Here is a 99,023-nt window from a genome sequence, read left to right as displayed (position 1 = left end):
CAACCGTTTCCTCCGAAGCGGGATGCAAAAGTAGGGAATTTTACCGTACCCGCAAAACATTTTTATGGAATGGAGCAGGGATTAACGTAACCCTATGGCTTACAGACAGAAAAAATGTTAGGATTCCCAAAACTTTTTAGGAAAAAGACTGTTTATCGGCATGCCGCCTCAAAACACTTCCGAAGTTTTCCCTGCGCCCGGCCGTTTAAAACCCCGGAGGTACCTGCCCGGTAAACCTGATAGCAACGGCAGCCCCCGGTTTTTTCTACCGGGGCTATAGTGGATAGCAGGGCTAAACCTAAATAATAGCACAGTCCCTGCTTTACTAAAAAAAATAAACACACTATATATAGTACAAGAATAACGGGGGCATCCCCAACAGACTTTCGAAGTTTTCCTTACCCATTTAAACTTCGGAAGTTATCGGATATATATAGTATATGCCAACAATATGCTACAGATAAATACGCTACATTATATATATGTTAAAAATTGTTAACTGTTATATTGTACTGAATTGCTTTGCATAGCTTAGCGGCCAATTGTTTTTATTGATGTTATCGTATTATTAATTATCTTTGCAGAATGTTTAAAGTTAAACACTTAATTATTTTAGTATTTGTTGCCGCTTTGGGTATTGCGGGTTGTAAAAGTCGTTTCGAGAAATTGAGAGCGAGTAACGACGTTGCAAAAAAATATCAGGAGGCTCTTCGTTTGTATAATAAACGCGATTACAGTAAAGCATTGGTGCTTTTTGAGGATCTTTCTCAAAAATACCGTGGCCGTGCAGAAGCTGAGGATTTGAACTATTATTATGCTTATACCTTATATAGATTAAGTGATTATACAACGGCCAGATACCAGTTTAAAAGTTTTGCAGAAACTTACCCGGCAAGTAAAAATGCCGAAGAGGCCAGGTATATGGGGGCCTATTGCTTCTATTTAGAATCTCCGGCTTTCTCTTTAGATCAGGAAAACACTTATAAAGCTATTGATGCCTTACAATTGTTTATCAATTTATACCCAACCAGTGATCGCGCTGCCGCAGCTGGTAAATATATTGCCACCTTAAGAGGTAAGCTAGAGGATAAAGCTTTCGAAAACGCTAAAATGTATTTAACTACCGGCCCAAGTAACGTAGATAATTACAGAGCAGCGGTTATTGCTTTAAAAAATGCACAAAGAGATTACCCGGACATTAAATATGCTGAGGAAATGGACTTTTTGATGATTAAGGCACAATACCTATATGCCAAAAACAGTTATGTGATCCGCCAGGAAGACCGTTATAATGAAGCTAATGCCTTATATACAGAGTTTACTGAAAATCACCCGGACAGCAAATTTACCAAAGAAGCAAAACTGCTTAAGGAGGATGTTGATGCGGGTATTGTAGCCACAAAACAAGAACTTGCATTATATGCAGCTGATCAGGAAAAATACAAGCAAATGTTGATTAGAACAGGTAAATTAAAAGATACTGTTTCTCAAAAACCAACTAACGCCGATAATACGAATATTAAAAACAAGTAATACATGAATACTAACAAACCTGCTGTACCAAATACTACAGTAACCAGAAACGTACACGATTTAGATAAAACTACAGATAACTTATACGAATCTTTAGTTGTTATTGCTAAAAGAGCAAATCAGATTTCGAACAACGTTAAAGAGGAGTTACACGGTAAATTGGCAGAATTTGCTTCGAGCAACGATAATTTAGAAGAAATTTTCGAAAACCGTGAGCAGATTGAAATCAGCAAGCACTACGAGCGTATGCCTAAGCCTGTTTTGGTTGCTATTGATGAATTTTTGAACGAAAAAATTTATCACAGAAATCCTGCTAAAGAACAACAAAAGTAACTGGCATAGCGCATAGCGTTTAGGGCAAAGCGTTTAGCACTACGCTCTATGTTTCCTGCCTTACGTACTCTGCGCACTATGCTAAAAAATAAAAATATAATCCTTGGCGTTTGCGGTAGCATCGCGGCATATAAATCGGCCTTTTTGGTCCGATTGCTCGTTAAAGCTGGTGCAAACGTTAAGGTTATTCTTACCCCTGATGGTGCTAATTTCATTACACCACTTACCCTTGCTACGCTTTCTAAAAATCCTGTTTATACCCAATATTTCGAAGAAGAAACTGGCGTATGGAGCAACCATGTTGAATTGGGCCTCTGGGCCGATTTAATCATCATCGCCCCGATAAGTGCCAATACTTTGGCCAAACTGGCAACAGGAATCTGCGACAATTTATTAACTGCCGTTTATCTCTCTGCCAAATGCCCGGTTTATGTTGCCCCGGCCATGGATCTGGATATGTGGAAACACGAAACTACCCAAAGCAATATCCAAAAGATCATCAGCTTTGGCAATACGGTTATCGCACCTGCCAATGGCGAACTTGCCAGCGGACTATGGGGTGAAGGCCGGATGTCCGAACCTGAAGAAATCGTTTCCTTCCTGAACAATGCCATACAAAAATCGATGCCCTTATTCGGCAAAAAGGTAATGGTAACTGCTGGTCCTACTTATGAAGCCATCGATCCTGTGCGTTTTATAGGTAATCATTCTTCTGGAAAAATGGGTTTTGCACTTGCAGATGAATTGGCGAAACTCGGTGCCGAAGTTACTTTAATTGCCGGACCAACTGCCCAGAAGGCAACTCAAACTTTAAAAAGAATTGATGTGGTAAGTGCGCTGGATATGTTCGATGCCTGTTCATCCTTATTTCCTGAAACTGATATTACCGTGATGTGTGCAGCTGTGGCCGACTATCGTCCGAAATCGGTTTCGACGCAAAAAATCAAAAAACAAGATGGCGATCTGGTTTTGGAACTGGAAAAAACTACGGATATCCTGGCCTCTTTGGGTGTAGCAAAAAAAGAACATCAAATTTTAGTGGGTTTTGCATTAGAAACCAACGATGAAGAGAACTATGCGAAAGGCAAACTGGAGAAGAAAAATTTAGACCTGGTTATTTTAAATTCTTTAAATGATAAAGGCGCAGGTTTTAAATCGGATACCAATAAAATTACTATTTTTAACAAAGCTTTAGAACGGACTGTATTTCAAACGAAATCGAAAACAGATGTGGCTAAGGATATATGTGCTGCCATTTTAAAAATTACGAAATGATAAAAAAGATTGTTTGGATATTCTTATTGGTTGGTTTCGGAAAGCTGCAGGCGCAGGAATTAAATGCAAGGGTAACTTTGCTGGCTCCTCAGGTTTCTAACATCAGCAAACCCACTATAGAGGCTTTACAAAAAACAATCCGCGATTTTTTAAACAACAATAAATTCAGTAACGAAAGTTACAAACCCCAGGAACGGATTGAGTGCAGTTTCGTCATCACCATCAACTCCTGGGATGGCGGATCTGGTTATACCGCCGAAGCCCAGATTCAGAGCAGTCGTCCGGTTTTTAACAGTTCGTACAACAGTACCCTGTTAAACATGAGCGATAAAAATTTCGATTTTAGCTATCTTGATGGCGCTACAATCGATTTTTCTGATCAGAACTACATCTCCAATATCAGTGCCCTCCTCTCCTACTATGCGTATACCATTATTGGTATGGATAAAGATAGTTTTAGTAAAATGGGGGGAACTCCTTTTTATAAAAAAGCACAGAACATCATCAACTTAGCTCAGGCTTCGGGCAACACCGGTTGGAGGGCAGCAGATGGTTTACGTAACCGCTTTTGGTTTAATGAGAATGTGTTGAACCCTATCTTTAGTGAACTCCGTAATTTCATCTACAGCTATCATTTAAGTGGCCTGGATCAGCTTACCGATAATGATAAGGGACTAACACAGATTGTTGCCGCACTGCCTGCATTACAACAAATGGACAAACAGAAACTGGGCTCTATTTTCCCTAATGTTTATTTCGCCTCGAAAGCTGAAGAAGTAACCAATGTACTTTCGAAACTCAATGGACAGGAACGCATGAAAGCTTATAACATGTTGGCCGATATCGATCCGGCGAATATTGGCAAGTACGAGGGGCTGAAGAAAAATTAGTGCCGTTCGTCATCCTGAATTTATTTCAGGATCTTTCTTACATATTAGAAATAATAATCGCGAAGCAGTTATAAGGCATTTGAAAACCCTACAATAACTCATAACCAGTAAGTTGTTCTCTGTTGTCGTAATTAATTTTCTGAAAAGCAGCATCAGCATTTCAATTAACGCTAGTCCTGCTTTTTGTTCATACGCCTGCAGGCCTTACACACAGGCCGGTATACACGTCAATCAGGTTTAAACATCTAAGTCAGTTTTTCATAGGCGGCTTTTCCTTTCCAAAGCCTAACAGGCATGCAACACTTTTTACATTATTGTGTCTTATCTCCAAAATCGGCCTTGTAAAATTGATGCACAGTTAACCAATTTGTACAGTTAACCGATGCCAATAGTTAAAAATTTGTTAAAATATTTTGATCTTACGAATATCTTCGTACATTTGAATACGAAATAATTCGTACAACTTGTAACATATGACTAATCACAACATCAAACCAACAGAAGGTGAAATGGAAATCCTCCAGGTGCTTTGGCAAAAGGGGAATGCAACGGTAAGAGAAGTTCATGAGGCATTGAATAAAAAAGACTCTGGTTATACCACTACCTTAAAACTGATGCAGATTTTACATGAGAAAGGAATGGTAGAAAGGGATACCAATCAAAAAACGCATATCTACAAAGCATTGGTGAGCCAGGATAAAACTGAAAAGCAATTGGTAAACAAAATGATCGATAACGTATTTAATGGATCGGCAGCAAGATTGGTAATGCAGGCTTTGGGTAACCACAGCGCAAGTGCAGATGAGATTGATGAAATCAAAAGATATTTAGATAGTCTAAAGTAAAACACAGTAGAGGGTTGAAAGGTGTAGGGTTTAGATCCCTAATTAAAAAATTAACATTTCGGGTGATCCCGGTAAAAAATTAAAACCACCGTTATGGAAACTTTATTACAACAGTTTATCAAAGCATTTGGCTGGAGCATATTAAACTCCCTTTGGCAGAGTGCTGTTATTTATGGCATTCTATTTATCGTCATGCTAAGCATCCCAAAAATGGCGGCAAAGTATAAGCACAATCTTGCTTTTGGCGCCATCATCTTAATGTTTATCGGTTTTGGTTATAATTTTGTTCATCAGTTAACGCTGAATATTAGCAATCAGGCAGCCGCAATTACCCCTCAGAACATACAGGTTTACCAATATTTCAACAACCTCCCACCAAGCTTTAGCAGCAAGGCAGAGCAATACTTCCCTGTTGTTGTAGCGTTTTACATCATTGGCATTTTGCTACAGTTGTTCGTGATCATTAAAGGATATGGTCAGCTTTCCAAATTCAAAAAAGAAAGTTTAAGTGCTATTCCCGACAGCTGGAAAACGATTTTCGAGCAGGTAACCGCACATCTTAAAATCAATAAGACCATCCGGTTCCACCTCTCTTCAATTGTTAATGTGCCTTTGGTTATCGGATATCTAAAACCAGTGGTATTGTTCCCGCTGGCCTTGGTAAACCAATTGGATAACGATCAGGTTGAAGCCATTTTAATCCACGAACTATCGCATATCAGAAGAAACGATTTTCTGTTGAACCTCATTAAAACAGCTATAGAAACTTTATTGTTCTACAATCCATTTGTTTGGATGGCCGGCAGGTTTATACACATCGAACGCGAACATGCCTGCGACGATCTGGTTTTAAAAGTAACAGGAAAACCATTGAATTACGCCCATGCCCTACTCAAACTCGAGCTATTAAAAGATAAAAACAGTCCGGCTTATGCACTGGCAGCAACAGGCAAGACTCAAAATTTATATCAACGCATTAAAAGAATAACCAATATGAAAACAAATTATTTAAACGCCAAACAACAAATGGCAGCCTTAACACTGGGTGTAGCTTGCCTGTTTTCTATAGCATGGATCAATCCAACTGAAAAGAAAAAGGAAATCAAAAAACAGCACAAACAGGAAATCTTAACCCTACAGGTCTCGAATGGAAATATAACCCACATGATCTGTACCGATACCACCAAGAAACGTAAAATCAAAATCGTTACCATTGATGCAAACGGAAAGAAAACAGAGTACAATTCCGTTAAAGAAATGCCAGATAGCTTAAGGAAAGATTTCTATAGGGACGAACTTTTTGCTGATAAAAGCATCTACCGTATCCATGCCGATAGTTCGTTCAAATTCAGGTTTAACGATTCGTTGTTACGCGGCAAAATCTTCAAAGAGTACAATTCACCAGAAGCCCAGGCGAAATGGAAAAAATTCGGCGAAGATATGGCTAAACAATACAACTCGCCAGAAGCACAGGCGAAATGGAAAAAATTTGGTGAAGATATTGCCAAACAATATAACTCACCAGAAGCCCAAGCCAAATGGAAAAAAATGGGCGAAGATATGGCCAAAGAGTTTAATACGCCAGAAGCCCAAGCCAAATGGAGAAAGATGGGCGAAGATATGTCGGCTAAAATGAATACACCAGAATTTAGGGCGCAATTAGATAACATCAGGATACAGGCTTTAAAATCTGGAGAGATGGCAAGATTATCTGGACTAACAAGGATTACTTCGGACTCATTGTTTAAGGGAAACAGGAATATGCTCACCGGTCCGGATGGTACCCTATTCTTTTACAACGACAACAATAATACCAATAGCAAAGTAAGGCAGACTGAAGAATATAAAAAGCTAAAAGAAAAGTTCGACAGCGAAGTGAAAGAGCTAAAAGAGAAAATGGAGAAAAAAGAAAAAAAGGAAAAAGTTGAAGGCGGTAATAAAAGCTCGCAAATTAGTCCAGCAGTAATGCTTTACAACAATAAAGATCTTTCAAGCCCTATAAAAGCTTTGAAGATTGAGAATGCGATGGTAACCTATAAAAAGGAAGATTTTAAAGTTGCCGATCAATTGGCATTAAAAAGTTTTGTTCAAACGAATGATATCGCTATTGCCATTCAATCCGCAATTAGATAAAATAAAAAACACATATAAAACCAAACAGATCATTAACAGCGGAGATTATTCTCCGCTGTTTTTGTTTTGTACTATCCTGTTGAATAAATTTTAATATTTTTGCTTAGCATGCTACAAAAACTTTCTATACGTAATTACGCGTTAATTGATAGTCTTGATATCGAATTTGATAAAGGCTTAAATATTATCACAGGTGAAACCGGTGCAGGTAAATCGATTATACTTGGCGCATTGTCGCTCATTTTAGGTCAGCGGGCAGAAAGCAAATACTTCTTTAACCAGGATAAAAAATGTGTTATAGAAGGCAGCTTCACGTTAGCGGATGAAAATCTAAAAGAACTTTTTGAAGAAAATGATCTTGATTTTTCGAAAGAAAGCCTTTTACGGAGAGAAATATCGATAGATGGAAAAACCAGATCCTTTATTAATGATACCCCTGTTAATTTATCAACGCTGAAGCAGGTTGGTGAAAAGCTGATCGATATCCATTCCCAGCATGCTACACAAGAAATTAATGATGCTGATTTTCAATTATTGATTGTAGATTCTCTCGCTAATCATCAATCGCTATTGCTGAATTACCGCAGCGGATTTAAAAAACTTAAGCAAGATAGCAACCTGTTAAAAAAAATAGTGGCTGAGGCAGATGAAGCCAGAAATAAACAGGATTATGAACAGTTTTTGTTTAATGAACTGGAACAGGCAAAATTACAGGAAGGTGAGCAGGAAGATCTGGAACAGGAATTGGAACGTCTGACCCATGCCGAAACCATAAAAAGAGCTTTACTCACGGCTTCAGGTTTAATTAACGAAAGTGAACCTTCTGCTTTACAGATTTTGAAGGAAGCTTCCTTACAATTGCAGAACATCGAAAAGTTCGATCCTGCAATTAACGCACTGTACGAACGTTTACGCTCCTCGATTATTGAAATCAAGGATATTACCGATGAGGTTTCTACTATAGAGGGAAATACCACACACAGTGCCGACCGGCTGGAAATTGTTAACCAAAGACTCGATCTGTTTTATACCTTACAGCAAAAGCACCGGCTTGCCAACAATACTGAATTGCTGACCTTTCAAAAACAGCTGGAAGACAACTTAACCAAACTGTTGTCTTCTGATGAACATATTGAAAAACTGCAGAAAGAAATCGATCAGCTTAAAACAGAACTGCATAAACAGGCCGGTCAATTGAGTGCCAACCGCAAAAAAGCCATTAAGGTGGTAGAAGAGCAAACCAGCATTACACTGAAAAAGGTAGGCATGCTGAATGCGAAGTTGGTATTAGATCAAAAAACATTAGCAGATCTGAATAAAGATGGTCTGGATGAAATTAACCTATTGTTTACCGCCAATGCTGGCCAGGCTCCAGCCCCTGTAAATAAAGTAGCCTCAGGAGGTGAGTTATCGCGACTGATGCTGGCCATAAAAGCACTGCTCGCCAAACACACTTCCTTACCTACTATCATTTTCGATGAAATTGACACCGGAATTTCTGGTGAAACCGCATTAAAAGTGGGCGAAGTCATTTCAGATTTAGGTCAGCATATGCAGGTAATTTCGATTACCCACCTGCCACAGATTGCAGCCAAAGGAACATCCCACTATTTTGTACATAAAAATGAAGACAGTGGAAAAACCACTACAGGAATCCGCAAGCTTAAACAGGAGGAACGTATTGGGGTAATTGCCGAAATGTTGAGTGGTAAAAATCCGGGAGCATCGGCAATCGAAAATGCTAGGGATTTGCTGGGATAATTATGGAAATTGACTCCCACAGCATCTTCAATAAATGAAAAAATATATTTTACTCCATTTATTGCTCATCATTACATTTAGCTTAAAAGCACAAAAAGGCCGGGATAGTATAATTGTTAATGTAGATACCATCAATATTTATGGAAAAGTTATAGATGAAAAAGGTAGCCCAGTAAAAAATGCTACCGTATTATCAGATTCTCATTACACGGGTACAATAACGGACCAAAATGGTTTGTTTAAATTAGATGGTATAAAACCTACAGATTGGATTAGGGTTAGGACTGCCACTACGGCGATTGAAAAACCAATCAATGGAAGCAGGTTTTTATTGCTAACCATGGGACCATTTCATCCGCTTGATTTAAATAAGGATCCGGTAGCTTTTAATATTACGGCAAAAAGAATTTCTTCAAAAGAAAAATTGATTATCAAAATAAAAGACACCACCATTATGTACGATTTTCATCCATTCGGCCATACCAAGTCGGCAGAATATCCCGGTGGTGTGAGAAAATTTTATGAGTTTGTTAAAACCAATATCAAATACCCTCAAAAAGCAATAGTAGAAAATATGGAGGGCCTGGTAATCATCAGATTTATTGTTGATGGAAAAGGAAACTATAAAGATTTCATCACGCTTCAGGATATAGGCTATGGGTGTGCAGCAGAAGTAATCAGGGTGATTAAGAGTTCAAAAAGATGGAGCCCTGCTGTAAGTGGCCTAACTGTTGAACAAAGTTTTATTCTTGAGATCCCCTTCAAGCTGATTGATTGACCAGATTATTGACGCAGTTTATCGAACAGCCCTAAATCGTATTGTGTAAGACTCAAAACTAGTGAGTAATTTTTCTTTTGCATCAGAATAAACTAATGAATTAGTTTTATATTTAAAGCATGAGATCCTTAATACTTTTAATATCATTATTATTTATTGGTCAATTTTCTTCTGCGCAACAAAGTTATGTTCTTTCGGGTATAGTTAAAGATAAAAGCGGGGAAGCCCTACCCGGTGCCGGCGTTTACGTAAGCGGTTATAAAATTGCTACAGTTACTGATAATGATGGCCAATACACACTACCTTTAAAACCCGGAAATTACGATATACTGATACAGCTTATTGGCTTTAAAGCTTTAAATAAAAATGTAGTGATTTCGGATAAAGCCGTAAAGCTTGATCTCACTTTAGAAGAAAGTATCACACAATTGGCCGAAGTAACGATTAAACCCGATCCCAACAGAGCACATTATATTGAAATGTTTAAAGGTTATTTTATCGGCACCACGCCCAACGCCGAACAATGCAAAATCATTAATCCGAATGTACTAATAATCGATTATGACAAAGCAACACTTAAACTTACTGTAAAAACCACACAGTTTCTTATTATCGAAAATAAAGCTCTCGGGTACCGGATTAAATATCTGCTGAACAATTTCGAATACGATAGTAAAACCAGGATTATTTATTATGAAGGTTTTCCTTATTACGAGGATCTAAAAGGATCGGAACGCAGAAAGAAAATCTGGGCACAAAAGCGGCTTACGGCATATTTAGGTTCTTCACAACACTTTTTTAAGTCGATTTTTAATCAACGCGCAACCGAAGAAGGCTTTATCATTAATAAACTGATCACAAAAGAAAACCCCGATAAACCATCTGACAGTATCATCAATGCCAATATTAAACATTTAACAAAAGTGCAAACCGGTTTAACCCGGCCACTAACCATTACCGTGGGAGATTCTTTAAGCTATTGGATTAAAAAGAAAAACCTGCCTGGTGGAATATCTATTTTAAGTCGCGCGCCTGTTCCCCAGGATACCCTGGTACATGTGGAGAACCAAAATATAAAAAGCATCAATTTTGCCGATAAACTTTATGTGGTTTATACTAAAGAAAGAGAAGATCCGGCTTACGCCAACCGGATTGGTTTGTCCATAACCAGACCGCTCGATATGCCTGATTATCAGATTTCGACCATCACCCTACAGCTTGCTCCAGTATATTTTTACGAAAATGGCTCCATATATAATCCCCGCTCTATGCTCTATTCAGGGTATTGGGCCTGGGAAAAAATTGCCGACAGTGTGCCAATGGATTATGTGCCGCCCATTAATGCTGAGCAAAAAAAATAAAGATTTAATCTATTTTGGAAATTTTGCTTCACTAAGTCTTCGGGCTCTCCACTCCGCTCGAAATAACGATTAATTTCAAATGTTAAAATTGTTAAAAATCTTTTTCGTTTTTAATAAATATTAAGCCTTTTGGTTACATTCGTCTCCATGATTAAAAGCTTTTTAGTAGCCCTCATGCTGATCATTCTGGGCACTAATGCCATTGCTCAAAACACCTTCTCGATTAGTGGTATAGTTAGGGATCAAAAAGATGGATTACCTGGCTCCAGTATCTATTTGAGTGGTTATAAAATTGCTACGGTGGCCGATAATGATGGCCGGTTTAAACTTTCAAACCTAAAGCCGGGCAGTTACGATCTGCTCGTTCAGATTGTAGGTTACCTCCCCTATTCGAAAAGTGTAATCATTTCCGATAAGTCGGTACAGGTAGAGCTGGTTTTAAAAGAAAATGTTGCCCAACTCGAGGAAGTTGTTATCCGGGCCGATCCTAACCGCCAAAAATACATCAATCAGTTTAAAGACTTTTTTATTGGCAAAACACCCAACGCTACACAATGCAAGATCTTAAATCCACAGGTTTTAAATGTAGATTTCGACATTACCAAAAGCACCCTAACCGTTTCTACTACTGAATTTCTGATCGTCGAAAATAAGGCTTTAGGTTACCGCCTTAAATATATGCTCGATCGTTTCGAGTATAATTCACGTACCCATATTATTTATTATTCCGGTCACCCGTTTTTTGAAGAATTAAAGGCTTCGGCAGCGAAAAAGAAAAAATATATTGCGGCAAGAGAAGTAGCTTATTATGGTTCATCTCAGCATTTCTTCCGCTCGCTTTATGCCAACAAAACACAGGAAGAAGGGTTTATCATCAACAAAATGATTAAAGTGCCCAACCCTAACCGTTATCCTGAATACGTAATTAATACCAATTTAGAGAAAATTAAGGCCGTACCCGAAAAAACAGGCATCAGACAGACTAAAGGTAAAATAGATACTGCTTTATTTAACTTTTGGATGAAACAGAAGGAAATGCCAAAAACCATTGACAGATTTTCGAGAGCCGACGTGCTCACCGATACTTTGGTGCATTATTTTAATCAGAATTTAAAATACCTGAGTTATACGGATGCCTTGTTGATCCAATACACTAAAGAAAAAGAATCTCTTGCCTATTCCAATACCGGTTTCTGGATTTTCAGACCACTAGATGTGCCTGAAAATGAAATATCTGTGGCCAATTTAACAGGTGAAGGCGTCCGTTTTTATGAGAATGGTGGCATTTACGACTCCCGGTCGCTGTTGTACGAAGGCTTCTGGGCATACGAAAAAGTAGCCGATATGGTCCCCATGGATTATGTGCCGCTCTCCAAAAAGTAAAATAATTGAAGGCCAACATTAAATTGTTGAAAAGTCCATCCTGATAACACCTTAAAATTACTAAAAATATTAGTAATTTTAAATCATGATTGGTGAAGAAGAAAAACAATATTTTAAGGGCCGGGGTGCCCAGGTAAATCCACACAACAAATTTTTAAAAGATGTTTACGTAAAAGAACATCAGGAAGGAATAGACGATTGGGAAGAAAGCGATCGTAAAACTGCGTTTATTTTTGAAAATTCGAAAACCATCGTCAACAAGGTAGATAGTCCGGATGTGGGTATGGCATACTCCTTAAATCCTTATCAGGGATGTGAACATGGCTGTACCTATTGTTATGCGCGTAACTCTCACCAATATTGGGGTTATAGTGCAGGGATAGAGTTCGAAAGAAAAATAATCGTCAAAAAAGATGCACCCGAGTTATTTAAAAAATTTCTGGAGAAAAAAGGTTGGGATGCTACCACGATATCACTTTCTGGCAATACCGACTGTTACCAACCTGCCGAAAGGAAATTTAAACTGACCAGGCAACTGCTGGAAATCGCACTGGCTTATAAACAACCTATCGGGATGATTACCAAAAACTCCTTAATCCTCCGCGATCAGGATATTTTACAGGAAATGGCCAAATTAAACCTCTGCATGGTATATGTTTCCATCAATAGTTTAAATGAAGATCTGCGGCAGGTAATGGAACCGCGGACTACAACTGCAAAACAACGCTTAAGGGTGGTTGAAGAGTTGAGCAAAGCCGGAATACCCATGGGGGTGATGGTTGCGCCCCTTGTTCCGGGGTTAAGCGACCACGAAATACCAAAAATATTAAAAGCGGTTGCCCATGCCGGGGCAATTAAGGCCGGTTATACCGTAGTACGGCTAAACGGTGCAATTGGACAGATATTTGAAGACTGGCTGCGCAAGAATTTCCCCGACCGTTTTGATAAGGTCTGGCACATGATTCAGAGTTGCCACGGGGGTAATGTAAACGATAGCAGATTTGGCGACCGGATGCGCGGTGATGGAAATATCTCGCAAATGATCAGGGATAATTTCAGGTTACATTGCCGTTTAAATGGCTTAAATGTTAAGGATATTATTTTAGATCACAGCTTATTTAAAATCCCGAGCAATCAGGTAAGCCTGTTTTAGTTCAGTCTCTCCGGAAGTATTTTTCAGCTTTTCAAAGCAGTAGATTTGTAATCTACAATCATTAAACTTAGTTTTAGCCCCATGAACATTGCATTAATAACCTATCTGGATCAAGGGGCATATGATACCACTACTGTTGAAAGTGAAGATGATAAACTTTTAGATTTTTTAAAAGAAAAAGGGCTTAAGATTGAAAAGGTAATCTGGAATGATCAAAATATAAATTGGGAAAATTATGCACTGGCCATTTTAAAATCACCATGGGATTATTTTGACCTGATTGAAGATTTTTGTAAATGGCTCGACCATTTGGAAGAAAAAAAAGTTCAGTTGCTCAATTCAATAGATATCGTTAGATGGAATTCGAATAAAAGGTACCTTCAAGAGATTGAAACAGCAGGTTTAAAGATAACGCCCAGTATTTTTATCAATAAAAAAGAAAGCATAAACCTGAACCATTTCTTCGAAAAATTTAATACCGATAAATTAATTGTAAAACCCTGTGTGAGCGGTGGTGCAAAAAATACATTTAAGGTAACAGCCGATAATGTGCATGAAATTAACCATAAACTCCAGCAGCTGGTTCAGAATGAAGATTTTATTGTACAGCCATTTTTGCCCGAAATTTTACAAAGTGGAGAATGGTCTTTCGTTTTCTTTAATGGCAAATACAGTCATTCCCTAATCAAGCAAGCTAAAGCGGGCGATTTTAGGGTACAACCAGCACATGGCGGATCTGTACATCCACAACAGCCAAATGAAGACCTAATTGCAATAGCGCAAAATTATGTGAGTTTATTTGCTAAAAACTGTCTTTATGCCAGGGTAGATGGCACCTTTGTAAATGGCGAATTTTTATTAATGGAATTGGAACTGATTGAGCCTTTTCTATTTTTGAATACTGATCCGGAAAATTATAACCGCTATTATCAAGCATTACAGGATTTAATTTGAAAAAAATATTATTTTGAATCTCCAATCTTTCTAACCTGACTGGAAATCAAAGTCTTTTCCGTTAAAGTTGGGAATAGACCTGAATGCTTTACTTCGCCGCAAAAACCTGCACCCAATAATACTCTGTTTTAGCGGCCCCCATTTGTTTGAAAGCAGCATTCATAATATTTTTGCAATGATCTTCGCTTCTAATCCAATCGTTAAAAACCTGTGTTTCGGAAGTTTGCCCTGACGCAATATTTTCGCCAACCACCGTCCAGGTATATCCGGTGGCTTTAACTCTTGCACCAACATTGTCGCCATTTGCAGAAGTGTGCGATAGTGTTCTGATCGATGCAATATACTTACTGTGGCCAATTGCGGCAGAACTTAAATTCACACTCCAGTTTAGTGCACCCACTGGTGGCATAACAGTTGTTCCACAGGTACAGCCAGTTATTCGGGTGTCGTTTACGAGCTTTAACAGGGCATCATTATTAATATTGGTTGTTGTGGAAATCACTGATGGATCATCTGTTGGTGAAGAATCAGAATCAGTTCCTTTTTTACAGGATAATGCAAAACATATCGTTATGCATACCAAGGGGTAAACGATAAATTTCATATATAGTAGATAGCTTAACGAAATATACGATGATCTTCTGTAAAAAAATAATTTATCTTTCACCCTTTAAGCAACCGGTTTGTTTGCAGACTCCCTTAAAGAATTAAAACAAAAAAACTCCCGACTTTCATCGGGAGTTTCTTATTTATTTACTCGAAGAATCTTCTTCTTGTTTCGGCTCTTCTTTTTTCTTTTCGCCCTTTTTGTGGGCGATTGAGATCAACTCGCTAGTTTTATCATAATCAATCTCTAAAACATCACCCTCGGTTAATTCACCTTTAAGGATCTCTTCAGCAATTGGGTCTTCTAAATACTTCTGGATCGCTCTTTTTAACGGACGGGCTCCAAAATTACTATCAAAACCTTTGTCAGCGATATATTCTTTAGCGTTATCGGTTAATGCAATCTCATAACCTAAAGTATGCACACGACCGAATAAAGCTTTTAACTCGATATCGATAATTTTGAAGATTTCTTCTTTGCCCAGGCTATTGAATACCACCACATCATCCACACGGTTTAAAAACTCAGGAGCGAAGGCACGTTTTAAAGCACTTTCAATTACGCCACGACTGTGGGAATCGGCCTGGTTTGTTTTCGCCGCAGTAGAGAAACCCACACCTTGACCAAAATCTTTTAGCTGACGGGCACCAATGTTCGAAGTCATGATGATGATTGTATTTCTAAAATCAACTTTACGACCTAAACTATCGGTTAACTGTCCTTCATCCAAAACCTGCAATAAGATATTGAATACATCAGGATGCGCTTTTTCAATCTCATCCAATAGGATTACTGCATAAGGTTTTCTCCTTACTTTTTCAGTTAACTGCCCACCTTCTTCGTAACCCACGTATCCCGGAGGCGCGCCCACTAAACGTGATACCGCGAATTTCTCCATGTACTCACTCATGTCGATCTGAATCAGAGAATCATCACTATCGAACATGAAACGGGCCAGTTCTTTTGCCAATTCTGTCTTACCTACACCTGTTGGGCCTAAGAAAATGAATGAACCAATTGGTTTCTTAGGATCTTTTAAGCCTGCTCTTGTACGTTGGATGGCTTTGGTCAATTTCTTGATCGCATCATCCTGACCGATAATTTTCTCAGCCACTTTATCGTACATATTCAACAGTTTGGCACTGTCGGTCTGTCCAACACGTTGCACCGGAATACCCGTCATCATCGAAACCACTTCAGCAACGTTATCTTCTGATACTTCGTAACGTTTAGTTTTGGTTTCAGCTTCCCACTCTGCTTTTGCTTTATCTAATTCTTCAATTAAATTTTTCTCAGTATCGCGGAGTTTTGCAGCTTCTTCATATTTCTGGCTACGTACAACCTTGTTTTTCTCTAACTTGATATCTTCAATTTTAGCTTCGATATCGATAATGTTCTGTGGAACATGAATGTTCGTTAAGTGAACACGGGATCCTGCTTCATCTAAAGCATCGATAGCTTTATCTGGTAAGAAACGGTCAGAAATATAACGCGATGTTAAAGTAACGCAGGCTAAAATTGCTTCGTCGGTATACGTAACACCATGGTGTTCTTCGTACTTATCTTTAATACGGGTTAAAATTTCTACAGTTTCATCTGGTGTAGCAGGCTCTACCATCACTTTCTGGAAACGACGGTCTAAAGCGCCATCCTTCTCAATATACTGACGGTATTCATCTAAAGTTGTGGCACCGATACATTGAATTTCGCCCCTTGCCAATGCAGGCTTGAACATATTCGATGCATCTAATGAACCTGATGCGCCACCTGCACCAACAATGGTGTGGATCTCATCAATAAATAAAATTACATCTGTCGATTTTTCAAGCTCGTTCATCACGGCTTTCATACGTTCTTCGAACTGGCCACGGTACTTAGTACCAGCCACCAATGATGCTAAATCTAAGGTCACTACACGTTTGCCAAAAAGCACACGCGAAACCTTACGTTGAACAATGCGTAAAGCCAAACCTTCTGCAATTGCAGATTTACCAACACCTGGTTCACCGATTAAAATCGGGTTGTTCTTTTTTCTACGGGATAAAATCTGTGATACACGTTCGATTTCTTTCTCGCGGCCAACAATCGGGTCTAAACGACCTTCTTCTGCAGCCTTTGTTAAATCACGACCAAAGTTATCCAAAACCGGGGTTTTAGATTTTATATCCGAAACCTTTTTAGGTGTACTAAAGCTTTCTTCTTCACGATAATCATCATCACCTCCTGTAGAGGCACTGTTTGAGATATCATCTCTGAAACCATTCTTATTCACTTCAACCTCCTGTTTAAAAACATCATAAGTAACGCCATATTGTAACAGGATCTGTGAGGCAATGTTATCATCATCTCTCAAAACCGATAACAATAAATGTTCGGTGCCAATTAAATCGCTTTTAAATATTTTAGCTTCTAAGTAAGTAATCTTTAAAACTTTTTCTGCCTGTTTAGTTAATGGAATATTGCCCAAGTTTACTGTAACACTCGAAGTACCGCGAACGGCATCTTCAATTGAGCGGCGCAATTTACCGGTATCAACCCCTAACGATCGTAAAATTTTTATAGCCATACCATCGCCTTCGCGGATGAGGCCCAATAATAAATGCTCGGTTCCAATGTAATCGTGCCCCAAACGGAGAGCTTCCTCCCTACTAAAAGAGATTACATCTTTAACCTGTGGTGAAAATTTTGCTTCCATAATACCTTTCTTAACAGCTACGTCCCTAAACTATAAAATAAATTATAAAAGCGACTGTACCATTTCGTTTATTTTATCAACAATTGCGCCATTTGGGTGGATAAAAGGCAGTATACATATCCCCCAGCCTAAAAAATACGGTAAGAATATCGTTTTGATAAATATATATTCCTTTATATCTATCTACGTAATAACTGTTTTATAGGTTTTAAAAGGGGCTTTATTCTTTAGTTCCCTCTTAAATTATCATTTTGTCGGTTTATTGTAAGGATTTTTTCGGTTCGAATAACTGACAATTTGTTGCTTTTTGTTAAGGCAATTTACAAGTTTTGACAGAAAAACAAAAGGAACGTGACATCATTTAACAAATTCACTATACAATTATCAATAACCTACAGCCAGCCACAATTAAATACCCATAATGTGATTACGAAACTAACTGCAAATAGGTTGTTTTTGTTTTGAAATATGTAAGGTCTTTAAGACTATCCTGAAGCTTTTAACCTTTTTTTAACTGCTTAATGTTAAAGCTACAACGCTATCATTAAAGATTTAAGGACATTCAGAGAAACATACGTTAATACAATTGGATATCTGAATGCTCCTTAACTGCTTAATGGTAACTACGAAACCATTAATATATAATGACGTTAGAGGTTAAAAGAAATCTAAAGAATTTGTCGGGGAATTTAAAAAGATTTCAACACAATCATTTTCTTTTAAAAAACAATTAAACAAATTATTATTTACGCTTTAAATAAAAAAAACCAACACAAATTCAAAATTATTCAATCATTCTCTTTAAACCGCCAAAATAAATAACCTTAAACCTAAAAAAAGAAGGCTAATCAACAAAAAAGGCAAACGTTTGCGCTCTATAAAATCCAATTTTACTGAACACCTTAATAATAGCGTATTCAAACCGCTTAATTCTTACACAATCCTGCAATCTCATCAATATTTCACACAAACGTTTGCGTTGCATTAAAGATTGATATTAATTTTTATGGTTATAGTTTAGTAGTAATCATTTTATACAAAGTATATTATTTATGAATGTAAGAATAACTTTTAGTCCTCCATAATCTGATTAATGTCCCTCAGTAATAATAAAATAAACAACTAACCTCACCTAACCTAAAAAAACATGAAGAGATTTCTTTTAATGATCTCCCTTATTGCCTGTATTTTCACCGTAAAGGCACAAAACCGTACCATATCGGGTACAGTGACAGACAGTAAAAAACTCCCGCTTCCCGGAATTACCATAACAGTTGTAGGTACGAAAAGTGCCGTACAAACCGATGCCAATGGAAAGTACAGCATCAGCGCGGAAGAGGGAAGCATACTCGAATTTAAAGCCCTGGGCTTTACCACAAGAACCGCTAAGCTGGGAACAAGTAATTCGTTGGATATTTCTTTGACGGATCAGTCAACAGAGTTAGATGCAGTAACTGTTGTTGGTTATACCACAAAGAAGAAATCAGAAATTTCCAGCGCGGTGACTACCGTAAGTGGCTCACAACTTAATGATGTAACGTCGGTAAATCTCGGCAACCTACTCCAGGGTAAAGCACCAGGTGTAGTGGCCAGCTCTGCCTCTGGCGATCCAACAGCCGGCTCAAAAGTAGTAGTACGTGGTGTAGGGAGCATCAATGCAGGTACCGGGCCACTAATTGTTGTGGACGGAAATATTGGTGGTACTTATAATCCTGCAGATGTAGACAACATCACCATTCTCAGAGATGCCGCTGCTACAGGTTTATACGGATCGAGAGCCGCCAATGGTGTTATTATAGTAACTACCAAAAAAGGAAAGGCGGGTGAAACCAGATTTAGTCTAAACTCAACTATAGGTATTGCAAAAGCCACTACCGGCAATTTTAAGCTGATGGATGCACAACAGCTTTACGATTACCAGAAATCGTTCTTCACTACTCCTCCAGATCCATCATTGGTCAATACGAATACGGACTGGTGGAATGAAGCCTTTAGAACAGCGTTGATAAATAACCATACCTTAACCGCATCAGGAGGGAGTGAGAAAACTCAATTCTATATTTCGGGCAATTATTTTAAAGAAGAAGGAACTTTAATCAATAATGATAAAACCCAATACAGTTTAAGGGCCAACCTTACTTCGCAGTTAACCAAAAAATTAAAACTGACCGCTTTGTTGAGTGGAATTGTAATCAACGACAATTATAATCCTGAAGACGCTGTTTATCAAGCCTATTTAAATATGCCTTTCGACCCGGCATACGATGCTGCAGGCAATCCGACAGATCCCCGTAATATCCCTTCGTGGAAAGGCAGAGACCGTTCTAATTTTTTACAAAGCTTACAATATAACTATTCAAAAGCCAGAAGTTACACCACTACCGGAGATGTAAACCTGGATTATGACCTACTCAAAAACCTGACACTTTCCAGCTATAACCGGGCTACAATCGCAAATGGACGATCAAACAGTTATTATGATAGAAGAAGCCAGAGTGGAGCGACAAATTTAGGTACAGCATCTTTAGACAATACATTTTCAACAACATTATTAACTTCCAACAGGGTTAAGTATAATGTGAATGTTGGCAATCATAGCCTGAGTGTTTTAGGGGTTGCAGAGGTAGAAAGTTACAAATATGATGCGTCCGGAATTACCGCAAAGGGTTTACCCGCAGGATTAGATGCTATCAATACGGCAACCGATATTACCGACAAGCCAACGGGTAGGTACGATCAATATCAAAACATCAAATACTTGGCTCAGGCAGATTACAGTTATCAAAGCAAATATTATTTAGTCGCCTCGATAGTTAACGAATATTCTTCACGGTTTGGAAAAAACAATCCTGCTGCAACTTTTTACCAGGCAGGGGCATCATGGATTCTATCGAATGAAGATTTCTTAAAGAGCAATACTACACTTACCTTTTTAAAACTGCGGGCCAGTTTTGGTACTACTGGAAACCAGACATTCAGGGCTGACGACAATCCAGATGGCTTATACGAATCGCTCGGTCTCTACAACTTAAATGCCGCAGCATCTTACAATGGTCAAACAGGTGCTTTTCCTACACAAATAGCTAATCCAGATTTGACCTGGGAAAAATCAAGCGCATATAACCTGGGGCTGGATTTTGGTTTATTTAAACGTATAGACATTACTATCGATGCTTACGACAAACGTAATTCAGACCTATTATTTGCAGTTCCTCTTCCCTCAACCGTTGGTTATGGCAGTATTCGAAGAAATGTTGGTGAGGTAAGAAACAGAGGTATCGAGTTTACCATTAACACTAAAAACATCCAGCAAAAAGACTTTAATTGGGAAACCAGCTTTAACATGTCTTTCAACCGCAACAAAGTGATGGAGTTGAATCAGGGATTACTGGTTGTAAATAGTGGTACGCAACCAATCGCATTAGGCCACGATATGGATGAATGGTACATGCAAAAATGGGCAGGTGTAAATCCGGCAGATGGCAAGCCTCTTTGGGAAAAATTAGATGATCCCAGCGGTGTCACCAGTACTTATAATCAGGCAACCAGACAATATACAGGCAAATCCGCGGCACCAAAATTTAGTGGTGGATTAACCAATACACTGGCTTATAAAAACTTCACGCTTTCAGCCTTTTTAAATTTTGTATATGGCAACTGGGTATATAATGATAGCCGCTTTTATTTCGATAACGATGGCGTATACGAAAGTTATAATCAACAGGTATTACCTAAGGGTTCGGTAAGGTGGACAACCCCAGGCCAAACCGATGCTACACATCCACAGGCTAAATTTGGAGGAAATGCGCAATCGCACCAAAGCTCAACCCGTTTTTTAGAGGATGGAAGTTATCTGAGATTGAGAAATGTAACTGTAGGATATAATCTGCCTGCAAATTGGTTAAAGAAGGCTTCGATAAATTCAGCCCGTTTATATGTTAGTGGGGATAACCTATTTACCGCTACCAAATTTTCGGGTGTAGACCCTGAGGTTGATTTAACTAATGGTACATCATCTTTCAGATACCCAACAAGCAGAAGAGTTGTTTTTGGCGTTAACCTAACATTCTAACTATTAATAAGATTATCATGAAAATATATCAAAATCACATTATAAAATTCGCCATTGCAGCCAGTGTTCTTTTTACCGCACCTGCTTGTCGAAAAACATATTTTCCTTCAGATAAAGTAGAGGATGCCAATCTTTTGACTACCATTGAAGGTATGCGAACAGCTACATTAGGCAACTACGCCACTTTAAAATCGTTAAATTACGAAAACAACTATCACTGGCTGGCCGAACTCCCTTCTGATGAAGTTGCCCAGGGTCAGGGCTCATCAAGTGATGTGACCAATTTGTATAAATATACACATCTGGTAAATTCAGCGAATGCGACTGCTTATTTCCAGCAAGCCTACTATATTGTCTCGGCTGCAAATAAGATTATTAAAGTTATACCAGATAATGGCTCGGCAGAATTATTACAGATTAAAGGGGAAAACCTATTCCTTAGGGCAATGTTACATTTTAATTTGGTACGGATGTTCGGAAGACCGTATCAACAAAACCCAATCTCGAACCCTGGCATACCAATTTTGAACGAAACAATCAGTGAAGCCGATGCCGCAACAATTAAAAGAAGTACCGTAGCCCAGGTTTACGATTTCGTTATTGCCGATCTTTTAAAAGCTTCGCAATTCCTAACCGATGACAAAAAAGGCAATAGCTTTGCTTCAAAATTAGCTGCCTATGCACTTCTTTCAAGGGTTTATCTCTACATGGACAATAACGCCAAAGCCATCGAATATGCCAATATGGTAATTAGCTCAGGCAAATATCAATTGCTACAGAATGAAGCATTCCAAACCTATTTTAGAGGCGATCCTGAAAAAAACACTGAAAATATTTTTGCCATTAAACATACCAAAACAGAAAACTATGATTATTCGGCCATTGGTTCGTTATATTATAGTGGTGATGCCAATGGTAATGCCTTAGGCCAGGGAGAGAGTGGCTGGGGAGAGATTTATGCTTCGGTAAAATACTACACCTTCCTTAATAAATACCCTCAGGATAAGCGCAAGAGTTTTATCTCTCCTTATATCATTAATGGCGTTCAACAGTTAAACCCCAAATTAACGCCTGCTACCCCAATCTATTACGTTAATAAAAATAACCTGCAAGAGGGCGTTATTAATTTAACTTCTCCGGTTTACCTTCGATTGGCAGAACAATATTTAAACCGGGCTGAGGGAAATGCAAAGCTGAACAATACCCAGCTGGCATTGGATGATGTTAATGTGATCAGGACCCGCGCCGGGATTCCAACATATACCTTGGCAGATGTTACACCAGCCCACAGCATTTTAGATATTGTACTGGAAGAAAGATGGCTTGAACTGGCCTTTGAAGGCCATAGGGCTTACGATCTGTTTAGGAATAACCGCCCGGTGGTAAGAGATTATCCAGGTACACAATCCACGATCAATGGCTCGGTTAATCAAACCATCAACCCAACAGATGCGAGGATAATTTATTTTATTCCACAAACCGAAAGAGATAAAAATCCTAATTTGTCTCAAAACCCTTAGAAAAAAGTAAATTTCATATTATTAAAAATTGCAAAAGCCTTTCAATCCTGAAAGGCTTTTTACATTAACTAATGTTTACGGTTTCTACTAAGAATTAATCCGCTGGCTAAAAATAAAACATTTGTAGTGGCTTGTATAAGGTGACAAAACTTATGAACGAAATATGATAATTACATTAAAACAGGATTAGAATGTGCTGGTGAATTGTTTAAATCATTAAACTGAAAAAATATCTGCGCATACCTTCTTGATCTGAAGGAGTCAATTTTATGATCTCTCACTTAGGGAAAAGCGAATCAAAGCTTTATATATCCTGTTCCAATATAAAATTTCAATCGTTAGAACTGCATGGTAACGATTATATACTACTAAACCGTAATAATAAACACACAAAATAAATATAATACGTTTACATTAGTAGAGATAGGGTACTGGAATTGGATTTATTGACTTCAATACATTGTATGATGACATAGGAGAAATAGCTTTTCTCTATATGCCTATTACGTGCCTATCATCGTATGATGAGATCATAACCTAAATATAAATCACTAACCAATTAATTGAAAAACTTATGAGAAATGCAACAAAAACATGGCTTGGAACACTGTTCGCCCTTATAGTGCTATATTCCTGTAAAAAATCAGAGATCAATCCCGATCAAGGCAGCGATCTTTTCGAAGGCAAAAAAAACGAAATGGCCGTCGCCTCACTTATCCCAGGCACCTCCTTTAGAGTGGTAGGCTATATGCCCTCTTGGGCGGGTGCTGTAAATCAGATCCAGTTCAGTAAACTTACCCATGTTAATTATGCCTTTGTACTGCCCAATTCAACCGGTGGACTTCAAGCGGTAGAAAACCCTTCTAAATTGCAAAGCCTGGTGAGTTCGGGCCATGCCGCAGGTATAAAAGTGCTTATTGCTGTTGGTGGATGGAACAACGGCAACGATAGTGCATTCGAAAGTCTTGCAGCCAATTCGGGTTATAGAACCAATTTCACTAATAATATGATCAGTTTCGTAAACCAGTATAACCTCGACGGGGTAGATATCGACTGGGAATATCCAGATAATGGGAGTTCGGCCAATAATTATACGCTCTTGATGCAACAATTGAGTACCGCACTGCATAACAACGGAAAACTACTTACAGCTGCTGTAGTTTCTGAAAATGGTGGGAGCATTCAAAGTGGCGTTTTTGCCGCAGTGGATTTTTTAAACCTGATGGCTTATGATGGTGGTGGTGCCAACCACTCTACCTATAATTATGCAGTAAACTCGATCGATTATTGGCAAGGGCGTGGACTTTCAGCAGCGAAAACTATTGGGCGTTCCTTTCTATGGACGTTCGTCTTCTTCTTACCTCGATTATAAAGATATCCTTGCGCAAGGCGGGAGTCCAAATTCAGATACTTTTGGCAATATTGGTTACAATGGCATTCCCACAATCAAAAGCAAAACCAATTTAGCTTACGACCGTACTGGAGGAATCATGATCTGGGACTTGAATGCTGATGCCACAGGAGGCAACTCTTTGTTAAGCGCGATTAACGATGCGATTATTGCACGTGTAAACAATGGAGGCTCAAACATTCCATTCGGCACAGTGATTTCGCTAAAAGGTTTCAACAACAAATATGTGAGTGCACAGAACGGTACCGCTGCCATGACCTGTACCACTACCACAGCCACATCAACTGAACGGTTTACCGTTATAGATGCCGGAGGTGGTAAGGTGGCCCTAAGGAGCATGGGCAAATATGTATCGTCAGAAAATGGTACGCAGGCCATTACCTGTAACCGAGCAACCATAGGCGATTGGGAAAAATTCGACTGGGTTGTTGCGGCAGATGGCAAAATTGCTTTCAGGGGAAACAACGGGAAATTCATTTCAAGTGAAAACGGCACACAAGCCATGACCTGTACCCGCGTTACCGCTTCGGGCTGGGAGTATTTCACTAAAAACTAATAATCATTAACCGCTCTAATTTCACTGATCAATGCAGAGCCTTTAGTTCTGCATTGATTATAAATTTACCTTCTGAAAGCTAAATTCTTCTTAATACGACTAAGCGTTTCTGGTGCGATGCCAAGATAAGAGGCAATAAGATTCTGTGGTATGCGGGCTATGATCTGTGGATTAGATTCCACTAGTAAAAGATATTTTTCTTCCGCACTGTGGGTGATGGAACTCATCAATCTGCGCTCTTTCGTAATCAAGCTATTTTGATAAAGTATACGGAAGTACCGGTCCATAATGGGTACTGCAAGCGTCAAAGCATCATAATCGCTCCGCGAAATCAAAAGCAGTTCTGAATCTTCTATGGCATCAATGTTGAACAATGCGGGCTCCCCTGTTAAAAAGCTATTAAAATCAGATATCCACCAACCCTCCCAACCGAAAATACTCATGTGCTCATCACCTTTGCTGTCAACATTATAAGTACGGAGCAGCCCCTTGGCTACAAAAGTCAAATGTTTGCAAACATCACCTGCCTGTAACAGATATTGTTTTTTCCTCAATTTCTTAGGAGAAAAAAAGGATTGTACAGCTTCTTTATCCCGATCGCTAAGGGGAACTTTTTCCTGAATATGTTTAAAAAGTACATCAATCATAGCGAATAAACCTTTACGAAGCACAAAGATAATTTTTTCAACGGATCACGCTACAAATACACTTGATCCAGATCAAGCGTATTATTTGACTCAGGTCAAGAGTAGAGCAAGCAGCCAGCACTAGTTTTGTTAAAAAATTAGAACATCATGAGCAAAATAGCATTAGTGGTAGGTGCGAGCGGAATAGCAGGTAGTAATCTGGCTGAAAGCCTGATAGCCAAAGGCTGGGAAACCTATGGTTTGGCCCGCACACCAAATAAAGAAATAACGGGACTTAAGCCCGTTGCGGCAGATCTTTTAGACATCAATAGCTTAAAATCAGCATTAGAAGACATCGCTCCTACCCACATTTATATTACCACCTGGATGCGCAACGACACCGAAGCCGAAAACATCAGGGTGAATAGTTTGATGATACGCAATCTGTTAAATGTATTGTCTGAAAAAAAATCAGTCGAGCATGTAGCCTTAGTAACCGGATTAAAACATTATCTCGGTCCTTTTGAAGCTTACGCAAAAGAAGGTTTTCTACCCGAGACTCCATTAAGAGAGGAACATCCGCGTTTAGAGATGGAGAACTTTTATTATGCACAGGAAGATGAAGTATATGCCGCAGCAGCACGTGACGGTTTTACATGGAGTATCCACAGGCCGCACACGGTTATCGGCAAAGCAGTAGGAAATGCCATGAACCTTGGCACCACTTTAGCCGTATATGCCACTATCTGTAAAGAAACCGGCCGCTCGTTTAAATGGCCAGGTTCTGCAGCGCAGTGGAATGGCCTTTCGGATGTTACCGATGCGAATATACTAGCTGAGCATTTGATCTGGGCCTCAACAACTGAAGTAGCCAAAAATGAAGCTTTTAACATTGTTAATGGTGATGTGTTCCGCTGGAGCAGATTATGGAAATGTATAGCAGTCTATTTCGATATAGAACCATTAGGTTTTGAAGGTAAGATTCAAACTCTGGAAACAGAATTGGCCAATGATGCTGAGATCTGGCAACAAATCGCCCAAAAGTATAGACTAAAAGAAGAAAATCTAAGCCGTTTGTCATCGGCATGGCACACCGACCTTGATCTGGGAAGACCAATTGAAGTCATGACCGATATGTCTAAAAGTAGAAAACTAGGGTTTACCTTGTTTCAGGATACAGAGGAATCTTTTTATGCACTGTTTGAAAAGTTGCGTGCAGCGAAATTAATTCCTTAAGAACCGTTTTTGATGCGCATCTCCGACTGTATAAAGCAGGGGCATTTAAATTTAAATACCCCTGTTACAATGATTTGATAGCGCAATCTGATGTTAATGATTAATTTTGATACCAGCGGAAATAGTCAACTACGTATTCATTAGGAAATCCTGTTCCGTCAGTGTCATTACATTCTACCCCATTACTTAAAATAACATACATGGGAACAGCAGGCACACTTGTTCTGGTAACGGTTGATTTTAATACATCATCTACATAAAATTTCAAAGATCCTTTCTCCCAGAGCAGGCCGTAAGTATGCCATCCGGTAAAGTTTCCTGTAGAGTTTGGTTGGTATCAGAAAAAAAGCAAAACCTCGACTATTGAAATCAATGAACAAACTCTTATTGTCCAGAAAAGGATTTTTACAAATTTAAACCAAAAAACACTTATATCCTCTATACCTGCGTATTTCACTAAATCTGGTTCTTCCCCACTTTTGCCGGAATACACATATAAGTCAACGATTGATAAATTCATGATGAAGATAGTTATATTATAAAAATAAGTGCCCTAATTCAAGATATTTACTGTCTGCGCTTAATCGAATAAAATTTAGGAGGGTTTAATTTTTATCTTTAGCTAACAATTAATTATGCCTTTTAAGATGGACCTTACTAAACTAAAATGTCCAAATCACTATAATAATTCTGGTTTTAAGGAAGATAGGCCCACTTATGAAGCCCGACTCGAAAATGATCTTCTTTTATGCAAGGTTTGCTTACGTGAAAAAACCGCTTAGCCGCGGAAGTTAACCGCTTGAAGGCTTTGCTAATTGAAAAGAACAGAGCCCTAGAACTTCAAGAAAAATTAAACAAAATTCAGCTAAATACGATTTCACTACTAAAAAAAGGCCAGTTCAGGTAATAGCTATATTTTCTACTCCTAGTGGCCAGAACTACTACACAGTTATTCTGTTTCTTTACTAATATCAGCTATTGTTAAATTCATATTCTTTTTCCACCCATGACCATACAAGTCTATTCTTTTGCTATTTCCAGTACGATCCGCCCACTGATATCTCCCTTTTTCATATTGTCAAATACCTGATTGATGTCTTCCAACTTTGCGGTATGGATACATGCATGAACTTTTCCATCTACGGCAAAATCAATGGCTTCCTGCATATCTTTCCGGGTACCGACAATGGATCCCCTGACGGTGAGTCTTTTCAGAACCGTTTCAAAGATGGGAAGATCAAAGCTACCGGGCGGAAGCCCGTTAAGCGAAAGGGTTCCTTTTTTTCTAAGCGCGGAAAGGCCCTGTGAAAAAGCGATAGGAGATACCGCGGTAACAAGCACGCCATGCATACCTCCTGTCTGCTTCTGCAGAACTGCACCGGGATCCTCTTCGCTGGCGTTGACAGTGATATCAGCACCAAGCTTTCTTGCCAGTTCCAGTTTATCATCCGCAACATCGATTGCAGCGACCTGAAAACCCATTGCCTTGGCGTACTGAACGGCAAGATGTCCAAGCCCGCCGATGCCTGATATCGCAACCCATTCCCCTGGCTTGGCATCGGTTTCCTTAAGCCCCTTATAGACCGTTACCCTGCACAGATGATGGGAGCCATTTCAGAGAAATTAATATAGGAAGGAAACCTGGCTACATAGCGGCTATCTGCGACCACATATTTGGCAAAACCTCCGTCAACGCTATAGCCGCCGTTCTGCTGGTCATCACAAAGGGTTTCCCATCCGGTAATGCAGAATTCGCAGCATCCGCAGGCACTAAAAAGCCATGGTACGCCCACAACATCGCCTTCTTTCATATTCTTTACACTATGGCCCAGAGCTGCTACGATCCCGATGGCCTCATGCCGGGGAATAAGCGGCATCTTGGACTTGACGGGCCAGTCGCCGCTACAGGCATGGAGATCGGTATGGCAAACCCCACAGGCAAGCACTTTCACCAATACCTGATATTCTCCGGGTTCTTTGACGCTGACCTGCTCAATCTGCAGGGGTGATCCAAAGCTGTGGGTCACGGCGGCTTTCATTGTTTTGGAATCATTTTGAATATATTTAGTCTAGAGATTTTTAACAGACAACGGCCTTATGGCCCTGGGGAAATACGAGCAGCGGGAGTTCGGTAAGCCTGGCCATTTTTTGGCTATGGCTACCCTTTAGCACCCCGTCGAGAAAATCATGCGGACGATGTATCATGGCGAGGCAATCTACTTGCCCGTGTTCACTAAGCCATTCCAGTCCTCCCTCGACATCCTTATTGTATACATTTTTATAATAGATTTTATCGTAGTTGATGTCCGTCTTAAGCTGGGTGATAAAGTCATTGATCTTCCCTGTTCTTTCGGGCCCCGCCCCATTCTCGACAACGTGGACGATAAGCAGTTCTCCATTGAATGCTGCCGCCAGCCCCGCAAGGGACTGAATGGCCTCGAAGTCCGCTGTGCTCAGATCGGTTGCGAACGCGATCTTGGTAAGGGGGCTGAATTTTACATTTTTCGGTATGAGCATCAAGGGTAGCTGCGCAGCATCTATCATGTCCCTGGTACTGCTGCCCAGAAAAAACCTCCGCATATCCCCGGCACCGGAAAGTCCCATCACTGCCAGATTAACCCTGGCGGTCAGAACTGCTTCACGCACTAGATCCGAGAGGTCGCCCACCTCTGCTTTTACAGAAACTTTGGGAAACGCTTTATCGGGGAGACCGCTGGTATCAACGATCAGATTGGCACAGTCCTTCAGCGCCCTTTTGCTCTGGTCAATGACAGAATCATAATCCATTGGCCAGACCATTCCTCCTGGGATGGGCTGTGAAAGTGAGACGGTAATGGCATTGCAAAGTATCAGGTTAGCCTTAACCCTTTTTGCAAGTTCGAATGCATAACGTGACGCATTTTCAGCAGATTCTGAAAAATCGGTCAAAGCCAGTATTGTTTTCATCGTTTTCGCAATTAATCGGTATTACCACCAGACATTATGCCCAGAAGACATTGTGTTTCGAAGATCAATATTTCCGAGGTCCGCGCCAATGATGGTTATCATCTCTATAAATACTTCTGATCATTATTTAATAAAATGTGCAGAAATTATCCTTAGAAGGTCAATTGAAAACCGGAACATGAATGCTGATTACCAACTTTCCCGATCTATTCTTTTAGATCATCGCCATGTTCAAGTTTATCTCGGAATATATCATTTTAAAACAGTATAAAACATTGCAATCGACGCTCCTGCCATGGCCAAAAAGGTAACTAGTAACAGTATATTAGAAAACCAGCCATTTTTATATTCTTTCATTATTTTATCTTTTCTGGCGATATTAAAAATCAGAAACAGCAGCGGGACTGCCGCAACCCCGTTCAAAACTGCGGCATAGATCAGCGCCTTAACCGGATCTACACCAATAAAATTCATCACCAGACCAATAATGGTTGCTGCGCAGATTATAGCATAGAAAGCCGGTGCCCTCTTCAGCTTTAGGTTCAATCCCGATTTCCAGTCAAATGCCTCACAAGCGGCGTAGGCAGCTGACCCGGAGAGAACCGGTATTGCCAATAAGCCCAGACCAATGATACCAAAGGAGAAAATCAGCTTGGCTAACAAACCTGCATGGGGAAAACTGTGAACAAGCGGCTCTATGGCTTTTGCTGCATCTGCAGCAGTTTTAATATCTTTAACATCGCTGCTATGAAGCACGGTTGCACTTACAATTATTATACTCCAGGTCGTAAATTCTGAAAATAGCATGCCCACAGTATTGTCAATACGCATGCGCCTGATCTGGGCCCAACTAACCTGGCGGCTCCTCTTCAAGACCCTGTCCCGTTGTTTCTGCTCTTCGACTTCCTGGGATGCTTCCCAAAAAAACATGTATGGCGAGATCGTAGTCCCCAAAACGCCGGTAATGATAAACAGGAAAGTGAAGGAAAACTCAAAGTGCGGTATGATGGTAGCCTTAAAAATAATTCCCCATGGCTGATTGATGATGAGCAAAGTAAGCGGATAGGCAATGAGGGCAAGAGCTAGCCATTTCAATATCTTGGAATATAACTTATAGGAGGCAAATAACTCCAAAATAAGAATTGTAGCCGTAAAAAGCAAGGTTAGAATAATAAAAGGCAATGGCAGCAGCAACTTTATCGCCGCTGCCATTGCCCCAATATCCGCGCCAATGTTTATGGTATTGGCCACCACCACGAGTCCGACTACCAAAAGCAGTATTGTGCGGCTATAATGTTCCTTTATAACGGCAGATATCCCCTTTCCAGTGACCAATCCTATCCGGGCACATGATTCCTGAACGGCTATCATAAAAGGCAGCATATATAATGCGGTCCACAACTGACCATAACCGAACTGGGCTCCGGTCTGAGAATAGGTAGCAATTCCCGAAGGATCATCATCTGCGGCCCCAGTTACAAATCCCGGACCTAAAATTTCAAGCAAACGGCGGATTTTAGTCTTGCGTTTTTTGGGAGATAGTCCTTTATTCATCTTATTTATAACTCAAAACGTTTATTTATTACTTACTTATTCCCTTGTTGGTCTTCACTATCCGATTTCTCAGTTTAACTATTTCAAACCATGCAACAGAAACAAATCCCAAGGCAATGCTAATCAAGAGTCTAAGTAAACTAAGGGACTGAAATCCAAAAAACGATGCCAAGGGCGGCATATAAATCAACGTACCTGAAATAGCAACGGTAATGGTTATCATGATTAGAACAAGGTTATTTTTATACCTGATGGTGGTAAAAAGCGAGTAGAAAAAAGAGCGGTCGACCAGCGTGAGCGATATATTTGCGGATATCAGGCAGCTGAACACCATGGTACGGGTGATAGGCTCATCCGCACCATCATTTACTGCATACTGATATGCAACAAGGGTTCCTGCAGTGATGAACAATCCCTGAATGATACTCATGGATAATTCTTTCCAGCTAAAAAAGGTTGAAGTCAGAGACCTGGGTTTTTGCAGCATTGTATTTTTCTCGATCGGCTCATTCTCATAGATTATCGAACAGGTTGGGCCCATAATCAGCTCTAAAAAGATGATATGAACAGGTGAGAAAATATTGGGGTAAATCCAGCCCATTGCCAATGGTATAAAAACGGTTAGTACAATAGGAATATGAATGGATATAATATACTGTATAGCCTTTTTCAGATTGGCATAAATGCGCCTGCCCATGGCCACCGCATCAACCATCTTGGATAAATCGTCTTCGAGCAATATCAATGAAGCTGCCTGCTTGGCAATTTCAGTACCTTTTTTACCCATAGCGATGCCGATATGCGCTGCTTTCAATGCAGGTCCGTCATTCACCCCGTCCCCGGTCATGGCTACTATTTCTTTATTCGCTTTGATGGCATTGATGATCTTTAGCTTGGCCTCAGGAAACATCCGGGTGAAAATATTTACAGATTTAACTTTTTCACCGAGCTGCGCTAAAGATAGCGGCATCAGCTCATCGCCGCCTATGCAATCTTCAGCACCCTTGAAATCAATCTGCCTTGCGATGGCGCCTGTGGTTTGTGCATTGTCTCCTGTGATAATCTTAACAGCGATACCCGCAGCGTAAAAGGCATCCAGGACAGCGCTGATATTTTTCTTTGGTGGATCGTAGAAGGCAAGGAGACCTTTAAATGAAAACTCATATTCCTGCTGGTTTTTTGGAAAATTATCTCCTTCAAAGCTTGCCTGTCCTACCGCCAAAACGCGGTACCCCTCTTTAGCTAAAGAAAAAATCGCTTCATTGATGTTTTGTTTTTGAATCCCGCTAAGATGACTTACCATCATAAGCGCCTCTGGTGCCCCTTTGGCTGAGATAATCCGCTGCCCATAGGAGTTTTCAAACAGGTGGGTCATCATTGGCGGCTTCCCTCCCAGCGGATACTCATGAATCATATGGAATTCAGCGCGCTCATCTTTTGCTGAATTTTTAAGGTATGCATCATGCAGGGCGACTTCCATTGGATCGAAGGGTATGGGTTCACTGGCCCACATGCCCAGGGTTAAGATTTCCCGGGTGGCCGAATCGAAAAGATCACCTTCAACATTATTGATTTGATTGGTCTGGAGGGCATATATTTTTGTCAGGCTCATCCTGTTCTCGGTCAGGGTTCCGGTTTTATCGGTACAGATCACTGAGGCACTGCCAAGGGTCTCCACGGTTTTCATTTGCTTGACGATGATCCCAATGTTCATCATGCGCCAGGCGCCCAGTGCCATGAAGGTCGTGAATGCCACAGGGATTTCTTCGGGCAAAATGCTCATTGCCAGTGTCAGGGCCTTGATCAGGCTGTCCAGAATATGCGGAAAGCGGAGATAGTTTATTAACCACACGGCGAGAAATACAATCCCGCCAACCATTACCATTTTTTTAACAAAACTGTTTATCTGCAGCTCAAGTGGTGTTTTTTCTTCTTTTATCGACTCCAGGCTATTCCCGATCCTGCCCAGGCGGGTATTATTTCCTATAGCCTGTACCGTGGCAATAGCCAGGCCGCTTGCAACGGTGGTTCCGTGAAAAATTAAATTTTCCTCTGAAGAACTATCTTTATAAACGGCCAGGGACTCACCGGTGAGGACGCTTTCGTTGACAGAGAAATCATTGGAATGAACAATCACTGCGTCAGCCGTTATTGATTTCCCTTCTTCAACCATCAGGCAGTCCCCGATGACCAGCTCTGCTGAACTGATCTCCATCACCGTCCCGTTTCTGATCACACTGCATTTGGGCTGCGAAAAATCCTGTAATTTTTCCAGGGCATTTCGGCTCCGCGAATCCTGATAGAGTGAGATGGTTGCCACAACCAATACGGCAAGGGAAAGAAAAATTCCGTCACCAGGTTTCCCAGTGAGAAAATAAATCAGGGAAGCAGCCAACAGCAAGACAACCATTGGCTCTTTTATAATTCTTTTCAAGGCATCCAGGAAGGCATTTTCCTTTTTATAAGCCAAGGTATTTATGCCGTACTTTTCCCGGGAGGCCTTTACCTGAATATCGCTCAAACCGCTAAGCCCAAAAGTATTTATGTTCATTATCGGTGAATTATTTTTGCAAGGTTTTATAACACTATTTTATTCAGATTAAAAAACGCCATGATCGGCTTTACCCTGCCGCTCTTCAGCTATCTGTTGATATCCCAAAACCGCTCCTGTGTACACTCCGTTCCACGCTTAACCCACCAGATATAAGATCCATAAAACCGGCAATCTGCTTCAGATTTTAAAAAATCAGCGAAGCGCATTTGCAGCGTTGAATAACCTAAACGAAAAAAAAATTCTCAACAGACCTGAGGTAATGAATAAAAGGGCCATCCAGGAGACAATGTTGATCATGCCCATAAGTGGATTATCAAGGATTAAAAAAGAGAAAATGAGGATGATAAGGCCGGGCAATAGGAAAACAAACCAATGCCGTCCTGAATAGGCTGTAGTATTCAAGGACCTACCGACCTCCATAAAACCGTTCAATAACAGCCAAATCCCAATCAAAACAGGTAAAAGGATAATGGTCAGCATAGGGAAATAAAACAGATAAGCTGCTAATGCAATATCTATGATTGCCCCGCTCAACAGCCATAACCAACCGGAAACCCTTCTGCGAAATGTAAATGCCAGATATAAATGAAAAAAACCGGATAAACCTAAGCCCATGGCCAATATCAGGCTTAATGAAAAGTATGCCTCTGACGGACTAATGAGTACATAAATGCCTATAATAATCATCATTATTCCTGAAATCAACATCATCGGAAGAATTGGCATTATGCCCCTTATTGAATATTCGTTTTTCATATATTATAAATTTTAAGCCTCTGGTACCGAAGAAATATGCATACGGGAGCTAGGGTATATACTAAGTTTTGCCAAAATTGACCATTGAAAAAGATCCAGAAAGGAAGTCACAATATTTATCGTAAATAAAGCTTTAACTGGTCATAATGAATTTACCGGGGTTTTCTGAATAAATCCTAAACTGTATACAAAATTACTGTATCTGCCCGGACCAGCTATGATTCTGATCAACCAGCGGGATGATACCGGTCAGCATTTGCCATATTATTTTTAGCCATATTTATTATATAAAACAGGAAAATCATGAACACCAGGAAAAAAGCATCCACAAAAATGATCCTAATGCTTACAGAATTCAGCAACAGGGATAAAAACGCTACAGATGCAGCACTAAAACTGGCTGCGAAACTTGGGCTGAACCTGATGCTTTTGCACGCCTACCCCATAACGGGCAATGAGCAGTCAAATGCCCTGATGGAGAATACTAAATACCTATCAGAGATCGACAGACATTTTGAAAGTGAAAAGGAAAGGCTGCTGGAGCTATTAAAAATAAATCAAGGGGGCGTTTTCCAGCCCATCATCAAAAGCTGTTCGGGTGAGGGCAGTTTGTCGGACAACGTCTGCGGAATACTTGAAAAAGAAGACATCGTCATGATCGTTATGGGGGGACGTCCTGCCAGGGACAATGACTACCTATTCTGCACAGAAATAGACGAGATACTCTATAAAACACATCGTCCGGTACTCATCATTCCCGAAAAGATGGGCCTGGAGATTTAAATGTTGGTGGAGTGAGAAATCTAAGGCACCCTTCTAACAGCATAGTCACGGAATAATCGGCTGTCCACGCATAATATAAGAATTCAAAACTGATGTTTCCCGCTGCAATTTGCAGGCCTCTGAGCGCTGGCTTAAAGCGCCATCGATTTCCCGAAAATGTTGCGGGTCCTGTTCTCTGGCAGCTTTACTGTACAACAACAGCAAATCTGAATCGAAAGGCCGGTTCATTTCTGCCGTACAGCAATATAGGCAATGTCCCTGGCATCAAGATCTGAGGCCAGGTGACACTTTTAAAACCCCGGAATTTGGACAATCCGGGAATAAGCAGCAGCGGAAGGTCACAATTTTCTATGGCTGATCTTAACGTACTTCCGCCGATTAGTCTATTGAAACTCGGTGCCTTGGTTATACACAAGACAACAAGGTCCATTTTTTCTGCATCAACCTCATCAATCACATCTCCCCCTTGATCCGCTTCCGCTATTTTTTGGTTCCTGCAAGCTGAACCTTCGGGGGAAACATCATTTGTTCCAGGGCGGCATCCCTTTTATAGATGTCAGGATAAGACCTGAACATGCCATCATCGATCTCACAGGTAAAATAAGTAATCTTTATAGGTACCGGATGAGTTAAAGCGAAATTTCTTCTTTGCATTTTTTCCAGTGATTCGTTCATCTTGGGAATCCTGCCGGCCGGTCCATCATATTCCAGAAGTAACCTGGCCAGACGGTCTGCATTTTCCACCCGGACACAGCCGTGACTGAAAGATCTTGACTCTTTTTTGAAAAGTTTTTGTTCCGGTGTATCATGCAGGTAAATATCAAAACGGTTTGGAAATCTAAAGACAATTTTTCCAAGTGCATTATCACATCCCGGTGACTGCCTTGCAAGGTAAAGACTTGGGTGTGCGGATATTTCCTTCAGTTTTTTGTGGGTAATGACAATATAGTTTCCTTTTAGATCGTAAATCCCATAGTGGTTGTTGTTCAGGTAACTGGAATCCTTTAACGCTTTAGGCAACAGTTCTTTTGCAAAAATCTTTTGGGGAACTTTCCATTCAGGTGCCGTGGTCATGTAGTTAATCTGACTTTCGAGCTCCGGCGTCGGGGTGGAAGGTTTTCCTACTACGGTCTTGAAAAGTATGATGCTATCCCCGCGCAGAAGTTTAAGTGAATATGATGGAATATTAATGTGGATATAATAGTCCTCGCCGGAATTTATCCAGCGCATCCTTTCCATGTTGATCGCCATTTTCCTGGCATCACCTTCGGGAAATTCGTAGCAATCCTCGATGTACTGTCCTTTTACCAGATGGAGATAATCCTGCAAAAGCCTGTACATCTGCATTTTTGGCTGCGCCGAGACTACCGCTTCCATGAAGTCCCTTGCATAAAGGGCACCGGTTAAATGCGCCACCGGATCAAAACCGCTCTGCTTTCCCCCTTCCAGAACCTCCGAGGTGTACACGGGATTAAACTTGCCATAGTGCAGATGGATGACCAGAGTAATGAGCGCATCGGTTAAATAAACATCAAAATTACCCTTCTCCTGTGGATTTGACCGTGCCTGCATCAGTGGCTTTAAGAGATCATAGGTTAGTTTACCGGGATGAAAATCATCTCTGTTTAATCCAAACTGAAGTACACAGTCCATTAGAAGCATCGATCTGTAAATCTCCGACTTCACGGTGTCCGGTTTGACCCATATAATGGAGAATCTCCGGTTTTTGTAGAACTGCTCAACCAGTTTTGGATAGTTCAGCTGGGGTGATATTTGAGAAAGTGCAATTTTGACATAAGTGGAATCAGCCAGGGCTATTTCAGGTTTTGAGTGATCGGTATTCTTTACCGATGGCGCGGATGCAGCCACTGAAGCTGAAAAGCCGCATAAAAGTGCACAGGAAATAATTGTTCTCCTTAACAGGTTTTTCAGGAAATAAAAATTCTGAGTTTTCATAATGAACTGTCTTATGTAGTAAAACTCATAAGAATCCGGCTTATAAATAATGATCTGGATCATTACGCGTGCTGATTATCGACACTATAAGGCAAAGGCGATCACTGACGCTCAAACAGCCAGCTAAAGGGACGGAGTTTCTTAACTTTTTGCAGGCCGAATTTTTTGATGCTGTGCAGCTTGATGAACTCCTCGGCTTGTGAAATATCGTCGGTGATCAGAAAAAGATTGAGATCAGCTTCGCTTATTGTCCCATTCTCCCTCATTTCAGCAATATGGCTCAATAGGTTTTTGTGAAATTCTTTTCCGAATATGATTACCGGAAAATCATGGATTTTGCGGGTCTGGATCAAGGTAAGGGCCTCAAAACACTCATCAAGAGTCCCATATCCACCGGGAAGGACAACGAAAGCAAAAGAATACTTTACAAGGAGCACTTTACGGGTAAAGAAATGATTCATGTTGACCCACCTATCCAGGTAAATATTGGGTTTCTGTTCCCTGGAAAGAGAGATATTGCAACCCACTGAGCGGCCAGCTACGTCTTTTGCGCCCCGGTTCGCGGCCTCCATCAGCCCCGGTCCGCCTCCGGTCATGATGGTAAAACCAAGCTTTGCAAAAACGGAGGCTGCTTTTCTGGCAAATTGGTAGTGCGGATGATCCTGGGAAAAACGCGCTGAACCAAAGAAGGTAATACAGGGACCAACAAAATGGAGACCCCTAAACCCTCTTACCAGATCGACCATAGTCCTGATGACAAAAATAAATTCCTTTATTCTGGAATGCGGACCTTCAAGAAATTCGATCTCTGATTTACTGTTCATATTTTGGCTAAATGATAGGTTGTCAATTCTATTAAAAATGGTACAGGTTACTCTCTGAACTACCTGAAATTATGGAGATAATTGTAGAAAGAAAATTTTTAGGATAAGCGGTATATATTTTTGCAGTAGCCCGATCAGAATCATTTAATTGCCTACGATTTTAATAAAAGTAACTTTGGCTGAAATTTTCTACCTGTGCCTGTTGGTCCGGATGTCAAGGGCCATGTACACGGGGCAAAACCCGAAGATTCCGGTCCACAACAATATACCTGCAATACTGATCAGCGCCAACTCGGCACTTGCATTAAAAATACCAAGGATGTATGCCGGCAAAATTGCAATTGCCAGCAGCGTCCTTAACGCCCTATCCAGTAGTCCCATATTTGTTTTCATTTCCATCGTCCTAATTTTTACAATATACTTTATCATTACTTCAGGAATTCTATTTGCTTAACGCTAAGCCAAATCAAGGTCTGCAGCGGATTTCAAAAAACAATATGAAAACCCTGTTCGCCTGATCACCAAATTCGCTAAAAATACTTAAAGCTAAAATGAGCCAGGTCATGGGTGATGATGATTGTTGATCTGTCAAAGAGAGGTTATGGAGAGAACTGAAGACTTCAGCTAACGCTAATCATTAATGCCAATGATCCCGATCAGCTGAGCGGCTGGCTGGTATTACTAACTTTAGAAGTATACTCAAATTAAGCTAATGCAACATACATTCAAATCCCAAGGGGAGGGTTCAACAGAAAATGGTACCGGCGTCTACCTTGCATCCTTCGGTGCGGCAGAGACCGTGACCGGGTCAAAACATATCCTTTATACCTCAGAGTTGGACATTCTCATTGATTGCGGTCTTTTCCAGGGGATCAAGTCGCTAAGAATAAAAAACTGGGAAGCGCCAGGTTTTGAAATTGAACGCATTGGTGCCTTATGCCTTACCCATGCCCACCTGGATCATTGCGGTTATATCCCAAGACTGGTGGGGGCAGGATACAGGGGAAAGATCTACATGACCGCTCCCACCCGGGAGCTTGCTGAACTTATTTTAAGAGATAGTGCAAAAATCCAGGAAGAAGATGCATGGAAAGCGAACCGTTACGGCTATTCAAAACACCATCCTGCAAAACCGCTATACACGCTGACCGATGTCGAACGTTGCCTACACCAGTTTGTAACTGTTGAACCCGGGGTAGAGATCAATATTGCAGGACAGGTGAGTATGAAGTACCTGCTATCGGGCCATATTCCGGGGGCATGCTCCATAGAATTTACCGTATCTGATAAGAGAGTGCTCTTTTCAGGCGATATTGGACGCACGCACTCGGTTTTTTTGGATGCTCCCCAGCACGGAGCGCCTGCGGACGCGGTTATTATGGAATCCACTTATGGGGACAGGCTCCATGGAATGCAATCGGCTGAAAGCGAACTGGAGGATGCCATCAACTGCACCCTTGAAATGGGCGGAAATGTGATGATACCTTGCTTTGCAGTCGGCAGAGCGCAGGAAATCATCAGGATTCTATATCTGCTCAAACAGGCAGGCAAAATCCCGCTGTCGCTACCAGTTTATCTGGACAGTCCCATGGCCGCGGCAGCATCCGAAATCTTATTGCGTTATCCGCAGTGGAGTACCTTGAGTGAAAATGAGTGCAGGATGATGATGAAGGGGCTTATCATCAATGAGAAGCATGAAAACATGATCGGCATCATCAAAAACAAAAAAAGCAAGATAATCATTGCTGGCAGCGGGATGCTCTCGGGTGGGAGGATCCTGGAATACCTAAAACATTATGCCGGAGACAAGCGTAACTGCCTTATACTTTCCGGCTTTCAGGCTGAGGGTACCCGTGGGCGGGCACTGCTGGAAAAAACCCATGAGATACGCATAGACGGCCAATATTTTCCGGTACGGGCAAGGACGGTTTCGCTGAACAACCTTTCCGCACATGCCGATCAGCATGAACTTATTGAATGGCTGAAATCATCATCAAAAAAAGAAACCCAGGTCTTTCTGGTACACGGCGAACCCGGGGCCCAGGAATCCCTAAGGGTTAAGATCAGGGTTACGCTGGGCTTTGAGGTCCGGATCAGCAGGGAGGGGGAAAAAATCAAGTTATTTGATACGCCCGGCGCTCAGCCTGAAAAAACGGATAAACTATTAAAATAAGGAGCAGATAACATATTACCGGATCGAAAATCAGACTATAAAAAATAAAAACAAAATGGAAATACTAACCAGCCAAAGCACTTTTGTGCTAAGCGATGAACTCTTAGAGAAAATGGATGCGTACTGGCGTGCAGCGAATTATCTCTCTGTGGGACAAATCTATCTTTATGACAATCCGCTACTCAAAGAACCCCTGCTGTTGTCGCATGTAAAACCGATGGTGGTGGGACACTGGGGAACCTCCCCCGGTCAGAACTTTATCTACGTGCATCTAAACCGGGTGATCAAGAAACACGCTTTAAACATGATCTACATATCCGGTCCCGGACATGGCGGACCTGCACTTGTTGCCAATACCTATCTGGAGGGAAGCTATAGTGAAGTCTATCCGGACATCAGTGAGGATGAGCAGGGAATGAAAAAGCTTTTTACCCAATTTTCCTTTCCCGGAGGCATCTCCAGCCATGTTGCGCCCAGTACGCCGGGATCGATACACGAGGGTGGAGAGCTTGGCTATTCACTGAGCCACGCCTTCGGGGCGGTTTTCGATAATCCGGACCTGATCGCCGCATGTGTTGTCGGGGATGGAGAAGCGGAGACCGGCCCACTGGCGACAGCCTGGCATTCCAATAAGTTTCTTAATGCAAAAAGTGACGGGGCAGTATTGCCCATCCTGCATTTAAACGGTTATAAGATCAGCAATCCAACCCTGCTCGCACGCATTCCGCATGAAGAGCTCGAACAGTTCTTCCGCGGTTGCGGATGGAAGCCCTATTTTGTTGAAGGATCCGAAGCTGGGGACATGCACCGGAAAATGGCATTGGCTATGGAGCAGGCCATCAACGAGATCAGGACATTTCAGAAAAATGCCAGAGAGAAAGGGGATCATAAAAGGCCTTTGTGGCCGATGATCATCCTTCGCTCGCCAAAAGGATGGACGGGACCAAAATCAGTAGGGGGGAAAAAAAATGAGGGATCCTTCCGCTCCCATCAGGTCCCCATACCCGTTGACCAGGCACATGCAGGCAATGTGGAACTTTTAGAACAGTGGATGAAAAGCTACCGTGCAGAAGAACTTTTTGATCAAAGCGGAAGGCTTATTTCTGAATTGGCAGAACTGTGTCCAAAAGGCGATAAACGCATGGGCGCCAATCCCCATGCCAACGGAGGGCTGCTGCTCAGGGAAATCAGGTTACCGGATTTTAGGGATTTTGCATTGCAAGTCTCTTCCCAGGGCAGCGTCCAGGGACAGGGTACTGTAACATTGGGCAACTACTTATCCGGCGTTATCAAACTTAATGAAAAGAATTTCAGGATATTCGGCCCCGATGAGACCCTATCAAATCTATTGGGTGCGGTCTTCGAGGTCAGCGACCGCCAGTGGGACGCGCAGTCGATGGAGGGGGATGAATTTCTGTCCCCTTCCGGGCGCATTCTGGATGCCCAGCTTAGTGAGCACCAGTGCCAGGGATGGCTTGAAGGATATTTGCTCACGGGCAGACACGGCATGTTCAACAGCTATGAAGCCTTCATCAGGATTGTGGATTCGATGTTCAGCCAGCACGCCAAATGGCTGAAGGTAACCCGGGAACTTCCCTGGCGAAGGGATATCGCCTCACTAAATTACCTTCTGGCCTCACATGTCTGGCAGCAGGACCACAACGGATTTACCCACCAGGACCCCGGGTTTTTGGACCATGTGGCCAGTAAGAAAGCAGACGTGGTCAGACTGTATCTCCCTCCTGATGCAAACTGCCTGCTGAGTGTGATGCACCATTGCCTTGGAAGCAAAAACTACGTAAATGTCGTTGTTGCGGGCAAGCACCCCCTGCCCCAGTGGCTGGGGATAAGGGAGGCGGAAATGCATTGCGCACAAGGCATTGGTATATGGCAGTGGGCCAGCAATGATCAGCAATCAGGCCCCGATATCGTGATGGCGAGTTGCGGGGATACGGTAACACTGGAGCTGCTCGCAGCAGTTTCCATTCTTAGAAAGCACTTTCCGGAACTGAAGGTCCGTGTGGTAAATGTAGTTGATCTGATGAAAATGCAATCTGAGCTTGAGCATCCGCACGGGCTTAGCGATGCTGACTATGATTCGATATTTACCTTAGATAAACATATCATATTCAACTTTCATGGTTATCCGTGGCTGGTGCACCGCCTGAGCTACAAAAGGGCAAACAGGAACCTTCACGTCAGGGGATACATTGAGGAAGGAACCATAACCACCCCATTTGATCTCAGGGTACAGAACAAGATTGACCGCTTCCACCTGGTCATCCAGGCAATTGACAGGTTGGGAAACCTGGGAAGCAAAGGTGATTATCTCAAACAGCAGCTCCAGGATAAGCTCCTGGAACACAAACATTACGTGCAGAGATACGGAAAAGATATGCCCGAAATCGCCGGTTGGGTCTGGGGTGAATAGCATTTATAAAAAAGCGGCAGGCAGTTGTAGAAATCGACAACTGCCTGCCGCTTTTATCATGAAAAATCCCTATCGGGGTTTCAAAGAATATTTTAAGCTCCAGGGAGAGGAAAAAGGCCGACATTTTTGTAATCCCTGTCTGACCTGATACAAAAGAGTCAAAAGGATCATACGAATTTAAAAAACACACAGTGCATTCAAATCAGATCACCTTTGGGAAAGGTTACCTAAATTTTCATTGCAGCTGGCACTATAAAAGCGGAATTTGCCGCGCTTAAAATCTATGCCCTGTTTTTTGTCCAGATAAACGCGCCCGAGGTTTTTCATGATTTTACCCGTTCCCAGGATCAGTGAATCCCCTTTCTTCAACAGTGCCAGCGGATTGGTAAAAACGGCATCTGCAGGTTCGTCCGAGCGAAACCTGTAAGTAACAAAAAGCGTATCCCCTTGGTAGCTACCGGTAATGCTACCCTCATTTTTTTTGTGGTTGGAATAGAGAATCCAAAGATGCCCGCTCACCGCATCTTTCCCTGAGGTACTGATTTTTAAAAAAGCTGAATCTTTGCCATCTACCGCCATAAAACAGTCCCAGCTGGGCGGTGATTGTACGAGTTTTTCAATACTCTTATTTTCCGGGCTATTGCGGCACATCATCAAAACCGGAAGAGAGAGGATGAGCAGGTAAATATATTTTATCTTCATGGTTTGTATTTTTAAGGTCGGGCGTAATTTTATCACGCTTTTTTTTCAATATAGTCTGGAGGAAATACCAATAAGGGTGTGGTGGTATACCTTGCAAAATGTTTGGTTCTGCTTCCGCTGAATATTTTATCGAGTATGTTATGCTTCCTGTGGAGCATCGAGACAATGTCTATATCTTCCTGTTCCGCTATCCATTCGAGCCCCTGATCGATATCGCTGTTCCAGACCGGTTCATAACGGATTTTATTGTAGCCTGTAAGTATTCTCATCTGGCCGATAAAATCCTCACCGATAGCCTGCATACCGGTGTTAAGATCCTTTCTCATCTCAATGATGTGCAGCACGCAGACTTCAGCTTTAAACCATGATGCAAGTTTACAAAGGTATTCCAGTGGCTTTATATCTTGCGGCGTGAGTGACCCGGCATAGACTATTTTCTTTATCCCGTAGTATCGCGCGCCGAAAGGGACAAGAAGTACTGGGCGATCACCTTTTTCAATAATCGCCATGCTATTACTGCCCAAGATAAAATTTACAAGCCCACCCGCTCCGGACAGCCCCATTACGACCAGGTCAGTATCAATCTGTCCAGAAATCTGTCCTATCACAGAAAGTACCGGACCTTCAGCGCAACGGTAGTCTACCATAGGACAACTGGCCGGTTCATCCGAGCAGGAATCGTCCAGTAGTTTTTTGACCATGAGGTCGAGTTCACCGCCGATATTCCCTTCAAGATCCGCAGTATCCATAACCGGCCATAGACCGCTTTCCGATACAGGTACGGGAAGGACAAAAGCATTGACGATAGTTACCCGTGCATCTAACACCTTCGCCATGGAAATGGCATATTTTGCCGCATTTTCAGCGGGAGCCGAAAAGTCGGTCGGAACAAGGATTTTTTTCATTTCTTATTGTTTTTTTTCGGTAAAACCGCATTTAAGCTCATCTGTCATAGTCCATTTATTTTCCATCGCTTTATTCACCATCATGTTGGGCTTTTCCAAAGTTAATACCTGAAGGGAATATCGGGAGATGACCGGGGTTAGTCAAAAGAATGATTTAAGACATCCGGGAAAGAAAAAATAAGCGCGGATCTTGCTTTATAAAGAAAAAATCTGGTACTGTAGAATGAACGAATATAAAATTCATTCAATAGCTGCCCCATAAAAAGCCTTCGTTATTTAATTCAAAGCCAATCAGCCGCCAAGAAGGCGTTTGCCGGTAATTGAATAAAATTCTCCGGAAAGTTTAATTATGCAATTGCCTTTCGCCTAAGCTGGCGGAACCGGAGCTGGTAGCGAAGCCCTGGGGAAAGATAATCAAGGGCACCCGGGTCCTGGAAATCATTCTTAGGGTTTTATCTCCCCCGAAGAGTTCTCCTATCATACTGTGCTTTTTGTGTACCATTGCCAGCATATCCGCTTCACTATTTTTTTCCAAAACCGCTAATGCCTCCTCAAGGGTATCCTTTTGTTTGTGCCTGTAAAAAACCTTAGGGTAATCAATTGCCTGGGCTACCTTGTCCAGAAATTTTTTCTCTTTCTGCAGGAACTGTCGTCCCTTCTCAGCGGATATCCTGTTATGAAAAATAAGCAGATCTGAATGATAAGCAGACGCGATTTGAGCTAAAAAATCAAGTGCTGTGATCTCACTATCCCCAAAGTCAGTAGCGAAAACAATCTGCCGGATCGGTACAGGAGGAAAGTTCATGGGAACAAGCAGCACGGGCACACTGGTCCATTTGATCAGCTTACGGATCGTACTTCCGGGCAAAGTTCCCAAATATCTTTCCTCAGGCTTGATCCCCATGACAATCATACCCATATCCTTCTGGTTGAAAAAGGATTTTATCCCGGCCGCAGGAACACCAATTGTTGAGAAAACCTCGATGAGCGGCTTAAAGCCATCACCGCACAACTGGTCTGCATCCAGATTAAGTTTTGCTGCGAGTGCAGACAATCTCTCCAATGAATCCCTTTCGGCAAAGTCATATAAGCTGTCCTGGGAAACCATGGCCCCCTCTGCTACCATTGGTAAGCCAACCGAGTAGATGTGCACTATGGAAAGGTTCATTCCGCATGAGCATGCCACCCGTAGTGCATAATCTGCCGCAGAAGCTGCTGCCCTGGAAAAATCTGTGGCAATCAATATTTTATACATAACAACTATTCTATTTTGAAGATATAAATCTGATAAAACCAAATTTTGGAGCAGGTGAGGGAAATCAGCGGTACCGATGATACTGGAAATAAAACAACAGAAGCCATGGGCAGGATTATTACCGGAGCTGACCGTGGTCATCAAAAAAACAAAGTCCTTCCCCTAGCTTAGCCAGATGAAAACAATATTGGTCATGACCGATTTTTCCAGGGCTGCGAAAAATGCTGCTCAAGCCGCTCTAAACATTGCGGAACATTTTGGGGCTGAGCTACTGCTGCTGCACAGCTATCACCTGCCCCAAATTATTCTCGCTGAACCTTTAAAAATGGATTATAAGGAAATTGAGGAGAAGGCTGCAGTTTCGCTTGAAAAAGAAAAGGAAAGACTTTTAAAACTAATGAAAACCCGCCAAGGCGGTATCAGAATCCACTCGATAAACACCATTGCCCCGATATCTGAGATACTGTACGACATCCAGCAGGGCGAAAAAGTCGTACTTGCTGTGATGGGCAGGCACAAAAGGCATAAAAGTAATTTTCTTTTTGCAAACCATATCCATATTGCCATGCGAAACAGCGATTGTCCGCTGCTTATATTATCATCCAGTGAATTCCTTCCGGACAGATGCAGGATAAATTTCGCTTCCGACCTCAATGAGAAGGACATCACTCTGCTTGAATCCATTGATAAGATCCGCAAAGCGTTCAAGGCCAGCCTGTCGATCAGTTACGTAATGGAGAGTCCAGGGCTAATTGCTGATTTCAATGAAGAAGGCCGTATAGCATCTTTTCAAAGCGTCTTGCGGAAAGATAAATTCAGCGATATCCCCTTTCATGTTTTAAAATCTCCTTCGATCGCCCATGAAATCGACCGTATGTTTCCTCCATCTAAAGATAATCTTTTACTACTTGTGAACAGGACCCATGGGTTGCTTCATGAGATTTTTCATTCCTCTCACTGCAATGCAATTATTAAAAAGCACCGTGGGGCCATCCTGGTCTTGCCTGAACATTGGAAACCGGCATGCCGGCCACTTACAGGCACAGGAGCATTGGAACAGGTTTAAACCTGCTGGCTTGATCCTGCCTTCACGATTTCGAAGCCGATAAAATCATGGCTTCATCCACCCGAAAAAAAACATAAGTGATGGTGGTAGCCCGCTTAAATCAAATCCCTTTTAAAAACAATATGACAACCATCATTGACCCGAATGATCCCGGTCATTAATTAGTGTAAAAAAAAGAAACAATTTTAGCTATCAGTAGCGATCTGCATATCATCAGTTGAATAAAAACTGTATATGAGCGGACGATTTACACCTCACAGGAATCCCGGTGATTAATTTTTGTATATTTATGAAGTATGCTAATATGTCTTTCCACCAAAAGATGAACAAAACCACGGGAATTGGTTTCGACCCCTTATTTGACAATGCCTCCATGGGTATTATTGTTGCCAATGATAGCGGGCATATTGTGATTACCAATCCATTTTTAGAAAAACAGTTTGGCTATGGTCCGCAGGAACTTAGCGGAAAGCCGATTGAAGATCTTATTCCGAGCAGGTTTACAGACAGGCACCAGCATCATGTTGAGGGCTATATCAAGCAGCCCAGGTCACGGCCTATGGGACTGGGACTCGATCTTTTCGGACTTAGAAAAGATGGAACTGAATTTCCCGTCGAGGTTAGCCTGAGCAGTTACCAGACAGATCAGGGAAAATTTGTCATCGGGTTTATAAGTGATATCTCAGCAAGAAAAAAAGCGGAGCTGGAGCTTAAGGTCTTAAACGAACAGCTGGAGGCCAAGGTCTTAAGCAGGACACGCTCACTGACAAGTACGGTAAAGCAGTTAGCAGAGCTGATCACCGAAACCGAGCTGAAGGATGTGGAGCTCAACAGGGCAAACACTTTTTTGCGGAGTATTTGGGGCCACGCAGAAGTTATCCTATATGTTACCGATTCAGGCGGAACGATAAAGATGTTCAATCCAGCTGCCGAGCGGGAGCTGGGATATGTTGCCGAAGAAATCATCGATAAACTTAGTCCCTCAGTCTTTCATTCTGCCCAAACACTTCAGCAAAGTGCGGACGAACTTACAAAATCACTTGAGGTGCCTGTTGCTGCCGACTTTGAGGCCCTAAAAATAAAAACTGATCTGGGATTGGCGAATGAACGGGAAATTGAATACCTGAGAAAGGATGGGAGCCGTTTTCCTGCCTCACTTACCATAACTGCGATGCATACAGCAGCCGGGGATATCGAGGGCTATCTGGGGATTGCGATGAACATTTCTGAACGGAAAAAAGCTGAAGAGGAAATTCTCCAGCGCCTGAAAAAGGAAAGGGAGATGAGTGAGTTCAAGTCCAGGTTTGTCTCAATGGCCTCCCATGAATTCCGGACCCCTTTGAGTACTATACTTTCTTCTGCCTATCTGATATCAAAATATACCACTGAAAATCAGCAGCAAAAGCGGGAAAGCCACGTTAACCGGATAGCCTCCACGGTACAGTCTTTGACCGATATATTAAACGACTTTCTATCCCTAGAGAAAATTGAGGAAAACAAGGCAGAACCGCATTACAGTACTTTTGAGCTAGCGGATTATATCAAAAACGTGATTACTGAAATTGAAACCCTGAAAAAGAAAGGCCACCTCATCCGGTTTTCTCATCAGGGAGAAACCCGTGTATATTTAGATCAGGTCATGCTCAAGCACATCATCATCAATCTTCTTTCCAATGCCATCAAGTTCTCCCCTGAAGACAGCCACATTGATATATGCAGTTCAGTTGACCAAAACCAGATAACCATTAAAATTAGTGACAAGGGATTGGGAATCCCTGAGCGGGATATGCATCATCTCTTTGAAAGGTTTTTTCGCGGAAGCAATGCCAACAATATCCAGGGGACGGGCCTGGGACTGCATATTGTCTCAAGATATGTTGATTTAATGGGCGGAAAAATTTCCTGTAAAAGTGAACTGGGATCGGGAACGGAATTTACTATAGAATTTGTAAAAACAAAACAGACCGAATTATGAAGAGGATTTTAGTTATCGAGGATAACCAGGACATCAGGGAGAACCTTTCAGAGATCCTTGAGCTGGCCAACTATAAAGTCGACCAGGCTGAAAACGGAAAGCAAGGTGTAGAAATCGCGCTTCAGCGAAGACCCGACCTGGTACTTTGCGATATCATGATGCCCATTCTGGATGGCTATGGCGTACTGCTCATGCTTCAAAAAAACCAGGCAACTGCGAACATCCCTTTTATTTTCCTCACAGCCAAGTCTGAACGTATTGAGGTGAGAAAAGGCATGGAAATGGGGGCAGATGATTATATCATAAAGCCTTTCGACGGAACCGATGTAATTAATGCCATAGACGGGCGGTTGCGAAGGGCGGCATCTCTAAGGGAAGAGATTGCTACAGGAATAAACGGCATGGACAGGCTTATCACGCTTAACGGTGGGAAAGACCATCTTGATCTGCTCAAAGAAAACCGCAGCCAGAACCAGTACAAGAAAAAACAGATTATTTATACTGAAGGAAACCTTCCTTCCAAGTTATTTTATCTGACCAAAGGAAAGGTCAAGACCTACAAACGGAACCAGGATGGAAAAGAGCTCATCATGGGGCTTTACAACCAAGGCGATTTTTTTGGGTATCTGCCTTTGCTTGAAGGGAGGAATTACCGTGAATCTGCCGAGGCTTTAGAAGATACCGAGCTTGCAGTGATTCCCCGTGCGGAGTTTGAGCAACTGATGGGCAGTAACCCACAGGTGATGAAAAAATTCATTTCTGTTCTTGCAAAAAATCTGATTGAACGTGAGGAACATCTACTGGCCACTGCATATAACTCCCTGCGCAAAAAGGTTGCAGATACACTGGTCACCCTTCACGAAAAATACAATCCTCAACAGCAGCAAACCTTCGAAATTGACCTGACAAGGGAGAATCTGGCTGCTATTGCAGGTGTTGCCAAGGAGTCCATGATCAGAATGCTTGGTGAGTTCAAGGATGAACGGCTCATCAGCATTACCGATAGTGTCATCCATATAGAACAGATCGATAAATTAAGACACATGCACAACTGATCTTCGGTCCGGGCATGATGCCTCAATGAAGATACTTTAAATATTTCTTTTGCCTATGTGCCAATTATTTACTCGCAGCGCAAAAAGATCTTTACAAAACTGCGCACCCTGAGCAAACAAATCCCGGGATAAGCAGCTACCGGAAGACCGGAAGCTGCGCTGATTGTTTATTTTGGGTACTGGATATCAAAGCTATATTATAACTATCATTCAATGGCTATCTGCCTTTTATGCTGAAGCTTTTTCCCACTTGACCTAAGTTCAAGTACCAACAGGCCATCCTTGTAACTGGCCTTTACCCCTTCTAGCAGTATATCTCCGGGCAGATTAAATGTTCTCTTGAAGGAGGACATAGAGAATTCTTTGCGTGTGTATTTATCTTCATCTTCTACCTTTTCCGATTCTTTTTCCGCGCTAATGATTAACAGGTCATCCTGGGTTTCGATCTTGAAATCCTTTTTATCAAATCCGGGTGCTGCCAGCTCCAAACGGAAACCTGTTTTGGTATTGCTGATATTGACTGCCGGAACGCTCATCCCTGCGCCCAAAGCCCCGGTAAACATATGTGGATTCAAGAGTTCATCCATTAAAGATTGAACAACGGGATATAGTGTTGATTTTGTTAGTGTTGTCATGACGATGTGTTTTATTTTTTTTTTGTTAAAACCTGCCGGCGGATTGCCAGCAGGAATAAAAATTGTTGATAGCGGAAAACTTACCTGTCATCCGCTCTGAATTACCGGGAATAACCGGCATGAATGTTAGAAGGCAAATTCCGGCTCCACCACTTTTAAGTGGCTCTCCACTCGCATCACCCCGGGAGCGGACCATGCGGCATGTTCTGCCTGTTCTTTTTCGGCAAAGGAGTTTACAGTACCGGTGAGTACTACCTTATCACCCTGAATGGAAACCTTAAGGTTTGCCGCATCCAAAATGGCATTTCTGGTAAAGGCAGAAGAAATCTGACGGCTGATCTCCAAGGAGGTAACCCTAGGTTTCAAAGTGATCAGATTGATGACTGATTTTACGCCCAGTAAATGTTCAATGGCCCTACGGGCACTGTTTTTCTGAAACTCCCAGTCCACTTGTCCCTCCAATCGCACCACACCGTCTTCCACTTTGATTTTGATTTTTTCCTGTTGTACTGCAGTATGCCATTTTAGTGCATTTACCACTGCTGAGGCGATCTCAGCATCTGTTTTACGATAAATGGGGGCCAAACCGACCTGAATATCTTCGGCTATTGCCTTCACACCAGAAATCCTTTTTGCTGCATGCTCAGCAGCAAGCTTTTTTGAATAGCTATCTACCTCCCCCGATAATGTGACGATGCCGTCTTTCACGGAAACACCAATTTCGGCTGCATTTAATAAAGGTTCCCATTTGAACTCATCGAGAACATCTTTTTGAATCTGATTGTCTGTTTTCATAACTTTTAAAATAAAATGTACTGTTTAATTTGAATAATCAAAGAGAGCTATTATACGCTAAGCCTTCAAGAACCCTGCTCAGTAAAGCCGATGATATTCATTAGCGGGATGGAAGGAGAGGTAATCAAAACCCATGGGTCTACAAATTCAATGGGCGGTGGGGGAAAATTTCTTTTCAAGGATCAGACGTGCGGTTCTGACCCTGGTTTTTACTGTCCCGATGGGCTGGGCAGTTGCCAGGGAGATCTCACGATATTTATAGCCTGCACTGTACATGGTTATCGCCTGCCTGAGCGGATAAGGAAAACTGTTGATCACCCGATGGACATCATCGGAGATGAATTTCGAGAAAACGGTGCTTACCGAACAGCTGTTTCTGGAGGCTATTTCAATCTGCGTATGGTGTTCCATCACTCTGGAAGTTCTGTTGACCCTGTTAATAAAGGTGTTTCTCATGATGGTATACAGCCATTTGCGGATATCGGTGTCCATACAGAACTTCTCATAGAAGCGCAATGCCTTAAGCAGGGTATCCTGAACCAGATCCTCGATTTCATCTTTCTCATTGACAAAGTGCCTGGCCATACTTTTTAAGCCCCTGACTTCTGCCAGCAGCAGTTCTTCAAAGGATTTACGTTCGGTAAAAGAATCTATCGGCTTTTCCATGTTTTACTTTTTAATGCCAAAATCCAAAAACCGGTACACTTATACGATGATTTCCCTCATGCGTTTCAATGATGCGAATGAGGGAAACATAAGCTGCCGGTCAAGGGACCATTCTACCGTAAACCTGGCTTAAACCTATTGTCTGTTCAGGAAATCTTCACATGCTTTTTCACTGAAGGCAGCTTGCCGGTTTTTGTGAGTGTCAAAGAGAGAATACCATCCCTGTATTTGGCGCTTATATGTTCGGGAGAAACATTTTCAGGAAGGCTGAACGCCCCGCAGAACGAAGAGCGCGAAAATTCTCTTCTCCGATAATTTTCCTCATCGGTAGCTTCATGTTCGGCAAGGATATTGAGTACTCAGTTTTCAACATTTACAGAGAAATCTTTTTTTCGAAACCCGGGCGCGAGCACCTCGATTTTGAATTTGGTATCCCTTTCTATAACATTTACGGCCTTCTTTGGCTCATTAGGCTCATCAAAGAATTCAGGATCCCAAAAATCCTGTACCATGGAGCCTATCTCTTTTTTGTTTAAATTTTCTGTGACTGACATAACTTTTTTTATATAAAGTTAACCTGCCTGAAACCGGGTTTAATTGATACCCGTCATTATCTGCTATGAGTTTGCTCGCCGCGATGCTACCTGCGGATTTTCCGGCAAGGGCAACTAAAGGATGTCCGTCGTCAAAAGTTATGATATACTTCACAAACCATTTTGTAATGGGCTTGTTGTTTCTATCTTTGTACCCGGTCTTGGCATTGCCACTTTCGGGACTGGGATAAATGTACGGTTCGGTTTAACTGAATTTTTTCATAGCAGGTTAAAAAGTAAATAAATTTTGCAGCTCTATGAACGACCGAAAAATGGATTTTGGACAATCAAAAAAATCCCCGTAAAATCCCCGCTCAGATTGAAAAGTGCCTTTAAACAATCTAATATAAGAAATTAACATGTCAGACGAGAAAATCATATTTTCAATGGCAGGTGTAAATAAAATTTACCCTCCACAAAAACAGGTTTTAAAAAATATTTACCTTTCTTTCTTTTACGGTGCCAAAATCGGCGTTATCGGTTTAAATGGTTCTGGTAAGTCGTCCCTTTTAAAAATTATCGCGGGCTTAGATAAATCTTACCAGGGTGAAGTGGTTTTCTCACCAGGTTACTCTGTGGGTTATTTAGCACAGGAGCCGATCTTAGATCCCGAAAAAACCGTTCGCGAGGTAGTTGAAGAAGGTGTGGCCGAAGTCACCGCTATTTTAAAAGAATACGAAGAAGTAAACGAGGCTTTCGGATTAGAAGAAAACTACTCTGATCCTGATGCCATGGATAAACTGATGGCCAGACAGGGTGAGCTTCAGGATAAAATTGATGCTTTAGGTGCCTGGGAAATCGATTCAAAACTCGAAAGGGCCATGGATGCCTTGCGTTGTCCTGATCCTGACACTAAAATTGGTGTACTATCTGGTGGTGAACGCCGTCGTGTAGCAATGTGCCGTTTATTACTTCAACACCCTGATGTTTTATTATTGGATGAGCCTACCAACCACTTGGATGCCGAAAGTATCGACTGGTTAGAGCAATTCTTACAAAACTACGAAGGAACCGTTATTGCCGTTACCCACGATAGGTATTTCTTAGATAATGTTGCCGGATGGATTTTAGAATTAGACCGTGGTGAAGGTATTCCATGGAAAGGAAATTACAGCAGCTGGTTAGATCAAAAAGCTAAACGTTTATCTCAGGAAGAAAAAACTGAAAGCAAACGCCAGAAAACTTTGGAGCGTGAGTTAGAATGGGTACGTATGGCACCAAAAGCACGTCATGCAAAATCTAAAGCCCGTTTAGCCAACTATGATAAATTAGCTTCAGAAGACGGCAGAGAAAGAGAAGACAAATTGGAGCTTTTTATCCCTGCCGGACCGCGTTTGGGTAATGTAGTGATCGAAGCGACCAACGTAACCAAAGCCTATGGCGATAAGGTATTGTTCGATAATTTAAACTTCTCACTTCCTCCGGCAGGTATTGTGGGAATTATTGGCCCCAATGGCGCTGGTAAAACCACATTATTCCGTTTAATTACCGGACAGGAAGAAGCTGATGCTGGTACTTTCCGCGTTGGTGAAACGGTAGAGCTGGGTTATGTAGATCAGATGCACAACGATCTGGATGCCGATAAAACGGTATACGAAAACATTACCGATGGCTTAGACAATATCCAGTTGGGTACTAAAGCGGTTAACGGACGTGCTTATGTGTCGAAATTCAACTTTAATGGTGGCGATCAACAGAAAAAGGTAGGCATTCTATCGGGTGGAGAACGTAACCGCGTACACCTGGCCATTACCCTGAAAAAAGGAGCTAACGTACTGCTGCTGGATGAGCCAACCAACGATATTGACGTAAATACTTTACGCGCATTGGAAGAAGCTTTAGAGAACTTTGGTGGTTGTGCTGTGGTGATCAGTCACGACAGGTGGTTCCTGGATCGGATCTGTACGCACATCCTGGCTTTCGAAGGTAACTCAGAAGTTTATTTCTTTGAAGGTAACTATTCAGATTATGAAGAAAACCGCAAAAAACGTTTGGGCGATGTTGCTCCAAAACGGATCAGATATAAAAAATTAGATTAAAGCAAAGTCCCGGCGAAAACCGGGACTTTTTTAATTATTGCCCCAGGCGTAAACAATTAAAGCTGCAAAGCCTACCAATCTTAATAATTGACGATAATTAACGTAAGCAAAAAAGTGTTTGGTTTTAAGTTTTGGTTTAATCCCAAAATAAAAACTAAGCAACATGCAAACCATACTTAAGCTAAGTAAGACTGGAACATAATTAGCCGAAAAAAGCTGTGTTTCAAATCTGGTTGATTGATTAATTAAAACCAATAAAAGGAATAAAAACCCTAAACCAAGAGTGATCAATTCTATTTTTTTATTTGTTGTAATTTCTGCTTTATTCATCATTTATGGATATCTTTTTAGAGCCATCGGTAAATGAATTGTTACATTTTTTTTTCATATCAACATCAAAACATCTTAGTTTATAACCTAGTGTCTGTTCTTTAAAGCTTTTTTAATCGCAAGCTCCGTTACACCTTCCATGATTTTATAACCGGCAAGGTTGGGGTGAACACCATCAACGGTTAACTCAGCACGTTGTCCTTTTCGTTCATCAACCAAGGGTGTCCAATAATCTAAAACCGTATAATTTCTTTCCTTGGCATAAGCTGCGATCATTTCATTTAAGGATACGATGATTTCTGCCGGTTTAATGCTTTTGTTCCAGGCATATTGGTAAACTGGAAGATACTTGCAGAGTACCACTTTAATATGATGTAACCGGGCCAGTTCTGCCATCGATTTAATGTTGTCCATAATTTTTTCGTTGGTAACATGTCCCGTGTTCCCAGCGATATCGTTACTTCCTGCCAAAATAATCACCACTTTTGGTTTAAGGTTAATCACATCCTGCCTGAAGCGGATAAGCAACTGTGGTGAAATCTGCCCGCTTATTCCCCTATCCAGGTATGGATTATTGCTAAAATATTCCGGATCTTTTTGCTTCCAGAACTCGAAGATAGAGCTTCCCAGAAAGACAACCCTTTTTTCTTTTCTTGTTGGGGGCAACAAAAGTTCATTTTCTTTTTGGTACTTGGTGAGTGCTGCCCAATCGTCGGCAAAATTTTCTTTCTTCGGTTTATTGTTTAATGAATCTGTTTTCTGATCCTGTGCAAATAGACTACCGGTAGAAATCAGCAAAATAAAAAATAGGAATTTACTTTTCATGGAATATTGAATAGGTAAGCGAGCGAAATGCTAAACTAAATAATTTGGCTTTAATTATTTTATTCGTCTGTATTAAAGTTACTATTCGTTTTGCCTTTTCTATTTCCAAACTGACTTAAGTTGTAACCCAATGTTGCCTGTACAAAGCGGCTGATAAATCGTGTTCTGTTTTCTGAGATTGAGTTGTTGCTGATGCTGGTACTAAAAAGTGCGCCCTGGTTAAACAGATCGTTCGCCTGTACAGCAAAGAGGAGTTTATTGGCTTTTAGGAAGGAGGTGTTTAATCCCACGTTTACCAACAGGGGGTTTCCCGCATAAAGGTTATAGCCAAAATTTAAACTTTTCGCCGCAGACGCATTGATTCTAAAGCGTTTTCCCGGAATCCAGCTCGCACCTCCGCTTAATGCCAAAACCTGGACATTTTTGATATTTTGGTTCATCACAGAATACGTGTTCGAACTAAAACTATAAGATACACTGCTATTGAAAGTATATTTTTTCTCGTTCAGGTTAAATCTCAATCCGTTCGAAACGTTAATCCCACTACTTCTGTTCAATACGTTCTCCGTGTAAAAAACATTGCGGCTATAAGCAATATTACCATTGATGGATAAGGAAAGTTTATTATCCAGCATTCTTTTATTGAGTGAGTAATTGCCACCAACATTGTAAATGCCATTCACGTTCTCGTAGGTAGTTTGCTGTTTTAAACTGTTTAGTGTATCTCTTAGAAAAACCGTATTGCTCACTACGCTATTAAAAGCAAATGTACCCGATAAACCTGCCATAATACTTAAGCCCGATTTGAGGCCAAATTTATTATAGCTCAGATCGGCAGTATGACTTGATGTAGCCTTCAGATCAGGATTACCAATAATGAGGTTCTGTACATCGTTATTGTTTCTAATGGGCTGCAGTTTATTAAAATCAGGCGAACTGGTATAACCATTATAACCGAAACTTAAATTCCCGTTATCTTTAATCTGATAACTTAAATTGGCCGATGGCGAAAAATTTAACTGATAGTTTCTTAGTTCCTGACCTGTATTCTGATATTTACCAATAATAATGCTTGGTGAAAAATTAAGCCCGAAATTATAGCTGATCCGCTTTGCATTGGTATTAAAACCAACACTAAAATTCTGATTAATAAAATTAGACACATAATCCTGCCCCAGCGAATCGACAACAAAACTGTTCCCAAAAGGATTGGTAACCGTAGTAGTTTGCAGGTTCTGGCTTCTGCTGACCGAAAAACGGTACGATAAATTGATAAAACTATAATTTCCGGAACTATCGTTCACTTTTTTCAACGAATTCGAAAATTGGATATTCCCGCCAAAATTGGAGCTTGAAGTATTGTTATCTACCAATCTGTTTAGGAGTGAATCTTTAACAAGTACATTAGTGGTTTCGTTATAATATCGGATGATATCGTTAATCGTACTGTTCGTATTACCCCCGCTTGTGCCAAAGTTAAAGCCCATAGATAGCGATCTCTTATTGTTGGCCAGGCGGCGCGACCAATTGATACTTCCATTAACATTCGGATTGCTGTTCCGTGATCCGGTATTGGAAATCAGATCCTGCCTGATAAATCCGGTTTTATTTGAGGTCGAAAAAGCATCGTTCCGGGTATCGGCCAATGCACCGGCGAGTGAAACATTAAAATAATTCTTCTTTGTGGCCCCATTTAAACCGAGGTTAATATTATTGTTTAACGACTTGGAATTATTGGCGCTTTCCCTTAAATCGAAAATGGTCCCCTGCGGATTAAAGGTTTCCAGGTAATTACTCTGAATGGATTTATTGGCACCGTTACTAAAATTATAACTGCCATTAACGCTAAATTCCTTTGAAATTTTATCCCGGATATTCCCATTTAAGGCGCCATTATTTAATTTGGCAAACTCATTATTGGTAATGCCGTAACGGCCGCCAAAACCAATCTGTTTTGTTTTTTTCCAAATGCTACCATTACCACCTAAGTTATGTGCATTATTGGTAGCAGAATTCATGTTTACCCCACCAAAAACACCTTTATCCATACCGGGCTTGGTTACCAGGTTTAACATTTTTTGTGGTGTGCCCGTCTTGATCCCTGTAAAATTGGCTTCATCACCGTAATCGTCAATCACCTGAAGTTTGGCTATAATATCGGCGGGTAACTGCCTGATGTAATCTTCTACATTACTGGTAAAAAAATCCTCGCCATTTACCCGCAGCTTGGTCATCTTTTTACCCATTGCCGTAACCGCACCCTTATCGTCGACCTCAATTCCCTGTAATTGCTTTAACAGGTCCTCTACTTTGTCGTTTTCTCTTACGGTATAGGCACCGACATTATATTCAATGGTATCTTTTTTGATTTTGATCGGATCTGCCTTTACCTTAACCTCCACATCTTCGAGGCGGATGGTTTCCGTCTTGAGCATGATGGGCTCCAATACCGAAGTTTCCTTCGAAGATTCTATTTCGTAAACCGAGGCAAATGGCTTGTAACCTAAGGCGGTAATGCTAATGTAGAATTTGTTGTGACTTACCTTTGCGAATGTGAAGTTCCCCTTCGCATCAGAATTTGAGCGGAGGGTATCTTTATCAGTAATTAACCGGATACTTACGCCCTCAATGGGCTTTTTCAAAGAATCGATTACGTGACCACTTATTTTAAACTGAGACTGAGCGAGAGCGTTAGAAGAAAGAGTAATCAGTATAAAAAATAATAAAAAGCATACATTATTGCTTTTTCTCATCCCTCGGACCTCTTTTGTAAATTACCAAACCATTTAAAAAATTTCGCAAAATCTGGTCGCCGCAAGGTTTAAAATTCTCGTGATCTTCATTTCTGAAAATATCACCCAGTTCTGCCTTGGTTACCTTAAAACCAACCAGGTCGCAAATGGTAATAAAATCTTCTGTTCTTAGTGATAAGGCTACTCTTAGTTTTTTTAAAATATCGTTGTTGCTCATTGTGAATTGTTGTAAAGTTATAATGTTTTAAAGCTACGAAATGCTTAAAACTCTTAATTGGCCACCCAGACTCCCGACTTCGGACTCATCTAACTGGCTACTTCTAATTTAAGTTTTTTTCCTTTAATTTTTTCTCCGCTTAGGGCTTTCAGTAATTTTTCTACCTTGCTTCTTTTAATGGCCACATAACTGCTGGTATCTTTAACTTCAATCAGACCTAAATCTTCTTTTGTTAAATTACCTTTCTGCAAAAATAAACCAACAATATCAATTTTATTAATCTTATCCTTCTTGCCGTGGGCTAGATATAAGGTTACCCAATCGCTGGCTTCCGGCAACTGATATTTGTCAGACAAGGCCTCTTCTTCGATATCCTCAGGCAGATATTTATAATTTTCTTCGGTGGTTAAAATGGCATAGGCTGTTCCTTTCGCATGCATACGTGCAGTTCTGCCGTTGCGGTGGATATAAGCATCCTCAGTATAAGGCAATTGATAATGCACAATATGTTCAACTTCAGGAATATCGAGGCCCCGGGCAGCTAAGTCTGTGGTGATTAAGATCCTGTGGCTACCGTTTCTAAATTTAAGCAAAGCTTTTTCACGATCAATCTGCTCCATACCACCATGAAATACATCATGTCCTAAACCGTTTTCAAAGAGTAAATCACTGATGCGGTCTACCGTTTCCCTATGGTTACAAAAGACCAATGTATTTTTATTGCCGATTTTACTGAGCAACCTAAACAGGTAATCCAATTTATCAGCCGCCGGGACGGTTATTTTTTTAAGTTTTAAGTCGGGCTTGGCTTCGATATTTTTTGAAAAATCTACTTCAACTGGCTGGATCAGTTTCACAAAAGGTGGAATTTCTTCCATTTTGGTCGCAGAAGTAAGCATTCTTTGTTTTAAAGAAAGTAACGAACCGATGATATAAGACATGTCTTTTTCGAAACCAAACTCCAGCGATTTATCAAATTCATCTAAAACCAGGGTTTCGATAAAAGATTCGTCAAAATTCTGATGTTCTAAATGGTAAGCCACCCTACCCGGGGTTCCAATCAGGATGGCCGGAGGATGTGCAAGGTTATTTTTCTCTATCCGTACAGCATGCCCACCATAACAGCAGTTTACCTTAAACGAAGTACCCATTTGTTTAAAAACCTGTTCAATCTGAAGGGCAAGTTCGCGGGAAGGTACCAAAACCAAAGCCTGAACCCCCTTAACCCCTGTTCTTAAATTGGAAAGCAATGGCAATAAAAAGGCCAACGTTTTCCCCGAACCCGTTGGCGCAATCAATATTACATCTTTACCAGTCTTAGCTGCTTTTACAGAAGACTCCTGCATCTCATTAAGCGCAGAAATGTTTAATTTTTTTAAGGCATTTTCTATCATTCCGCCATAAAGGTAATCATTTCTCTTTAGGGCAAAAATGGCACTCTCGCTTAGGGTTTGAAAAATCTGTTCCTGAGTTTGCGAAGGGTAGAGAAATTTAATCTTTTATCTAACAACATGAGCATATTGCCACGTTTAGACATGGAGGATAGCACTTTTTCATTAACGGCATCAACTGAAGATAAAATCCTGTCAGCCAGTTCATCCGCAAATTTATTGGCTCTGCTATTTTGTAATAATTGAAGTTCTTGAATTAGTTCTGCTCTCATAATTAAGAATTTTTAATGAATGTACAAATATTAACGGCCCGAAGTATGATTTGTTTCAATAAATTATCAGCCGAACTGAAAGATTATCACTAACTTGTTGATAACTAACTTTTTGTTAGCAAATAAACAATCTGCACTTAACATATATTTAATTATAAGCACTTATTTTTATAAAAACCTGATTACCATTCGTCCCAAAGGGATTCCTTTGGAATTAACCTCAAAAACACAAATGTATGACGTGGAAAAAATTTAGTGGTGAAATTATTCAGTCTTCCATCCTCGAAGAAGTAGAAAACGCGATTATCAGAGAAACAGAAAACGGCTATAAGCTTAAAGTTTGCATCGGTACCGATTCGCAGGTTAAGGGTGCTGTAACCGATTTTGCAACCGTAATTGTTCTGTTAAGAGAGCATCATGGTGGTTTTATGTACATCCACCAGGAAAAGAGTACCCAACAGGTAAGTATTAAAGAAAGAATGTTAATGGAAGTGCAGAAATCAATCGAAACGGCTTATTCCATTTGCGATTTACTTGATATTTATGATGTGGCTTTAGAAGTACATGCCGATATCAACACCAGTCCATCATTTAAATCGAACAAAGCGCTAAACGATGCCATGGGTTATATTTTAAGTATGGGCTTTATTTTTAAAGCCAAACCGGAAGCATTTGCCAGCTCTACCTGCGCCGACAAAATGGTGCACTAGGCAATAAGTCCGAAAGTCAGGAGTCGGCGGGGCAGCCAAAGGCCCATTTTTACCATCGCCAAGAAATCTATCAACAGGTTATTGGAGATGTATGGCCCCACAAGTCTTTCATTGCATTCCTGTAGGGATGAACGATCTCTTGATGCCCAACACTTCGACCTCAGCGCCATTTCCTTGCAGTAATTCTAACAAAACCGCGAATTTATTGTTGTGCAATAAAATAAGAGTTTGAATACGTATAGATTAGAATTTACCCAGAAACTCCCAGTGGATATAGATACCGCCTGGGATTTCTTTTCATCGCCATTGAATTTAGCCGAAATTACGCCCAAAGACATGACTTTTGATGTAACCTCGCCAAATATGGGTAACACTAAAATGTATCCTGGCCTGATCATCACCTATAAGGTTTCCCCTTTGTTTGGCATTAAACTAAACTGGGTAACTGAGATTACCCATGTTAAGGATAAAGAATATTTTATCGATGAGCAGCGCTTTGGCCCATTTGCTTTCTGGCATCACCAGCACCACTTCGAAAAAATAGAGGGCGGTGTTTTAATGCACGATACCCTGCACTATAGTATTGGCTGGGGGCCAATCGGTACTATTGCAAACGCAATACTGGTGAACAATAAAATCAACGAAATCTTTAAATTCCGTTATCAGAAAGTGGAAGAATTATTTGGTAAATTTTAATCTTAACCGGTTACCACGTTTTAGTAGAAATGCTTTCTGTTTTCTTTTTGGCTTTCGCTACCCTATTGGTGGCCAAATATTTTTTAAAATCATCGCCAAATTTTTCAATCTTGCTATAGGTGCTGTTTAAAATATCTTTCCACGCACCTGCATTCAGCTTACCTGGTGTACGCTCTAAAGGCACACCAATCTTTGTGGTGGCAACAAAATTTCCGTATCGGTCTCTCTGATACGGGATGAACAGTAAATCGGTTAACCAGAATCTATATTTGCCATTCCTTGCCTCAAAAACAAAATGATAACTTACCTCCCCGCTCGGGTGGCCCGCCACTAAAATGGTTTTATCAATTACCATTGTCCCTTTGGCCAGGATTGAAGAATCGGTAATACTTTCTTGTAGCATCGATTTTTTATAAGCTACATTGACGAAAGCTTTGGCTCTTTGCAATAAAGTATCCTTGCTTAACATTTGCGAATCTACAACCTTATAATAGATAAATTTACCATGATCATCTTTCGAAAACTGTTTTTGCTGTGCGGATACCTGAATTGAAAAAAAGGCAAGAATACTAAAAAGAAGCTGTTTCATTTGTAATCGGTTAATAGGTAAATGTAATAATCTAAAGGTAAAAAAAAGCCGCCCAGATTCACACCTGGGCGGCTTAATCATGAACAATTTTATTTCCTTAAAAAGCGTAAACTGCTGCTAAAGAGAATTGACCTCCATTTGGTGCCGCCGCGCCACTTTTATTAAAGAAAGGTTTATCACTGTTATGGTCTAATCTTACCTCTGGAATAAAGGTTAAACCGCCGGATTTAATGTTTGCCGTAAGTGTTACTGCAGTAAAAGATGTAGCCGGAACCGCTCCCGCTTCTTTATACTTAAAGTATTCTCCCCTTAAACCTATAGTTACAGCATCCAATACAGCGTATTGAGGATATAAAGCCCCACCTACATAACTTCCCGGTACCGAACTATCCTTGATATCATAGTTAGCAGCATTTAAACCCAGTTTAAATTTTTCAGTAATCTGATATGCGGTGGTTAAATCGATAATGGTTCCATATCCACCAAAACCAGCACCAGATAAAGCATTGATATAAGCTGTCCAGCCTTCAACCGGCGCAACCATTAGCTGCCCACCTACTGCAGAAACACCACGTGTTGCACTGTAAACGTTCCAGTCGTTGAATAAACCAGCCATTAAACTTACTTTATCGCTGAATTTATAGGTGGCTTTAATACCCGCATTCTGGAACGGACCATTGGTAAATAAATATGAAGTTGAATAGTTGAAATTTCCAACAGGAGAAATTACTTCGTACCCGATAAATGTACCCATATAACCGGCAGTCATGCTAAACTGATCCGTAAAATCATAGTTAACATATAAGTTCTGGATATTGAAAGATGAACCTTCTGCAGCAGCATCAGGAATAGATTGCGATTGTCCTCTTGGGCCAAAAGAAAGCTCACCAACAAATGAAGCCTTGCCTGTTTTTTTCTTTAGTGCAATATCAATCATACCTAATGATACCGAATTGTGGTCAGTTACAAAAGATGTTTTTCCGTTTAATGGATTTTTAGCAAAATCATATTTAAAGTATGTATCTACCGACCCTGAAATTTCAAGTGGTGATGTGGTGGTCTCTTGCGCCAGGACACACGTCGTGCTGGCCATTGCGAAAATAGCGGTTAAAAGTTTCTTCATGTTTGAGCTTGTTTTGAGTTTAGATATATAAAATCCTTAAGATATTGATTCGGTTAACGGACTGTTTTTTTCGATATAGATCGCTCTTTCTTCAACTAACAAAGTACCTTGAGAATACTTCTCGTCATGTTGAGAGGCATCAAGACCCATTTCTTCTTCTTCTTCTGATACGCGGATCGGCTGAATTAAGTTGATGAATTTGAAGATGATGAACGATACTACAAAACTGAAGATGATTACGATTGCCGCACCTTTTAATTGTGTTATAAAGAACGCTGGGTTGCCATAAAACAAGCCATCAGCACCAGCAGCATTAACTGTTTTTGTTGCGAAAACACCTGTTAACAACATACCCACTATGCCACCAACACCGTGACAAGGAAAAACGTCTAATGTATCATCTAAACTTGTTTTTTGTTTCCATGAAACGACAAGGTTTGAGATTACTGCGGCAATAGCACCAATAAATATACTGGAAGGAATACTTACAAAACCTGCACCTGGTGTAATGGCAACCAAACCAACTACCGCGCCGATACAAAAACCTAAAACTGAAGGTTTTTTACCTCTTGCCACATCGAAGAACATCCATGATAAACCTGCAGCACCAGCCGCGGTATTGGTAGTTAAGAATGCGGAAACAGCCAAGCTATTTGCACCTAATGCAGAACCCGCATTAAAACCGAACCAACCGAACCATAATAAACCTGTACCAATTAATACATATGGAATATTTGCAGGCGGAACTTCTTTATGTTCTAAGTGAGATTTTCTACGTTTCAAAACCAATGCACCAGCTAAAGCAGCCATACCAGCAGAAATGTGCACTACGGTACCTCCGGCAAAGTCTAATACACCCATTTTAAACAAGAAACCTTGTGGATGCCATGTCCAATGTGCCAGTGGCGAATAAACGAATATTGCGAATAAAACAATAAATAAGATGTATGAGGTAAAACGGATACGTTCTGCAACTGCACCAACCACTAAACCTGGGGTAATAATGGCAAACATTAATTGAAATACCGCAAATAAAGAAAGCGGAATGGTCAGGTCAGCTCCTCCCTGAAGGTGTGGTGCTCCAGAATTTACACCTTTAAAGAACAAAAACGTTGATGGATTTCCGATAAAACCACCAATGGTATCGCCAAAGGCTAAACTAAAACCAACTACCGTCCATAAAACTGTAATTACTCCTGCTGCTACAACACTTTTAATCATTGTAGATAATACATTTTTACGATGAACCATCCCACCATAAAAGAATGCAAGGCCTGGAGTCATTAAAAATACAAGTGCAGAAGCGATTAAAATGAATGCAATATCTGGTCCGCTATACTTGCCTTCGTCAAAATTCGGAAGAAGTGGAATAAATAGAGCGAAAATTGCGACAATCATCAATATCGCAAAAGGCGCGTACTGTTTAAAGGAGAATTTACTCATAGTTTTTAGTTTAATTTGTTTGTATTGTTTAATTATTGATTAAATACTTGATTTATTTTTCTAAAAATACGACTTAATGTAGTTTTTACACTATTTAATTTAAATATTTTAACAAAAACGAGTGATTTTTATAAAACAACACAAAAATTAAGCTCAAAATTAAAAATAACAAAAAATAAGGGGGTTTTTAATGTAAGTTTTTAATAAAAACAAAATCACATATTAACCATCATTTATATGATTTTACCCAAAATTTATAAAAAATTAGCCTAAAAAATCATAAATAACAGAAAAACCCATGAAATTTCATGGGTTTTTAAAAAAATTATAAGAAAAATTAGATTTTCACGAAAAATAAGCGGAACCCTGAATAATACCTCTTTTTTCTATTTCTTTATCCATATAGGTTTGAATTGCTGATTTGTTAAGTCCCCAGTTGGGTGCAATCAACAGATCCCAATCTGAAATACCAAAGAGTCTTTGAATTACAATATCGGGGCGCAACAGGGGAATCAACTCACAAAGCAAGTCGGTATATTCTTCAAGAGAAAACAGTTTAAAAGGCTCTTTTTTATACTTCGCGCCCATTATAGAGCCCTCAACCACATGAAGATGATGGAATTTCACAAACTTGATCTGGGGGAAACGGTTAATTTCGTGAATATAACCGTACATCTGTTCTCTTGTTTCCCAGGGGAAGCCAAAAATGGTATGCACACATAAATCGAGCTTACTGTCTTTTAAAAGCTCTACCGCAGCAACAAACTCCCCATGACTACATCCCCTATTGATCTGATCGAGGGTTTCATCATAAATAGATTCCATTCCCATTTCCAGGTCTACATCGAAGCGATCGGTATAACTTTCCAATAAAGCCACCTTTTCGGCGTCGATACAATCAGGCCGTGTACCAACCGCAAAGCCAACAATATCTTCGGTATTCATAGATAAGGCTTCATCGTACATCATCTTTAAATAATGTACCGGTGCATAAGTATTGGTGTTGGGTTGAAAATATACAATATACTTATCGGCCTTGTATGAAGTTTTAGCCCTTAACATGCCCTCGGCAAGCTGATCTTTGATATTTGGATTTTTACGTGAGGGCTCAGGCGTGAAAGAATCTACATTACAATAGGTACATCCACCAAAGCCTTTGCTCCCATCCCGGTTCGGGCAGGTAAAACCACCATCCACAATTACTTTAAATACACGCTGCCCCTTGTACTTTTCGCGCAGATGTGTGCCGTAATTTTTATATCCCTTTATGCCTGAATCTACTAGTGTTCCCATTAATTGCAAAAATACGGTTTTTGTTTGAGACGTAAGATGGGATTTGAGATATTAGAGGTGAGATGTGAGATTGGGCGTACAATTGAGGGTTAGGGGAACACTCTTAAACAAGCAAGTCTTAAAACATCAGTAATTTATTTTAGGAAAGCAAAGCCTGTGTTTCATGGCAATGCTAGTCCCGCCACATGCCCATACCTGCCCATTTGTTCAGGCGGGCGCCTGCAGGCCTTAGGCGCAGGGCCGGTATCCACCATGTCGGGTTTAGGTTTTTGGTTTACTGCACAGGTTTAAGATAATTAAACCCGATAAAAGCGAACACGATTCCCGGTTTTTTCAATCGGGATGAGTAAAGCGGATAACGGGGCTGTCGGAACCGATTGATGCAGAACCTTGCTTTTCTTATGTAAAATGAGATTTGAGATAGTAGATGTGAGATTTGAGACGATAGATATGAGCCAAATATCTATAAAGAAAAACCCAAGAAATAAAAAACCCCGCAGTTTTAAGATCCACGGGGTTTGATTACAAGCAACAGCGCTTATGATTATGTAGTCAACAGATTAATGCTGTTCTTCTTTTTTATTAATAAAAAAGTAAACCGGCACCCCTATCAGAACAATCACAAGTCCCGGCCAGGTATATTGTTGTTTATAAATGAGCAGCAAAATGCAAAAGGCCGCCCCGATCAATAAATAAATAATTGGGGTAATGGGATACAACCAGGTTTTGTAAGGCCTTTCTAAATTAGGTTGTTTTATCCTTAAATAAATCACACCAAATACAGTAATCATATAAAAGAGCACGATCACAAAGGAAATCATATCTAAAAGATTGCCATATTGTCCGCTTAAACATAATACTGAAGCCCAAATGCCCTGCATCCAAAGCGAACGCTCAGGAACGCCATTTTTATTGTTTTTAAGCGCAGCTTTAAAAAACATGCCATCTTTTGCCATGGTCTGAAAAACCCTTGCTCCTGCCAATACGATTCCATTAACGCAACCAAAAGTAGAAATCATGACCAACAGGGCAATTACAATCGTACCGATACCGCTCCCAAAAATTTGCTCAGAAGCCGCAACAGCTACACGGTCGTTAAGGGCAAAAGCAATACTGTCTCTGTTTAAGGTATTCAGATAGATAAAGTTGACCAATAAATAAAGGATCATTACTGCCGAAGTACCCAAAACCATAGAACGTACCACATTCTTTTTAGGGTTTTCGATTTCCCCTGAAACAAAAGTTACGTTTTCCCAGGCCACACTCGAAAATACCGAGCCTACCATTGCAGCGGCAATGCCACCCATTATTGTCATTCCAGAAATGGATTCCCATCCTGATTTAAGGAAATTCCCGCCCGCATCTGTTTTGAGATTATTGAAAGCAGCCCATCCATGCCCCATATTGTCAGCCCAAAAACTGTTCTTCACCAGAAAAAAGCCTAGAATAATCAAAGCAATTAAAGCAATAATTTTAGATCCGGTAAAAATATTCTGCAATATTTTACCACCTTCAACACCCCGCGTATTAATATAGGTCAATAGCAAAATCACACCGATCGCTAAAATCTGGATCCAGGTAATTTTATAACCGCCACTTTGAAAAATGGGTGCCGCATCATTCAATGCAGGAATTAGATAGGCTGTAAATTTACCAAAAGCAACAGCAACCGCTGCAATTGTACCTGTTTGAATTACGGTAAATAAACCCCAGCCGTAAAGAAAACCCATCATTTTACCAAAAATCTCCCGCAGGTAAGTGTATTGCCCGCCTGCTTTAGGAAACATAGAAGAAAGTTCTCCATAAGAAATGGCTGCCGCAACTGTCATCACCCCGGTGATTATCCAAACCACAATTAACCAATAACCAGAACCCAGGTTCCGCATGATGTCGGCGCTAACAATAAAGATACCACTCCCGATCATCGAGCCCATTACCAGCATGGTGGCATCAAAAAGGCTTAATTTTCGTTTAGAAGGCCCATCTTCCTTTTCAATTTTCATTTTAGTTCAGTTTAGTTTGGGGCTAATTTATTTAAAAAAAAGAAAATAGGATGCTGTTCTGCTGTATTATTTTAAGGAGGCAAAATTTTATTCAGCTCTGTTGTTAAAATTTCAATCACAAGAAGAATATTTTATTATCTTGCTAGATATAAGTGTAGCGTTCAGCGCCTAACGTTTGGCGCAAAGCGTTTGGTATGAATTAAACACTAACCAGTTTAAAAAGTTCACTGATTAAACAACAACATAAACAACTAACCAAATATAAATTAATTATTAACTATGGATTTTTTACAAAACAATTTAATTTACTGTATTCCGGCGCTGGGCCTCGTTGGAATTATAGTTATGATGATTAAAAGCGCCTGGGTAAATAAGCAAGATGCAGGTGATAAAAACATGCAGGAGCTTGCTGGCTATATAGCCGACGGTGCTATGGCCTTTTTAAAAGCCGAATGGAGAGTATTGAGTATTTTCGCTGTTTTTACGGCAGCGCTATTAGCTTATTCCGGAACCATTACCGAAATTAAAGGCGTTCCGATGCATTCGAGCTGGATTATCGCTATATCCTTTATTATTGGAGCGGTATTTTCTGCAACAGCAGGTTATATCGGAATGAAATCAGCCACAAAAGCCAATGTAAGAACCACACAGGCGGCAAGAACAAGTTTAAAACAAGCATTAAAAGTTTCTTTTACAGGCGGTACAGTAATGGGTTTGGGTGTTGCCGGACTTGCTGTTTTAGGCCTGGGCGGGTTATTTATTGTTTTTTTACAGATATTTCATGTAACCAACGCCAATAGCGTAGAAATGAGAACCGCTATTGAAGTTTTAACAGGGTTTTCTTTAGGTGCCGAATCTATAGCTTTATTCGCCCGTGTTGGCGGTGGTATTTATACCAAGGCTGCCGATGTAGGTGCCGATTTAGTGGGTAAAGTTGAAGCTGGAATTCCGGAAGATGATGTGCGTAACCCTGCTACCATTGCCGATAACGTAGGCGATAACGTAGGTGATGTTGCCGGTATGGGTGCCGATTTGTTCGGTTCTTATGTGGCAACCATATTGGCTACCATGGTTTTAGGACAGGAAATTAAGGTAACTGATAAATTCGGCGGCATGTCGCCCATCCTATTGCCGATGGTCATCTGTGGATTGGGTATTTTATTTTCGATAGTGGGCACCTGGTTTGTCACCATTAAAGACGATAAATCAAATGTTCAGTCAGCTTTAAACTTAGGCAACTGGTCGTCGATCTTGATAACAGCAGTAGCTTCGTTCTTTATCGTAAAATGGATGTTGCCCGAAACACTAAACCTACGTGGTTATGAGTTTTCGAGCATAAACGTATTTTACGCCATTATTGTGGGTTTAGTAGTGGGTACCATTATGAGTATTGTTACTGAATATTTTACCGCAATGGGTAAAGGACCTGTAAATTCTATTATTCAACAATCGTCTACCGGGCACGCCACCAATATTATTGCAGGTTTAGCTGTCGGAATGAAATCGACTGTTATTCCGATTTTGGTTTTGGCCGGAGGGATTATGCTATCCTACCACTTTGCCGGTTTATACGGTGTAGCCATTGCCGCAGCAGGTATGATGGCCACTACAGCCATGCAATTGGCGATTGATGCTTTCGGACCAATTGCAGATAATGCTGGTGGTATTGCCGAGATGAGTCAACTGCCGCCAGAAGTACGCGAACGTACCGATAATTTAGACGCTGTTGGAAATACCACCGCTGCTACCGGAAAAGGATTTGCCATTGCATCGGCAGCATTAACCTCTTTGGCTTTATTTGCTGCTTTTGTGGGAATTGCTGGCATTACCGCGATTGATATCTATAAAGCGCCTGTTTTGGCAGGGTTATTTGTTGGGGGAATGATTCCTTTCGTCTTTTCAGCACTTTGTATCCAGGCAGTAGGTAAAGCGGCAATGGATATGGTCCAGGAAGTTCGCCGCCAGTTTAGGGAAATCCCAGGCATTATGGAATACAAAGCCAAACCAGAATATGAGAAATGTGTGGCCATTTCTACCAAAGCATCCATCCGCGAAATGATGATGCCTGGTGCCATTGCCTTGATTACGCCGATAATTATTGGTTTTACCTTTGGTCCTGAAGTTTTAGGAGGATTATTGGCCGGTGTAACCGTTACCGGTGTATTAATGGGTATTTTTCAGAGCAATGCAGGTGGTGCATGGGATAATGCCAAAAAATCTTTCGAGCAGGGTGTAATGATCAATGGAGAAATGCACTACAAAAAATCAGAACCGCATAAAGCTTCTGTAACCGGAGATACCGTTGGAGATCCTTTTAAGGATACTTCCGGACCTTCGATGAACATTTTGATCAAATTAATGTCTATCGTTTCACTAGTTATTGCCCCATATATTGCAGTTAAGGCAATTACAGCTGAACACAGAACAGAAGTTCGCAAAGAAATCAGAATTGAGCAAAAAACGGACAGTTTAGGCCAGGTAATTATGGATACTTTAACAAATACAACTGACACATTGAGGCATTAGTTGTAAAAACATTGATAAATTAATAGCTAAAGGGATTTTTAACCAAAATCCCTTTTACTTTTCCGTAATTTTTAATTACGTTTGGAGCTGAATTTATTATTACCAAAAAACTATAAAACACTTTAACTAAACTTTTATTTATGAATTTTAGAAAGTCTATTGACTTACTTACACAAGAAGCACAACAAAGTGGAGAAGGGACGCTCAAGCGGACCTTAGGGCCTACAAGCTTAGTTGCATTAGGTATTGGAGCCATTATTGGTGCGGGATTATTCTCCATCACAGGTTCTGCTGCTGCAAATAATGCAGGTCCGGCAATTACCATTTCCTTCATCATTGCAGCTATCGGATGTGCTTTTGCAGGCTTATGTTATGCAGAATTTGCATCGATGATCCCTGTAGCAGGTAGTGCTTACACTTATTCTTATGCTACCATGGGTGAATTTGTTGCCTGGATCATAGGCTGGGATTTGGTATTGGAATATGCGGTAGGTGCAGCAACCGTATCCATCAGCTGGAGCAGGTATCTGGTCAAGTTTCTCGGCTATTTTGATATACATCTCCCCGCGCAGATGGTTATGTCGCCATTTGATACTGCAATTTTAGCAGATGGCACTACAGTAACCGGAATTCTTAATCTTCCTGCCATATTTATTGTGGTATTAATGTCGTTAATCCTCATTAAAGGAACTAAAGAATCAGCTTTTGTAAACGGTATTATTGTAGGTATTAAAGTTGTAATCGTATTCATTTTCATTATTTTAGGCTGGAAATACATCAATACTGAAAACTATACACCATATTTTATCCCTGCCGATAAACCAGGTCACCTGGATTTCTTTACGAATGGATGGGGCGGTGTAATCAGAGCAGCAGCAATTGTATTCTTTGCCTATATCGGTTTTGATGCCGTTTCTACAGCAGCACAAGAAGCTAAAAATCCTAAAAAAGATATGCCAATCGGTATTCTTGTTTCCTTAATTATCTGTACCGTATTATACATCTTATTTGCACACGTAATGACGGGTGTGGCCAACTATGATATGTTTAGTGGTCAGGATGGAATTGCTCCGGTAGCTGTTGCCATTGACAACATGGGCGCGAAAAATGCTGCCGGTGTGGTCACTCCTGCTTACCCATGGTTAAACAAAGCCATTATCTTAGCGATATTAGGTGGTTATTCATCAGTGATTATGGTGATGTTAATGGGCCAGTCGAGGGTATTCTTCTCGATGAGTAAAGATGGTTTATTGCCAAAAGTATTCTCAAGTGTTCACTCTAAATTCGGTACACCATCAAAAAGCAATTTATTATTCATGGTTTTCGTGAGTTTATTTGCTGCATTTGTACCAGCCCGTGTGGTAGGAGAAATGACCAGTATCGGAACATTATTCGCCTTTATCCTGGTATGTATCGGTATCGTAATTTTAAGAAAACGTATGCCTGATTTACCAAGAGCGTTTAAAGTGCCTTTGGTGCCTCTAATTCCAATTCTTGGTGTTGTGGTATGTTTAGGCATGATGGTGTTTTTACCATTAGATACCTGGGTTCGTTTATTGGTATGGATGATCATTGGTATCAATGTTTACCTGTTCTATGGAATTAAAAACAGTGCACTGTCCGACAATAAGGTTACTACCTTAATCAGAAGCAACAAAGTGGTTTCATATGTTGGTTTAATTTTAGCAGTATTATTGGTAATCGTAGCCTTAATACACCACCATTTATCGTTGCAAGCCGCAGAATTAGATCCTAAAACAACGGCTGATTTTGGATTGTATTATTTCTCTCTGGCTTTTGCCATTTTACACATCGTCATTTATAGCTTCAGAATAATGAGTGCAAAATCTATTCAAGCTAAATAAATAAGCAATTATTAACAATATTTAAGGCCCCGACTAAAAGTCGGGGCTTTTTTTGTGTTAAATAATTGTTAATAAAACTACCTTTGCAAAAAATCGATAACATGAACCGCCATTTTGCCAGATATAAAAGGGTATATTTTCTGATCATTGCATTTCTCCCATTGTTTTCTTCAATAAGCTATGGCCAAAGAACCATTAATGATGTAATGGATTCTACAACAGTAAATCATTTACTCATTATCTCAAAGAAATACGGCTCCCTATCCTTTAGCGGATATTTACAGCCTCAATTTCAGGTGGCACAATCGAATGGTACACAGGCAGAATACCAGGGCGGCAATTTTGGCGAGTTTACCAATAACCGCTTCAGGTTACGCCGGGGCAGATTAAGGGCCGACTATATGCTTTTAACCGACGATGGCGCTCCCTCTACCTATTTTGTACTCCAGTTTGATGGTACAGAACAAGGTGTAGCCGTTAGGGATTTCTGGGGGCGTTATTATGAAAATAAATGGAAACTCTTTGCCGTTACTATGGGCCTCTCTGGTCGCCCGTTTGGGAATGAGCTGCAATTATCATCTTCGGTTAGGGAAGCGCCTGAACGTGGCCGGATGTCGCAGATTTTAATGAAAACAGAGCGTGATCTGGGCGTTACCTTTAGCTTAAATCCCCGCTGGAAAGATGCCAAACTCAAAAACTTTGTTTTCGACTTTGGTATTTACAACGGGCAAGGTTTAGCTGGCGCCGGAGAATTCGACAACAGCAAAGATTTTATATTCAGGTTAAGCCATAAAACCTATGCCTTTAACAATTTCACTATCGCAGGTGGCATAAGCACCCTACAGGGTGGATTAAACCACCGTTTGCCAGTAAGTTACAAGATGGACAGAATCAACGACCGATGGAGCATGGTGAAGGATTCGTCGGCATCAACCATTAATAAAGTTGCCCCAAGGAGATATTATGGTGCAGACGTTCAACTTGCGACTAAAACCAAAAGCTGGAAATCAGAATTAAGGGCCGAAGTGGTATCAGGCCTGCAAACGGGTACCTCTACCACATCAACCACACCAGGCTCCTACCCTGTAGATAATAAATCGGTGGCGTTACCTTATTATACCAGAACCTTTAACGGTGCTTATCTTACCTTCGTTCAAACGTTAAATAGTACCGATAATCAACTGATCTTAAAATATGATTGGTACGATCCGAACGCAAAAGTAAAAGGCCTTGATATTTCCAGCGACCGGGGCTTATCTCCGGCCGATGTGCGTTTCGATACTTTTGGTTTTGGTTTTTTACATCATTTTAATCCTCATTTTAAAGCTGTGCTTTACTATGATATCATCAAAAATGAATCGACAAAAATTGAAGGTTATACCGCTGATAGAAAAGACAATGTACTTACTTTAAGAACCCAGTTCTATTTCTAATAAATAACGGCACAATTGAGGAATTGAAACAAATTCCGCTACCTTTGCTTAAAATTGTCCCGCTATGAAATTCGATTTTATGACGTTCAACTTAAGCCAGATCCTATCGACCACGATGGTGCTCTTTGCGATTATCGATATTTTAGGGGCTATCCCTGTTGTGATCGAATTGCGTAGAAAAGCAGGCCATATCGAATCGGAAAAAGCATCTCTTGTGGCTACAGGCCTTATGATCCTCTTTCTGTTTGTAGGGGAATCGTTATTAAAGGTAATCGGATTGGATGTAGAATCTTTTGCCATTGCGGGTTCATTCGTGATCTTTTTTATTGCTATGGAAATGGTTTTAGGGTTAACCATATTTAAAGAAGAAGCACCAGAAACCGTGTCTATCGTTCCGTTGGCTTTCCCCTTAATTGCAGGTGCCGGAACAATGACCACCCTGCTTTCGCTAAAAACAGAATACCATACCCAGAATATATTGGTGGGTATTATCCTCAATATGTTGTTTGTATATTTCGTATTGAAAAATACCAACAGACTGGAAAAGCTATTCGGAAAGTCGGGTTTAAATATCCTGCGTAAGGCTTTTGGCGTCATTTTATTGGCTATAGCGATTAAGCTGTTCAGGAACAATACAGGGCTCTAAGAGATGGAAGATATGGGATGGGAAATGGATGATGTAACTTCAAGCTTGTAGGAACAACAGACTGCTCTAAATTTTTGGCTAACAATCTACTGTGATTGCCACCTGCTATAGTCGTAGATTGCCTGCAGGCTTCGTGCCTATCGTCTGATAGCTATCGGATGACGACTTCAATAAAAACATAAATGACATTCCTTCGATCGATCTGTAACAATAATTCCGTATATTCATCTAACAATAAAGCTCATATCATGAACAGCTTTGAAGAATATACCATAATTATCGGAGCAATAGCCGTTTTAATCGAAGCGGTGAAGTACTTCAGAAAGAATTTCAAATCCTGGTTTGAACATACCTAGGATGGGTTATGCGCGGCAACGTCACCCTGAATTTATTTCAGGGTCTATTTTGCAGGAAGATGCTGAAACAAGTTCAGCATGACGATCGTGAGGAAAATGTCTCCAAAAAATCCTTAATAAATCTAGCTCAATTTAATAAACCTGATCTTAAAATACTTTAATCCTAGCCAATCCTGATCAGTCCTGGCTTTTCTTAATCAATCTGGCCACAAACATCGTATCGGCATTATTTCCATAGCCCTTAATCAATTCCATCTTTTCCAGCTCCAATGGCAAAGTGTCGGTCATGTGCTCCACAACCGCTGCATTTTCAGCTTCAAAAGCAGAGCAGGTAATGTAGATTAAAGGTTTACCCGGTTTTAAGTATTTCACAATATTTTGAACAATCCCCTTCTGAATGGCGGCAAACTGATTGATTTTACGTTCTTCGAAAAAAGTAAGCATTTCGGGCGTCCGCCCCCATGTTCCTGAGCCGGTACAAGGCGCATCTAAAATAATCCCGTCAAATTGATAGTGGTGCAAAACCTGATCATTATTCTGCAAAAGATCCAGTTCCTTTTTATGGTATTTTTTTATCCCTGCCAAGCGGAAACGTTCATCCAGGTTCAGGAGTACGCTTTCCCGTAAATCTGAAACCAGAAGTTCGATCACGGGCTCAAAACTATGTAAGAGCAAGGTCTTACCGCCCGATGCCGCGCAACAATCCCACCATTTATCCCATTTATTCGGTTTAAAATATCCGCCGGTATATTGCGACGATAAATCCTGAACCTGATAACTCCCTTCCTGTAAAATCGTTTCTAACTTTGTCCCATTAGGTAAAGCCAGAGCAGTTTCAGAAACCGCTTTAACCACAATGTTTTCATCTTCCAGTTTAGAAATGATTGCCGGAGCATCTTCTGCTGCCACCCTGATAAAAAGATCGGGTTGTTTAAAGAAGGAGGTGAAAAACGCCTCTTTATCAATATCAGCAGAGAGGGTTGTATGAAACGGATAAACCTGTTCTAAATCAAAGTCAGGGTATTTAGCTTTAATCATCGCTAATTTCTCTTCCAATGGTAATGTGATGTGATCCTTTAAATCAGGGAGATTTTTCTCTACAATAAGGCTGAGCGTATTATGGCACAAGAAATCAGCAATGCTCAAACGTTGTTCAGGCTGAAGTGCAGATAAGGCTTTACCTAGCCTAAAAAAGCTATAAATATGACGTGTAGCCCATCTCCTGTCGGATGAACCCATTTGTTTATGTTGCTTAAAATAAGCTGGCAGAAAACGGTGTAAAGGCAAACTTCCATCGTAACTACTTAAAATCTGTTCAAAGGCTCTTAACTGATGGTCTGCTCTCATGCAATAATTAAAATGGAAGAAATTAATAGATTATTCTACTGGGCTCAATGCAAAGTTTTTAAACTTCAATAGCATTAAACTGGTGTTAATATAGCCTAATTTTTCATCATGGATAAATGAAAAATTATTATGGAGTCCTTTGTATTTCTCCTTTACGATATAATCTTTATAATCTTCACCGTAGGTAACCAATAACTTACCAAAATAATAACCGATATCAAAGCCCTTAAAAGCATATTCACCGGGTTCGAAACCATATTTATAACGGTATTTTTTGATAAAAGTAATTACATTACCGCTTTTGTAGTCTATTTTATAGGATGAGCTGATAATCGTATTCAAATCCTGCAGTTTATCAGTAGGATAATTCTGTTTTACCCAGTTGGGGTGACCAAACAGATTAATACTATATCCTCCTGTTGGAAGATGCTTTAATTTGTACAGCTTTTCTATGGTTGGCAGCACAAAAGCCCGGTCGGATGAAGTAACCACAACCACGTACTGTTTGCCTTTGATCATTTTGGTTTCAAAAGTATAGGCTGAGGCATACTCCTGTACCAAAAACTTGGTATTACTCTGCAAATAACTTCTGATCGGTGCAGCAAATTGCTCATCTTCCGTTTTCTTTGGATTAATAAGTACCACGATAGTATTTGCGGGATTAAAGCTTTTAGCGATATAAGAAGCCATTTTCTTGCCGTGCAAACCAATATTGTTTACAACAGAAACCAGATTGGGATTATTAAATTCAGCAGGTTCTGTAGCTGCTAAAGGAGAAACAATGGTCGCGTTATTCTCTCTTGAATAACCGGATATAAACTTTAACCCTTCAGGAAAAACGGGACCTATAATTAAATTGCTCTGCTTAAAACGCTCATTTTTATACAGTGTGGAGATATGTGCATTATCGTCCTGGGTATCGAAAACATTGAGCTTAAAGTTCAAGCCTTGTGCAGCTGCCGAATCCAGTCCCAGTTTAAAGCCCTGATAAAAATCGATTGGCATGGCATATTTCTCGATATCGGCTTTTGTAGCTGTTTTTAAATGCAGTTCATCCAGCTTAAAAGGAACAAGTAAGGAAACACTGGCCTGCGAAAACTTTTTGACCGGCTTTTTATCGGCAGGCTTCTCTTTTTCTTCTGGTTTCTTTGTTTCGGGTTTAGGTGTCCTGATTTTAGGCGAACAAGCACCCAAAAACATAGTAAACAAAACTGGCAACCAATAAACCTTCCTATAATTCATACCTATCGTTTTTAACAAAATATGCCAGCAAAGTTTATTCCACCTTGCCAGCATACTCTTTATTTTATATAATTTGGACTGAAAACGCCAAACTGAAAACTCACAACTGGATTATTCCCACTCGATTGTTGCTGGTGGCTTAGAGCTGATATCGTATACCACTCTATTGATACCTTTAACTTTATTGATGATTTCGTTGGAAATTTTAGCCAATACCGGATAAGGCAAATGGCACCAATCTGCCGTCATCCCATCAAGTGATTCAACTGCTCTTAAGGCAATTACGTTTTCGTAAGTACGTTCATCGCCCATTACACCAACAGATCTAACCGGTAAAAAGATTGCACCAGCCTGCCATACCTGATCGTAAAGACCTGCTTCTTTTAAATTATCGATATAAATTTTATCGGCATCCTGTAAGATAGCTACTTTTTCCGGGGTTACCTCACCAATAATACGGATGCCTAAACCTGGCCCTGGAAAAGGGTGACGGCCTAAAATAAACGACTCTAAACCTAAAGCAGTACCTACTCTTCTTACTTCATCTTTAAACAAAGTTTTAAGCGGTTCTACCACTTTTAGTTTCATAAAATCGGGCAAGCCGCCTACATTATGGTGCGATTTAATAGTTGCTGATGGACCTTTAACCGAAACCGATTCGATGATATCAGGATAGATTGTACCTTGGGCCAACCACTTCACGTCTTGAATAAGATGCGATTCTTCGTCGAAAACTTCGATAAATACACGGCCAATAATTTTACGTTTTGTTTCCGGATCTTCTACCCCGGCCAACTGACCCAGGAATTTATCCTTTGCATCAACGCCTTTAATATTTAAGCCAAAATCCTTGTACTGCTCTAAAACACTTTCATATTCGTTTTTACGCAATAAACCATTATCAACAAATATACAGTGCAGGTTTGTGCCGATGGCTTTGTGCAAGAGAACAGCAGCAACACTGCTGTCAACACCTCCCGAAAGGGCTAAAACAACTTTATCGTTACCTACTGTAGCTTTAATATCGGCAATGGTGGTTTCAACAAAAGCTGCAGAAGTCCAATCCTGGCTACAGCCACAGATATCAACCAAAAAGTTTTCTAAAAGGATTTTGCCATCAATACTGTGCGTTACTTCAGGGTGGAACTGAATGGCATAAGTATCAGAATCTTTGATATGATAAGCGGCTACTTTCACGCTATCGGTACTGGCAATCAGTTCAAAATTTTCCGGAATGTTGGTAATGGTATCGCCATGACTCATCCAAACCTGCGAATCGATGTTGATCCCTTTAAATAATTTATTCTCCTGGTTTACAAAATTTAAGTTGGCCCGGCCATATTCACGGGTTGAAGATGCTTGAACTGAACCGCCAGAATGTTGGGCAATGTATTGTGCACCATAACAAACGGCCAATAATGGGTATTTTAAATGGTACTTCGACAAATCGATTTGAGGCGCATCTTCCTGACGAACAGAGTATGGGCTACCCGAAAAGATAACACCTTTTACGTCCTCGGTAATCTCAGGAAGATTGTTATATGGATATATTTCACAGTAAATATTTAGTTCGCGAACCCTACGGGCGATGAGTTGTGTAAATTGCGAACCAAAATCGACGATAATGATTTTTTCTTGCATCCGCAAAGGTACCAATTAGATATGAGATTTGAGAGGGAGATTTGAGATTTTTAGGTGGAAAAAAGTTAAGCGCTTAGCGCATGTGATTCGGCGTTTGATTAATCGATTTAACAATAAACGAATGACAAATAAACTAATGGATAATGAACAATAATTACCAAACAACCTTTAAACCTGCCGATTGATATTTATTAATGTCTTCATCTTTGCTGATTAAAGTTATATTTTTTTGAATGGCTTGCCATATTAACAATCTATCAAAAGGATCTCGATGCCAGGTGGCATTTAATTGATGATAATTAGCTACATCATCTGGTAAAAGAGGCAAAAGTTCGTAGCCAGCCTCGATTGCAAGTCCAGGTAAAGCATCCGGTACGATTCTTAAAATGTCAAGTTTATTCATCGAATGCTTTAAAGAAATTTCCCAAAAACTAATAGTACTTACAAGAATTGTGTTTTTCTTATTCTTTAAGATTTCTAAAGAGACATCCGAAAGCTTAGACGAATACATTAACGACCAAATTAGCACATGGGTATCTAACAGGTAAATCATAAGCCTAAAAATTCTTCTTCTGTAATTTTGAAATTATCTTTAAAAATAATTTCAGCTTTCCCATCCAGCAGACCTATTTTACGTTGATTATTGCTTTCTTCTAAATCAGGAACGAAGTAACCAATAACTTTTTTTTTCCTCCCATAAGTTACTGCAATACCAATACCCGCTTTAACATCTTCAAGTACTTCAGAAAAGTGAGCTTTAAATTCTCCAACCGACATTGTTTTCATAGCTAATAGTTTTATAATCAAATATAAACAAAACTTGTCAAGTTGTCAAGATGTAATTAGACGATGTATTTAGATGACTTTCAGTTAACCGATTAAGCCATATAACTAAAAGTCGGAAGCTCGGGGTCAGTACCCCTCCTCAGGCTTACGAAGTTTTGTCCCATACGACCTACTTCAAACTTCGTAAGGCACCGCGCGATTCACCAATGAACAAATAACAAGTGAACGAATGAACCTTTAAGATTCCATCAAAACCACCTCTACCCCAAATTTCCGTAAAAAATCTACGCCTTCATCGCTGGGCAAACCTTTATAGGCCGCATATGATTTGGAATAATACACCAGTTTAATTCCTGACGACAAGATCAGCCTGGCACAGGCAATACAGGGCGACAAAGTGGTGTATAGGGTACAACCTTCTATCTTCGAACCGTTTTTAGAGGCATACAGAATTGCATTTTCTTCTGCATGTAAGGCCAAAGAACAACTTCCCTTGCTATCGCGTGCACAGCCATGCTCCGGCCACTCCTCGTCGCAATTATGTGTCCCCGCCGGCGGACCGTTATAACCGATAGAGATAATCCGGGTATCTTTGGTTAATACCGCACCAACATGTGCACGCACGCAATGCGAACGGGCAGCCAGATCGGTGGCGAGGTTCATAAATATCGAATCGAAGGTGGGTTTGTTGGTCATGTATAAAATTAAAAAAGCCACAGCGAAAATGAATCGCTGTGGCTGCAAAAATACTTTATTAATAATTAATGTCCGCCAGAAATTTTCTGGTCGAAGTTAATTCCCTGTGATCTTAAGATGCCTGCAACTTTCCAGGCATAAAATGCCAGGTAAGCAAAACAGATAATACCTACCACATAGCTGTATTGGATACCAGTAAATTCTGATACCGCACCCTGAGCCCAGCTAATAATACCACCGCCCATAATCATCATAATTAAGAAACTACTGCCCTGACTGGTGTGCTTACCTAAACCGCTTACCGCTAAGGTGAAAATACATGGCCATAGGGTGCTACAGAACAAACCAACACTGGTAATGGCGTAAACACTCACCATGCCTTTTGTAAGCATGCCGATCAACAAAGCGGTAATACCTATTGCAGAAAAGATTAACAACATGCGTGCAGGATTACCCTTACTCGCCATATCGGCACCGATTAACACCAAAATAATCAAGCCGTATACATAAAATGGAGCAAGATCATGTTTGGCAATAGCATTTACAGCTAAGAAAATACCAAAGGCTAAGTATGGTGCAATAAAACGCAAAATCTTTTGTGTACTTACATTATCGGTAAAGGCTTCAACAGCACCGGTCCATCTACCAATCATCATACTTGCCCAGTATAAGGAGATGTAAGGAGCAATATCTTTAATGGCAAAACCCAAATCTTTCTCCATATAGGCTGGCAAGTTACTTGCTGTAGAAACCTCTACACCAACGTAAACGAAGATAGCAATCATACCCAGAACCAATTGCGGGAATTGCAAAGCAGAACCCTTAATCGATTTAGTATCTTCAACAACAGCTTCAACCAAAGCAGGTCTATCAGGCAATGACGACATTTTTAAGAAGACAGCAACGGCAATAAAGGCAACACCTAAAATCAGATAAGGAATTTTAACACTTTCGATACTGATATTCGTGCTTGCGTTGGCAGCTGAACCAAAAATGGCAAAACTTACAATAAGCGGCCCGATTGTTGTACCAAAGTTATTGATACCACCCGCAAGGGTTAAACGCTGTGAACCGGTTTTAATCGGACCCAAAGCAATCGCCAATGGATTGGCCACCGTTTGTTGTAATGAAAATCCCAGGGCCACGATAAATAAACCCGAAAGCATTAAAGGAAATGAGTGCAGGTTTGCGGCCGGGTAGAATAACAGAGTTCCAAGTGCAGAAATAACCAAACCTAGTGCCAACGAATTTTTGTAGCCCAATTTATTTACAATATCCTGCCCGATTAAAACAGAGATACCATTATAAATTAAAGCACCCACGGTATAGGCAATATAAAATGCCAATGAAACCAATTGGCTTTCAGCCTGTGATAAATCAAAAGCTTTTTTAAATACCGGTATTAAAATATCATTACTGGCGGCCACAAAGCCCCAGAAAAAGAATACCGTGACCAAAGGAATAAATTGCCCCCACTTGGTTTGTGTTTGTTCTGAACTCATTTTTAAATTTAGTTTTTAGTGGCTCTAAACATAAATAAAAAAAACAATAAACAATACATATAAACAAAATTAGTGTACACTGAACACTATGCCGCTGAAACAACAAAAACCGGACGTGTGTTCAGTTCGCCCGGTTTATAATTCTTTATTTTGTTTATCAGGTTTACCAGGTTTTTTCGCCCTTTTTCATCTTATCTAAAGTTGCCTGAAAATTGGCTTTTGCGTCATTGGATACTAAACTTATCGCCTTCTCTTCCCACTGAATGGCCTCTCCTGTTTTACCCGATTTGTGTAATAAATTGGCATAGGTATCTATATAGGAAGGAACCTCACTTTTTGTACCTTCTACACTTCGTTTGCTCCAGTTTAAAGCCTCTGCAACACAGGCCGGATCCTGGCAGTTTTGAAATACGGCAAATGCCAAATCATTTAAGGTATTAGTATCCACTTCATTTCCATATTTACGCATATAATTTAATGCAGCTGTCTGAAAGGCTGGCCAATCTTTCTTATAATACTGATACCATTGAATCCTAAACAGCGCAAAAGATTTAGATAAATCTACTGATGGGTATTTCAGCTTCATTTTCCTCTCCAATTCATCTACATTTATCTCTGCCCCACTGTTTGCCAAAGTATATACCTCGTCATTCATGATAACAGGATTTAACATACTGCTGGCTTTTCCCTTACCTAAAACCGCATCAACTTTAGCCGGATCTTTCATAATGATCTCAAAACCCTTACTCTTACTGCTTGTCATAGCGCTACCTAAAAATTCCAGGTTTTCTTTGGTATATAAATCTTTTTGGGTGGCCAAGTATTCTGCTGTTACCTTATCCTTAGTATCACGATCATTTGCTTCTTTGGCTGCATACGCAAGCGCCTTCAAAAATGCCGGATCCTTTTCTCCCGCCTGGTACTTTTTAACTAACGTGAAGTATTGTGTTTCAGGCTTTAGCCCCTTATTTGCCGCAGCAATAAATCCATCTGCCTCTTGGCTACCTAAAAATTGATGCACCAGCTCTCCATCAGGAGAAAATATTAAATAAGTAGGGTAGGCTTTAACCTTGTACTTTTCGGCGATACTTGCGGCATCAGCGTACCAGCCCTTTATTTCCTCATTATCCTTCGCGGTTTTATCCATCTGGACTTCAATGGTTACAAAGTTTTTATTAAAGAAATCGCCTACTTTTTGTTGCGGAAAGACCTCATTTTTCATCACTTTACAGGGGCCACACCAGGTGGTATAGCAATCTACAAACAGGTATTTGTTTTCCTTTTTAGCTTTTTCCTTAGCTTGTGCCCAGCTCAAACCCTGTTCAAAGCGGGTACCACCTTCCTGTGCAAAAACTGCGAAAGGTAACATTAGCATTAAAAAAAATAATCTTTTCATTGTTTCAGTCTATTATGGTTTATAAAAAAAAATAAATACCAAACAAAAAATGCGGTTCACGCTTTCTTTATAAGCTTAATAAGGTGGGATGATTAATTTTCAGATCTTAAATTATACCCAGGGATGTGGCATTACGAGATCTTATTTGATATAAAACCAATACTTGATTTGAGCATATTGGATAGTATAAATATAACAATTATATGGAAATTAAAAAAGAACCGTTAAAATTAATTCTATAAATCAACAATTGTCATTTAACAAAATAGATTACATTATTTCATATATGTTTAACTATAAAATTGCATATTCGCAATTCGTAAATACAAAAACGCATGTTTGAAGCCATTTTATTAGGTATAGGTGCAGGGATTATTTCGTCGTTTTTAACAGGGCCTGTATTTTTTGCAATGATCAAAACCAGCATAGAAAGGGGCTTCAAAGCTGGGTTTTCTTTAGCCGTCGGCGTGATTATCAGCGACATAGTCCTCATTGGCCTGGTTCTTTTTGGCAGTCAGTTTTTCGATTATAAAGCAGAATTTGATAAATATGTAGGCTCCATTGGCGGCCTATTTTTGTTAGCGGTGGGCATATACTACCTCGTTTCTAAAATCACCGTGCATTACGACAGCAGCACTTTGCAAAAAGTAAGTAAACGGGGTTACGTCATCAAAGGGTTTTTAATGTGTATCCTCACCCCTTCTACCCTCATGTTCTGGATTATCGTGAGCGGCATTATCTCCGTGAAGCTCAACAACATGCTTAACGAAAAATTAGTCTGCTTTTTTATCGCAATGGCCACCCAACTCAGCATCGATGGCGCAAAGAGTTTCTACTCCAGTAAACTCCGTTATAAAATCAAGGAAGATGCGCTTAAAAAACTGAATAAAATTGCAGGTGTGGTGATCATCTTTTTTGCCTTCTGGTTGATCATTAAAACTTATTTAAAGTTTTACGCATAGGTTTATCGCAGCAGTTGCAACAAAAATCACCCAGGAGATCAAGTTTTTTTAGCCATGGAGGGGCAGAATATCCTTAAGTTTTGTCATCCTGAGCGGAGTCGAAGGCTGATCAAAGATTTATCAAACAAATGTTCATCATGTAGCTTTGTTTACAATTCTCCAGCCCCTTGTTTACCTTCCCCTACCCTTTGTAGGTACCAAGTTAACCCCAGGTTAACCCTTTGCTTACCTATTCTCTACCTTTTCTTTACCTATTCTCTACCTATTGCTTACCTATTCTTTACCTATTGCTTACCTAAAGAGTAAAGCCAGGGGCTGGATTAGGCCTTTTCTGGGTAGTCCAGATCCGATGTTGCCCATAAGCAGGTATCAAGGGTATGATAATCAAAAGAAATGACAGGAGTTTTTTTAGCAGTGATAGGCTGCCATGAATCGTCATTGCGAGAAGGATTTTTCAGCCGACGAAGCAATCTTTCTTGCTAGGATCGCCAATAGAAAAGATTGCTTCGTTCCTCGCATCCGATAGCTATCGGATGACGACCGTTCTTTGGAATCTGTCAATAGTCGTGGAGTCGAGGGAGAGAACTAAAGTTTATCAAACACGATTTTTTTTTGAAAGCATTGGTAGTACTACTATTACCGTTAGTCCTGCCAATGCTTCAAGTCCTCACCCGATGCTAATTGAGTACCGATTCATCGGCAAAGCATCGGGTTTGCGGGCTTTCCGCGAATGTCAGGTTTAGATGGGGAAAAACAGTAGCATTAAATGAAGATGAAAATCTTGTTTGTGCCTGAGTGTCTTGGTGGTAAACAAAAATAGCCCATATCGACATGGGCTATTTGTTATTCAAGTCCCCTTCAGGGGATTTAGGGTTTAGTAAGCCCTTTGGTTATTTCCTTCTTTCCAGTTAACGAAAGCTTTATTCACCACTTTATTACCGCCCGGGGTTGGGTAATTTCCGGAGAAATACCAGTCGCCTTTGTTTTTCGGACAAGCTTCATGCAGGTTCTCCAAACTCTGGTAAATTACTTCCACCTCTGCAACAGTACCTTTAGGGGTAATAATCTGTGCAATTTTGGCCGAAATTTCTTCAGGGGTAAAGGGTTTATAAATTTCCTTAACATGGTTTACAATTTCCTCTTTTGGTAAAAGTAACGAAGCTTTACATTTGGTGTAAACATCTTCAATTACCTGCCACATGCCACGTTCGGTTAGCAACTGGATCGCTGCATCGAAAGCTACAAACTGGCCCATTCTGCTCATATCGATACCATAACAATCGGGGTAACGGATCTGAGGTGCAGAAGAAACAATAATAATTTTCTTAGGGTGCAAACGGTCTACAATTTTAATGATACTCTGCTTAAGTGTTGTACCACGAACGATAGAATCGTCTAAGGCCACTAAAGTATCCTGGTGGTTGTTGATGATGCCATAGGTCGTATCGTAAACGTGCGCCACCATTTCGCTCCTGTCAGCATCCTGGGTAATGAATGTTCTCAGTTTTACATCCTTAACCGCCAGTTTTTCAACCCTTGGTGCCAGCGATAACAGGTCATCTAACTGCTGATCGGTTAACTGTTCTTTTCGGTGTAGAAGGGTCTCTTTCTGGTGATTGCGCACATAACGCTGTACACCATCAACCATTCCAAAAAAGGCCACTTCTGCCGTGTTGGGAATAAAGGAGAATACCGTATTTTTTAAATCGTAATTAACGGCCTGAAGAATTTTATCGCTCAATAAACGGCCTAACTGTTTACGTTCGCGGTAAATCTCCACATCACTTCCTTTCGAGAAATAGATGCGCTCAAACGAACAGGAAAGTCTTTCGGTAGGCTCGCGGAACTGCTCCATGCTCACCTCGCCGTTTTTCTTGATGATTAAAGCATGACCTGGATCGATCTCTTTAACATCTTTGAACTGAATATTAAATGCGGTTTGTAGCGCTGGCCTTTCGGAAGCCGCTACAACGATCTCATCATCATAATAATAATAAGCCGGGCGGATACCTGCCGGATCGCGCATAATGAACGAATCGCCATTACCTACCATACCACAGATTGAGTAACCACCATCCCAGGTTTTGGCCGAACGGCGAAGGATGTTAGCAATATCCAAGTTATCAGATATTTTGTGTGTAATCGCCACATTGTCGTGCCCTTCTTTTTTGTACTGATCGAAAAGCTCCTGGTTTTCATCATCTAAAAAGTGACCGATTTTTTCCAATACCGTAACGGTATCTGCTTTTTCTTTTGGATGTTGACCTAACTCGTACAATTGCTCCAATAACTCATCAACATTGGTCATGTTGAAGTTACCTGCAATAACCAGGTTACGCGTCATCCAGTTGTTCTGCCTTAAAAAAGGGTGGCAATTTTCGATGCTGTTTTTACCATGCGTACCATAACGCAAATGGCCCATTAACACCTCGCCGATAAAGCTTACGTTGTTTTTGAGCCATTCTGTATCCTGCATTAATTCAGGAGTGTTTTCCTGGATATCGACAAATTTGTTCTGTACATATTCGAAGATATCAGCTACCGCATTAGATGCCATGCTCCGGTATCGGCTGATGTACCTACTGCCCGGTTTCATATCCAGTTTAATGGTGGCAATACCTGCGCCATCCTGGCCCCGGTTATGCTGTTTTTCCATTAAAAGGTATAATTTGTTAAGGCCGTAAAGTGCTGTACCGTACTTTTGCTGGTAGTAAGAAAGTGGTTTTAACAGGCGAATAAAAGCGATTCCGCATTCGTGTTTTATCTGATCACTCATTGTGTGGGTTTGAAGCCGCAAAGTTATCCTTTTAAACCATTACAACCTAAACAAAAATGCTTTCTTTTATTATGATGAGTTTAAACTGACAGATGTATCATAAGTGTGGCTTAATCTGGCTCTAACTCCAATCTCCCCATTTAAATCATTCGAATATACCTAAATGACCAGCTTAGATAGTGTAAAGTATACACACTCATTTAAAATACAGTTTACGGTTGGCAATTTGCAGTTGACCGTTAAGCGATTCAAACAGTTAACCGAATTCACATCTTCCCCGATTCCACTGCTTCGCCAAAAAATATTGATGCATGTTCATCAAAAGCCGCCGGATCGCCGCTGGTATAGAAATGTCTTTCGCCCTTTTTAGCTAGTTTTTGTTCGATCTCCGGATGTCTTGCCAAATAATCAACCAAACTCCAGGCAACAACCTCACCCTGCGTTAAAACGTTGATATGACCGGGAAATACCTTTTTAAGTTTAGGCATCAATAAGGGATAATGTGTACAGGCCAGTAACACACAATCGATATCTTTTGATTGACGCAATAACTGATCACAGTACTCCTTGATAAAAAAATCTGCTCCGGATTGTAAGTGTTCATTATTTTCGATCAGGGGCACCCACATCGGGCAGCTTTGCTGGTAAACTTTGATCTCAGGAAAAAATTTATTGATTTCTAAAAGATAAGATTGAGAATTGACAGTACCCCTGGTTCCCATTACGCCGACTTGTTTCGTGCTGGTATAGGCATCTATCACTTCAGCAGTAGGCCTGATCACCCCCAATACTCTCCTATCGGGATATTTAGCGGGAAGATCGATCTGCTGGATTGTACGGAGTGCTTTTGCCGAAGCCGTATTACAAGCCAGGATAACCAAATGGCATCCCTTTGAAAAAAGCCATTCCACACATTCTAAAGTATATTTATAAATGGTTTCGAAAGAATGATCACCATAAGGCGAACGGGCATTATCGCCCAAATAGATATAATTGTAACCGGGCAGTTTATCGGCAATAGAACGGAATACCGTTAAACCACCATAACCTGAATCGAAAATACCTATGGGTGATGATTGCATCGTACTGTAAAGTTGAAATGTTGTAGGTTGTAAAGTTAATTGAAATGTCGGAATATTTTGGAAAGGTAGATAGTTATCAGGTTGAAACATTTTATTGCGCCCTGAACAGAACTTCCAACCTTTAAACATTACAACTTCTTGCAAACAAAAAAGCGGAACTAAGTTAAACTTAATTCCGCCTTATATCTTGAACAGGTTAGGAGACTCTCGACTCCGAACTCATTACTCTTGACTATTTCTTAGGTGCAGCTGGTTTTGCGGCAGTTGCAGAAATGCCTAATTTAGTTTTCACCGAAGCAGTAATATCATCACCACCTTCCCAGAAAACTAAATTGTTGCCACCCTGACCGTTTGCGATATCGAAAACATAAGCCAAGCCTTTTTCTTTAGCTACAGCAGAAATTGCAGTTGCAACTTTAGCCTGGATTGGCTGGAACAATTCGCCTTGTTTAGTACCTATATCTTGTGAAGCTTTGGTACGGGCATCAGTGATACGTTTTTCTAAATCCTGTAATTCCTGACCAGCAACTTGTAATTCTTTTCCTACAGTTTCTTTGTTGGCTTCGCTCAAAGTTTTTTCTTTGGCCTGAGCTGCTGCCAGTTTTCCCTGATATTCTTTGATCATTGCATCAATATCAGCTTGTTTTTGTTTACCTAAGGTCTCTAAAGTTGTTTGAGCTGCTTTAGCCTCTGGTAAATTTGCAAATACCTCTTCAGAATTAATGTGACCCAATTTTTGTTGTGCACTTGCCATATTCGCTGTAAACAATAAACCTGCTGTTACAAAGAATACGTTAATTAACTTTCTCATCGTTCTATTTTACTTTTTTATTTTTTTCTAATTGTTTTTCTAAAAATCAGGGGCGAATATACTAATTATTTACAGTCCCTGGCTTGTAACCTAATTTTACAATTACATCATTACTAACATCGTAGCTGCTGCTTGCATAAATCATCATGGTAGCTTCACTGCTCTTGTCGAAAATAAAATCCAAGTACTTAGATTTTGCAATTTGTTTAATTGCTTCGGCCACTTTATCCTGAATGGGTTTAATTAATTTCGTTCTGCTCTGGAAAAGATCGCCATCGGGACCGAACTTCGACCGCTGAAATTCTTTGGCCTGTTTTTCCTTTTCGATGATTTCGTTTTCACGGCGCTTGCGCATATCATCGGTTAATAAAACCTGATCTGCCTGATACGCTTTGTACATCCTGTCGATTTCAGAAAAATTCTGATCAACCTGTTGCTGCCATTGTTTTGAGGCAACATCCAATTGACTGAGCGCGGATTTATATTCTGGCAAATGTTTCAAAATATACTCCGTGTCTACATAAGCAAACTTCTGTGCAAATGCACCAAAAGAAGTGCAAATCAGGAATGCGATAAAAAGATACTTCTTCATTTGTGTGTGTGTTAATGATAGTTTAATAACCTAAGCTTTCTTTAAACTCATCTTGCAATGATTTATTGCATAATTAGTTAAATTTTTGTTCTTTATCAATTAAAATCCACCTAATTGTTGTGCGATACTAAAAGTAAAGTTCTGCTTACCGCCATCTGCCACACCAGGGATGCGATCAAATGCATGTCCGTAATCGATACCCAATAAACCAAATATAGGTAAGAAGATACGTGCACCTACACCAACTGATCTTCTCACGTTAAAAGGATTGAAATCACCAAACCTGTTCCAGGTGTTACCAGCTTCAGCAAAGGCCAAAACAAAGGCTGTAGCCTGCTGACTTGCAATAACCGGATAACGTGCCTCTAGCACATATTTGGTATAAATCGGGCTACCAGACTGTTGTGCCACATTTGGATCAGAACCATTTGGAATAACGGTATTGTTTGCATAACCGCGCATCGCGATCAACTCAGAACCCTGTAAGAAATCGAATCCCTGCATACCGTCACCACCCAGTTTGAAACGTTCAAATGCAGATTGGCCTACAGCTTTGCTATACTGACCCAAGAAACCAAATTGTGCTTGTGCTTTAATAACTAAGTTACCGGCAACACGTTGGTACCATTGCGAATCGAATTTCCATTTATGGTATTCGGTAAAACGGTATTTTTCCTTATCAGATGCCGTTGCATAATTCACTTTGTTAAACAATGAATATGGCGGCGTTGCCTGAATGGTGAAACGTAAGAAAGATCCTGATTTAGGGAAGATTGGCGAATCCCTTGAATCGCGGCTAATCTCCTGTGATAAACTTAAGTTATATGAAGTACCCGTGCTAAATAAATATCCTGAATAGTTATTTAAGATATACTGTTGCAAGCTCACCGCATGGGTTAACTGGAAATAGTTATCCGGCCAGTTTAATCTTCTGCCCAAACTTACAGTTACACCGTTTAAACGTATTTTCTGAAATGTAGGATCACTGTTACTTAATCCATTGGATTGTAATGAAGTAAACGCACTCACCCCAAAACTTACCGGTTTCTCGCCACCAAACCAGGGTTGAGAGAACGAGAAACTGTATGATTGGTAGTATTTACCATTGGTTTGTCCACGTAAGCTTAATTTCTGGCCATCGCCTTTTGGTAACGGTTTGTAAGCTTTTAAGTTAAACAGGTTACGTAAAGAGAAGTTATTGAAGGTTAAACCTAATGTACCAATGATACGGCCACCACCGAAACCACCTGATAGCTCAATCTGATCTGAAGGTTTCTCTTCTACCGCATATTCGATATCTACTGTACCATCGGCCGGATTAGGGCGAGGTGTAGGAACCGTTTTAGATTCGTCGAAGTTACCCAATTGGCCAATTTCACGGATGGTACGGATTAAATCACTCTTGTTAAATTTCTGCCCCGGTTTGGTACGGATCTCACGCAACACAACCTTATCGTTGGTAATGGTATTTCCTTTTAAGGTAATGCGGTTGTTGGTGTACTGCGGTCCTTCATACATGCGCAATTCTACATCAACCGTATCGCCGTAAATTTTGGTCTGTACCGGATCGATGTTAAAAGTTAAGTATCCGTTATCGGTATACATGCTGTTAATGTCGCCACCGTTTTCGCCACCACCATTTAATTTTTTGTTTAATCTTTCCTCACTGAAAACATCACCTTTTTCGATGGTTAATACTTTCTGAAGAATACTATCGGGATAAATGGCATTACCTGCCCAGCTAATATTACCGAAGTAATATTTTTTTCCTTCATAAAGGTCCATCCTGATGTTTACCTTTTTCTTGTTGTATTGGTAAATGGTATCTTTTAATAATTCAGCATCACGGTAACCTTTTTCATGCATTTTAGCAATCATTTTTACCTTGTTCTCTTCGTATTTCTCTTTCGCAAATTTTCCGGAACCCCAAAAACGCCACCATGCAAACTGCTTAGGGCTTTTAAGGTATTTTCTGAGTTTAGCTGCTTTAAAATCTTTGTTTCCGGTAAAATCAATGTGCTGTACTTTAACACGGTGGCCTTTATTGATATTGGCTTCTAACACGACACTGTTTTCCGCATTTGGATCTTTACGTGTTTTGTAATCGATCTGCGTGAAAAAGAAACCTTTATCCAACAAATACTTTTTAACAATGGCCGAAGTGGTATTGTATAAGTTATCATTTACGATTTTACCCGTTTTATCATTCAACTTTTCCTGAATGGCTGTCTTTTCAGATTTACGGATACCTTTTAAATCGATAGAGCTTAAACGCGGACGTTCTACGACTTCAATTTCGAAATAAACCGAATCCTGAACAAACTTTTCGATATTAAGTTTAACATCATCAAACAATCCCTGTGCCCAAAGCGTTTTAATTGCATCAGAAGTGGCTTCCCCAGGAAGCACAATTTTGTCGCCTTTGGTTAATTTAGATAAGGTAATCAATACTTCTTTATCTAAATATTGGGTTCCTGTTACTGTGGTACCACCAATGATATATTCTTTTGGACTAAAATAATCGAGATCTAAGCCACCAACCTTTAAAGAAGGGGTTGCCGGTGCCTGACCTTGTGGACGTACTTGAGCGAAGGCCGGAGCGGCTAAAACTAGTAGAATTAAAACTTGAAATATTCTTTTCATTAAAATAATTTGTTCAGTAATGGCCACGAAGGTAACAATGTTTTATAAAGCAAAATTTTCTTTATTCTGTTTCCCTTATTATGGTTTCATTTATCGTATAAAAGTGGTGCTAAGTTAGTTTAAACGCTTGTTAAAAAGTGTTAAAAGAAAAATTAGTTTAATTGTTCACTAATTTTACCAAAACGGCGTTCGCGTTTTTGATAGTCTACAATAGCCTCAAAAAGATCTTCCCGTCTGAAATCCGGCCATAAAACATCGGTAAAATAAAACTCGGTATAAGCCATCTGCCAAAGCAGATAATTGCTGATCCGGTGTTCACCGCTTGTTCTGATCATCAGTTCAGGATCGGGTATATTTACGGTTGTTAGTTTTGATGAAAACAGATCCTCATCAATATCATCCAAAGAAATGGTATTGTCTTTTACAGCGGATGCAATTTTTTTCGCGGCCTCTAAAATCTCCCATTTTGCGCTATAACTTAACGCAAGGGTTAAGGTACATTTTTCGTTATGGGCCGTTTTAGCCATGGCTTCTTTCAGATCATCAATACATTCTTGAGGTAATGATGCAATGTTGCCAATCGCATTCAGCTTAATATTATTTTTATTAAGTGTTTCAGTTTCTTTGTTAATGGTCGAAATCAGTATCTGCATTAAAGCATCCACTTCCTCTTTCGGTCTGTTCCAGTTTTCAGTAGAAAAAGCATAGAGTGTTAAGTATTCGATACCCACTTCCACGCAACCCTCTACAATGTCTTTTACCGAAAGTACACCTTGTTCGTGACCGAAAACGCGCACTTTACCCTGGCCTTTCGCCCATCTTCCATTACCGTCCATGATTACAGCAATGTGCTTTGGCAGGCGGTTATAGTCTATTTGTTCTTTAAATCCCATTAATTATGTCAAAATCAGCTTAAAAGGAATAGCATTTTGAGGATACAAAGGTAAAAGATATGCCAACACTAACAAATAGATAAGTGTCCCTTTTTCGAAAATCACCTCTTTGTGTTCCTGGTTGTCCGATTTGATAACGTGAAGGATCAGATAAATTGACCTGATTTTGGCCATTTCCCACGAATACCGGGTTAACCGGATAGCGGCCGCTAACATCGTCGATATAATCAGTAAGTGGTGTCCGGTAACCTATTTCGCTAAAAACACTCCAGGTATCTTTGTAATTATACCTTAGCCCCACCCCATAAGGAATGGTTATAACAGCATTATTATACCCATTTTCCTGACCCTCAGTACCCAATCGATCTAACCGGTATCTTTCACCGTCAACTTTTACGGTTGGCTTAAAAATAACCAGGCCGGCCCCGGTAAACAAATAAGGAGTAAACTGTCGGTTACCGCCGCCAATATAGAAGTTAAAAAAATTAAAATCGATTAAGCCGCTAAATTCGTTCAGCATCGTTTTAAAGCGCAGGTTCCTTTCGCGGAACTGTTCATTGCCAGAATAAGAATCATCAGCCTTGACCTGACCATAAGTATAATTTAAGCGTACCCCCAGGTATTGATTAAAATTTCGTTTTACGTAAACACCACCAGATAAACCGCTTATCTGCAAAGGATTGTTCTGGTTGAGATCGCCCATATAACCTGCAACACCACCCATTAGGCCAAGCTCCCATGTACCTTCTTGCGCACTGACAACCTCGCTGCCAGTAATGAAGAAGAAAATGAGTAATAGGAGTTTTTTTGGCGTCATACTTAGTAGTTACGGGTATCGATGCCCCATAATAATTTATTCCTTAACGTGTTTAAGTACGTTTCATTGTTAAGGCGGATAAGATTTACACAGAAATCTGCTTTTTTTATACTGATTTTTACCGATCGCTCTACTGTTACCGTGCGGCTATCGCATGAAACCAGAAATTTCGATTCCCTGGCCTCTACCTCAAAAGAGAGTTTGTTGCTATCTGACACCACTACCGGCCTAACGTTCAAGTTATGCGGCGCAATAGGTGTAATGACAAAATTTTCAGAATCCGGATAGATAATCGGTCCACCGCAGCTTAACGAGTAAGCGGTTGAACCTGTTGGGGTGGCAATAATCAATCCATCGGCCCAATACGAATTGATAAACTCGTTGTTCATGGAGGCGTGGATAATCATCATGGCCGAATTATCGCGGCGGTGAATGGTAATGTCGTTTAGGGCAAAATTTTCTTCGCCAAATAAGCCGTTATCAGATTCTAAAATTAAAAGTGAACGGCTATCTAAAGTATATTCCTCATTAATTAAGGCATGTAACGCAGATCCGATTTCATTTTTATTGATACTGGCCAGGAAACCCAAACGGCCAAAATTGATCCCGATTACGGGTATGCCCGAATTGCGGATCAAGGATAGCGTATCTAACAAAGTCCCATCGCCACCCAGGCTTAACAATACATCGGCATGTTGCTTTAATTCGGCATGGTTATGAAAAATGATGGTATTGGCTGGCAGTTTTATTTTGCCATGGAGGGAAGTTTTAAACTTCGAATATAAAACAGGCTGGATATGGTGTTCGGCTAAATGATCAAAAACCTCCTGAACATAGGGCAAAACCGTATCATTAAAATCTCTCCCGTAAATTGCAATCCTCATAAAGTAGGTTTATACATTTAAATAGTTCATGAACGAATCGTAACGCTCCTGCGACCCATCATCAATCTGTGTGTTGTTGTATACTTCTTTTACCAGATAATCATATCTTTCGAAAGAAGCTACCAATGAAGTAATTTCTGTTTTATTTACTTTTAATGTGACCTCTAAGCGCGTAGAATCTTCGAAAGCGTTTACGTAAGAAGACAGGATCTGTGCGTTATCGGCCTCCACAATCTGGGCGATATGTGCCAGGGAATTATCACGGTTGCTAATTTCCAGAACGATAATTCCGCCGGGTTCGTTTACGGCATATTGCTCGGCTACTGCGTTTACCATATTATTGATGGTAATCGAACCAAGATAGTTTTTCTGTTGATCTAAAACCGGAACAACAGTAAGTTTGAGCTGGCCCAATAATCTGATTACATCATAAGTATGGGCATTACTGAGTACGAAAACATTCAACATGTTTATCGCAGCATTGCTCAAAAGGGTATCATGATCAGCAATGTTTAATAAATCATCTTCAGCAACCAAACCCAACAAAGTAACTTCGTTAACAACAGGCAAATGCTTTAGTTTAAAATCGTTCATACGATCTAAAGCCTTTTGCACCGTGTCACCGGTTTTTAATGATGGAATTGCATCCGATATGATTTCTGCCGCAAACATTATTTCAACAATATTCTATCTAAAAATTTCTCTAAATATGCATTAAATTCTTTCGGATGCTCCATCATAGGTGCATGTCCGCATTTATCAACCCAGTTTAATTCAGAATTTGGCAGCAATTGGTGAAATTCTTCTGCCACTTCCGGCGGGGTAACTTTATCATTCTTTCCCCAAATCAGGGAAACAGGGATGGTAATTTTCGACAATTCTTTGGCCATGTTGTGGCGGATTGCCGATTTCGCCATGGTTAAAATCCGGATTACCCTCGACCGGTCGTTAACCGTTTTAAACACGTCATCAACAAGCTCTTTGGTTGCCGTTGCCGGGTCGTAAAAAGTAAATTCAACCTTTTCTTTGATATAATCGTAACTCTCCCTGCGCGGGAATGAACCCCCAAAGGCATTTTCATATAAACCAGAACTGCCGGTTAGCACCAGGGCTTTAACAAACTCCTGGTGGGCAACGGTAAATACCAGCCCAACATGACCGCCAAGTGAATTGCCAACAAGCACCACCTGACTTAAATTTTTATATTTCAAGAAGCGGTTAAGGTATCTCGAAAGTGCCTTTACGCCTAATGTTAAGATAGGCAGGTCGTAAATGGGTAAAATAGGAATAATTACACGATAGCGATCTTTAAACTGTTCGATAACCAGTTCCCAGTTGCTTAGTTCGCCCATTAGGCCGTGCAGCAATACCAGTGTCTCGCCTGTTCCAGCTTCGATGTATTTAAATCCGTCTTCTTCTATTATCGGGTAAGTCATATATATTCTAGATGGTATTGTGCTACTAAGTTAGTAGAGTAAAATTAAATTTATGCATTTCTATGCCATTTTTCTGAAATAAAACCGAAAACGGTATAAAAACTTTATTTGTAATGCGTAGAGCGGTAAGCGGCTGGCAATAAATTGCCTTCAACCTTTCTACCCTCCTACTTTTTACCTCATTTAAGCCAGTTTTTCCTTAACAATCTCGGCAATTAATTTACCATCTGCTTTACCAGCCAGTTCTTTGTTTGCCATGCCCATTACCTTACCCATATCCTTAACCGATGTGGCGCCAGATTGTTTGATTACCGCCTCGATAATTACGGCAACCTCTGTCCTATCCAACTGTTTTGGTAAAAATTGATTGATTACTTCAATTTCTTCTTCCTCCACCTGATATAAATCTTCACGGTTTTGCTGTTTGTAAATATCAGCAGATTCACGTCGCTGTTTAATCAGTTTTTGAAGGATTTTAAGTTCGGTTTCTTCTGTAATTTCTTCAGTAGAACCTTTTTCGGTTTTAGCCAAAAGTAAGGCTGCTTTTATAGCCCTTAATCCCCTTAACTGGGCACTGTTTTTAGCCAGCATGGCTTTTTTAATTTCCTGATCTATTGTTGTAGATATCATTTTTAACCCCAAACCCCTAAAGGGGCTTTCCTTTCATTAGTTTAAAATAAAAATTACTTTGTTATTTCCCTCCCAATCTTATGTTCCCCTTCAGGGGGCTAGGGGGTTTTATTTATAATTGTCGCTGTAGCCTGTGCTGTTGGCATAATCAGCATATCGTTAATATTCACATGTTTTGGTCTGCTTACCACATACCAGATGGCATCGGCAATATCATCTGCAATTAAAGGTTCAAAGTTTTCGTATACCTTTTTTGCACGGTCTTCATCTCCTTTAAAACGTACTACCGAAAATTCAGTTTCTACCATCCCCGGATTAATTGCCGTAACTTTTATACCATGGGCAAGCAGGTCAATGCGCATACCTTTGGTTAAGGCATCAACAGCATGTTTACTTGCACAATATACGTTTCCATTTGGATAAACCTCTTTCCCGGCGATAGATCCGATATTAATGATGTGGCCAGACTGGTGCGGGATCATCCAGTTGGAAACAATTTTGGTTACATAAAGCAAACCCTTCACATTGGTATCGATCATGGTATCCCAATCGTTGGTATCGCCTTTATCGATCGGATCTAAACCCTGGCTTAAACCTGCATTATTAACCAATACATCAATCTTTTTCCACTCTGCAGATAAAACGTCTAAAGCGGCGGTAAGGCTTTCCTTATTGCGCACATCAGCCACAACCTGTTTAATGGTAATGGCATATTTATCCTCTAAATGATGGGCGATTTTAGCCAGGCGGTCTTCTCTGCGTGCTAATAAAACCAAATGATAACCTTGCTGGGCAAATGTATGTGCGCAAGCTTCGCCAATACCAGAAGTTGCACCTGTAATGAATGCTATTTTAGACATCTTTATGAATTTTAAGTTGCGATAAATCTTTAAGACGAAATCCTCTCGATTTACCTGCTCTTGCAAAGGTAAGTTTTTTTGGTTTGCAGGACTATTGAAAAATTAAACTGAATGTTAATTGACGTAATTTCAACTTATCAATTGGATTGGCATAGGCGGTATCGTCATGCTGAAGCAGATCGTTTGTAGAATACGACAGCTTAATTTCAGGCGACATTTTAAAATATTCGAAGTAGATATCGAAGCCGATACCCGTTTCGTAAGACAGGTAATTCCTCCGGTTTTTTAACAGTTTATTAACGGCTGTTTCCCCTTCATCGAAGGTTTTCTTTTTCGAGGCAATGTCTATCGAATATTTTGCACCTCCTAACCAATACACCCGAAGATCTTTAAAGCGATCAGATTTTACTTTTAGCCCCAATGGAAATTCGAACATGGTAGCCTGAACTTTTCGTTCCACTACCGATTGAAAGTTTTTAGTTTGCCCATTACCTACATTAATTGGGGCCATGGGCTCGTACTCGTAGGTTACTGATCTGTCGCTAAAAATAAGGGAAGGCGTTGCCCTGATATCAAAGTTATCCGAAATCATCCTGTTCATTACAAAGCCCAATCCAAAACCCTGTGAAGGTGTACTGGAAATGGAATTTAGTTTTGAAGTAACGGGAACACCCGAATTGGGGTCGTAAGAAACACCAAAAGAATTTGGCACTTCATAAAAGGGTGATCGCCAATTGGCCTTTTTTAATATTTTGTATTCGGCGGATATAT

General features: G+C 40.5%; 83 protein-coding genes and 1 pseudogene (1 of these 84 running past the window's edge). 31 read left to right on the top strand and 53 right to left on the bottom strand.

The annotated features are described in order from the left end of the window. Positions 1-585 precede the first annotated feature (585 nt). The 12 genes from AC04Q1_RS13760 (at position 586) to AC04Q1_RS13705 (ending at position 14,399) form a co-directional block, all read left to right on the top strand. Positions 586-1,533: an outer membrane protein assembly factor BamD gene (locus AC04Q1_RS13760; protein ID WP_478365165.1), complete on the top strand. Its 948-nt coding sequence runs from the start codon at positions 586-588 to the stop codon at positions 1,531-1,533. 3 nt (positions 1,534-1,536) lie between these two features. Beyond that, entirely contained in the window at positions 1,537-1,866 is a 330-nt protein-coding gene (locus AC04Q1_RS13755) for a DNA-directed RNA polymerase subunit omega (protein WP_316848606.1), read from the top strand. Positions 1,867-1,944: 78 nt separating this feature from the next. Further along, positions 1,945-3,141 carry a bifunctional phosphopantothenoylcysteine decarboxylase/phosphopantothenate--cysteine ligase CoaBC gene (gene coaBC / locus AC04Q1_RS13750; protein WP_478365164.1) on the top strand — a complete coding sequence of 399 codons (1,197 nt, stop codon included), beginning with the start codon at positions 1,945-1,947 and terminating at the stop codon, positions 3,139-3,141. Then, positions 3,138-4,031 carry a type IX secretion system protein PorD gene (gene porD, locus AC04Q1_RS13745; protein WP_478365163.1) on the top strand — a complete coding sequence of 298 codons (894 nt, stop codon included), beginning with the start codon at positions 3,138-3,140 and terminating at the stop codon, positions 4,029-4,031. The genes coaBC and porD overlap by 4 nt, the downstream gene beginning before the upstream one ends. A 473-nt stretch (positions 4,032-4,504) precedes the next feature. Next, a complete protein-coding gene (locus tag AC04Q1_RS13740) occupies positions 4,505-4,876 on the top strand; it encodes a BlaI/MecI/CopY family transcriptional regulator (protein WP_478365162.1) in 372 nt (123 codons plus the stop codon). 93 nt (positions 4,877-4,969) lie between these two features. Then, positions 4,970-7,009, top strand: coding sequence for a M56 family metallopeptidase (locus tag AC04Q1_RS13735; RefSeq protein WP_478365161.1), 2,040 nt, complete (start codon positions 4,970-4,972; stop codon positions 7,007-7,009). A 108-nt stretch (positions 7,010-7,117) separates the two neighbouring features. Continuing rightward, positions 7,118-8,770: a DNA repair protein RecN gene (gene recN, locus AC04Q1_RS13730; RefSeq protein WP_478365160.1), complete on the top strand. Its 1,653-nt coding sequence runs from the start codon at positions 7,118-7,120 to the stop codon at positions 8,768-8,770. A 34-nt stretch (positions 8,771-8,804) separates the two neighbouring features. Next, positions 8,805-9,548 carry an energy transducer TonB gene (locus AC04Q1_RS13725; RefSeq protein ID WP_478365159.1) on the top strand — a complete coding sequence of 248 codons (744 nt, stop codon included), beginning with the start codon at positions 8,805-8,807 and terminating at the stop codon, positions 9,546-9,548. Between the two features lie 119 nt (positions 9,549-9,667). Next, positions 9,668-10,909, top strand: a complete 1,242-nt coding sequence (locus tag AC04Q1_RS13720) for a carboxypeptidase-like regulatory domain-containing protein (protein WP_478365158.1) — start codon at positions 9,668-9,670, stop codon at positions 10,907-10,909. Between the two features lie 147 nt (positions 10,910-11,056). Continuing rightward, the gene (locus AC04Q1_RS13715) at positions 11,057-12,292 is read left to right on the top strand and encodes a carboxypeptidase-like regulatory domain-containing protein (protein ID WP_478365157.1); all 1,236 of its coding nucleotides are present in this window, start codon (positions 11,057-11,059) and stop codon (positions 12,290-12,292) included. A gap of 85 nt (positions 12,293-12,377) precedes the next feature. Further along, positions 12,378-13,445, top strand: coding sequence for a PA0069 family radical SAM protein (locus AC04Q1_RS13710; protein WP_478365156.1), 1,068 nt, complete (start codon positions 12,378-12,380; stop codon positions 13,443-13,445). 81 nt (positions 13,446-13,526) lie between these two features. Then, positions 13,527-14,399, top strand: a complete 873-nt coding sequence (locus AC04Q1_RS13705) for an ATP-grasp domain-containing protein (RefSeq protein ID WP_478365155.1) — start codon at positions 13,527-13,529, stop codon at positions 14,397-14,399. Positions 14,400-14,487: 88 nt separating this feature from the next. Here the strand turns inward: AC04Q1_RS13705 and AC04Q1_RS13700 are convergent, their stop codons facing one another. After that, positions 14,488-15,003, bottom strand: a complete 516-nt coding sequence (locus tag AC04Q1_RS13700; protein WP_478365154.1) for a CAP domain-containing protein — start codon at positions 15,001-15,003, stop codon at positions 14,488-14,490. 145 nt (positions 15,004-15,148) lie between these two features. After that, on the bottom strand, positions 15,149-17,701 hold the full coding sequence (locus tag AC04Q1_RS13695) for an ATP-dependent Clp protease ATP-binding subunit (protein WP_478365153.1): 2,553 nt from the start codon (positions 17,699-17,701) through the stop codon (positions 15,149-15,151). A 1,147-nt stretch (positions 17,702-18,848) separates the two neighbouring features. Here AC04Q1_RS13695 and AC04Q1_RS13690 point away from each other — a divergent pair. The 4 genes from AC04Q1_RS13690 (at position 18,849) to AC04Q1_RS13675 (ending at position 25,260) form a co-directional block, all read left to right on the top strand. Further along, the gene (locus AC04Q1_RS13690) at positions 18,849-21,773 is read left to right on the top strand and encodes a SusC/RagA family TonB-linked outer membrane protein (RefSeq protein ID WP_478365152.1); all 2,925 of its coding nucleotides are present in this window, start codon (positions 18,849-18,851) and stop codon (positions 21,771-21,773) included. Between the two features lie 17 nt (positions 21,774-21,790). Then, positions 21,791-23,293 (top strand): RagB/SusD family nutrient uptake outer membrane protein, encoded by a 1,503-nt coding sequence (locus AC04Q1_RS13685; protein WP_478365151.1) that lies wholly within the window; start codon positions 21,791-21,793, stop codon positions 23,291-23,293. 574 nt (positions 23,294-23,867) lie between these two features. Further along, positions 23,868-24,665 carry a glycosyl hydrolase family 18 protein gene (locus tag AC04Q1_RS13680; RefSeq protein WP_478365150.1) on the top strand — a complete coding sequence of 266 codons (798 nt, stop codon included), beginning with the start codon at positions 23,868-23,870 and terminating at the stop codon, positions 24,663-24,665. Beyond that, positions 24,592-25,260, top strand: a complete 669-nt coding sequence (locus AC04Q1_RS13675; RefSeq protein WP_478365149.1) for a hypothetical protein — start codon at positions 24,592-24,594, stop codon at positions 25,258-25,260. Before AC04Q1_RS13680 ends, AC04Q1_RS13675 begins: the two co-directional genes overlap by 74 nt. Positions 25,261-25,325: 65 nt before the next feature. On the opposite strand, the gene AC04Q1_RS13670 is transcribed toward AC04Q1_RS13675, so the two are convergent. Then, a complete protein-coding gene (locus AC04Q1_RS13670; protein WP_478365148.1) occupies positions 25,326-25,907 on the bottom strand; it encodes a Crp/Fnr family transcriptional regulator in 582 nt (193 codons plus the stop codon). Positions 25,908-26,054: 147 nt separating this feature from the next. On the opposite strand from AC04Q1_RS13670, the gene AC04Q1_RS13665 reads away from it, so the two are divergent. Then, complete coding sequence (locus AC04Q1_RS13665) at positions 26,055-27,122, top strand: SDR family oxidoreductase (RefSeq protein ID WP_478365147.1); 1,068 nt, start codon at positions 26,055-26,057, stop codon at positions 27,120-27,122. Between the two features lie 100 nt (positions 27,123-27,222). On the opposite strand, the pseudogene AC04Q1_RS13660 reads toward AC04Q1_RS13665, so the two are convergent. From AC04Q1_RS13660 to AC04Q1_RS13630, 7 genes and pseudogenes are all read right to left on the bottom strand, one after another. Next, positions 27,223-27,426: pseudogene (locus AC04Q1_RS13660) on the bottom strand (family 16 glycosylhydrolase); the annotation flags it as partial. 716 nt (positions 27,427-28,142) lie between these two features. Then, positions 28,143-28,604, bottom strand: a complete 462-nt coding sequence (locus AC04Q1_RS13655) for a zinc-binding dehydrogenase (RefSeq protein ID WP_478365146.1) — start codon at positions 28,602-28,604, stop codon at positions 28,143-28,145. A 104-nt stretch (positions 28,605-28,708) separates the two neighbouring features. Then, positions 28,709-29,074, bottom strand: coding sequence for an alcohol dehydrogenase catalytic domain-containing protein (locus AC04Q1_RS13650; RefSeq protein WP_478365167.1), 366 nt, complete (start codon positions 29,072-29,074; stop codon positions 28,709-28,711). 127 nt (positions 29,075-29,201) lie between these two features. Then, entirely contained in the window at positions 29,202-30,068 is an 867-nt protein-coding gene (locus AC04Q1_RS13645) for a universal stress protein (RefSeq protein WP_478365145.1), read from the bottom strand. Positions 30,069-30,320: 252 nt separating this feature from the next. After that, positions 30,321-31,622: an Nramp family divalent metal transporter gene (locus AC04Q1_RS13640; protein ID WP_478365144.1), complete on the bottom strand. Its 1,302-nt coding sequence runs from the start codon at positions 31,620-31,622 to the stop codon at positions 30,321-30,323. Between the two features lie 28 nt (positions 31,623-31,650). Then, positions 31,651-34,173 (bottom strand): cation-translocating P-type ATPase, encoded by a 2,523-nt coding sequence (locus AC04Q1_RS13635; protein WP_478365143.1) that lies wholly within the window; start codon positions 34,171-34,173, stop codon positions 31,651-31,653. A gap of 195 nt (positions 34,174-34,368) precedes the next feature. Continuing rightward, a complete protein-coding gene (locus AC04Q1_RS13630) occupies positions 34,369-34,932 on the bottom strand; it encodes an HdeD family acid-resistance protein (RefSeq protein WP_478365142.1) in 564 nt (187 codons plus the stop codon). A gap of 303 nt (positions 34,933-35,235) precedes the next feature. On the opposite strand from AC04Q1_RS13630, the gene AC04Q1_RS13625 reads away from it, so the two are divergent. Next, complete coding sequence (locus AC04Q1_RS13625) at positions 35,236-35,715, top strand: universal stress protein (protein WP_478365141.1); 480 nt, start codon at positions 35,236-35,238, stop codon at positions 35,713-35,715. A 480-nt stretch (positions 35,716-36,195) separates the two neighbouring features. Here AC04Q1_RS13625 and AC04Q1_RS13620 read toward each other — a convergent pair whose 3' ends face one another. From AC04Q1_RS13620 to AC04Q1_RS13610, 3 genes are all read right to left on the bottom strand, one after another. Further along, positions 36,196-37,734, bottom strand: a complete 1,539-nt coding sequence (locus AC04Q1_RS13620; protein WP_478365140.1) for a L,D-transpeptidase family protein — start codon at positions 37,732-37,734, stop codon at positions 36,196-36,198. A gap of 38 nt (positions 37,735-37,772) precedes the next feature. Continuing rightward, the gene (locus AC04Q1_RS13615; protein ID WP_109931752.1) at positions 37,773-38,495 is read right to left on the bottom strand and encodes an LOG family protein; all 723 of its coding nucleotides are present in this window, start codon (positions 38,493-38,495) and stop codon (positions 37,773-37,775) included. A 189-nt stretch (positions 38,496-38,684) separates the two neighbouring features. Next, positions 38,685-38,924 (bottom strand): YgaP family membrane protein, encoded by a 240-nt coding sequence (locus AC04Q1_RS13610; RefSeq protein ID WP_478365139.1) that lies wholly within the window; start codon positions 38,922-38,924, stop codon positions 38,685-38,687. Between the two features lie 283 nt (positions 38,925-39,207). Between AC04Q1_RS13610 and AC04Q1_RS13605 the strand changes: the two genes are divergently transcribed. Together AC04Q1_RS13605 and AC04Q1_RS13600 are read left to right on the top strand one after the other, a co-directional pair. Then, complete coding sequence (locus tag AC04Q1_RS13605) at positions 39,208-40,668, top strand: MBL fold metallo-hydrolase RNA specificity domain-containing protein (protein ID WP_478365138.1); 1,461 nt, start codon at positions 39,208-39,210, stop codon at positions 40,666-40,668. A gap of 55 nt (positions 40,669-40,723) precedes the next feature. Continuing rightward, positions 40,724-43,099 carry a phosphoketolase family protein gene (locus AC04Q1_RS13600; protein ID WP_478365137.1) on the top strand — a complete coding sequence of 792 codons (2,376 nt, stop codon included), beginning with the start codon at positions 40,724-40,726 and terminating at the stop codon, positions 43,097-43,099. A 207-nt stretch (positions 43,100-43,306) separates the two neighbouring features. Here AC04Q1_RS13600 and AC04Q1_RS13595 read toward each other — a convergent pair whose 3' ends face one another. The 3 genes from AC04Q1_RS13595 to AC04Q1_RS13585 form a co-directional block, all read right to left on the bottom strand. Further along, positions 43,307-43,801 (bottom strand): hypothetical protein, encoded by a 495-nt coding sequence (locus tag AC04Q1_RS13595; RefSeq protein WP_478365136.1) that lies wholly within the window; start codon positions 43,799-43,801, stop codon positions 43,307-43,309. 32 nt (positions 43,802-43,833) lie between these two features. After that, positions 43,834-44,706, bottom strand: a complete 873-nt coding sequence (locus AC04Q1_RS13590; protein ID WP_478365135.1) for a universal stress protein — start codon at positions 44,704-44,706, stop codon at positions 43,834-43,836. Between the two features lie 343 nt (positions 44,707-45,049). Then, on the bottom strand, positions 45,050-46,102 hold the full coding sequence (locus AC04Q1_RS13585) for a universal stress protein (RefSeq protein WP_478365134.1): 1,053 nt from the start codon (positions 46,100-46,102) through the stop codon (positions 45,050-45,052). Positions 46,103-46,136: 34 nt separating this feature from the next. On the opposite strand from AC04Q1_RS13585, the gene AC04Q1_RS13580 reads away from it, so the two are divergent. From AC04Q1_RS13580 to AC04Q1_RS13570, 3 genes are all read left to right on the top strand, one after another. Beyond that, a complete protein-coding gene (locus AC04Q1_RS13580; protein WP_478365133.1) occupies positions 46,137-47,027 on the top strand; it encodes a universal stress protein in 891 nt (296 codons plus the stop codon). Between the two features lie 322 nt (positions 47,028-47,349). Then, on the top strand, positions 47,350-49,002 hold the full coding sequence (locus AC04Q1_RS13575; RefSeq protein WP_478365132.1) for a sensor histidine kinase: 1,653 nt from the start codon (positions 47,350-47,352) through the stop codon (positions 49,000-49,002). Continuing rightward, positions 48,999-50,057 (top strand): response regulator, encoded by a 1,059-nt coding sequence (locus AC04Q1_RS13570; RefSeq protein WP_478365131.1) that lies wholly within the window; start codon positions 48,999-49,001, stop codon positions 50,055-50,057. The genes AC04Q1_RS13575 and AC04Q1_RS13570 overlap by 4 nt, the downstream gene beginning before the upstream one ends. Before the next feature lie 206 nt (positions 50,058-50,263). Here AC04Q1_RS13570 and AC04Q1_RS13565 read toward each other — a convergent pair whose 3' ends face one another. The 5 genes from AC04Q1_RS13565 to AC04Q1_RS13545 all read right to left on the bottom strand — a co-directional run bounded on the left by AC04Q1_RS13565 (position 50,264) and on the right by AC04Q1_RS13545 (position 52,707). Next, on the bottom strand, positions 50,264-50,692 hold the full coding sequence (locus AC04Q1_RS13565; protein WP_478365130.1) for an Hsp20/alpha crystallin family protein: 429 nt from the start codon (positions 50,690-50,692) through the stop codon (positions 50,264-50,266). A 126-nt stretch (positions 50,693-50,818) separates the two neighbouring features. Beyond that, on the bottom strand, positions 50,819-51,487 hold the full coding sequence (locus AC04Q1_RS13560) for a BON domain-containing protein (protein ID WP_478365129.1): 669 nt from the start codon (positions 51,485-51,487) through the stop codon (positions 50,819-50,821). Between the two features lie 147 nt (positions 51,488-51,634). Continuing rightward, on the bottom strand, positions 51,635-52,153 hold the full coding sequence (locus tag AC04Q1_RS13555; RefSeq protein ID WP_478365128.1) for a sigma-70 family RNA polymerase sigma factor: 519 nt from the start codon (positions 52,151-52,153) through the stop codon (positions 51,635-51,637). Between the two features lie 146 nt (positions 52,154-52,299). After that, entirely contained in the window at positions 52,300-52,503 is a 204-nt protein-coding gene (locus tag AC04Q1_RS13550; RefSeq protein ID WP_478365166.1) for an Hsp20/alpha crystallin family protein, read from the bottom strand. Between the two features lie 9 nt (positions 52,504-52,512). Then, positions 52,513-52,707 (bottom strand): hypothetical protein, encoded by a 195-nt coding sequence (locus AC04Q1_RS13545; protein WP_478365127.1) that lies wholly within the window; start codon positions 52,705-52,707, stop codon positions 52,513-52,515. A gap of 398 nt (positions 52,708-53,105) precedes the next feature. Here AC04Q1_RS13545 and ettA point away from each other — a divergent pair, with 398 nt between their 5' ends. Continuing rightward, entirely contained in the window at positions 53,106-54,785 is a 1,680-nt protein-coding gene (gene ettA / locus AC04Q1_RS13540; protein WP_478365126.1) for an energy-dependent translational throttle protein EttA, read from the top strand. Positions 54,786-54,815: 30 nt separating this feature from the next. On the opposite strand, the gene AC04Q1_RS13535 is transcribed toward ettA, so the two are convergent. The 6 genes from AC04Q1_RS13535 to AC04Q1_RS13510 form a co-directional block, all read right to left on the bottom strand. Continuing rightward, the gene (locus AC04Q1_RS13535; RefSeq protein ID WP_478365125.1) at positions 54,816-55,118 is read right to left on the bottom strand and encodes a hypothetical protein; all 303 of its coding nucleotides are present in this window, start codon (positions 55,116-55,118) and stop codon (positions 54,816-54,818) included. 84 nt (positions 55,119-55,202) lie between these two features. Beyond that, the gene (locus AC04Q1_RS13530; RefSeq protein ID WP_478365124.1) at positions 55,203-55,940 is read right to left on the bottom strand and encodes a GDSL-type esterase/lipase family protein; all 738 of its coding nucleotides are present in this window, start codon (positions 55,938-55,940) and stop codon (positions 55,203-55,205) included. 59 nt (positions 55,941-55,999) lie between these two features. After that, positions 56,000-58,693 (bottom strand): outer membrane beta-barrel protein, encoded by a 2,694-nt coding sequence (locus AC04Q1_RS13525; RefSeq protein WP_478365123.1) that lies wholly within the window; start codon positions 58,691-58,693, stop codon positions 56,000-56,002. Then, the gene (locus AC04Q1_RS13520) at positions 58,677-58,910 is read right to left on the bottom strand and encodes a DUF1456 family protein (protein WP_116251425.1); all 234 of its coding nucleotides are present in this window, start codon (positions 58,908-58,910) and stop codon (positions 58,677-58,679) included. Before AC04Q1_RS13520 ends, AC04Q1_RS13525 begins: the two co-directional genes overlap by 17 nt. 89 nt (positions 58,911-58,999) lie before the next feature. Next, positions 59,000-60,304, bottom strand: a complete 1,305-nt coding sequence (locus tag AC04Q1_RS13515; protein WP_478365122.1) for a DEAD/DEAH box helicase — start codon at positions 60,302-60,304, stop codon at positions 59,000-59,002. 50 nt (positions 60,305-60,354) lie between these two features. Further along, positions 60,355-60,573, bottom strand: coding sequence for a hypothetical protein (locus AC04Q1_RS13510; protein WP_316847597.1), 219 nt, complete (start codon positions 60,571-60,573; stop codon positions 60,355-60,357). Between the two features lie 236 nt (positions 60,574-60,809). Between AC04Q1_RS13510 and AC04Q1_RS13505 the strand changes: the two genes are divergently transcribed. Together AC04Q1_RS13505 and AC04Q1_RS13500 are read left to right on the top strand one after the other, a co-directional pair. Further along, positions 60,810-61,283, top strand: a complete 474-nt coding sequence (locus AC04Q1_RS13505) for a ribonuclease H-like YkuK family protein (RefSeq protein WP_116251422.1) — start codon at positions 60,810-60,812, stop codon at positions 61,281-61,283. Between the two features lie 228 nt (positions 61,284-61,511). Next, the gene (locus AC04Q1_RS13500; protein WP_478365121.1) at positions 61,512-61,979 is read left to right on the top strand and encodes an SRPBCC family protein; all 468 of its coding nucleotides are present in this window, start codon (positions 61,512-61,514) and stop codon (positions 61,977-61,979) included. 10 nt (positions 61,980-61,989) lie between these two features. Here AC04Q1_RS13500 and AC04Q1_RS13495 read toward each other — a convergent pair whose 3' ends face one another. The 5 genes from AC04Q1_RS13495 to AC04Q1_RS13475 all read right to left on the bottom strand — a co-directional run bounded on the left by AC04Q1_RS13495 (position 61,990) and on the right by AC04Q1_RS13475 (position 68,430). After that, positions 61,990-62,568: a DUF4468 domain-containing protein gene (locus AC04Q1_RS13495; RefSeq protein WP_478365120.1), complete on the bottom strand. Its 579-nt coding sequence runs from the start codon at positions 62,566-62,568 to the stop codon at positions 61,990-61,992. A 97-nt stretch (positions 62,569-62,665) separates the two neighbouring features. After that, on the bottom strand, positions 62,666-63,691 hold the full coding sequence (locus AC04Q1_RS13490) for a porin (RefSeq protein WP_478365119.1): 1,026 nt from the start codon (positions 63,689-63,691) through the stop codon (positions 62,666-62,668). A 36-nt stretch (positions 63,692-63,727) separates the two neighbouring features. Next, positions 63,728-65,134, bottom strand: coding sequence for an ammonium transporter (locus tag AC04Q1_RS13485; protein ID WP_478365118.1), 1,407 nt, complete (start codon positions 65,132-65,134; stop codon positions 63,728-63,730). A 345-nt stretch (positions 65,135-65,479) separates the two neighbouring features. Beyond that, a complete protein-coding gene (mnmL, locus tag AC04Q1_RS13480; RefSeq protein WP_478365117.1) occupies positions 65,480-66,427 on the bottom strand; it encodes a tRNA modification radical SAM protein MnmL/YtqA in 948 nt (315 codons plus the stop codon). Between the two features lie 560 nt (positions 66,428-66,987). Continuing rightward, positions 66,988-68,430 (bottom strand): APC family permease, encoded by a 1,443-nt coding sequence (locus AC04Q1_RS13475; protein WP_478365116.1) that lies wholly within the window; start codon positions 68,428-68,430, stop codon positions 66,988-66,990. Positions 68,431-68,709: 279 nt separating this feature from the next. On the opposite strand from AC04Q1_RS13475, the gene AC04Q1_RS13470 reads away from it, so the two are divergent. The 4 genes from AC04Q1_RS13470 to AC04Q1_RS13455 all read left to right on the top strand — a co-directional run bounded on the left by AC04Q1_RS13470 (position 68,710) and on the right by AC04Q1_RS13455 (position 74,900). Continuing rightward, the gene (locus AC04Q1_RS13470) at positions 68,710-70,956 is read left to right on the top strand and encodes a sodium-translocating pyrophosphatase (protein ID WP_478365115.1); all 2,247 of its coding nucleotides are present in this window, start codon (positions 68,710-68,712) and stop codon (positions 70,954-70,956) included. Between the two features lie 140 nt (positions 70,957-71,096). Further along, complete coding sequence (locus AC04Q1_RS13465; protein ID WP_478365114.1) at positions 71,097-72,821, top strand: amino acid permease; 1,725 nt, start codon at positions 71,097-71,099, stop codon at positions 72,819-72,821. Between the two features lie 101 nt (positions 72,822-72,922). Then, on the top strand, positions 72,923-74,254 hold the full coding sequence (locus tag AC04Q1_RS13460; protein ID WP_478365113.1) for a porin: 1,332 nt from the start codon (positions 72,923-72,925) through the stop codon (positions 74,252-74,254). Between the two features lie 79 nt (positions 74,255-74,333). Beyond that, the gene (locus AC04Q1_RS13455) at positions 74,334-74,900 is read left to right on the top strand and encodes a MarC family protein (RefSeq protein WP_029274105.1); all 567 of its coding nucleotides are present in this window, start codon (positions 74,334-74,336) and stop codon (positions 74,898-74,900) included. 533 nt (positions 74,901-75,433) lie between these two features. Here AC04Q1_RS13455 and AC04Q1_RS13450 read toward each other — a convergent pair. The 8 genes from AC04Q1_RS13450 to AC04Q1_RS13415 all read right to left on the bottom strand — a co-directional run bounded on the left by AC04Q1_RS13450 (position 75,434) and on the right by AC04Q1_RS13415 (position 83,866). Continuing rightward, on the bottom strand, positions 75,434-76,603 hold the full coding sequence (locus AC04Q1_RS13450; protein WP_478365112.1) for an RsmB/NOP family class I SAM-dependent RNA methyltransferase: 1,170 nt from the start codon (positions 76,601-76,603) through the stop codon (positions 75,434-75,436). 30 nt (positions 76,604-76,633) lie between these two features. Then, entirely contained in the window at positions 76,634-77,845 is a 1,212-nt protein-coding gene (locus AC04Q1_RS13445) for a type 1 periplasmic-binding domain-containing protein (RefSeq protein WP_478365111.1), read from the bottom strand. A gap of 111 nt (positions 77,846-77,956) precedes the next feature. Further along, positions 77,957-79,486, bottom strand: a complete 1,530-nt coding sequence (guaA, locus tag AC04Q1_RS13440) for a glutamine-hydrolyzing GMP synthase (protein ID WP_478365110.1) — start codon at positions 79,484-79,486, stop codon at positions 77,957-77,959. 154 nt (positions 79,487-79,640) lie between these two features. Next, positions 79,641-80,039 (bottom strand): type II toxin-antitoxin system VapC family toxin, encoded by a 399-nt coding sequence (locus AC04Q1_RS13435; RefSeq protein ID WP_478365109.1) that lies wholly within the window; start codon positions 80,037-80,039, stop codon positions 79,641-79,643. Further along, positions 80,036-80,272, bottom strand: coding sequence for a type II toxin-antitoxin system Phd/YefM family antitoxin (locus AC04Q1_RS13430; RefSeq protein WP_478365108.1), 237 nt, complete (start codon positions 80,270-80,272; stop codon positions 80,036-80,038). Before AC04Q1_RS13430 ends, AC04Q1_RS13435 begins: the two co-directional genes overlap by 4 nt. A 237-nt stretch (positions 80,273-80,509) precedes the next feature. Beyond that, a complete protein-coding gene (locus tag AC04Q1_RS13425; protein ID WP_478365107.1) occupies positions 80,510-80,968 on the bottom strand; it encodes a deoxycytidylate deaminase in 459 nt (152 codons plus the stop codon). A gap of 65 nt (positions 80,969-81,033) precedes the next feature. Next, on the bottom strand, positions 81,034-82,470 hold the full coding sequence (locus AC04Q1_RS13420; RefSeq protein WP_478365106.1) for an MFS transporter: 1,437 nt from the start codon (positions 82,468-82,470) through the stop codon (positions 81,034-81,036). 163 nt (positions 82,471-82,633) lie between these two features. Beyond that, positions 82,634-83,866 carry a thioredoxin family protein gene (locus tag AC04Q1_RS13415; protein ID WP_478365105.1) on the bottom strand — a complete coding sequence of 411 codons (1,233 nt, stop codon included), beginning with the start codon at positions 83,864-83,866 and terminating at the stop codon, positions 82,634-82,636. A gap of 335 nt (positions 83,867-84,201) precedes the next feature. Here AC04Q1_RS13415 and AC04Q1_RS13410 point away from each other — a divergent pair, with 335 nt between their 5' ends. Continuing rightward, complete coding sequence (locus AC04Q1_RS13410) at positions 84,202-84,828, top strand: LysE family translocator (RefSeq protein WP_478365104.1); 627 nt, start codon at positions 84,202-84,204, stop codon at positions 84,826-84,828. 874 nt (positions 84,829-85,702) lie between these two features. Here the strand turns inward: AC04Q1_RS13410 and AC04Q1_RS13405 are convergent. From AC04Q1_RS13405 to porT, 13 genes are all read right to left on the bottom strand, one after another. After that, a complete protein-coding gene (locus AC04Q1_RS13405) occupies positions 85,703-87,604 on the bottom strand; it encodes an amidophosphoribosyltransferase (RefSeq protein ID WP_478365103.1) in 1,902 nt (633 codons plus the stop codon). Between the two features lie 266 nt (positions 87,605-87,870). Next, on the bottom strand, positions 87,871-88,686 hold the full coding sequence (gene murI / locus AC04Q1_RS13400) for a glutamate racemase (RefSeq protein ID WP_478365102.1): 816 nt from the start codon (positions 88,684-88,686) through the stop codon (positions 87,871-87,873). 232 nt (positions 88,687-88,918) lie between these two features. Then, positions 88,919-89,497 (bottom strand): OmpH/Skp family outer membrane protein, encoded by a 579-nt coding sequence (locus AC04Q1_RS13395; RefSeq protein WP_478365101.1) that lies wholly within the window; start codon positions 89,495-89,497, stop codon positions 88,919-88,921. 61 nt (positions 89,498-89,558) lie between these two features. Then, complete coding sequence (locus AC04Q1_RS13390; protein ID WP_478365100.1) at positions 89,559-90,089, bottom strand: OmpH/Skp family outer membrane protein; 531 nt, start codon at positions 90,087-90,089, stop codon at positions 89,559-89,561. A gap of 99 nt (positions 90,090-90,188) precedes the next feature. Beyond that, positions 90,189-92,732, bottom strand: a complete 2,544-nt coding sequence (gene bamA, locus AC04Q1_RS13385) for an outer membrane protein assembly factor BamA (RefSeq protein ID WP_478365099.1) — start codon at positions 92,730-92,732, stop codon at positions 90,189-90,191. A 152-nt stretch (positions 92,733-92,884) separates the two neighbouring features. Continuing rightward, a complete protein-coding gene (locus AC04Q1_RS13380; protein ID WP_478365098.1) occupies positions 92,885-93,625 on the bottom strand; it encodes an isoprenyl transferase in 741 nt (246 codons plus the stop codon). A 19-nt stretch (positions 93,626-93,644) separates the two neighbouring features. Beyond that, positions 93,645-94,442, bottom strand: coding sequence for a type IX secretion system protein PorG (porG, locus tag AC04Q1_RS13375; protein ID WP_478365097.1), 798 nt, complete (start codon positions 94,440-94,442; stop codon positions 93,645-93,647). 2 nt (positions 94,443-94,444) lie between these two features. Then, on the bottom strand, positions 94,445-95,326 hold the full coding sequence (locus tag AC04Q1_RS13370) for an NAD kinase (RefSeq protein ID WP_478365096.1): 882 nt from the start codon (positions 95,324-95,326) through the stop codon (positions 94,445-94,447). 9 nt (positions 95,327-95,335) lie between these two features. Beyond that, positions 95,336-95,998, bottom strand: coding sequence for a CBS domain-containing protein (locus tag AC04Q1_RS13365; protein WP_478365095.1), 663 nt, complete (start codon positions 95,996-95,998; stop codon positions 95,336-95,338). Beyond that, the gene (locus AC04Q1_RS13360) at positions 95,998-96,762 is read right to left on the bottom strand and encodes an alpha/beta fold hydrolase (protein ID WP_478365094.1); all 765 of its coding nucleotides are present in this window, start codon (positions 96,760-96,762) and stop codon (positions 95,998-96,000) included. The genes AC04Q1_RS13365 and AC04Q1_RS13360 overlap by 1 nt, the downstream gene beginning before the upstream one ends. A 183-nt stretch (positions 96,763-96,945) precedes the next feature. Next, positions 96,946-97,392: a GatB/YqeY domain-containing protein gene (locus AC04Q1_RS13355; RefSeq protein WP_478365093.1), complete on the bottom strand. Its 447-nt coding sequence runs from the start codon at positions 97,390-97,392 to the stop codon at positions 96,946-96,948. A 98-nt stretch (positions 97,393-97,490) separates the two neighbouring features. Further along, positions 97,491-98,252 (bottom strand): SDR family NAD(P)-dependent oxidoreductase, encoded by a 762-nt coding sequence (locus AC04Q1_RS13350; RefSeq protein WP_478365092.1) that lies wholly within the window; start codon positions 98,250-98,252, stop codon positions 97,491-97,493. A 91-nt stretch (positions 98,253-98,343) separates the two neighbouring features. Next, a protein-coding gene (gene porT / locus AC04Q1_RS13345) for a type IX secretion/gliding motility protein PorT/SprT (protein ID WP_478365091.1) crosses the window boundary here: on the bottom strand, positions 98,344-99,023 show its 3' portion. Its footprint extends 118 nt past the window's final position; the window shows 680 of its 798 coding nt (coding positions 119-798); the start codon falls outside the window, past its right edge; the stop codon is at positions 98,344-98,346.

The sequence above is a fragment of the Pedobacter humicola genome, from assembly GCF_056490705.1.
This window is presented reverse-complemented; position numbering and strand designations above follow the sequence as displayed.

Coding starts and splice junctions, on each gene's coding strand:
- AC04Q1_RS13625 (WP_478365141.1), top strand. CDS start 35,236: ATGAACACCAGGAAAAAAGCATCCACAAAAATGATCCTAATGCTTACA.
- AC04Q1_RS13670 (WP_478365148.1), bottom strand. CDS start 25,907: ATGATTGATGTACTTTTTAAACATATTCAGGAAAAAGTTCCCCTTAGC.
- AC04Q1_RS13445 (WP_478365111.1), bottom strand. CDS start 77,845: ATGAATTATAGGAAGGTTTATTGGTTGCCAGTTTTGTTTACTATGTTT.
- AC04Q1_RS13620 (WP_478365140.1), bottom strand. CDS start 37,734: ATGATCCAGATCATTATTTATAAGCCGGATTCTTATGAGTTTTACTAC.
- AC04Q1_RS13760 (WP_478365165.1), top strand. CDS start 586: ATGTTTAAAGTTAAACACTTAATTATTTTAGTATTTGTTGCCGCTTTG.
- murI (WP_478365102.1), bottom strand. CDS start 88,686: ATGCAATCATCACCCATAGGTATTTTCGATTCAGGTTATGGTGGTTTA.
- AC04Q1_RS13395 (WP_478365101.1), bottom strand. CDS start 89,497: ATGAGAAAGTTAATTAACGTATTCTTTGTAACAGCAGGTTTATTGTTT.
- AC04Q1_RS13535 (WP_478365125.1), bottom strand. CDS start 55,118: ATGATGAATAAAGCAGAAATTACAACAAATAAAAAAATAGAATTGATC.
- AC04Q1_RS13595 (WP_478365136.1), bottom strand. CDS start 43,801: ATGAAGATAAAATATATTTACCTGCTCATCCTCTCTCTTCCGGTTTTG.
- AC04Q1_RS13665 (WP_478365147.1), top strand. CDS start 26,055: ATGAGCAAAATAGCATTAGTGGTAGGTGCGAGCGGAATAGCAGGTAGT.
- AC04Q1_RS13680 (WP_478365150.1), top strand. CDS start 23,868: ATGAGAAATGCAACAAAAACATGGCTTGGAACACTGTTCGCCCTTATA.
- AC04Q1_RS13365 (WP_478365095.1), bottom strand. CDS start 95,998: ATGTTTGCGGCAGAAATCATATCGGATGCAATTCCATCATTAAAAACC.
- AC04Q1_RS13710 (WP_478365156.1), top strand. CDS start 12,378: ATGATTGGTGAAGAAGAAAAACAATATTTTAAGGGCCGGGGTGCCCAG.
- AC04Q1_RS13690 (WP_478365152.1), top strand. CDS start 18,849: ATGAAGAGATTTCTTTTAATGATCTCCCTTATTGCCTGTATTTTCACC.
- recN (WP_478365160.1), top strand. CDS start 7,118: ATGCTACAAAAACTTTCTATACGTAATTACGCGTTAATTGATAGTCTT.
- AC04Q1_RS13350 (WP_478365092.1), bottom strand. CDS start 98,252: ATGTCTAAAATAGCATTCATTACAGGTGCAACTTCTGGTATTGGCGAA.
- AC04Q1_RS13590 (WP_478365135.1), bottom strand. CDS start 44,706: ATGAAAAAAATCCTTGTTCCGACCGACTTTTCGGCTCCCGCTGAAAAT.
- AC04Q1_RS13560 (WP_478365129.1), bottom strand. CDS start 51,487: ATGAAAACAGACAATCAGATTCAAAAAGATGTTCTCGATGAGTTCAAA.
- AC04Q1_RS13490 (WP_478365119.1), bottom strand. CDS start 63,691: ATGAAGAAACTTTTAACCGCTATTTTCGCAATGGCCAGCACGACGTGT.
- AC04Q1_RS13630 (WP_478365142.1), bottom strand. CDS start 34,932: ATGAAAAACGAATATTCAATAAGGGGCATAATGCCAATTCTTCCGATG.
- AC04Q1_RS13565 (WP_478365130.1), bottom strand. CDS start 50,692: ATGACAACACTAACAAAATCAACACTATATCCCGTTGTTCAATCTTTA.
- AC04Q1_RS13465 (WP_478365114.1), top strand. CDS start 71,097: ATGAATTTTAGAAAGTCTATTGACTTACTTACACAAGAAGCACAACAA.
- AC04Q1_RS13520 (WP_116251425.1), bottom strand. CDS start 58,910: ATGAGCAACAACGATATTTTAAAAAAACTAAGAGTAGCCTTATCACTA.
- AC04Q1_RS13380 (WP_478365098.1), bottom strand. CDS start 93,625: ATGGGATTTAAAGAACAAATAGACTATAACCGCCTGCCAAAGCACATT.
- ettA (WP_478365126.1), top strand. CDS start 53,106: ATGTCAGACGAGAAAATCATATTTTCAATGGCAGGTGTAAATAAAATT.
- porD (WP_478365163.1), top strand. CDS start 3,138: ATGATAAAAAAGATTGTTTGGATATTCTTATTGGTTGGTTTCGGAAAG.
- AC04Q1_RS13370 (WP_478365096.1), bottom strand. CDS start 95,326: ATGAGGATTGCAATTTACGGGAGAGATTTTAATGATACGGTTTTGCCC.
- AC04Q1_RS13755 (WP_316848606.1), top strand. CDS start 1,537: ATGAATACTAACAAACCTGCTGTACCAAATACTACAGTAACCAGAAAC.
- bamA (WP_478365099.1), bottom strand. CDS start 92,732: ATGAAAAGAATATTTCAAGTTTTAATTCTACTAGTTTTAGCCGCTCCG.
- AC04Q1_RS13640 (WP_478365144.1), bottom strand. CDS start 31,622: ATGAATAAAGGACTATCTCCCAAAAAACGCAAGACTAAAATCCGCCGT.
- AC04Q1_RS13555 (WP_478365128.1), bottom strand. CDS start 52,153: ATGGAAAAGCCGATAGATTCTTTTACCGAACGTAAATCCTTTGAAGAA.
- AC04Q1_RS13655 (WP_478365146.1), bottom strand. CDS start 28,604: ATGGGTTTTCAGGTCGCTGCAATCGATGTTGCGGATGATAAACTGGAA.
- AC04Q1_RS13450 (WP_478365112.1), bottom strand. CDS start 76,603: ATGAGAGCAGACCATCAGTTAAGAGCCTTTGAACAGATTTTAAGTAGT.
- AC04Q1_RS13390 (WP_478365100.1), bottom strand. CDS start 90,089: ATGAAGAAGTATCTTTTTATCGCATTCCTGATTTGCACTTCTTTTGGT.
- AC04Q1_RS13705 (WP_478365155.1), top strand. CDS start 13,527: ATGAACATTGCATTAATAACCTATCTGGATCAAGGGGCATATGATACC.
- AC04Q1_RS13435 (WP_478365109.1), bottom strand. CDS start 80,039: ATGATTTACCTGTTAGATACCCATGTGCTAATTTGGTCGTTAATGTAT.
- AC04Q1_RS13720 (WP_478365158.1), top strand. CDS start 9,668: ATGAGATCCTTAATACTTTTAATATCATTATTATTTATTGGTCAATTT.
- AC04Q1_RS13685 (WP_478365151.1), top strand. CDS start 21,791: ATGAAAATATATCAAAATCACATTATAAAATTCGCCATTGCAGCCAGT.
- AC04Q1_RS13700 (WP_478365154.1), bottom strand. CDS start 15,003: ATGAAATTTATCGTTTACCCCTTGGTATGCATAACGATATGTTTTGCA.
- AC04Q1_RS13415 (WP_478365105.1), bottom strand. CDS start 83,866: ATGAAAAGATTATTTTTTTTAATGCTAATGTTACCTTTCGCAGTTTTT.
- AC04Q1_RS13545 (WP_478365127.1), bottom strand. CDS start 52,707: ATGTCAGTCACAGAAAATTTAAACAAAAAAGAGATAGGCTCCATGGTA.
- AC04Q1_RS13610 (WP_478365139.1), bottom strand. CDS start 38,924: ATGATAAAGTATATTGTAAAAATTAGGACGATGGAAATGAAAACAAAT.
- AC04Q1_RS13405 (WP_478365103.1), bottom strand. CDS start 87,604: ATGAGTGATCAGATAAAACACGAATGCGGAATCGCTTTTATTCGCCTG.
- AC04Q1_RS13495 (WP_478365120.1), bottom strand. CDS start 62,568: ATGAAACAGCTTCTTTTTAGTATTCTTGCCTTTTTTTCAATTCAGGTA.
- AC04Q1_RS13420 (WP_478365106.1), bottom strand. CDS start 82,470: ATGAGTTCAGAACAAACACAAACCAAGTGGGGGCAATTTATTCCTTTG.
- AC04Q1_RS13645 (WP_478365145.1), bottom strand. CDS start 30,068: ATGAAAACAATACTGGCTTTGACCGATTTTTCAGAATCTGCTGAAAAT.
- porG (WP_478365097.1), bottom strand. CDS start 94,442: ATGACGCCAAAAAAACTCCTATTACTCATTTTCTTCTTCATTACTGGC.
- AC04Q1_RS13530 (WP_478365124.1), bottom strand. CDS start 55,940: ATGAAAAGTAAATTCCTATTTTTTATTTTGCTGATTTCTACCGGTAGT.
- AC04Q1_RS13430 (WP_478365108.1), bottom strand. CDS start 80,272: ATGAAAACAATGTCGGTTGGAGAATTTAAAGCTCACTTTTCTGAAGTA.
- AC04Q1_RS13470 (WP_478365115.1), top strand. CDS start 68,710: ATGGATTTTTTACAAAACAATTTAATTTACTGTATTCCGGCGCTGGGC.
- AC04Q1_RS13505 (WP_116251422.1), top strand. CDS start 60,810: ATGACGTGGAAAAAATTTAGTGGTGAAATTATTCAGTCTTCCATCCTC.
- AC04Q1_RS13460 (WP_478365113.1), top strand. CDS start 72,923: ATGAACCGCCATTTTGCCAGATATAAAAGGGTATATTTTCTGATCATT.
- AC04Q1_RS13585 (WP_478365134.1), bottom strand. CDS start 46,102: ATGACCACGGTCAGCTCCGGTAATAATCCTGCCCATGGCTTCTGTTGT.
- AC04Q1_RS13715 (WP_478365157.1), top strand. CDS start 11,057: ATGATTAAAAGCTTTTTAGTAGCCCTCATGCTGATCATTCTGGGCACT.
- AC04Q1_RS13515 (WP_478365122.1), bottom strand. CDS start 60,304: ATGATAGAAAATGCCTTAAAAAAATTAAACATTTCTGCGCTTAATGAG.
- AC04Q1_RS13605 (WP_478365138.1), top strand. CDS start 39,208: ATGCAACATACATTCAAATCCCAAGGGGAGGGTTCAACAGAAAATGGT.
- AC04Q1_RS13425 (WP_478365107.1), bottom strand. CDS start 80,968: ATGACCAACAAACCCACCTTCGATTCGATATTTATGAACCTCGCCACC.
- AC04Q1_RS13475 (WP_478365116.1), bottom strand. CDS start 68,430: ATGAAAATTGAAAAGGAAGATGGGCCTTCTAAACGAAAATTAAGCCTT.
- coaBC (WP_478365164.1), top strand. CDS start 1,945: ATGCTAAAAAATAAAAATATAATCCTTGGCGTTTGCGGTAGCATCGCG.
- AC04Q1_RS13725 (WP_478365159.1), top strand. CDS start 8,805: ATGAAAAAATATATTTTACTCCATTTATTGCTCATCATTACATTTAGC.
- AC04Q1_RS13485 (WP_478365118.1), bottom strand. CDS start 65,134: ATGAGTAAATTCTCCTTTAAACAGTACGCGCCTTTTGCGATATTGATG.
- AC04Q1_RS13570 (WP_478365131.1), top strand. CDS start 48,999: ATGAAGAGGATTTTAGTTATCGAGGATAACCAGGACATCAGGGAGAAC.
- AC04Q1_RS13355 (WP_478365093.1), bottom strand. CDS start 97,392: ATGATATCTACAACAATAGATCAGGAAATTAAAAAAGCCATGCTGGCT.
- AC04Q1_RS13740 (WP_478365162.1), top strand. CDS start 4,505: ATGACTAATCACAACATCAAACCAACAGAAGGTGAAATGGAAATCCTC.
- AC04Q1_RS13600 (WP_478365137.1), top strand. CDS start 40,724: ATGGAAATACTAACCAGCCAAAGCACTTTTGTGCTAAGCGATGAACTC.
- guaA (WP_478365110.1), bottom strand. CDS start 79,486: ATGCAAGAAAAAATCATTATCGTCGATTTTGGTTCGCAATTTACACAA.
- AC04Q1_RS13735 (WP_478365161.1), top strand. CDS start 4,970: ATGGAAACTTTATTACAACAGTTTATCAAAGCATTTGGCTGGAGCATA.
- AC04Q1_RS13360 (WP_478365094.1), bottom strand. CDS start 96,762: ATGACTTACCCGATAATAGAAGAAGACGGATTTAAATACATCGAAGCT.
- AC04Q1_RS13615 (WP_109931752.1), bottom strand. CDS start 38,495: ATGAACAGTAAATCAGAGATCGAATTTCTTGAAGGTCCGCATTCCAGA.
- AC04Q1_RS13635 (WP_478365143.1), bottom strand. CDS start 34,173: ATGAACATAAATACTTTTGGGCTTAGCGGTTTGAGCGATATTCAGGTA.
- mnmL (WP_478365117.1), bottom strand. CDS start 66,427: ATGGGAACACTAGTAGATTCAGGCATAAAGGGATATAAAAATTACGGC.
- AC04Q1_RS13455 (WP_029274105.1), top strand. CDS start 74,334: ATGACGTTCAACTTAAGCCAGATCCTATCGACCACGATGGTGCTCTTT.
- AC04Q1_RS13695 (WP_478365153.1), bottom strand. CDS start 17,701: ATGGAAGCAAAATTTTCACCACAGGTTAAAGATGTAATCTCTTTTAGT.
- AC04Q1_RS13410 (WP_478365104.1), top strand. CDS start 84,202: ATGTTTGAAGCCATTTTATTAGGTATAGGTGCAGGGATTATTTCGTCG.
- AC04Q1_RS13525 (WP_478365123.1), bottom strand. CDS start 58,693: ATGAGAAAAAGCAATAATGTATGCTTTTTATTATTTTTTATACTGATT.
- AC04Q1_RS13510 (WP_316847597.1), bottom strand. CDS start 60,573: ATGAGAGCAGAACTAATTCAAGAACTTCAATTATTACAAAATAGCAGA.
- AC04Q1_RS13575 (WP_478365132.1), top strand. CDS start 47,350: ATGAACAAAACCACGGGAATTGGTTTCGACCCCTTATTTGACAATGCC.
- AC04Q1_RS13580 (WP_478365133.1), top strand. CDS start 46,137: ATGAAAACAATATTGGTCATGACCGATTTTTCCAGGGCTGCGAAAAAT.